The sequence below is a fragment of the Brevibacillus sp. HB2.2 genome (genome assembly GCF_013284275.1).
GTDB lineage: Bacteria > Bacillota > Bacilli > Brevibacillales > Brevibacillaceae > Brevibacillus > Brevibacillus brevis_D.
This window is the reverse complement of record NZ_JABSUV010000007.1, coordinates 1-115,343: the sequence shown is the minus strand read 5'-3', so window position 1 is coordinate 115,343 and position 115,343 is coordinate 1. Positions and strand designations below refer to the sequence as shown.

Below are 115,343 nucleotides of genomic sequence, written 5' to 3'. Positions count from 1 at the left end.
TTTTCTAGTGATTAGTCTTTGCTTTTGACAACGAGCAGCTTGCCCGTTTGAATCGTGATTGTTCCAGTCTGTTCCGTTAACAGATTGCTGATGCCAAGCGTGTCGCCGATCCGCAGGGTTGCGTCCTTCAATGGATAGAGGAATCCGGTTAAGGTAATCCCTGTGACTTCTGGTGTAAAGGGCAGTAGAGAGATATGATCGAAATGATCCTGCTCTATCGTACTCTGGCGGTCAATCAGCCGGATTTCATTGGTCTCATCGAGGATGCGGCAGTTGGAGCCCTTCTGCAAAGCTTTGTTCAGCAAGTGTACGTTTGCCAGCATATGATCAAAACGAGAGCCGAGCACACCGAGCAGCACAATTTCCTCCGGCTGTTGCTCGATTGCCCAAGTAAGGGCCATCTCTGTATCGGTCAGATCTTTCATAACGGGATCGCAGGAGGAGACGTGCATACTGTGGCGTTCAATTTCTGCCATTTCCTCGGAGCTGACAGAATCAAAGTCACCGATCGACAATTTTGGTACGAGACCGTTGCGAACGAGGAACAAGGCGCCTCTGTCAACACCGACGAGCCAATCATTTTCGCGTATCTCTTGGATCGCCCAGGTGCCCAGAGTGCCACCAGCGAATAGTAGGATGCGTGTAGGATTCATGCTACGGCCACCTTTTTTCTATTAAAAATATCCCCTATGTAGGAATCGAAGAGCGAAATGTGCTTTGACAAGCGAGGCGGTAGCCTGTAGCGAGCTTTTCTCCCAGCTTTGCTTTTTCCTGTCCGGTTGGGGTGTCGAGTAAGGATGCACCAGCTACGATCTGTACACTGCACTTGCCGCAATGCCCTTGTTGGCATTTGTAAGCGATGGGTCGAGCTTGCGTGAGCGCAGCTTGTAATAATGTCTGAGAGGGAGTGTACCGGACTGGCATCGTTTGAGAGCGTTGCTTCACCTGTACGAGCTTCTGCTTTGATTGGGGGCGAGCCGGGCTCCTATCTGGTTTTTTCACCGACGTTTGTGGTTGCACGGGAACGGGAGCTGGACTCGACATCTGTACGTCAGATCGTCCAGGGATGAGCGAGCCGACCGTAAGCTGTTTGCGCATAGGAACCTCCCGAGTAAGTGATTTTTTTCATATTACCATGTCAGGCGTATGGGTGACAAAGCTGGAGAAAGTGTCCTACAGATGATTGAATTTTTAGATTTTATCAATTAAAATAATTTTATCAAAAACCAGGAAGGTGATACCATGATTACCATCAAACGGATGAGCGACTGTACCTTTGCAGAAGTGACCAAAGCGTGGAACAGAGGATTCGAAGGCTATTTTATCGAGTTTACGATGACAGAAGAAATGCTTGTCCAGCGACTGGGGGGCGAGGGATACGTGCTGTCCCTGTCTGTAGTTGCTTTTGACGGCACAGAGCCGATTGGCTTAGTGGCCAGTGGGATGAGGACTGTTGCAGGGAAAAAAGTCGCCTGGAATGGTGGTACGGGTGTCGCCACGGAATATCGTCGACAGGGAGTAGGGAAGCAACTAATTGAAGCGACATTGGATTTATACAGAGAAGCTGGGGTGGAAGTAGCTACCTTGGAGGCATTGAGCCAAAATACCAAAGCGATTGCTTTGTATGAGCAAAAAGGCTATGACGTCGTGGATCGTCTGTTGTTTTTGCAGCAGAGTGGACCGCTGGCAGAGAAGGCCTTTCAGACAAATGAACAGGCGGATTATCGGGTTCGGCGCATTTTGGCCCAGGAAGCCGCGATGCTGTCGTTTTACGTAACCGATGTCCCTTGGCAAAATTATTGGATGAACTTGCGAGATTCGCAGGCCGTGCTCGTAGAAGACAGAGAGGGTCAGGCGGTCGGCTATGCGATGTACAAGTGTGTGGTAAACGAAGAAGGCAAAGTCAGCGGGATCGTGCTTCGTCAATGTGTAGCGCAGCCAGAGCATCCTGATGCACCAGACATTTTGAAAACCGCACTCGGACATGTGTATGGGCCGCTTGCACACGAATGCCGCCGGTCTACGTTTAATTTGCGTGCGGCTGATACCTTGCTTGTTGAAATACTCGAAGCGGCAGGATTCAGTCCTTCCGAAACAGAGCAGGTGTTTATGATCAAGCAGATGGAAGCTGCACAGACCCCTGTCGTCTAGGGAGTGAAGCAGCTGTCAATGCTGGCAGTTCGTGCAGGCAAATACCTTGCGGGAGGAGAGCTCACTCTTTTCGATAGGTTGTCCACAGCGCGGGCAAGGCTCACCACCGCGATCGTACACCTGACAGCGCTCATCGAAGCCACCTGTCAGGGAATCGCCTTGAAAAAGCGGCTGCATGTAACCGCCGAATCGAATCGCTTCTGTAAGCACGGTTTGCATAGAATGATATAGTCGTTTTTGTTCCTCGAGAGAAAGGGTCGGGATCGTCCGGGTAGGCAGGATGGCGGCATGATAGCAGATTTCGTCCGCATAGCAGTTGCCAATGCCCGCGAGCCAATGCTGATTGACTAGCGCTGTTTTGAGGACACTGCGTTTGTCAGTGAGGAGCTCCGTAAATCGGGTAAAGGTAAACAGTGGGTCCAATGGCTCGGGCCCAAGAGGAGCCAGTCTTTCGTCGATTTGAACGTTGGTGAGTAAATGCAGGTAGCCTAAACGGAGGCCGTGAAAATATAAAAGGAGTTCTCCAAAGGAAAGAGTCACTTGAGCGGTTCTCTTTAGCTTATCTTCCGCAGAGCCCAGGTATAGAAAGCCGCCGAGCATCAAGTGAAGCAGAAGGACATGACCACTTTCCAGATGGAAGAGAAGATGCTTGCCACGGCGGTCGACGAGCGTCAGGCGATTGTCTTGCAAAAGACGAGCAAATTCCGCAGGAGGCAAATTAATCGTTTTTTCCCGCTGAACGTGTGTGGCCGTAATCGTTCCGCCACCGATTTTCTCCTGTAGCAGTCGGCGATAGTTCTCCATCTCAGGTAATTCTGGCATGCTGACTCCCTCCCGTTCGCAAGGTTTTTTTGTAGGATTTCCCATAGGGATGATTCGCATGCCGTACCCGTCACTGTTTTTCGGTGATGGGTCTTTTGAATTTAGACAAGTTTACCAACGCTATTCGGAAATGGGGTAATATAATATGTAAGGTAGTAGGATGAGGGCATGGCCCGAAGGATTATTGGACGGACAGGAGATTACATATGCAAAAAGTAGAATTGATCGCTACGGCGACTTTTGGTTTGGAATCAGTAGTAGCAGAAGAGGTGAAGGCGCTCGGATACGGACCCGTACAGGTGGAGAACGGCAAGGTAACGTTCACGGCAGATATTTCTGCGATTCCCCGCACAAATTTGTGGTTACGAACTGCCGACCGCGTGCGTCTAAAGATAGGGGAGTTCAAAGCAACTACGTTTGACGAGCTGTTTGAAAAGACAAAAGCACTACCGTGGGCCGATTGGATCACAGAGGATGGGACATTTCCTGTGGAAGGGAAATCGGTCAAATCTACCTTGTTCAGTGTACCGGATTGCCAAGCCATCGTGAAAAAAGCAGTCGTAGAAAGTCTGAAAAAGACCTACAAGCGCGAGTGGTTCGATGAGCAAGGGCCGCTGTACAAGATCGAGGTGGCACTTCTCAAGGATGTGGCGACGCTCACGATTGATACATCAGGACCGGGTCTGCACAAGCGCGGCTACCGGGAAATGATCGGACAAGCGCCACTAAAAGAAACCATGGCTGCGGCGATGATTATGCTGTCTCGCTGGAAGCCTGATCGGGTATTCATGGACCCATTCTGTGGATCGGGTACAATTCCGATTGAGGCGGCGTTGATCGGACAAAACATCGCTCCGGGGATGAACCGGGAATTCGTTTCCGAGACGTGGCCGATCATTCCGAAAACAGCTTGGCGTGAAGCTCGCGCAGAAACGCATGATTTGGCGCGCTATGATCAAAAGCTGGAGATTATCGGGACAGATATGGATGACGAGATCCTGAAAATTGCCCGCCGCAACGCGACGGAGGCTGGTGTAGATGACCTGATTCATTTTCAGCGAATGGATGTACGGGATATTCGAACCAAGCGCAAGTACGGCTACTTGATTTGCAATCCACCTTATGGAGAGCGCTTGGGAGAATGGAAGCAGGTTGCCAAGATGTATGGCGAAATGGGGAAAACCTTTGCTGCCATGGATACCTGGTCATTCTACGTTATTACGTCAGACGAGCAGTTTGAGGAGCATTTTGGTCGTACAGCAAGCAAGAAGCGCAAGCTCTACAACGGGAATATCAAGGTAGATTACTATCAGTTTTTCGGACCTAGACCACCGCGCGGACCAATGGTTACCCCGACCGAATAAACATAAAGAAGGGGCATAATTGGAGGAGAAAATGTAATGAGCAAGAAACGATTCGGGAGCAGAATGTTGTTTGCTTTATTGGCAGCGACTACATTACTGGTCCAAAGTACGCCGTTGACTCATGCTGCCACAGAGCCAGAGAAACCGGCAGTAGACACCAAGAAGCTGGAAGATCAGTTCAAAAAACAAGAAGAAGCACACACGGAATTTACGGATTTGGGCAACAGTTACGCTAGAAAAGCTGTAAATAGACTCGCAGCCCTTCATATGATCAGTGGTCAGGGAGAAAACCGTTTCAACCCGCAAAACACGATTTCTCGACAAGATATTGCGGTACTTTTGACAAAAGTAATCGGTCTTCAACCAACAGAAATTGAAAAAACCGCTTTTGAAGATGTTCCTTTGGAAAATCCTTATGCACCGTACGTTTATGGACTCTCCGAGTTGGGAGTGATGAACGGCAGAAGTGAGCATACCATGGGTGCTCTAGACCCGCTTACAAGACAAGAGCTGGCTGTCATGCTGTCGCGCTTGATGAAAGAGGGATCTGTGACCAAAGTGGCAGGTCAGACTCCTGTTACATACAGCGATGAAGAAGAAATCGCCGACTACGCCAAAACGGCTGTGGAAGAAGTGACGAATCAGCGCTGGATGCAAGGTGCTGGCGGCAAGTTTAATCCGTCAGGAACTGTCACGCGTGCAGAGGCGGCTGTGATTGCTGAGCGCGTCCTGGATGCACGCTACCAGCAAGCAGAACAGGTGAAATACAAAGTAGATGTAGAGCGGCTGAGTTTGGCTGCTGGCACGAGTCAACGCTTGAAGGTAAACAGCATCGGCGGAGATGAGCTGCCTTTTACACCTATTTTCGCTTTTGATCGTCCTGAGCTGGGAACCATCTCGGCAGACGGAACCTTTGTTGCTGGTCCTACGGCGGGAAAAGGAAATCTCACGGTGACAGTCGGCTACAACACGACGACAATTCCGGTTGAAATCAAGAACGCTGGTGAGCCAGCTGTCGAAAAGGCAGAGGACACCTTAAAGACTGCTCCGGTGACTTCCTCCAATGACTCGGCAACGAAAGTCGATGAAAGCAAGACGGTAGTAGAAGAAGAGGCGAAGGAACCAGCGGAGAAGGACGAACTGGTCAATATCGCGCCTGGCAGTTATACATCGGTGACTACTTTTGGAGCCCCAGACTCGTATTTCCAAGAGCTGGAGAAGCAGTATCCGGGTCCAGTAGGTGGACTTGTTACGCCTACAGAGGACTGGACGGGATACCACCGTCAGTTTGGGCGCAAGGTGACCGTTGAGCTCGACGAGGCGAAGCCGTTGGAGAGAGTTGCGCTAACGTTTAAGCAGCAGAAGACTTCGGGTATTACGATGCCAGAATACATGGAAGTCGAGGTATCTCGCGACGGGAAAGTTTGGTCGTATGCGGGAAGAGCTGTTCACGATGTTTCCGCCAAAGAGGACAAGCTGGTTACACGCACATTGAGCGTGACCTTGCCTGACGTCAACACCCGGTATGTTCGGGTATCCTTCCCAGTGAAAGTATTTACGTTCGCTCGCCAGCTGGAGGTATGGGCAAAGCCGGATAGCGAGTGGAACAATGGAGCTGTCTTGCTGCCGCCACCAAACCCGGCGAAGCTGGAAGAAGCCAAACAAGCTGGTCGTCGTGTGGAAAATATGCTACTCGCTTATACCGGGGAGCATAACGAACTCGGGACATGGACCAAAGAAGATTTCCTCCCGATGGTTGGCTACCGCACCGTAGATGGCTATATGCGTGACCAGATGTTTGACACGATTCTGTTCCTGCCGTATCAGACCATTCCTGCGACGAAAGAAAGCTGGACAAAGTACATGAATGATTTGTTCGGCTCAAACAAGCAGCTTGATGCTCTCAACCAGGCTATGCGGGAGTACAACCGCCTGCGCGGAACGCTGTATTCGACACCGACACAGGAAAATGTCGTGCTGGCACTGCCGTATCCGAATGCCAATCAGACCAATTTTGGTCAGTTGGATGAAAAGAAACCATCCCTCTCCTTCAACCCTGCGGGAATTGGAGAAGAGCAAGCGTATTTGAATCGCAAAGCTGCGCTGGAGTGGTACTTCCAGCAGCTCATGAAGCGCTGGAACAAGGAAGGATACGCCTATCTGAAGCTGGAAGGAATTTATTGGTTCCATGAGCTGGTGGAGGATAGCGCACCGAAAGAGCGCCAATTGATTCGTGATATGGGAAGCATGGTGCATGACGAGGCGTTGCGCTACTATTGGATTCCGTATTTCGGTTCACCGGGAGTGTCCGAGTGGAAATCTCTTTATTTCGATAAGGCGTTCCTGCAGCCGAGCTATTACAGCGACAAGCCGGTAGGAATTGACCGTATTCAAGGGGTACTGGAGGTCGTCAACAAGTACAACATGGACATCGAGATCGAAGGCGACTGGAAGATGTACAATGATCCGAAGTTCTATCAGACCTACTACAATCAGCTAGTTGCCACCCACAAGCTGGGGATGGATAAAAACAACGTGCACGCTTACTACTTCGGCTCCAAGACATTGCTAGAGTCTGTCAAGAGCACGGACCCTGTCAAGCGCGCCATCTATGATGATACGTACAAATGGATGCGCGGCCGTTTTGACAGAACAGAATTTTTCGAAGGTAGCGAGATGCCGTAGTGAATGGAAAAGAGTCTGTTTCCCGTTTGGAGGGAAGACAGACTCTTTTTTTTGTCTAAAGCGGATGGGCAGACTTTCGCCCAATCGTTTTCCGATAGATCTCCACCAGCTCCTCCACGATCTTTTCCTTCGTAGCATGTAGAGGGGGACTCGGATGGTAGTAATCCATTCCTTTCGGGCAGGGCTTCCCAAAAGTCGGTATCCCTGCTGCTGCGATCCGTTGTTTCCACTGTTTCTTGAGGGAAGAAAGATGCTGCCACGAATGGTGATGGGAAAGCCCCCAACCGAGCAGGAGCCACGGATGCTTTTGCAGTTCTTGCGTAGATACGAGCTGAGCCTCGAGCGTTGTCTTTTTCTCATCAATGAGTTTTTCAAAATGAGAGATAGCACTCACGGCAGCAGCATTTTGCACGGAGAACAGGTTGTAAATATGGAATCTGCCTACCAATGCCCGTTTTCCGTATATCGCCTCCACCAGTCGGATCAATTGTCGCATGGTGGGATCGAGTGTGGTTTGACCCATGATGCTATGGTTGGATGCAGGTCTTTCACGAAAAAGCTTGGCACTACCAGGATTCAGTAAGAGACAGCTCCCAAGAGAATGATGACCCTCTGAATTCGGTCCCCATTGAAGATAGGTAGAAGTTCGGTAGACGACTCCTCGGTGTTCTTTAAAGGTAGCAAAGGCATTCGGCTGGTTCATACGATCCCCTCCTGATCAAGCTATCTATGCTTCATTTATATGAGAGGAGGGAATTTGGTAGAACGGACATGCTCTACTCTAGCTACTTTTGCTAACTTCTTCGGCACCGATCATGCGGAACAAAATAATATACAGATAAGCACTGACTAGGGTTAAGCCCAGGACGACACTGAATACGCCAACAGGAGCGAGCCATTGAGATAGACCGATCGTAAGGGGAGCGATGAAGCGACCAATCGAGAACTGGAGCGAAGAAGCTCCCATGTACTGACCACGTGCATCCTCAGGCGAGTATTTACTGATAAAGCTCTGGGCGACTGGTGTGCGCATCAGCTCGCCGAATGTCAAAATCGCCATACAGCCAAACAGGAGCCAGATATTCGTCGTAAAGGCCATCAAGAACAGACCGACACCGAATAAGATGGAGGAGATGACGAGGCTGTTGCGATCACTCCAATTTTCGAACCAGCGTGTAACTGGCAGTGTAAACAGAACCACCAAAAAACCGTTTAAGGCCATGAGCCAGCCGAATGCGCTGGTTCCCCCGACAGAATAAGTCCAATTGCCCCAAGAAAATAATGCTTGTTGCATGACATGCTCTTTCACATACAACGCCATGTAAATATCCAATTGCATGAATCCAATGGCGATCAAAATCCCTGCGCCAATGTACAGGGCAAAAGCTTTGTCTCGGAAAATAATGGCGTAACTCTGGAATTGCTGAATCAGGGAAAAACGCTCCTTTGCCTTCTCCTGACGGACGTGTTCAGGTAGCGTTTCTTTGATCAGGAAGAAGACCGTAATCGCAAAAAGCAGTTCAACGAAGGTACAGAACATCAACAACTGCGGGCGATAATGGACAAAAAAGACAGAACCCAATACGGGACCAGCGACCACTCCGATGTTCATCGCTGTGTAAAAGGTGGCAAATACAATTCTGCGATCGTCTTCTGTGGTCAAATCAGCCACCATGGCGGAGCTGGCAGGCCAGTAGAGAGCCCCAGCGATCCCGATCCCGATGAAGGCAATGTAGTCGATCCAGGGAGACGGAGAGAACGCAAACAGCGCGAACATCACCGTCGATGTACAGAGCGAGAGCAGCATGGTGAATCTGCGCCCTACCCGGTCAGCCAAATATCCGCCAAACAGGTTGGACAGCATCCCGAGCAGCGGTGGTACCATCAAGAGAAGACCCGCTACATCCTTTCCAAACGTATCACTAAAATAAATCGCCATAAACGGAAAGTACATCCAAAAGAAGGTGTGCGTAATCAATTCACCAAAGAGACGTACCTTCAAGTTAAGATCCCACGAACGCCAAATCATGACACGAATTCCTCCATTCATTTCGGCAGGTGCCTTGACCTCGATTCTCTTCTTGGAAAAATTCCACGTAAAAAAGCGCAAACGGGGTAGAGACAATGCTCTTCCGCTTGCGCTTTATCAAACGATACAAGGGTGGCGGGAAATAACCAGTTCAAAGGGGGACAAAAGAGAGACGGTTATATACCTTTAATTTTAGGTACAGTAAACCGACTGTTCACCCAAGAACATGGCCCGCAATTCATATCGGGAAAAAGACGGAAGCGGTTCAGGCATCCTGCAGCTTCTAGCTTTTGATAGGGTTGTAAGAGGCAGTGCCCCTTAAGAGAGGCCCCACCTAAGCGAAGATAACTACAGAACACACCATGAACTCAGCACTCCCGTCTTTCAAATTTTTTACATAGGTAAACTCTTGTTGATTAGAATACTCGAAAGAGTCGAATTTATGCAAGATAATTTTTTGGTTTTTTTCGAATAGTACCAAGAACATCGATAATTGAAAAAGGGGCTTCCATTCGGTAAAATATTTTTTAACACTAATCAAATCATGCTAGGAATGTGGGGGATATCGCATGCAGGATACACGCATCGTCAAGTTGGCTACAAATTTGCTGAGCCATTCTGTACGCCTGAAGGAAAAAGAAAGCTTGTTGATTGAAGTTCGTGGCGAGGGTCACGCCTTGGCGAAAGAATTGGTTAAGCAGGCATACGACTTGGGTGCCTATCCGTTCGTACGGATTATTGACCCGTCTATCCAACGTGAGCTGATGCTCGGTGCAAGTGCAGAGCGTGCGACTCATTTGGCGAAATGGGAAGAGCCAATGTACAAAGATTTGGATACATATATCGTCATTAATGGTCCGTCCAACGATAGTGAGATGGCCGATGTTCCCGTAGATCGTCGTCGTGCGCATCAGAGTGTGATGCAAGAATTGCATGACTACCTGACCAACAATGTACGCTGGACACTGCTCAACTACCCGACTACGGGCTTGGCGCAAAATGCCAACATGTCTACCGTTGCTTTTGAAGACTTCTATTTTGACGTATGCTCTGTTGACTATAAAAAGATGCACGAAGCCTTTTTGCCTTTGCAGCAATTGATGGATTGTACAGACAAAGTGCGTCTCGTGGGACCAGGGACGGATCTTCAATTCTCGATCAAGGACATCCCGAGTGTCATCTGCTCCGGGCTGCGCAATATTCCAGACGGTGAGATTTTTACAGCTCCTGTGCGTGATTCCGTGAATGGAACCATTACGTACAACACAGCAACAAGCTACATGGGCACGAAATTTGAAAACGTGTGTCTGAAGTTTGTAGACGGAAAAATTGTCGAGGCAACTTCTAACAATACCAAGAGACTCAACGAAATTTTTGATACAGACGAAGGAGCGCGCTTCATTGGGGAATTCGCGATTGGCGTACACCCGTACATCCTGCATCCAATGAATGATATCTTGTTCGATGAGAAAATTGCCGGCAGTTTCCATTTCACACCAGGCCGTGCATATGACAACGCAGATAACGGCAACCGCAGCCAAATCCACTGGGATATGGTAAATATCCAGCGTCCTGAGTACGGCGGCGGTGAAATCTGGTTTGATGATGTGCTGATTCGCAAAGACGGTTTGTTCGTATTGCCAGAGCTGCAAGGACTCAATCCGGAAAACTTAAAAGGGTAATTGGTACAACAGAGCCATCATGCTGAGCATGGTGGCTTTTTTGTTTTTTTAAACGTAGCTATCGGTGAGGGAAGAAGCGCATTTCCAGTCTACGCTTCGGCCTACGCCCCGCAAGGGGGATTGACTGTTCGCTCCGGAATAATTGGCGGGAGCGCTTCAAACGTAGAAGTTTCGAGGAAGGGTTTCATAAATGAAGCTGAAAACCCCCGCCATTTATTCCTACGCTGAGTTGGGCTCCAGAGGCGCTTGGACTGGAAATGCGCTTCTTCCTACGGGGCTTTTGCCTACTTCTCGAAAGTTCTGTTTTATATCATTTAAACCTCGTCGAATAACAACCAAACCGCTCTAAAAGCACGAAGTAATCATAAGCTGTCCGCAAGCACTGTCACATGTCTGGAAGGAGACCGCCCGAACGAAGAGAGGATATAGGCGACTGGAAGACATGTGGCAGGGCTTCCCCAACGACAAACGTTGGACGACTACAAACGAGCATCTCAAGCATCCTTTTGCTACAATAAGAAAAAAGCATGGAACAGAGGGATTAGACGTGAGCCGCAAAGATTGGATCGAATACACCGTCAGTGAACAAGACACGGGAATGAACGTGGAACAAATCGTCCGGCAAAAGCTCAACGTGTCGGGTCGTATGATGCAGCGGCTGACGAGAAGCAAGGGAATTTTGCTAAATCGCAAGCAGCCCTTCCTGCAAAGACAAGTAAAAGCAGGAGATACAATCGCTGTTCGTGTCATCGAGAGACAAGAGCAAGCGCCTAGGCAGCCCCAGCATGATACGAAGCCCGATGGACCGATCACACCAATGCCGTCCATCGACATTTTGTACGAAGACGATCATCTCTTGATTGCAAACAAACCGGCAGGCATGATGGTGCACCCGATTAAACAGGAGACCGACACATTGGTACATGCACTCGCTGCCGTACTGGCGGCACGTGGTGAGCAGACGAGCGTACATCCTGTGCATCGCCTAGATAAAGATACATCCGGAGCTATTCTCGTAGCTAAAAGCAGCTATGGTCATCAATTGGCTGACAGGCTGCTGCGCGAAGGAGGCATTCATCGCGAGTATCTTGCGGTTGCCAGTGGTGTGTTGTCAGAGGGAACGGGAACGATCGATGCGCCAATCGGCCGAGATGCGCGTCATCCGACGAAACGCCGTGTCGTGGAGAGTGGCGATCCTGCCATCACGCATTACGAGGTACAACAGACCTCTGAGGGAATGACGCTCGCTCGCGTCTGGCTGGAAACGGGTCGTACCCATCAAATTCGCGTTCACTTTGCCCACATTGGACACCCGCTTGCTGGCGATACGATGTACGGGGGAGCGAGAGGCTTGTTACGCCGACAGGCTCTGCATGCTTCGAAGCTGTCCTTTTTGCATCCGCTTCTCGAAAAAGAGATTGTAGTCGAGGCACCGATACCATCGGATATGAAACGCTTGATGCAAGCAGAGTTTAGATAAGAACGGCCAAGAAGCTGAAACCACCTTTAATAGAAAGGTGGTTTCATTGGTGTATTTGGTAAAGGTGGATTGTGCCCCCGATATTTAGAGCATCCCTAGTTGATCAAGCCGTTTTCAGGCGAAACGACGAAATCATGGAAGACTCCTTTGTGGTTGAGCGATGCCGTAACAGTCGGTTTCCCCTTTTTCGTAAACGTATATACGTTATATTTGGACGAAACATTGTATCCGGTCAGATCGAGGTTAAAAACCTTTTTCATCATCGGGTTGGCAGCAGCAATCGCCTTTTCTTTTGTAAAGAATGGTTTGGCAAACACCTTGGGAATATCTTCGTCTGCGGTATAGTTCTCATTTATGAACTCGCTGATCAGGGTAGCTGCCACCACTTTCCCTGTTTTCGCCCCTATGACGATACTGTATTTCCCTTTGGTATCCATGAAAGCCCATACTTGATCCAAGCGTTCTTTCGATTCTTTCACCAGTGTTACCTCAGGGAGCAGCGCCGATGCTTTATCGTTGGAAAGAGACTTCAGCGCCTTTTGGGCTGTATCGATCACTTTGGGGTTTATTTGCTCGTTTGTATAATGCAATTTCGCAGCATTGACCTTCCCGGTGGCAGCGTCAATGCTGACCGATGCATGTTGCCCTTTGAACAGCCAAATGTTTTGCTTTTCCCAGTTGATCCGTTCTACCCTATCAATCGTAAAGGCATGCTGATTATCCATTCCTTTTAACGTGCTCGTAACAGTATTCTGCAAATCAGCTGCCACTTCGCTAAGTTTTAATTTTACGTTTACAGATACAACCTTTCCCTCCTGCTTGGTAACGAGCACCTCACCTCTGTTGTTTTTTGCCGTAATCACCCAGGAATTTGCCGTTTCTCCCCTGATCTCGTCCAGTTCGATCGGCACATTACCTGCCTGATTTTGCATCGCTTGTCTAGCCGTCTCTACGACATTTTTGTCAAGCTGGGCGAGGGTCATCATTTCTGGCTTTACTGCTGGCGTCTGACCAGCTGCGTATGCTGGTGTCTGTGTGTTTGTAAACGGAGATGCTGCGGATAACAGCAAGGCAATCATACTTGTCACAGCTAGTGCTTGTTTTTTCATATGTCCTTCTTCCTTTCTGCATTCAAATCATTTATTTGATCCAGCTGATGGGATTTTGTGACAATCAATCGAGTGTCAAACAATCTGTAGTTGAATAACGTAACAGTGTTATGTTACATTGTTTTCGGAGGTGCTTCACTTGGACACAAATGTAATCTCGAAGAAGGACCTGCTGGAGCTTACCGGCATTTCGTACGGACAATTGTACCGTTGGAAACGAAAGAACTTGATTCCAGAGGAGTGGTTCATTCGTCGAGCCACTTTTACAGGGCAAGAAACCTTTTTCCCACGGGAACAGATTTTGGCTCGAATCGACAAGATCCTGAACATGAAAGACGACCTGTCGCTGGATGAATTGGCGGACATGTTTTCACCAAGTATGAGTGGAACCTCGTTGACAGCAGAGGAATTATTGGCACGAAACATTGTTTCGACTACTTCTTTAGAAGTGTTTAACGTTTTTCTCGGGAGCTTACGGACCTTTACCTTCCAGCAGGCATTATACGCCTATGTGTTAGAAAAGCTTTTGGCCGCAGGAGACTTGAGTGTCGATGAAGGCGGCGGATTGTTGCAGGTACTGGCTAGCCACTATCCCAAATTCGAAGGGAAGCCTTGTGAGCTGATCTTTATGCGCAAGATGGGGATTTCCACGTTCGTGTTGGTGTCTAGCTCTACCGAAATGTTTTTTGATAGCGGTGTAAAGGTAGTGAAGCGGCTCGATCTAGCCAATTGCATCGAAGAATTAAAAGGAAAATATTTATAGGGGGAGACCGTACCATGCAGAACGAGAATAAGAACAAGCTAGATTTGATCTTTCATGGGGCAGTGAATGCTACGGGTGGCGTATACAACAAAGTAGATGTGCAAGGTTACGGCAAGATTAATGGCGACGTAGAGTGCGAGTCGCTTCATTGTGCGGGACATGTCAGTATCACGGGAGATCTCATTGGCTCTTCGGCAAGAGTAGAAGGCAACGCGTCGATTAAAGGCAAAGTGAAGATGGATACATTGTCTGTATACGGTCAGCTTGATGTTGCGGACGATTTGAACTTTACGAGTCTAAAAGTCGGTGGCAATGTCAAGGTACAGGGCAATATGGCAGGAGAGGATGTAAAGGTTCACGGATCATTGAAAACAGCAGGGGATTGCGAAGCAGAAGTGTTCCGGGCAAACGGTGCGTTTAGTATCGGAGGACTGCTGAATGCGGGGCGAATCGAGGTCATACTGCATGGTAGCTGCGAGGCAAAAGAAATAGGCGGAGAGCACATCGAGGTGCGCCGAACAGGCAATAGCACGTTGGGCAAGCTGTTGAAGCATTTTCTCAATAATACCTTGACTGTAGAGACGATTGAAGGAGACGAAATCTACCTGGAAAACACAAAGGCCAAGGTCGTTCGCGGCAACAAGGTCGAGATTGGGCCAGACTGCGAAATTGACCTTGTTGAATACAGCACAGAATGCAAGCAAGACCAAAGCTCCCAGGTTAAGACGCTGACACAACGATAAGGGTGGCAAGGAAAAATTAACAATTCAAACTGCATGCAAGTATTTACATGCATGCAGTCTCTTTATATAATGGGTTTGGAAAAAAATGAAAATGCAAGTAATTGCTTGCTTGGTACGGAGGTGCGTCATGGATCACCCAGATATAGAACAGAAACTGGGGGGGAGAGGCGAAGAGGAACAGGAAACCCGTGAGCGAATTTTATCGGCCGCACGTCAGCTAATGGCACAAAAGGGATACAAGGGAGCGACTACACGCAAGATTTCTGAGCTTGCTGGGGTGAATGAGGTGACGGTATTTCGTCATTTCAAGAACAAGGTAGGCATCCTGACTGAACTCCTGAAAGAAATCATGGATGTCCGAGAGCAGCTGGAGCAAGGGTTACAAGGCGAGTTTGCTGATCTCAAGGAAATGCTGGTTAGCTACGCACGTACGTATTACGGCTTATTAGTCGAGCGCAAAGAAATTTTCATGATCTGCATGATTGAAGCGGATAATCACCCAGAAGTCGTGCAGATGTTCAGCAGCCTGCCGATGACCGCAGTCGAGGTATTGTCCAACAAGCTTCTAGTGTTTCAGGAGCAAGGTCATTTGCCAAAGGCTGTTCCGTTCACGGCAGCTCTTATGTTCGTCTCCACTTTCTTCTATGCCTTCATGGCGAAGTATCGGGTTAATCTCGATCTCGAAATGGTAGAAGAAGAGCTTTTTGAAAATGCTTCTGAAATCTTGCTACAAGGCATCAGAGGACTCAAATAAACAGCATAGCTACATAGGGGCGGAGGAAGTCATGAAGAGAAGATGGCTTGTATCTGTAATGATGATCGGACTATTGGCAACGACGGCTTGCAGCGAGCAACAGCCTGCTTCGGCACCTCAGAAGGAATTGAAGCATGTCGTCATTGCACCAGTAAAGAAGGAGCAGGCTGTTACCGTCACGGAGTTGTCTGGTACGCTGGCTCCTTTGGAGGAAGCACTCGTTTCTTTTGAAGTAGGCGGTCGTATTGTGGAGATGAACCGAAAAGAAGGAGACACGGTCAAAGCGGGCGATGTGCTTGCCCGAGTGAATGCCACAGATTACTCGCTCCAGGTCGCTTCGTCCAGCGCTGCCGTGCAGCAGAGTGCAGCAAATCTTAGCAAGGTAAACAATGGCGCGAGAGAGCAAGAAGTGACACAGGCGCGTTTGCTTGTGGAGAAGGCAACAGTAGGACTGCAAAAAATGCAGGATGATTTCAATCGGATTGAAAAGCTCTACCAGCAAAACGCCATTTCCAAAAGCGAGTATGAAAGTGCACAAAATGGACTGACGATTGCGCAAAAGGATTTGCAAAACGCACAGCAGTCTTATTCCCTGATTACTCAAGGAGCTCGTTCGGAAGACAAACAGTTGACACAGGCTGTCTACAATCAGACGGTTATCGCCAAAGAAGTGGCAGCCAATACACTTGCCAAAACGCAGCTTCGTTCGCCGATTAACGGGACGATCATTGCCAAGCTCTCGTCTGCGGGCAACTTGGTTGGTTCAGGTACCCCTGTCTATCAAGTCGGCAACATCGATACATTAAAAGTCGTATTGCCCGTTCCTGACCGTGAGATTTCTGCATGGAAAGTAGGCGAGGCGATTTCCTTAGACCTGTATGGTCAAAAACGGGATGGCAAAGTGACCAAAATATTTCCCGCCACGAACCAAAATACCGGAACGATTGGCGTAGAGGTTCAAATCGCCAACCAAGCTCGTGACTGGTTTGCTGGTCAGGTGGTGAAAGCGACCAAAACGGTAACGGGGCAGGAAGGTGTCTACGTACCGGTAGAAGCAGTCATCAGTAGAGGCAAAGATGACGCGCATGTCTTCGTCAATGCAGGCGGGAAGGCTGTCAAAACAAGCGTAGCCATCGGGCAGATTGTAAGTGACAAGCTCGAGATCAAGAACGGACTAAAAGAAGGAGACCAACTGATCGTCAAAGGGGTGGACCGTTTGTTTGACGGTGACTCAATCGAGGCGGCAGGAGGTACACAGCCGTGATCAAGTACATCGTACAAAAGCGCAAAATCACGCTCCTGTTTTTCAGCATGATTGTACTTGTAGGCTCCCTCAGCTTTTTTCAACTGCCTAAGCAAGAGATGCCGGATATTATCGTGAACATGGCGACGATCACGACGGTTTATCCGGGAGCTTCGCCGGAAAAGGTCGAGCAGGCTGTTACGAAAAAGCTGGAAGAAAAAATCAACGAATTGCAAGGACTTAACTATATATCATCCTCATCTTCCCTCGGAGTCTCTTTTATCATGGTGGAAGCGAAGAGTGACGTAGACCCGAAGCAAAAATGGGATGAATTGCGGAAGAAGGTAAAGGACGCAGAGGCTGATTTGCCAGCAGATGCGAAACAACCGATCATCAATGATGATTTGAACCGTACGTTTGTCCAATCGTTTGCGGTCACCGCTGACTCACGCGAGGAATTGTACAGCATGCGTACCATGCTGAAATCGTGGAAGGAACAGCTGCGCACCATTCCAAACGTAGCGGATGTACTGGTGGAAGGTCTACCGGAGCAGGAAGTCCACATCGAGGTTGATACGCAAAAGCTGAGCCAATACGGGATCACGTGGAGTCAGGTGATGATGGCTGTCAAAAAGGAAAATGAAAAAATCCCGCTTGGCGACCTGACCACAGAAAAACGGACCTATCAGCTCAAGCTGGCGGAAAATACAGATGTCGAAGAACTGAACAAAGTCATTATCTCCCGTTCAAAAGAGGGCTTCCCGATCTATCTAAAGGACATCGGATCGGTCAAAATGTCGACGGAGACGGTGAAAACAACTTCGTATTTCAATGGGAAGCCTTCAATCACGATCAGCGTTAATGCAGAGACGGGAAGCGATGTACCGTCCTTGCAAAAGCGCGTAGACGAGATGATGGTGACTCTGGATAAAACACTTCCGGCAGGGGCCGAGAGACACTCGATTTATAGTCAGAATGAACGTGTGGATGAGCTTTTTAGCGACCTGACTCGGGAAATGATGATTGCCATTGTCGCAGTTTTGGTGGTGTGTGCGCTCGGATTAAACCTGATCACATCGTTGGTAGTAGCGATGGCGATTCCGATTTCCTTGGCTGTGGGGCTTATGTTCCTGCCATCTATGGGTATTTCACTCAACATGATCTCGATTGTTTCCTTGATCATTGTGCTCGGGATCTTGGTCGATGACGCCGTAGTGGTCAATGACAATATCGAGCGGCGACTGTCTGTCCTGGGTGAAAAACCGATGGCTGCGGCGGTTAATGGCGCCAAGGAAGTATCGATTTCGATTACGACCGCTACGCTGGCTACGATTGCGTCATTTGCTCCTTTGATGTTTCTTAGTGGAAACGTCGGGCAGTTCATTCGTCCGGTTCCCGTCATTATTTCGATGACGATGCTGGCGTCAATGGTCATGTCACTGACGATCATCCCGATCTTTCGCCAATGGTATGAGCAACGTAGAAAGACTGGCGTAGAAGGGTATCGCAAGCCCGCTGGACTTTTGGGAAAACAATTGTTGCAGCTGACCAAGTGGTATGCGAGCAAGGTCATGCCGAAAATTTTGAAGCGACCACTTTTGGCAGGAATGATTGGCGTTTTGATCGGAACGGCAGCATATGGATTGATACCGCTCACTCCGGTGGAATTGTTCCCGAACGATGATCGCCCGCAGTTCCTCATCGATATCCGTCTCCCCGTGGGCAACAGTCTGGAAGAAACAGATCGGGTGGTGCGCGGGACGGCAGATTGGGTGTTGAAGCAGCCTGGCATTGAGGCGGTATCTGCATACGCGGGAGGCAGTGCACCGAAAATGTTCGGTGGAGATACAGCTGCTGGAAGCGGCATTACCGTCGGACAGCTAGTGGTTCGTTATAATGAAAAAGAGACCCATCTCGAGAACATGCTGGAGCCGTGGACGGAGGAATTCAAAAAACTGTATCCGGAAGCGAGTATCTTGACGAAGCAGCTGGAGGCAGGTCCTCCGGTTGGAAAACCAGTCGTGATTCGTTTTTACGGAGAGGATATTGAGACGCTGCGCTCTCTTTCTGCACAAGCAAAAGAAAAGGTTGCCGGATTAGAGGGCACGTACAATGTGCAAGACGATTTCGGGGTAGAACGCTACACCTTGGAATTTGTCGTGAACAAAGAGCTGATGGAGCAAAAGCTCGTCAACTATACGGACTTGTCCACGACATTACGTCTGGTGAGCGAAGGCATCACCGTCAGCGAGTTTGATACAGGCTCAGACCTGATCGATATGAAGCTGTTCTTGCAAAAAGGCGAGGAAGACCCTGCATTGCTGTTCCAGCGGCTCAGCATCGCCAATGCACGTGGAGAGCTGATCCCGTTATCACAGCTGGCGGAGGTAAAACCGACTTTCAGTACACAGACGATCCCGCATCGCGATTTGTCGCGGAGCGTGACAGTTACCAGTGATCTGAAAGGGAGAACGGCGACAGAAGTAATGACTGAGATCAAGCCGATGCTCGATAGTATGTCCTTGCCTGAAGGATACCGCTATGAGATTGGCGGCGAGACTTCCGAGCAAACTGATATTTTTATCGACATGGGCAAACTCTCGATTCTTGTTGTTTTCCTGATCTTGATTTTGATCGCGATGCAATTCTATTCCTTGACGATCCCTGTACTGGTTACAAGTACGATTTATCTCGCTGTTTCGGGGAGCTTGATCGGCTTGTTCGTGACCCAGACACCACTTGGCTTTATGACAATGATGGGGATTATTGCGTTGGCGGGCATCGTGGTGCGTAACGGGATCGTTTTGATCGAGTTCATCGAGGAAGCACGTCATACAGGCATGGAGCTGAAGCAGGCAGTTATTTCCGCATGTGAGGCACGACTGCGGCCTATTCTATTGACCTCGCTTACAGCGATTGCTGGTATGATGCCGTTAGCTATTTCTGGTGACGTTTTGTTCAAACCACTTGCGGTCACCATTATTTTTGGCTTGGCATTCTCGACACTTTTGACCTTGATCGTTGTGCCGTCCTTCTATACCGTTCTAACGCAGCACAAGATCAAAAAGCTGGCGAAAAAAGCCGCGAAGCGCCCGGATTTATATGGGCCTGAGGCAGAGACTCTATAATGCAGGCAACAGCGGCAAACTCTCCGATTCATTTCTTTCGGGAGTTTGTCGCTGTTTTTTAGTAAGATTTTCTTGCTTTTCGCCAGCCGATTATCAACAGAGCAAGAACCAGTATGAGAAAACCAAGTACACATAAAGCCCAGATTGACTGTAGCAGCATGCTTTGGTTGACCAGCCAGGGAATCTCCTCCAGAGGCATGTTTTTCATTTTGGGGAGAGAAGGGATGATCATCGCGTCCGCATAAATGTGCAGGATGATCGGAGCTAGCAATCCCCAGCGAAGTGCTGCCCATGCCCACAAAACACCAATGAGAAACGATTCAAAAAGAATTCCTAGACCATGCCCAGGTACGTGATAGTAGGCGAAAATCATGGAAGGAATGAGTAGATACATCCACCTCGCACCAGTGGGCATGTCTGTGCTCCTTCGATAGATGAGTGTTAGCAAAAGAAACGGGATGCCGCGAAAGACAAGCTCCTCCCACAAAGGATTATGCCAAGTGGCAAACACAAGCAGATTTGCTTTGCCAGCGAGTGACTGTGCACCGATTGGCTGCGTGGTAGACCATCCGCTAATCGCCTGAAAGGCAGCTCCAGCCGCTTTTGCCAATAAGAGCCCGACAAGGATGAACAGAAATGCTTGCCCCAACTTTTTCCCCCGTACAAGCCATAAGATGCCGCCAGCGTAAATCAGCGAGATCACACCAAAAATAAGCCAGCCAGGAAGTGGGACAGCGACCTTCCAGTCGGTTTTCGGCCAGAAGAGTAGAGAAACGGAAACAGTTTGTCCGAAAAAACCTGAGGAGAGAAATTGCCCCCAGGAGGCGAGCAGGGGCAGGAAGAGCATAATTATCAAGAGAAGGAGTAAAAGTGGGTTTTTGGTTACATATCGAAATGTAATTGTCCACATTTGAATAAACCTCTCATTCCAACCATTTTTTCCTATATTATCCTACATGCCTTTTACTCGGTCTAGATGGAAATAGCATTCTTCAGATTTTTGTAAGAGTTTGTTTAAGCAAGAAAAGGTATCAGACGTATGATATGATAGAATCAAAATTCACTGTCAGTAATAGATAGAAAAAGCAGTACAGGAAGGGAGTGTCCAGGATGCAACAGCCCCAGCTTCTTCATGAAGAAAAGGTATTCAAAGACCCTGTCCACCGCTACGTCCACGTGCGGGACAAATTCATTTGGGATTTGATCAACTCGGCAGAATTCCAACGTTTGCGCAGAGTCAGGCAACTGGGCACCAGCTTTTTTACGTTTCACGGTGGAGAGCATAGCCGCTTTAACCACTCGCTTGGCGTGTATGAACTGATGCGCAGAATTTTGGAGACGTTCGAAGGCCGTATTCAGTTGACCTACGAGGAAAAGCTGCTGTGTCTATGTGCGGCTTTGCTCCACGATGTGGGCCACGGTCCGTTTTCCCATTCGTTTGAAAAGGTGTTCAAGTATCACCACGAGGATTGGACGCGCGCCATTTTGCTTGGAGATACGCAAATCAACCGAATTCTTCGTCGGTTTGATGATAGCTTCCCGAAGAAATTGGCAGAAGTGATTAATAAGACATACGACAATAAACTGATCGTAAGTCTCATCTCCAGCCAGCTCGATGCCGATCGGATGGATTACTTGCTGCGTGATGCCTACTATACGGGCGTCAATTACGGCAATTTCGAGATTGAGCGAATCTTGCGTGTCATGCGGCCGCAGGAGGATGGCATTGTCTTTAAATTCAGCGGGATGCATGCTGTCGAAGACTACATCATGTCTCGCTATCAAATGTACTGGCAGGTCTATTTCCATCCCGTGACGCGAAGTGCCGAAGTCATCTTGTGCAAAATTTTTCAACGGGCGAAGCTCTTGTTCTCCCAAGGCTATCCGTTCATGCAGGAGCCTGTTATGCTGCTGCCTTTCTTGCAGGAAAAAGTAGAGCTGGCTGACTATTTGGCGCTTGATGAGTCGATCATTCTTTTCTATATGCAGCTCTGGCGCAGAGAGCAGGACCCAGTGTTGAAAGATTTGTGCGCTCGTTTTTTGGACAGGAATCTCTTTAAATACGTCGAATATAATCCGAGGGATTTCCGCTTGCTGTCTGAGTTGAAAGAACTATTTCAATCTGCCGGAATTGATCCGATGTATTATTTGGAGGTAGACACGACCTCTGATCTTCCGTATGATTTTTACCGTGCCGGAGAAGAAGAGGAGCGCATTCCGATTATGCTCCAAATGCCTTCAGGCGAACTTGTCGAGCTGTCACAGAAGTCAGAAATTGTACAGGCCATTAGCGGAAAGCGGCGTTTTGATTACAAGCTGTACTTTCCATTGGATAAAGTCATGGCTTTGCCGGGGGATCTCTCCCGTAAGATTCGAGAACGTCTGGGAGTGATGGAGGATGCTTAATCGTCACGCCAAGATCATACGCCTGATTGAGATAGTCGGCGAAGTGAGCGGGCGAAAAAAATTACAAAAGATGGTGTACATAGGAAAACATCTGGAGATGGATTTCGATGAGCGCTACGAGTTTCACATGTACGGTCCATATTCGGAAGAGCTGACGCTCAGAGTAGATGAGCTGTGCAACATGGGGCTTCTGGATGAGCAAATGGAGAGTAAAGGTGCCATTCATATGTATCGTTACTCTTTGAACGAAACCGGTCATGATTTTCTCAAGTTTCATGAGGTTGACTTCGGTAGTGGAGAACGTGCGATTTTGCGTATGAACGAGGAGAATTCCCGTTTCCTCGAGCTGGTTTCTACGATTCTGTATTTCAACCACTTGCCCTATGAGGAAATGAAGGGCAAAATCTTTACGTTTAAGAGCAAGCAGCGCTACACCGAAGAAGAGATTCAAAAAGGGCAGGCGTTTATTGAAGAACTGCGTGCGCTGATGAAGGAAGACGGCGGCAGTTCACTTATGCAATAGGAAACATCATACGAGGAAAAGCACGGCGTACGAACTTGCAAGAGTTGTGGTACGTCTTTTTTTTTATACATGTTAGCCAGTCCAATGGGGCTGGCTTTTTTTGTCTCAGCTCGGAGCTGCATAATACGGGCATCGTTCTTTGACAAGTGCATAGGTTATGAAACATTTTGATTCGCGAAAGGGAGATGGACGTGAGTAGAAGCAAACAATGGTGGCTGTGGATCGTGCTCGGTGTTGTTATGCTTGCCGTCGGTATAAGTGCGTGGTGGGGTACAGCCAGTGCACAAGAAGAAGTAAGGGTGGTGTACGTCTATAGTGATAGCTGCGGATATTGTACGGAGTTCGGCCCGACATTTGAGAAAGTCGTGAAGGAGTATCCACCTGAAATGATCCAACGACTGGATATCCATGAGCAGAAAGAGCTAGATGAAGCGTCGCGCCTCGGGGCAGAGGCAACCCCCACTGTTTTTGTCGTCGAACAAGGTAAGGTGATCGACAAGCTGGAAGGGGCGGTGCCCGAGAATACGTTGCGAAGCTTTTTGCAAAGGAACCTAAATCAGACTCTTTCTAAAAATGGATAATATAGGTAAAATATCCGGTAAAGAGGGGGTCATTCCATGAACAAACGTGCAATCATGTCATACCTACTAGCAGCTGTTTTCGCAGTGGCAGGGCTTACTGGAGTAGCTAATAGTCAAACCGTACAGGCTGCTGCGTCAGCGAAGGATTACGCTTCACATACAGCAAGGGCAGCCATTGATTTCGGTGTACAGAAGAAATATTTATGGCTGGATAGCAAGGGGAACTTTTATCCGAATAACCAAATCACGCAAGGGCAGTTTATCGCGAGTTTAGTAGCGATTCGCGGATTGAAGGAGGTAGACCCCGTTCCGGAGCTCCCAGCAGGGCATTGGGCGAAGGTGAGCTATGAGCAGGCGCAGAAGGCGGGGATTTTGGCGGGGGTGAAGGTAGAGCCGAACAGGCTGTTGACGAAGGAAGAAACGGCAGCGCTGGTGTATGCAGCGTGGAAGCCGATTCGGGGTGAAAAGAATCCGAATTTAACCAATACTGGGGCGCTTATCACATGGGGATGGATGAAGCCAGCACCTAGTGGTCAGCCCAAATTTCGTGAGGATTTGCCTGTGACGCGAGGGGAAGCGGCGGAAATTTTGCGTTATTTGTGGAAGGATAAATGGCAGCTTGAGCAAGGGGCTAAATATGCGGATGAGTTTCATAAGAGCTTGAAGGTTGTGAATGGGAAGATTAGTGGGAAGGTGCCTAAGGGTGATGGTGATTTTATGATAAGGGCGATGTTTATCACAAATCAAAATGGGAGAGAAGGGTTCTTAAATAATGAAACGTTTAACATATCATTAAATAATATCAGTTCTTTAGCATTTACTATCATCAACAAAGATGACTCTACTGATGCAGGAATTTATCTGTATACGAAGTTACCAAAATTAGAAAGATCCACGAACAACCAAAGATTTCATACGCCGAGAGGTACAAATTAAATGGGAAAGATTTGGACTAAACACAGGAGATTATTATTTTCTGTGCTTTCTTTTATCCTTTTGTATGGGGTGTCTACTATTCATCCCAAATATGTAGAGGCTGCTCCAAACTTGCACGGCATTGTTGTAGCTACTGTTGATTCAAATAAAGAACTTGCACCAAAGAATAAATATGATATTCTATCGATCACAGATATTGTGGGTAGGCTCGGTGCTACTATTTCTCAAATTGAAGTAGATGGAATGACTGAAACAACTAGAGTATTAGGCTTTGCAGATACTGATAAAAAAGCTGATAGAGGATGGTACTTCGTTGATGACAGTGAGGCTCCAAACTGGATTAAACGACTTGGAGGTAATCCATCTTTTATCCTTGGTGGAACTGCCAATGTGTATAGTAAGACTGTCTCTAGTAACGAGGTGCCAAATTTCGTACCCTACCAAGCCTACAACCTCGCAGAACTAGCCTCCGCCTCAGGCGGCGCAGGCTACACCAAAGGAGACAACCTCGTCCCAGACGGCAAAGGCGGATACGTCTCAGTAGGCCACTTCCGAACCACCCCACAACCCAGCGGCAGCATAACCACCAACAAAACAAAATACAACCTCAACGAAACAGTTGAGATCCATGCAAATGCCACGGACTTTTCTTACTATGACCGCGGCATTTTTGTATGGTCTTTAAGCGTGATCAACAAGACAACAGGACGTGGATACAAGAGCATCTTGTCTAATCAAAAATTCAACGATCCAAGCACGGTCGTTCCCAAGGTAAACGAGACAAGCAGTCCCCCGGGCTACAAGTGGACCTTTAAAAATACCGACTATAAGCCTACTGGGCCAGGCCTGTATGAAGTATCGCTAACCATCACTGACCTGCATCAAAGAAGCCGCCAAGGATCAAGCAGCATAAGCGTTTCGACACCTTACACAGCACAATTCACAGTGGGTGATGTAACCCCACCGGAAAAGCCTGATCCCGAAAAGCCTGACCCAGGTCCAGCATGTTCAATCGGATCAACAAAAACCAAACTGAACATTCAAGTCGTTGGCGACAAGGATATTAAAGACCACAATGCTGTTGCCAGCGGCGGCTCAGATATTACTGTCGAAAAAAATGCAGATATCACTCTCTCTGCCAATAAACCAGGAAAATACACGATGAATGGTTATGACATGAAGCCTGGAGCGAATGGGAATCGGAAGGTCGCGACAGGTAGAGTGGGTAGCTCTGGACGGGTAAAAATCGTCTACACCAGTGATGATGGAACAGAGTGCTGGGAGAAATATTTGAGAGTGGAGTCGCCAGATGGTGAAGACGCATGCCCCATCGTTACGCTGTCGGCATCTGCAGTAAGAAACGGTCAAACCATTGAGATTATGCCGTTCGATACGCTTACGTTCCGGGCCAAATACACAACCAAATACGGAGATAGCTCGGAGGCATCGCTCAAGTGGGATGTATCCCTTCCAAACGGAAAAACCTATACCTTGCCAGTCAAGGAAAATGACAATGGCAGATGGGGACCCTATGATTCCTCCAGTCTAAAGCTTCCGTTCGGAAATGTTTATAACCCGTACTATTTTCCATTCGAGCGAGGAAAAACGTACAAACTAAAGCTAAACCTCGATGGGACAAAGTGGGGGGAGCGACCTAAATGTAATTGGGAAATAACGATTGTGGTAAAAGATGCTTCCTGCTCGATCGCTGATCAAAAAAAGGTTTCATTTTTAGTACATAGCGAGCCACCTCTGCCATTTTCTCCTGAAGGTGAAGGCATGAATGGATCGGTCAGCTCAGGATTTACATTGAAAGACCCCGTATACATCAAGTATTTTACGAAGGCTGGAGATCAATACGATACTAATCTATCGTTTTCCTCAAAGGTATCTGGTACTTGGTATTGGAAGACCCCCGAAGGAAAAACAGCGTTAACCGACAAGCTTGCAGCGGACGAGCTATTCAGGCTCATGTTGCCGGCAAGCGTAGATGTTGGCGATGAAATCGTACTGCTTTTCGAGTCCGAGACGGGCTGTACGGGTGAGGTGCGATTCACCATTGAATCTGACCAAAAATGCTGGGATATTCTCGCGTCAGTAGAAATCGATCGAAACAACCAAAAGTGGAGCAAGGTTATTCAACGTGGTGAAACCATTGAAATGGCAGCAGATGAGATTCCAGACAAGTATCGGTTTCGGATGTTTTTGTCGGATGATAGTCACTTTTCGATGAGATGGTTTGATCCTGCGTCTGGCTCCTGGGAAAGAAAGAGAAACGGAAAGGCACTCGATAGCTCAAATACCTCCACAAATAGCCACTGGGTGTATTTCCCGAGAGACGAAAATGGTCTTCTTTTAGAAGGACTGTACAAGGTGCAATTTTATTCGACCCAGAGTGACGGCTGTGACGGTCATTTTCTTGTGCAAATCGGCAAAGGTGTTCCAAAACCGGATGGAGAGAATTTACTGATTGTGAAATCGAGCTTTCAAATTGATCCGAAGAGCCCTCAAGCGGCAGGAACGGATGCGACGATTACATTCAACGTGAAGAATGCCGGGAAATTAACGCATGATACGAAATTGGCTGTTCGTTGGGCGAGCTCAGAAAAGGAAACTCGCTTGGACGTGAATGAATTCAAGCCGGGTGAGGTCCGTAAGATCACGGTTCCGACGAAGTATCCGCAAAAATCCGAGGATTTTATTGCCCATATCAACCCTGGGAAATCTATGCCGGAAAACGAGACAATCTGGACAGACAATCGTGCGACTTGGCCAGTAAAGATTGTCGGTGGAGAAGTTCCGGAGTCGCCTGGTGGTGGAGGCGATTTTGATGGCGGTGAAATTGGTTTAGAGATTTATGACAGTGATCGTCGACAGCTACAAAAACTGCCGCTACATGCAGATGGCGTGTGGGAACGTGAGCCTGCTACGATTCGCGTGGTCATTGATCAGTCGAAAATAAACGAAGGCTTCCAAAAAACAGAACAGGAGATCAATCAGAAAATCACGCAATTTAAAGCGCAATTGGAGAGTTCAGTTAGCGGGGAAACGATCAAAAACGTAACTGTCACTGCGAATCCGGGGTGGATTTCAGATGCCAAGAGCATGGCGGTTTATACGCCACCACAGCTTGATCTGAAGCTGACAGGCCCGGGATCGCCGATGCAATGGCAGGTAAGCAGTGCATCTACAGGCTCAGAGGTCGTGTACACAGGAACCACGGTCCCAACACAGACGACTTGGCGCCAAGTACTCCAATCGCAAAAGTATAAGGCTGAAATCAACGGCTTTGTCATCGTGATGGATTATCAGGTCGATTTTGAACTATCCTACGAGAGTTGCGCTATGAACGACGAAGATGAAGAGGTGTGTGAGCCTCGGAACCTCTCCAAAACGATGGCAGGACGCTATACTATTACGGTAAAAGGGGGAGAGCGCTCCTTTGAAGTCTTTGAGCCGAATGCAACAGGCTCGATTCGCCATACGGCCGAATGGGAAGCGTATCATACCAGAGACCGGTATCCAAACAGCCAGCCAAATGATTACTACGCGGGAGAGCGCATCTTGACACAAGTGGAGCTACAGGCTCGACACCGCCATCCCGTGAGTAATCAGTTTCCTGTCGTGACAGCTGCGCGAGCATGGATTTCAGAAACAGGCTTACGCCAAACGCCGTTACAGTCGTTGCTAGCCCTGCAACAAGCGACTCCTCAGCTTTGGAGAGGCCCTTCCTATTCCGCTTCCAAGCTAGGAGCTCGTGAAGTGGGTGTAGATACGCCTTTGATGGGGGATAAACAGCATGGCTTCCAAAAGGATGCGAGTTACGCAGTCTATTACTCTGTTTCCTTTCGTTTTGACGTGAACAAGGGCTTCCCTTATCAAAATAAAGCTTCTGGGCAAGGGCACGAAATAAAAGATTATGCGCTACCCTTCCGCATCATTGCAAATGCATGGGAACGACAAGGAATCCGCAACCATACGACGCAGTAAAAATATTTGCACCCCCTCTCTGTCTTTTTTTACTGTAAAGCTAGAAAAAGGATGAGGGGGATTTTTGTGGGAATAATCACGCGGCGCTTGCTTTGTGTGCTTCTCCTATTCGCTTTATGCTTGGGAAATACAGTGGAACAGGGCTGGGCAAAAGAACGGGAGATATTCGTAGAGGAGGCGTGGGCATGGATCGACGAGGGAGAGGTGCGTTTTCAGGCACAATTATCAGGTACTCCGGATAAAGTCGAGCTGTCTGTCAGTCAGGGCAGCGTCAGTAAAATCCGTTCTTTTCACGAGGAGTCTCAGATTTCCCTCGCTATCATGCCTATGGATGATAGCCCTATCCAGATAACGATGTCCATAGATGATGCGGAAGGGCCGTTACGTAGTTGGGAGTTATCGTTACCTGAACACATAGAGCAGACGGTAGAAAAAATAAAAATCAAAAAGGCGCCTTGGGATGAAATGGCTGCCGATCAGGAAGAGCCGTTAACGTTGGTCGAACGAGAGAGCGAAGACAAAAACGAGGCCCCGCCAGAAGAGGCAGAACACAAACAGGAGCAGGAGCAGGATGCCTCCGATAAAGAGCTTTCGCGGCTAGCAGAGGAATTTTATGCGCATTTTTCAAGCGAGAATAAGCCAGGAGAAGCAGAACTGCGAAATAGAGAAGTTCGCTTTGAGGTAGAACCGAATGATACCTTGGGCAGCAAATCGGACTGGCTATTTGATGGAAAGGACAGCCATGGAAAGATTAGCAGCAAAGATGATGTGGATTTTTGGAAAATCAGAGGAACAACAAATGGACAGATGAATATTTCCCTCACAGATATTCCGGCAAACGAAGACTACGATTTGTATGTGTATGATGAGGGAGAAAGGGAGCTTGCCCGTTCGGAGCAGCATGGAAATGAGTCTGAGCGAATCGAGGGACTGGCACTGGAAAGAGACAAATGGTACTACATCAAGGTCGTTGGAAAGCAGGGCTCGTTTTCGAAAGATTACTACTACCGCTTGCGAGCTGATTTTTCCGCGGATCATGGAGGGGGCAAGGCAGATGGATACGAGCCGAATGACACAATGGAAGCGGCATACAAGCTGGATGCATATAACCGAAATATCGTAGGAAATCTTCATTCAAAGACGGATGTAGATCTTTACAGCTTATCCTTTCCGCTCTCCTCTACTGTAGAGGTCTCTCTCAAGGATATCCCTACTGGAATGGATATGGACGTATTTCTGCTCGACGAGGCTGGGAAAGTCGTCGCTAGTTCCGAGAAAGCGAAGAATTCGGATGAACATATTATCTTCAATGCCTATCCTGGCACCTACATAGTCAAGGTCATAGCCAGCAAACGCTCGGGTTTTACCGCTAACTCGTACAGTCTTTATATAGGAGACAGGACGATTCCGGTTATCTTAATCCCGGGAGTGGGTGGATCGCGACTCGAAGTAGAGCAGAATGGAAAGAGATCGGAAATATGGTTGGGACTTGGCGATAGTCTCATTGGTATTAATGATCCTAAACACCGCCGGCTACTCTCCTTGGAGCCGATCAAGCCAAATAGTATAGATGTACAGCCAGTCGCCCGTGATGCGACGATTCACCCGGAAAAAGATGATTTTTACGCCATCGAATATCTTTCCTATGCACCGTTTTTAAAAGAACTTACTGAACAGTATTACAGCATGGTAAAGGAACTGGAGAAAGCGGGATACAAAAAGCACCGCACCTTATTTGCACTACCGTACGATTGGCGGTACAGCAGCACCAAAAATGCCAAGCTTCTAAAAGAGAAAATCGATGCTGCACTGAAGGCAAGTGGGGCAAATCAGGTGCATTTGGTGGCACATAGCATGGGAGGGCTCTTGGTAAAAGAAACACTTCTATCTAATGTGTCCTACCAGCGCAAAGTGAATCGTGTCGTGTACATGGGCACACCCTTCCTTGGCTCTCCACGGGCATATCAGGCTCTTAAGCACGGATACAATTTTTCGATCCCTTGGCTGGATGAGGAAACGGGGAAAGTGATTTCCTCTTATGCACCTGCCGTTTACGAGCTGCTACCCTCTAAAAAGTACTTTGAAACGGTTGGCTTCCTCAAAAGGAGTAACATTCAGTACTACACCTATGATGATTTTTTAAAGGACAAAAATATTCGCCTCGACTATGCGCCGCTCGTCAGACATGGCGGCCAGATGCATGAAAAGTGGGATAACAAAACGATCAATGTTCCACAGTATTCCATCGTGGGTACCGGCCAAGTAACACTGCTCGGTTACTTTTATGATTCTTTTTATAACGAATGGTCCCCGATTCTCGATCCTGGCGTTGGGGACGGTACCGTTCCGTATATGAGTGCCAATTACGCCCAGAAGGATATGAAAAGACGATACTACGTGAAAGGCGAACACGCCAAGCTGCCGACCATACCAGAGGTCATCGACCAAGTAACGCGATTGCTACAGGGAGATGACGAATTACAACCAGGGTTACGCAATGCTCCGGATCAAAATGCGGACTACCTGTATTACATCATTGCACAAGATGACAAAAGCTTTCCTGAAGTGACGATACACAAGTCCGGACAGACCTTTATGCTCGACGCCAATAAAAAAGAAGTACGAGAAGACCTGTCTATTGAATATCACGATCGTATCGTTGTTATCCATGTTCGAGATGGTGAAGACTTGGAGTTCCAGCCGCCTGTAGCAGTAGAGGGAGCGGAGCCAGCGCGCTTTCTGATCAAACGCTTCTCATCAGATGATTCGGAGCGTTACAAAGAAACAGGCAGACGTTACGTGCTTGATGAGCGTGGACTGGCTGAGGTAGAGGAAACTACGGATTCCAATGATGTGTAATCATCAAAAGCAAAGGGTGTAAGACAATGGATGATAATTGGATTGTCTGGTTCATACTCGGGCCTTTCGTATTCTCATTGATGTTTGCGGGGCCTTTGATTGGTTTGCTCATCGGTGCTTTCATTCGCTTCACGCTAGGCTTTCGAGGCTGGTTTATCTTTCTAAGTGTTCTTTGTATCAGCTTTGTGTACTACCTGTTTATTGTTCCCTCTGACACGATGCTAGGCGAACTGTTAGTCATGAAGGTTGCCATGGCCGTCCATACAGCGATCGTAACGATCCTGATCATGTGGGGCATTGAAAAAATCATCCAGCTCATAATCAAAAAACGAAACACCCAAAAGCCCATGGATAAATAACTGGGCACATAGGCAAATTGCGTCATCGTACGTTTTTCGAGTAGAATAAAAGGAAGGAGAATGATTGTCTGGAGGTTATTCAAATGGATATTTTTGATAATAAAAAAGGCGGCTTTACCATCATGAGTGGAAAAACCGATGTACACGGCGGTTTTGGTCAAGGTGTGCTCGACCTGAATGCTGTGTCCTCGGTCATTATCGATGGGGACGAAGCGTACATTGACATGGGTGCCTTACATGCCAAAAGTTCTGTAGAAAAGGGCATCAAATGGACGACAAATAAAGAAGAAGTACCAAATGGAAAGCCTTATTGGCTCGTTTGGGTAACAGTCGATCGCAATGAAGCCGGTCCTTACTATGCAGGGGCGACTGCGTGCTACATGGAAATCGATCGGGAAGCGCGTAGGGGCTACAAAATTTTGGCGGATCACGTGAATCGCATGGATTACTCCATGAAGAGACGTATTATGCTGACCGATCTATCCGAGAAGGAAAAAGCTGCTCTGAAAAAGCTTTTGATTGAAAATAACGAGGCTATGTATGAGAATTCTACCGAGGAATTAAAGCAAAATTTGTCCTAAAGTTGGAAATCGTGAACGGTCTGTGAACAAATCGTGAAATCAATTGTTCACACAATTGAAGTCAGGTAAACTTATTTCCATATTGTGTTACATGTACACTTGGTCAACAAACAGGGAGAGAGCCGTCACTCTTTCCCTGTTTGTCTTATATAATTGTCAGCGTTCATCATAGTTTTTGGGAAATCGCGGAACACTAATGGGGATTGAACCAAACTGTTTGACGGAAGGGGCGGTACCCATTGGAAGAAGATCTCCGTGGTAATGAACAATCGCATGATCATTTTGTGAGGCACGGTGGCGTCCATTTCCGCACACATGTGACTCCGACCGAGATAAACAATTTTGTACGCAAGCTCCCTGCTGGAAAAAGGGACAGCTTGTTTGAAGTACTGGAACAGCTTGATCATGCCGGTCTGATTACGATCGTCAACGACCATGTTTTTGCCGATGGAGATGGAGTCGTAGGCGGCGGAGACAATCAGAGCACGCTAGGTTAATAGGCATACAAAAAGGACGTACTCGATTAAGAGAAACGTCCTTTTTTCTTTAGTGATCTGGTTTCCACCAACTGCCCATGCGCTGCCAAAAGGTCGAAGAATCCGGCGGCTTTAAAGGTGTTGGTGTCTCGTTTTTTGGGATGTGATTCATGCAATAATCTTGAGGCTCTGTTCCGCTGGCGAAATAAAAGAGCTGTGGATTCGGACAATGCTCGGTCGCCAGTTTTCCAGAAGCGGGATCGATATAGACAGAAACAACACCAGCTGGCATGTCAAAGAGGGCAGGGGGCTGACCTTTGAGCGCACTTTCCATGAACTGGGCCCAGATTTTTTTGGACAGATAGCCTTCCTTTACATCATCGACTTTTTGATTTTTGTCGTAACCTACCCATACGGTCGAAACCAGCTGCGGAGTGAATCCGCTCAGCCAAGCGTCATAATCCGTTGATCCTGTTTTCCCTGCTACCGGTCGGTTCATCTCACCAGCTACGCGATATCCCGTACCGCCTTGTTCAAATACACTTTGCATCATATTGACTAAAAGAGCAGATGCGACAGGATCGGCTACCTGCGTTTTCTCTGGTTTTTCTTCAACCAAAAGGTTGCCCTCGCTGTCCTCGATGGAAGTGATCGCAATGGGCTTCACTGCTTGTCCCTTGTTGACGATTGCTGCATAAGCTGCGTTTAACTCTAAGGGAGAGACAGGTGAAGTTCCCAGTGCGAGAGAGGGAACTGCTTGCATCGAGCTGGTAATACCTAATTGCTTTGCCTGATCAACCACTTTTTGCGGCCCGAGAAAATCAATGGTCTTGACGGCATAAATATTGTCGGAGGTTTTGATTGCTTCACGCATGTTGATCAGTGCGTTTGGATATTTTCCACCAAAATTCCCGGGAATGTACTGCTTATTGTTATCGTAGGTAAAAACGGTCGGTTCGCTTTTCATCAACGTGAGCGGTGTATAGCCGTTTTGCAAGGCTGACAAATACATGATCGGCTTGAAGGAGGAACCGGGCTGGCGCTTGCTAAGCACGCGATTGAACTGACTCACCTTGTAGTCACGTCCACCTACCATCGCTTTGATATAGCCGGTAGCAGGGTCCATGGCGACGAGGGCTACCTGCAAATTCGGATTATTCTTCGGTAAGACGGAGGCAACAATATCCTCGGCCTTTTTTTGTACAACTGGATCAAGGGTCGTGTGGATTTTGAGACCGCCATGAATAAATTTTTCTTCGTCAATGCCATATTTGTTTTTTACCAAAGTAGCGATGTAATCGCGGAAATAAGGAGCTGGCTCGGTTACCTTATCGTTTGCTCGCTGCTTCAGCTTGATTGGTTCCGCGTAGGCTTGCTCTGCTTCCTTCGATGTCAGTAGATTGTCGCGCTCCATCGCATCCAAAATGAGCTTTTGTCTGGCTTTGGCGCGTTCCAAATCGACAAAAGGTGAATAATAAGTAGGACCCTTAGGGATACCTGCGAGCATGGCGCTCTCTGCAACCGTCAAATCTTTGGCGTCCTTGCCGAAATAGGTTTGGGCAGCAGCTTGTACGCCATAGGCTGAATGACCGTAATAAATCTGATTCACGTACATTTCTAATATTTCATCCTTGCTGTAATTCAGTTCAAGCTGAATCGCAAGCAGGGCTTCCTTGATTTTTCGCTCCCATGTCTTGTCCAAACTGAGGTACAGATTTCTCGCCAATTGTTGGGTGATGGTACTGGCACCTTGACGCATGTCCATGTTAACGACATCGACATAAGCAGCCATGGCTAATCGTTTCCAATCAAAACCGAAATGCTCGCGGAACGAACGATCCTCGATAGCAATGGTCGCATCAAGCAATGCTGGTGAAATCTCTGCAAGCGGCACAGAAATCCGGTTCTCGCCACGGTGCATCGTATCCAAAACCTCTCCATTGGAAGCGTAAATCGTCGTGGTTTGCTTTACAAATGTTTCCGGGAGTGGTTGTGAGCGTAAGTACAAAATGAGCAGCAAGATGGCAAAAGAGAAACATAATAGGCTGAGAATGGTAAATTTTACGAATTTCTTAGCCCAACGCAAATAGCGCAGCAATGGGGCTTCGCGAATGACTTCCATGTGTGCCTCTCCTCCTTTCTGCGGTTGAATAAATAAAATAGGACATACTACGTTACTAGTAGTATGTGTCGCTCGCAAGCTGGTTAAACTTTCCTTGCTAGAAAAATATCTTGCAATTTGGAAGACAGCTACTATAATTTTCTTGTTATATTGTATTTTCATGCGGTTAATTGAAGGAGGTTACATAGCCATGAACATGGAATTGTGGTACACCGAAAAACAGACGGAAAATCACGGGATAACAACGAAAATTACAGAGACCCTATACAGTGAGAAATCCGAGTTTCAACAAATCGACGTAATTCATACGAAGCAGTTTGGTCGCATGTTAGTGCTCGACGGCATGGTTATGACTACCGATGTCGATGAGTTTGTCTACCATGAAATGATTTCTCATATCGCGCTGAATACGCATCCAAACCCGAAAAAGGTTCTGGTTGTAGGCGGCGGCGATGGCGGTGCTATTCGTGAAATCGTAAAGCACGCGTCTGTAGAAAAAGCAGTTCTGGCTGAAATCGACGGTGGCGTCATTGAGTCTTGCAAAAAATATTTCCCTGAGATTGCGAGTGCATTGACAGGTAATCCGCGTGTAGATGTACAAGTCATCGATGGTATTAAACATATTCATGACCACAAAGGTGAGTACGATGTGATCATGGTCGACTCTACAGAGCCAGTAGGACCTGCTGTAGGTCTGTTCGAAAAAGGTTTCTACCAAGGCATCCACGATGCTTTGAAACCAGACGGTATCATGGTTGCTCAAACGGAATCTCCTTGGTTCAACCGTGAACTGATCAAGCGTGTGTTCAAAGACCTGAAATCGATCTTCCCGGTTACTCGTCTCTACACTTGCAGCATCCCTACTTATCCATCCGGACTGTGGAGCTTCACCATCGCTTCCAAGCAACATGATCCGTTGGAAGTAGACCCAGCGAAAATCAAAGATCTGGGCACCAAATACTACAATGCGGAAGTTCACCACGCTGCTTTCAAACTGCCTAACTTTGTGGCTGAGCTGACCCGCGACTAATCGGGGGAGAACTACACCTATGCGTTTTGACGAAGCATACTCTGGAAATGTCTTTATCCGTAGTCACGGGAATTACGAAGAAAGCCAAGCGGTTATTTACGGGATGCCGATGGACTGGACAGTGAGCTTCCGTCCGGGCTCTCGTTTTGGCCCTGCCCGTATTCGTGAGGTTTCTATCGGACTGGAAGAGTACAGCCCGTACTTGGACAGGCTGTTGGAAGACATCAAATACTTTGATGCAGGCGATATTCCACTTCCTTTTGGAAACGTGGAAGGTAGTCTGGACGCGATCCGTACATTCGTGGCAAAAGTATTGGCAGATGGCAAATTCCCATTGGGTCTTGGCGGAGAGCACTTGGTTTCCTGGCCAGTATTCCAAGCGGTTTATGAAAAGTACAAGGACATGGTCGTATTCCACTTTGACGCGCATACAGACCTGCGTGACAACTACGAGGGATACGAATACTCCCACTCCACCCCGATCAAAAAGGTATGCAACCTGATCGGTGGTAAAAATGTATACTCTTTCGGAATCCGTAGCGGGATGAAGGACGAGTTTGAGTGGGCAAAAGAAAACATGCACCTGTACAAATACGATGTACTGGAGCCAGTGAAGCAAGTGCTGCCTACCATCGGCAACCGTCCGATCTACCTGTCGATCGACATCGATGTATTGGACCCTGCGCACGCTCCAGGAACAGGTACTACAGAAGCAGGTGGCATCACGTCTCGTGAGCTGCTCGATACCATTCACTTCATGGCAAACAACGGTGCGAATGTCATCGGTTGTGACCTGGTGGAGGTTGCTCCTGTGTATGACCACAGTGAAATGACGCAAATCGCGGCGTCCAAAATCGTTCGCGAGCTGCTCTTGAGCTTTGTAAAATAAGATATCTGTGTAAATAAGCCTCCGGTTTTGAAAAAGAACCGGGGGCTTTTCCTATTGGTGAGAGAGATTGAACTAAATTAATAAACATTTTAGTTTACAAAGTATAAAATAGTCAGTACAATCATAATAGTGAGATGATTGAAAAGTCGACGGAGGTTTTCTTACAAAGGAGTTGTCTGCATGAGAGAGGTATTTGCCTACGCACCATTTCGAAAGCTGTTCTTTTCCAATTTGTTCTCCGGTTTTGGGCAAGGCATGACGATGATCGGGATTGCCTGGTTCCTCGTGGAAACGACAGGCTCTGCTCAACTTTTGGGCTCCACGATGTTTACTTCTGCGGTACTGATGTTTTTTATTGGGCCGTACATCGGGACGCTCATCGATCGTTACTCCCGCAAGAAAATGCTTCTAATCGAAAACTTGATCGGATTTGGCGTACTTGGCCTGCTCGCGATCTGGGGCTTTTTCGGAGAGTACACCGAGTGGATGCTGATTGTTATCTATTTGACGACGACCTTTATGTACCAGATTCATTACCCGACGCAGTCCGCGTTGGTTCAGGAGACGTTTGAGCCCAAGCACTACAATAGCATCAACAGTCTGCTCGAGATCGAAGGACAGACAGCATCCGTTCTTGCTGGCGCGTTTGCGGGGATTTTGCTGAGTTCCTACGGGCTGCATGTGGTGATTATTTTCAATGCGATTACGTACTTGTTCGCCTTTACGCTGCTGTCTACCATGACGTATACCTTCACACTGGAAAAAGAAGCGAAGCAAAACCAGGGTGTCGCGTGGACGGTGCAGCTGATGGAAAGCTGGCGGTACATTCGGCAAAAGAAAGGATTCCTTCTGTTTGGTATATCCGCACTTATGCCCTTCATTGCTGTTATGGCGACGAACTTATTGAAGCCGGTTTACATAAGCCAAACGTTGCAGGCGGGTGTCTCGGTTTATTCGCTAGGAGAGGTCACGTATGCACTAGGTGCTGTGGCGGCAGGTTTACTCGTTGCGATCGTCGTACGCAAGATGGGGGAGCTGGCAGCCATGATCGGCAATACGTTGCTATTCGCGATTGCCATTGTTGTCATGATTGCTTTGCCGTATGGCTGGGCGCTGATTGCGGCGTACACGTTTTACGGGTGGAGTAACGCTTCTGTGCGATTGATTCGGCAATCGCTCTATATGACAGTTGTGCCGAAGCATCAGATGGGGCGGGTGATGAGCTTTTTCAACTCCATCGGCATGATGATGCGTCTGGTCCTGATTGGTTTGTTTACGGCGATGATCGATTACACGGGGGCAGGAGTCGGATACTTGGTGTTGGCGGGTCTGCTGTTGCTTGCGGCGATCGGGATTGCTGCTACCATGAGATTCCTGCTGGCGGATGCCAAAGCGGAGGCGGCGGTTGCCACAGAAGAGTGATGAAGGGTAGAATGTATGGATAAAAGGGAAGCGAAAGAAAGTGGAGTGTGGAAGCAGCATGCAAGACATACAAGTGAAATTGACGGCACGGCATCATGTCGAAGGCAACTGGGAAGAAACGACCCACAGCTATGAAGGCAAGCGCGTACAAAAAGCATCCGCGTGGTACTTGACCTACAAAGAGCAGATGGAGGGCGTAGGCGAAGTAAGCACGACACTGAAGCTGACAGATACGTCTATTACGCTGGTCCGTCAGGGTGGTGTTTCAACCAGGCAGCAATTCGAAAAAGGAGCCAGCACCCATTCTACCTATCAAAGTCCCTATGGCCCGTTTTCAATGGAGACGCATACGAACAAGCTGCGAATTCGCTACGAGGCAGAGGTTCCTGTACAGGTAGAAATCGCATACCAGCTATGGATGAATGAGCAGTACGCTGGTGAGCATGAGCTGAAAATAGAGCTAGGAAAATAAGCCGCCCTTTGCAAGGGCGGTTTTTTGCACGTACAATAGGAGTACTTGCGGCTGAAGTGAGAGGGGGATACAGCATGTTTGTACTCACAAATGGACTAATAGCCGGTCTGGGTCTTGCTGCTTTTTTGGCACTCGGGGATGGTTTGTTTGATACCAATACCTTTCCCGTTTTAATTGATGTCAGCTATGTACCGGGCATGGAAAACCTGCCCTCTATTGTAGAACTATTGATTCATCTGCTGATTAGTGTGATCGTCGCCTTTTTTCTCATGCACTTTTACCCGTGGGAACGAAAAGCCCGATCGGTACGATACTTGCTGTACTGGATGCTCGGTTTTTCTGTCGCGTTTTTCCCATTTAGTGTGTTAAGTAAATCCCCGATCAGTATGACAGCGTTCCTCATTTGGATATTGGGACATTTACTGTATACCGCTATGCTTGCCATTCAGGTTGGGCGTAATCGATAATAACGTAAAAGTGCCGAATATTCGGCGAAGTGATGATTTTTTGGCAGCATGAATGGAAGGAAGGAGTGAAAGCCAGGATGCCGTTGTCAGATACGGTAGAAATGTTGCAGGCGATCTTGGGTGCTATCGATGAAGGAATTCACGTTGTGGACGCAAATGGCATTACGATTTTCTACAATCATGTCGCAGCCAAGCTCGATGGGTTGACCTCAGAAGAGGTGTTGGGAAAGCCATTGTTGGAGGTTTTTCCTTCACTTGATAAACAGTCGAGTACTCTGCTTCGTGTTATCGATAGTGGCGAATCAATCTACAACCAGACACAGACATATAAGAATTGGAAGGGAATGCGTGTAGAGACAATCAACACGACACTTCCGGTGAGAGTAGGCAAACGGTTAGTTGGTGCAGTCGAGGTGGCGAAGGATATCGGCAAGCTAAAAGAACTGTCGGAGCGCTTGGTTGATCTTCAGGCCAAAATTAGCAAGCCGAAACGGACAAAACGCGCGGTAGATGAAACAACTTTCCATTTCGAAGATATTTTGACGATGAGTGAAAAAATGAAACGCCTCAAAGAACGTGCTCGAAAAGCTGCCCGGACAAGTTCTCCTGTGTTGATATACGGCGAAACCGGGACGGGAAAAGAACTGTTTGTCCAATCTATTCATCACGCATCTGTCCGCAGTAGTAAGCCATTCATCGCGCAAAACTGTGCCGCGCTTCCGGCCGCACTGCTCGAAAGCTTGCTGTTTGGCACGACAAAAGGAAGCTTCACGGGAGCCGATGATCGACCAGGGTTATTCGAGCTGGCGGACGGTGGTACTCTATTTCTGGATGAACTAAACAGTATGCCGCTCGATTTGCAAGCAAAGCTGCTACGAGTCCTCCAGGACGGTCAGATCAGACGGATTGGTGGGAGCCATTCGACCAAAGTGGACGTACGGGTAATCGCCGCAGTCAACGAAGCACCGCAGTCACTCGTGGAACGAGGGGTCATGCGAACTGACCTATACTATCGGATCAACGTCGTCTCTTTTGAACTGCCTCCATTGCGAGAGCGCAGAGAAGATGTGGATATGCTGATCGATCATTTCTTGGAAAAGTTCAACCAGATCTTCGGTATGAATGTGCGTGGAATCAGCAGTGAAGTGGCTAGTTTGTTTGCTGCGTATGAGTGGCCGGGGAATGTCCGTGAACTGGAGCATGTCATAGAAGCAGCCATGAATATGGTAGAGTCGGACATGATTTTGTTGGATCATCTTCCGGCTCATTTGCTGGAACGCTCGCAGTCTGAGAAAAAGGAAGCACCAATCTCGGCTCAACTCCTACCCAAGGAAGGCTGTACGCTGCCCGAAATTTTGCGTGAGGTAGAGGAAAAGGTGATCAAAGAGGCGATGCAGCAAACGGACGGCAATGTACTTCGCGCCGCCAAGCTCCTGGGCATCCCAAGACAGACACTGCAATACAAGCTCTCGCAGCGGATGATCCCTCCCTGTTGAGTGCCGAAAATTCGGCAGACTCGCGAAGGATCAAATGGATAAGAAGTGCTCACAAAACGCTCTATTCCTTATTTTCTAAATCTTTTGATTTGTTGGCATGGCACTTGCATCTCTTGTTGATTGAGTGAAGCGAAGAGGTTCACCATAAGACGAGAGGAGACGGGATGCACATGACAGTAGCGACAAAACGCGATTGGCGTTCGATAGAACTTTGGAAGGATGTCACGGACGAGCAATGGAATGACTGGATGTGGCAGCTTACGCACACCATCAAGACGGTCGATGATTTGAAGCAGGTAATCAACCTGACACCGGAAGAGGAAGAGGGCGTACGTATTTCTACGCAAACGATTCCACTCAACATCACACCGTACTATGCTCATCTGATGGATCCAGACGATCCGAGCGATCCAGTTCGCATGCAGTCTGTACCTTTATCCTCTGAGATGGTTCGTACTAAATACGACATGGAAGACCCACTCCACGAGGATACCGATTCTCCTGTACCTGGTCTGACGCATCGTTATCCAGATCGCGTGCTTTTCCTGGTGACGAACCAATGCTCCATGTATTGCCGTTACTGTACGCGTCGTCGCTTTTCCGGCCAGATCGGCATGGGCGTGCCAAAGAAACAGCTGGATGCCTGTATCGATTATATTCGCTCAAGACCAGAAGTCCGCGATGTACTGCTCTCCGGTGGAGACGGTCTGTTGATCAATGACCGCGTACTGGAGTACATCATCAGCAGCCTTCGCGATATCCCGCATGTTGAAATTATTCGGATCGGAACGCGTGCACCTGTTGTATTCCCGCAACGCATTACCGAAAACCTGTGCAATATCCTGAAAAAATACCATCCAGTTTGGCTTAATACACACTTCAACCATCCAAAAGAAATTACACCGGAAGCAAAGCTGGCTTGCGAGATGCTCGCTAATGCTGGTGTTCCGCTCGGCAACCAGGCAGTTATTTTGGCCGGTATCAACGATTGCGCGAATACGATGAAAAAGCTGGTGCAGGACCTGGTGAAAATCCGCGTTCGCCCGTATTACATCTATCAATGCGACCTGTCAGAGGGAATCGGACACTTCCGCGCACCTGTCAGCAAAGGTATCGAAATCATTGAGCACCTGCGCGGCCATACTTCCGGCTATGCAGTTCCGACCTTTGTAGTAGACGCTCCACACGGCGGAGGGAAAATTCCTGTCAGCCCAAATTACATCATTTCGCAAGCGTCCGATAAAGTCGTCCTGCGTAATTTTGAAGGTGTTATCACGTCCTATCCAGAGCCGAAGCAATACCACGAGCATGATGAAGAAAACTGCGAATACTGTATCGCTGCAAAAGGCAAAGCAGTTGGTATCGCAGCACTCATGCAAGACGAGGTAGACAATCTGGAGCCGACTGATCTGCCGCGCAACAAGCGTATCAAAGCAACCAAGGTCAAATCACTCGCGGACGTACGCTCGGAGCAAAAGTCCAAGAAAGAGCACACCACTGCCGAGACCAAGGAAGCTTCAGGAAAATAAGCAGGATCAACAGCTACCCGTATAAAGGTAGCTGTTTTTTTCATAAGAATATTTCCAACTCTTCGAAGAGGATGGATGATTCGCAACTTGTGTGTTAAGATCGAGTTGTACCCATTATGAGCGGTCGCTCAGTATCGTTTCATTTTTCGAAAAAAATAAATAGACTGACTGAATACTCATTCATTTATTTCCATGATTCTGATAAGATAGAAAAAACGATTTCCACGTCCAAAGACAAACTTGCAATAGAGGGGAGTAGAAAACATGCTGGCACTCATTAATTTGATCGCCTTTTTCCTGGTTCTCGCTTACGGGCTTTATTTAGCCGGACATGTCGTGTACAGCAGATACTTGTTTATCAAGCTGGGGAAAAAGCCGGATGTGAAAAATGACTTTGGGGCACGCATCAATCTGATGCTGGACAACGTCATTTTCCACAAGAAGCTGCTGAAGGACAAGAAGAGCGGCGTGATGCACGTCGTGATGTTTTACGGTTTTATCACCCTGCAATTCGGAGCCATCGAGCTGATTATCAAAGGGCTTTCGAAAGGCTACGAGCTTCCTTTTGGCAGCGCTCACAAATACTTCTCGGTCATGCAGGAGATCACCACGTTTCTCATTTTGGCTGCGGTCGGCTACGCTTTTTACCGCCGCTATATCGAAAAGCTTAAGCGTCTGAAGCGCGGCTTCAAGTCAGGGATTGTTCTCTTGCTGATCTCCTCTCTGATGGCGACTGTCTTGCTCTCGCTCGCTTTTGAACAAATTTGGCTCGGACATGAGCCATCGGCGTTCGCTCCGATCTCTTCTGTTTTTGCGATCGTATTATCTGCGATTGGAGTAGGGACAACGGGTGCAGTGGTAGGCTTTTACGTTTTCTGGTGGCTGCATCTGATCATCTTGCTCGGCTTTGCGGTTTACGTGCCGCAGTCCAAGCACGCGCATTTGCTGTTTGCGCCTGTCAATGTGTGGTTCAAAAAGCTGGACCCGCCAGGCAAGCTGACCAGCATTAACTTCGAGGACGAGACACAGGAAGAATTCGGTGTCGGCAAGATCGAGGATTTTACACAAACGCAGCTCATCGACCTGTATGCTTGTGTGGAGTGCGGTCGCTGCACAAATATGTGCCCGGCCTCTGGAACGGGAAAAATGCTCTCCCCGATGGATCTGATTACGAAAATGCGCGACCATTTGACCGAAAAAGGTGCTTCGGTGACATCGCGTACACCATGGATGCCGAGCTTCGCTTTTTCACAGACGACTGCCAATCAAATTGCGTTCCAAGCATCTGAAGTAGCGGCGACGGCGGAAGGAGCAACTGCGGTCTATGAAAAAAGCTTGATCGGAGATGTTATCACCGAGCAGGAGCTGTGGGCTTGTACGACCTGTCGCAACTGTGAAGACCAATGCCCGGTAATGAATGAGCACGTCGATAAAATCATCGATATGCGCCGCTATTTGGTTATGACGGAAGGCAGCATGCCAGCAGAAGCGCAGCGCGCCTTGAACAATATCGAGCGCCAAGGCAACCCGTGGGGAATTAACCGCAAAGACCGGACGAAATGGATTGAAGGTCTGAACGGTGAGTACGAGGTGCCAACTGTGAAGCAGGTCGAGGAATTCGAGTACTTGTTCTGGGTAGGCTCGATGGGATCATTTGACTTGCGCAGCCAAAAAATTTCGCAGGCATTTGTGAAGCTCATGCATGAAGCAGGTGTGAAGTTCGCCATTTTGGGTAACGAGGAAAAGAACTCTGGCGATACGGCTCGCCGTATTGGTAACGAATTCTTGTTCCAGCAACTCGCTCAAGAAAATATCGCCCTGTTTGAAGCGTATGAAGTCAAAAAAATCGTCACCTGCGATCCGCATGCGTTCAATACGTTTAAGAACGAATATCCGGAGTTTGGGTTGAAGGCAGAGGTGTACCACCACTCTGAGCTGTTGGCGGAGTGGGTGAAGGAAGGCAAATTGAAGCCAACCAAGGAAGTCAAGGAGCGCATCACCTACCACGATTCCTGCTACTTGGGCCGCTACAACGAAATTTACGACAAGCCACGCGTGATCCTCGAAGCCATCCCTGGCGTAGAGGTGGTCGAAATGAAGCGCAGCGGCTGCGACAGTATGTGCTGCGGAGCGGGCGGCGGCTTGATGTGGATGGAGGAACATGAGGGCTCTCGTGTCAACGTCACACGTACGGAGCAAGCTCTAGAGGTCAAACCGACGGAAATCGCCAGTGCATGCCCGTACTGCCTGACGATGATGAACGACGGAATCAAGACCAAAGAGCAGGAAGATCACGTCAAAACACGCGACGTCGCGGAAATTCTCGCAGACGCCATCTAGGTTCATATCATGCGCAAGTCTCGGTGCTAATCAAGCGACGAGGCTTGCGCATTATTTTTTTGCAAAAAAACTGTAAGATAATGGAGCCAGCTGAATCAAAAAGAGTGGGAAGGGAGTGAGGAAGCTGGGGCTTACAGAGAGAAGCTTAACCAAAACAAAAGAGGCATTATTTGATGAATTGATCCGGCACTATTTGAAAAAGGTGCTGCGACTCGTGTATTTGATGGTCAAGGACCGCAGTCTGGCAGAGGATATCACACAGGAAGTGTTCCTGTTAGCTTACAAAAACTTGGGCAAATTCCGACAAGAGAGCTCGATGCAGACATGGGTGTACCGAATCGCTGTCAACGAAGCGAAAAAACATCTGCGCTCGTGGTCGTTCCGTCACTTGTTTTTCAAATCGGAAGTGGACATAGAGGTAGTCGAGGGGGCAGAGTCGGCTGTTTTGCAAAATGATCTTCGCGCCCGTTTTGCCCGTCTGGTCATGAAGCTGCCGCATAGCTATCGTCAGTTGATTGTTCTTCACTACTACGAGGAGTTGCCCGTAGAGGAGATCGCGGTCATTTTGGATACGTCTGCAGGAGCGATTTATACGAAAATGCACCGCGCACGCCAGAAGCTCAAAGTGCTGCTGGAAAAGGAGGGGATGGAATGAACCTGGACAAATGGCTCGTGGAATTCAAGGAAACGGCTGACCGGACACTGTTGCGCGGAATGGACGATACGACTCGCTTGGAGGAGCGGATTCGCATGAATATCGAGAAGAAGGGCAAGAAAAGGTTTCGTTTCATCTACCCTGTAAGTGCAGCACTTGTTGCGGTTGCGCTTGTCATCGGGTTTACCCCTTATATACTGCAAAAGGAAAGCACGACGAGTATACATTCGCCGAAGGGAACGTCTGCCGAGCCAGGGACCCATCCAAAGCCCGATCCAAAGGCTCACTCGGCTTCTGATGATCAGGTGATTATGGAAACGGTAGATGAAATCGTCGGTGCTTTGCGTGTTGGGTTGACACAAGAACAAATTAAAGAAAAGATTTCGGCCCCTTACACAGTTGTAGAGGATTATGGCGGAAGCGGGGACGATGGCACAGAAGAGTACTGGGGCTATTCGATTTTTGCAAAAGAAGGATATCAGCGAAAAGACTGGACAATGATCGAGACAGAGGCTCTGCTAAAAAGAGACGTGGGCTTGGAGATGTTAGTTGGATGGAAGGATAAAAAGCTTCATTGGTATACCGTAAGCTATGTCCAAGGCAAAGACGTCTATCTTCTCAAACTGAACAGCAACGGGACCATCCAAGAAGATCTTGTGGATTTGAGCCAAGGCGGTACCGGGAGTCCTGCCGCTTCGTCCATATTCGATTTAAAGCCGGAGGAAGAAGATCGTTATTACAATTACATGTATGAAAAAAAGGATGAGCTATTGCGAGGGCTGTCCCCGACTGACATCGTGAAGCTTTATGTAAGAGCAGTGCAAGATGGACAGCTCGAAATGCAGTACGCCTTGCGTATCGTGGATGAAGGCGTGGAGAAGCCGACATTCGAGCGATATTTGAAAGAAGTGAAGAAAAATCCAGTTGGAGAACGAAATTTCTGGAGAAGTAATAAAAAAATGATTGAACTGGGGAGCAAAATTTGGGTTGAACATAAAGAAGATGAAACCATTGTCTGGACTGAGTACAAGAATAAAAGCCATGAGACAACGGGATATATCATGCGGCAAGACGACCAGGGTATCTGGAAAGTAAGATGGAGACCGCAGCAGTAGCAAGAACAGCCTGGCTCTCACAAAAGTCAGGCTGTTCTTTTTTTCATTATTGATTGACTATTCGTACGGAAGACGGCAAAATAAAAGTATGCAAAATGAACGAACGCTCGATCAATTTAGTTTTTATTGATGTGAAACATCATCCGAATGGAGGGCATTCGATGAAAACGGTCATTGTAGGGGCAGCGCGTACCCCTTTTGGTAAGTTTGGTGGCTCTTTGAAAGCGCTATCGGCAGTAGAGCTCGGCTCCATCGTAATCAAGGAAGCGGTAGAGCGCGCTGGTATTTCCGGCGATCAGGTGGACGAAGTGATCATGGGTATGGTCTTGCAGGCAGGTGCGGGTCAGGTGCCCTCACGCCAGGCAGCTCGTAAAGCTGGTTTGCCGTGGAATGTAGCGAGTGAGACGATCAACAAAGTATGCGCGTCCGGGATGCGTGCAGTGACGATGGGGGACCAGATCATTCGGGCCGGGGACGGAGAAATCATCGTCGCTGGTGGCATGGAAAGCATGAGCAACGCACCGTATGCACTGCCAGATGCACGTAACGGAATGCGGATGGGAGATTCGACCGTACGTGATCTCATGATGTACGACGGCCTCACTTGCCCGTTTCATCAAGTGGCGATGGCTGTTCACGGCAGTAATGTGGCGGAAGAGAACGGGATTACGCGAGAAGAGCAGGATGCGTGGGCGCTGCGCAGCCAGCAGAGAGCCGCACAAGCGATGGAAAAAGGACTTTTTGCCGACGAGCTTGTCTCGGTTTCCATTCCGCAAAGAAAAGGGGAGCCGTTGCAAGTAACCGTCGATGAAGGACCACGTCCGGATACCACCGTGGAAGGATTGGCGAAGCTGCCACCCGTGTACAAAAAGGACGGAACAATCACGGCAGGCAATGCACCGGGAATCAACGACGGAGCGGCAGCAATGGTGCTGATGTCAGAAGCGAAAGCACAACAGCTGGGCATCAAGCCGCTTGCGACGATACTGGGACACGCTGCGGTCGGCGCAGAGGCTCCTTATATCGCGACAACTCCGGGGCTTGCGATCAACAAGCTTTTGGAAAAGACAGGTGTCTCGCTTTCGGAGATCGATCTATTTGAGGTAAACGAAGCATTTGCCGCGGTAATTTTGACCAGTGGCAAAATCGTTGGCTGGGACGCAGAGAAAGTGAATGTAAACGGGGGAGCGATTGCGTTCGGACACCCGATTGGCGCGAGTGGCGCTCGGATCATTATGCACCTCGCCTATGAATTGAAAAGAAGAGGCGGCGGCTTAGGGATCGCGGCAATTTGCAGCGGTGCCGCACAGGGTGACGCCATCTTGATTAAAGTAGACTAAGGGAGGCCTTTTTGCATGAACGTACAAACGATTATGGTCATCGGGGCAGGACAAATGGGCAGCGGGATTGCCCAAGTAGCGGCGCAGGCTGGCTTTCGCGTTTTTCTGAACGACGTCCAGCAAGCATTTGTAGAGCGCGGTCTGGCCACGATTACGAAAAACTTGTCACGCAACGTGGAAAAAGGCAAGCTCAGCGAAGCAGATAAGGAAGCGATTCTCGGCCGTTTGACACTGTCTACTGATCTGGCAGATGCGTCTGAAGCAGATTTTGTGGTAGAAGCGGTGACAGAAAACATGGCGGTCAAAACGCAAATCTTTTCCAAGCTGGATGAAGTATGTCCGCCGCATACGGTGCTCGCGAGCAATACATCCTCGCTGCCAATTACTGAGATTGCGGCAGTTACAAAGCGGCCGGAAAAAGTAATCGGGATGCATTTTATGAACCCTGTTCCGGTGATGAAGCTGGTTGAGATCATCCGCGGGCTGCAAACGTCCGATGAGGTCTATCAGCTGACAGAAGATTTGTCCAAACAAATGAGCAAGGTACCCGTGAGCGTCAACGATTTCCCTGGCTTTGTGTCCAATCGGGTACTGATGCCCATGTTGAATGAAGCGATTTATTGCGTGTACGAAGGAGTTGCAACACCGGAAGCGATCGATGAAGTGATGAAGCTGGGCATGAACCATCCGATGGGGCCGCTTCAACTGGCTGATTTCATCGGGCTGGATACTTGCCTCTACATTATGGAAGTACTGCACGAAGGGTTCGGTGATTCGAAATACCGCCCATGCCCATTGCTGCGCAAGTACGTAAAAGCAGGATGGCTAGGCAAAAAATCCGGTCGTGGTTTCTACGTGTACAGCTAACCGAAGATTTCGCAGAAAGGTAGGACGGACATGGATTTTCGATTGAACGAAGAGCAAGAGATGATGCGCCGCATGGTGCGAGACTTTGCCCAGAAAGAGATCGCACCATTCGTCCCGGTGATGGAGGAGACGGACCAGTTCCCACGTCAGATCCTCAAAAAGATGGGCGAAATGGGGCTCATGGGCATTCCGATTGCCGAAGAGTGGGGAGGAGCGGGAGCGGACTTTATTTCCTACATTTTGGCCATTCACGAGATTTCCAAGGTGAGTGCGACAGTAGGTGTTATTTTGTCCGTGCATACCTCCGTCGGGACGAACCCGATTCTCTACTTCGGTACCGAGGAGCAAAAACGCAAATACGTGACCAAGCTTGCGAGTGGGGAATACCTCGGAGCTTTTGCCTTGACTGAGCCGCATGCAGGTTCTGATGCGAGCAGTATCCGAACCACAGCCGTGAAAAAAGGCGATGAATACATCCTGAACGGAAACAAGGTGTTCATCACGAACGGCGGGGAGGCTGATACCTATATCACCTTTGCCGTTACTGACTCGACAAAAGGACCCAAGGGAATATCGGCCTTTATCGTAGACAAGGATACGCCGGGCTTCACGGTTGGGAAAAAGGAAAAGAAGATGGGACTTCACGGTTCCTATACAACAGAGCTCGTATTCGACAATGCCCGTGTACCGGCTGCCAACCTGCTTGGACAGGAAGGGGAAGGCTTCTGTATCGCAATGGCGAATCTGGATTCCGGTCGCATCGGGATTGCTGCACAAGCGCTTGGTATTTGCGAAGCCGCAGTCCAATACGCGACAGAGTACGCGCAGGAACGCAAGCAGTTCGGACAATCGATTGCCAAGCAGCAAGCCATCGCTTTCAAGCTGGCTGACATGGCGACGAAAGCAGAAGTAGCCCGATTGCTGGTATACCGAGCTGCGTGGTTGCGCAGTCAAGGAATTGCTTGTGGAATGGAAGCCTCGATGGCAAAGCGCTTTGCCACTGACTCCGCGATGGAGCTCGCCACAGAAGCCGTACAAATCTTCGGTGGCTATGGCTACACCAGAGAATATCCGGTTGAGCGTCTATTCCGGGATGCGAAAGTAACGCAAATCTATGAGGGCACCAACGAAATTCAGCGAATCGTTATCGCCAAGCATTTGCTTGCTGATTAATAGAAAAATGAAAAGCACATGGGGGAGTGAGCCATATGAATTTCCAACTGACGGAAGAACATGACATGATGCGCAAAATGATTCGCGACTTTGCAGAGAATCAAGTAGCTCCGACAGCAGCCGAGCGCGATGAAGAAGAGTGCTTTGATCGTTCCATTTTTGAGCAAATGGCTGAGCTTGGACTGACAGGGATTCCTTGGCCGGAGCAATACGGCGGAGCAGGTGCAGATTACCTGAGCTACGTCATTGCAGTGGAAGAACTCTCCCGTGTGGATGCCTCCATCGGTGTAACACTGTCTGCACATGTTTCCTTGGCGAGCTGGCCGATTTACAAATTCGGGACAGAGGAGCAAAAGCAAACGTTTTTGCGTCCATTAGCAGAAGGCAAGAAGATGGGCGCGTACTGTTTGACCGAAGCGGGGTCTGGCTCTGATTCTGCTGGAATGCGCACGACAGCCGTACGCGATGGCGATCACTACATTTTAAATGGCACCAAAATCTTCATTACTAATGCAGGTGAAGCAGAAATCTACATCGTATTTGCGGTCACTCAACCAGAATTGAATCATAAGGGCATCACGGCTTTTATCGTTGAAAAAGGCATGGATGGCTTCACGATGGGGAAAAAGGAGAAGAAACTGGGTATCCGTTCCTCGCCAACACTTGCGGTCAACTTTGAAGATGTGCGCGTACCGGTAGAAAATAGACTGGGCGAAGAAGGCCAAGGCTTCAAGATCGCGATGATGACATTGGACGGTGGAAGAAACGGTATCGCCGCTCAAGCATTGGGAATTGCACAAGGGGCGTACGAGCATGCACGGAATTATGCCAAAGAACGCAGTCAGTTCGGCAAACCAATCGCTTCCTTGCAGGCAATCCAGTTTAAACTGGCAGACATGGCAACCAAGATCGAGGCATCCCGTTTGCTCACTTACCAAGCAGCGTGGCTGGAGGATCAAGGTCTACCATATGGCAAAGCATCTGCGATGTCCAAAGTATTTGCAGGAGATACAGCAATGGAAGTGACAACCGAGGCTGTTCAAGTTTTCGGAGGTTACGGCTACACCCGGGAATATCCTGTGGAGCGCTTTATGCGTGATGCCAAAATTACACAAATCTATGAAGGAACAAATGAAATCCAACGTGTCGTGATCAGCAATTTCCTGCTAAAAGAGTAGGAAGCTATCCCGTCTTCCAACACGATTACACACATAGAAAAGAAAAGTTTGGCTTTGTGCTCTTACTCGCGTATAATGATCTGCGATGATACAAAAGTAGAGTGTTTGCGCCTTCTTTTCTATGAGGCGTCTGACCAAACGCTCAGTCGGTTGGAAAGGTGGATTTGGAGTGTCTGAAAAGAGAAAAACGATACCGTCCCTGGTAAAGGACCCAAAACTGATCGAAAGAAGACGAGAGCAGATTATTGAGGCTGCCGTTCATCTCTTCGTTAATAAAGGTTTTCATAAAACGACGACAAGGGAGATTGCCCGGGCGTCTGGATTTAGTATTGGTACGTTGTACGAGTATATCGAGTCAAAAGAAGACGTTCTCTATCTTGTTTGCGATGCCATTCATGCGGAGATGGAGACGCGCTTGCGTGAAGCGATCAACTTCAACGGAACAGGCTTGAAAACATTAAAGGTAGCACTAAAAAGTCTGATCCGTGTGATGGATCAGATGAGCGACCGCGTTTTGCTTATTTATCAGGAAGCCAAATCATTGCCAAAAGAAACACTCCGCTACGTATTAGGGCGTGAAGAAGCCATTTCGCATATTTTCGTCGAAATCCTGGAAAAAGGGATTGCCGATGGTTCGTTGCGAATTGACGAAAAGAACGTCAAGCTGATGGCAGACAATATCATGGTTTTGGGCGAAATGTGGGTCTTCCGCCGCTGGGCATTGAAAAAGCACTATACCATTGAGGAGTACACAGAGAAGCAAATTGCCCTGTTGCTTCGCGAAATCAGTGTCTCCGATTAAGAAGAGAGTTTGAAAAGTCTGGAAAACATAGGGTGCCAAGCATACTTCGCGTCTACTGCGCCTTGATCTGCTTGGCCCTGTTTTTCCTCCTTTTTAAACGTATAAAAAGGAGAGTGGAACGATGGAAACGGAAGTGTATCGTCCGCAAAACAAGGTTCGCTTTGTGACCGCAGCCAGTCTGTATGATGGTCACGATGCCTCGATTAATATCATGCGCCGTATTTTACAATCGTCGGGAGTAGAGGTTATCCATCTCGGACACAACCGCTCTGTTGACGATATTGTAACAGCCGCTGTCCAGGAGGATGTGCAAGGGATTGCCATCAGTTCCTACCAAGGCGGTCATGTGGAGTATTTCAAATACGTAATTGATCTATTACGCGAGCAGGGAGCAGAGCATATCCGTGTTTTTGGTGGCGGTGGCGGCGTTATCGTTCCACGCGAGATAAGGGAATTGGAAGAGTACGGAGTCTGTAAAATTTACTCGCCAGATGACGGCAGACGATTGGGCTTGCAGGGCATGATCAACGACATGATCAGACGTAGCGACTTCCCAACCGTTAAGCAGCTGGAGGAAGAAGTAGCAGGCTTGCGCGAACAAAACCATCAGGCGATTGCCCGGCTTATTTCCGTTGCGGAGTATGCAGTGGACCAGCCTGTATGGACAGAACCTCTCCGAGAAAGCTTAGTGGAAGCTGATTCAACCATACCGGTATTAGGGATTACAGGTACGGGTGGAGCAGGAAAAAGCTCATTAACTGATGAGCTTGTTCGTCGATTTATTCGCGTTTATCCCGAGAAGACGGTTGCGATCTTGTCTGTCGATCCATCCAAGCAAAAATCAGGTGGAGCGTTACTTGGCGACCGCATCCGCATGAATGCCAATTCGACACCGCGTGTTTACATGCGCAGTCTCGCTACTCGCAAATCAGGCATGGAGCTGTCTGCTGCATTAAAAGACGCCATTCAAGTAACCCGTTCTGCCCATTTTGATCTGATTATTGTGGAAACGAGCGGGATTGGTCAGGGGGATGCGCAGGTCACAGAAGTGTGCGACGTCTCCATGTACGTCATGACCAGTGAATTCGGGGCACCATCTCAGCTGGAAAAGATTGATATGCTCGACTTCGCTGATGTGATCGCGATCAACAAATTTGAGCGCAAAGGCTCAGAGGACGCTCTTCGCGAGGTTCGCAAGCAATATCGACGCAATCATCAGCTTTTTGAGCTGCCGGATGAGAAGGTTCCTGTGTACGGTACGATTGCGAGCCAATTCAACGATCCGGGAACGAATGTGTTGTTTGCTGCCCTGATGCATCGAATTGTAGAAAAGACTGGCGTTGACTGGTCTGTAGAGCATTTGGATACGACTCCTGTAAAGATTCATAAAACTTCGTTGATTCCGACAGAGAGAATCAATTATTTGCAGGACATTGCCAACACCGTCCGCCAATACCGTGCCTATGCTGAAGAGCAGTCGTTGATTGCCCGCAAGCTGTTCCAATTGCAGGGTGCAAAGGAGACCGTACTTGCCTCTGGAGATTCTGCCGCTGCCGAGCTGGTGGCGGTACTCGATAAACAAATCGTTCTCTTTGAAGAAAAGCTGCATCCAGAGTGCCGACGTATTCTCGAGAATTGGCCGAAGCTGAAGGAAGCGTATCGGAAGGATCAATTCGTCACGAAAATTCGCGACAAGGAATTGGTTACCCAGTTGTTCAGCGTATCTTTGTCCGGTACACGCATTTCAAAAGTAGCCGTCCCTGATTACGAGGATTGGGGCGAAATTTTAAAGTGGTCGTTAAAAGAAAATGTTCCAGGGGAGTTCCCGTATACCGCAGGAGTATTTCCGTTTAAACGCGAGGGAGAAGATCCCAAGCGACAATTTGCAGGCGAAGGTACTCCAGAGCGGACGAACAGACGCTTTCACTTCCTATCTCAAAATGATGAAGCGAAACGACTCAGTACGGCTTTTGACTCGGTAACGCTGTATGGTGAGGACCCTGACTACCGCCCGGATATTTACGGAAAAATCGGTACGAGTGGGGTCAGCATTTGCACCTTGGATGACATGAAAAAGCTGTACGCCGGCTTTGACCTTTGTGCACCTAGCACCTCTGTGTCCATGACGATCAACGGTCCTGCGCCCATGATTTTGGCCATGTTCATGAATACGGCGATTGAGCAGCAGCTGGATGCTTTTGTCCAAAAAGAAGGGCGTCAGCCTACCGAGGACGAAGCGAAGCAGATCAGAGCGTACACGCTGTCGACTGTTCGCGGAACCGTTCAGGCAGATATTTTGAAAGAAGATCAGGGGCAAAACACGTGCATCTTCTCGACAGAATTTGCCTTGCGGATGATGGGGGATATCCAGCAGTATTTTATCGATCAGAAAGTGCGGAACTACTACTCCGTGTCCATTTCTGGCTACCATATTGCGGAAGCGGGGGCGAATCCGATTACGCAGCTTGCGTTTACGCTGTCTAACGGATTTACCTATGTCGAGTACTATTTGAGCCGCGGCATGAACATCGATGACTTTGCGCCGAACCTGTCCTTCTTCTTCTCCAATGGTCTCGATCCGGAATACACCGTGATTGGACGTGTGGCTCGCCGTATTTGGGCAACGGTGATGAAAAATCGTTATGGTGCAAATGACCGCAGCCAAAAGCTGAAGTACCACATCCAGACATCTGGCCGTTCTTTGCACGCGCAGGAGATGGATTTCAACGACATCAGAACGACCTTGCAGGCCTTGATTGCCATTTACGACAACTGTAATTCTCTCCATACGAATGCATACGACGAAGCGATTACGACCCCAACAGAGAACTCTGTGCGGCGTGCGATGGCAATTCAGATGATCATCAACAAGGAAATGGGCCTCGCAAAAAATGAGAACCCGCTTCAAGGGGCATTCATCATCGACGAGTTGACTGATCTGGTAGAAGAGGCAGTTATGCAAGAGTTTGAGCGGATTAGTTCTCGCGGTGGTGTGCTCGGGGCGATGGAGACCCAATACCAGCGCGGCAAAATTCAAGACGAGTCCATGTATTACGAGATGAAAAAGCATACGGGTGAGCTGCCAATTATTGGGGTGAACACCTTTATCAATCCGAATGCGTCTGAGGACGATTACGAGATTGAACTGGCTCGTGCGACCGAAGAGGAAAAAGAACAGCAAATCATAAATCTCCGTGCATTCCAGGAGCGCCACAAGGATGTGTCTGCGGCTGCACTGCGGCGCCTTCAGGAAGTGGCTATGGCGGGAGAGAACATCTTTGCCGAGCTGATGGAGACGGTAAAAGTAGCATCGCTTGGACAAATCAGTGCTGCCTTGTATGAAGTGGGCGGACAATACCGCAGAAATATGTAAGACAAATCCCTCGGTAGCGATTGCCGAGGGATGTCTTTGGTTTTGATGTCGACAAGAATTAGGCGGCCCCCGTTTGAAAGCCTTGCATTTTCGTCTAAAATAAGGAATACTGTATGATAGCCTTCTTATGTTGTACGATGTACAATCAAAGAAATCGATATCATTTATGAATGACTTATACGAGCCTGCGTCCCCCGAACAGGGCACCGGGTCAGTATTCAAATCAATCGTTTTCATATGGAAAGGACGTGCCCTGAGTGAGTCAATTGTTTGCTCATATTGATTCCGAGAAACTGAGTGAGATGGCGTTAGTTGACATTGCGTATGAAATTTTGCGTCAAACTAACCGCACTTACAACTTCCGCGAGCTGATGAATGAACTGGTTGCAGTACGCAAGCTGACAGATGAACAACTCATGGCAATCATCGCGCAAGTATACACAGAAATTAACATTGATGGCCGTTTCGTATGCCTTGGTGACAATGTATGGGGATTGAAACGTTGGTACCCAACTGACACCGTGGAGGAAACTCAAGAGGGTGGCGGAACGAAGAAGAAGAAAATCGTCACGGAAGACGACTTCGACGATTACGATACCGAAGACGAAGGTGTCGAAGAATACGAAGAAGACGATGTTGTCATCTTTGAGGACGAAGAGGAATTCGTCGACGAAGATTCTGAAATCGAAGAAGAAGAAATCGATGGAGAAATCGACGAGGAAGAACTCGAAGACGAAGAGGATGAGATGTTCGAAGAGGACGAAGAGCTTGAGGAAGAGGAATCCGACGAAGAGCCCGACGACGAAGACGAGAAATAGGTCCTTGACTTCCGCTTGAGGGACAGATAAAATACTCCTTGGGCTTCACATGAAGAAGGATCAAATATGGGAAACTATAAAACAAAAGTGCCCCTACCCCATTTCTTTACGGGATAGGACTCGCTTTTGTTTTTCTTTTTTTTTGGAGCCGTCTTCATTCGATTTTTATAACAACTTAAGGGTGAGGGAAAGAGGGGACGTTAACGATGACGAAGTATATTTTTGTGACAGGCGGGGTTGTATCCTCGTTGGGAAAAGGAATTACAGCGGCTTCTCTGGGCCGACTCTTAAAAAATAGGGGTCTGAAGGTAACCATCCAGAAGTGTGACCCATACATCAACGTTGACCCGGGAACGATGAGTCCGTATCAACACGGGGAAGTTTTCGTAACGGACGATGGTGCGGAAACAGACCTGGACTTGGGCCACTATGAGCGCTTTATCGATATCAACCTGAGCGCTAACTCCAATATGACAACTGGTAGAATTTACTCGACTGTCATCGCCAAAGAACGCCGTGGCGACTATTTGGGAGGAACCGTTCAAGTTATTCCACACATCACGAACGAAATCAAAGATCGCATTTTCCGTGCAGGTCGCGAAACCGGGGCAGATGTAGTGATTACCGAGATCGGTGGAACTGTTGGGGATATCGAGAGCTTGCCATTCCTTGAATCCATCCGCCAGATCAAAAGTGACATCGGTCGTGAAAACGTCATGTACATTCACGTAACCCTGGTACCATACATCAAGGCAGCAGGTGAAATGAAAACCAAGCCTACGCAACACAGCGTGAAAGAACTGCGCAGCTTGGGTATTCAACCAAATGTGATCGTGACACGTACCGAGCAACCGATGACGCAAGAAATGAAAGACAAACTGGCTCTGTTCTGTGATATCGATAAAAACGCGGTAGTGGAATGTGTAGATGCTGATAGCCTTTACGATGTACCACTGCAATTGCAAGCACAGGGATTGGACGATTACGTATGCCGCCACTTGGGTCTGACTTGCCAGGATGCGGATATGACAGAGTGGAAATCGCTCGTAACGAAAATCAAAAACCTGTCCAAAACGACTACCATTGCAATCGTTGGTAAATATGTAGAACTGCATGATGCTTACTTGTCCGTAGCAGAAGCGCTGTACCATGGTGGCTATGCGAACGACTCCAAAGTAGAAATCAAATGGGTGCACGCGGAAGAAGTTACGCCAGAGAATGTTGGCGAACTGCTCGGTGATGTAAATGGTATCCTCGTACCAGGCGGCTTTGGCGATCGTGGTATCGAAGGTAAAATCATCGCTACGCGCTATGCCCGTGAAAATAAAGTACCATTCCTCGGAATTTGCCTGGGTATGCAAATCGCTGTGATCGAGTTCGCTCGCCACGTAGCGGGTATGGATGGCGCAAACAGCTCCGAGATCAACCCGAATACAGCGTATCCGGTGATTGACCTCTTGCCAGAGCAAAAAGATATCGAGGACAAGGGCGGTACCATGCGTCTGGGTCTCGGTCCAACCAAAGTGGAAGAAGGAACGCTGACTGAGGCTGCATACGGAAGCACCTTGGTTTATGAACGTCATCGTCATCGCTATGAAGTGAACAACGAATATCGTGATCAATTGGCGCAAATGGGCTTGCGTTTTGCGGGTACAACTCCAGATGGTCGTCTGGTTGAAATCGTGGAAGTTCCAGAACATCCATGGTATGTAGCGACACAGTTCCATCCAGAGTTCACATCCCGTCCGAACCGTCCGCAGCCACTGTTCCGTGACTTCGTGAAGGCTTCCCTGAACAAATAACATAGGTCGATAAATAGAAAGACGCACCCGCGATGTATGGTCGCAGGTGCGTCTTGTGTTTTTTAAAAGCAGATCAATGGAACAAGGGAGATAGCCAAGCAACCCAGTAGGCGGCGGGAATGAGCAGGAATTGAGCCAAAATCGTTCCGATAAAACGTGAGATCATCAGCCACAGGTACATGTCGCGAATCGATTCCTGCGTGGTTTTCCCTTGCATCGCTTTTTCGGTCAAAAGGGCGATTTGCGGGTCTACCAAAATCGTCATGAAAATCGTGGCAAAGCCGTTGATTAATCCGGAAGACATCAGAACGGTTGCTTTGTAATCTGGGGCTAGCAATGTCGCGTACAACACAGATAGTACACTGCTTGTGTAGATCGCTGTCCCCAATGCATTTAATAACAGCAATCGTTTGGGAACGCCTTTGATTCGAAAGCGTGAGATGGCTTGCCAGCTAGGAATCCGGACATGATGGTGGACGCGTCGGATAGTTTCTACAGTAACTGCCGTCCGAATCATTTGCGGAATCGAGCCCGCTGTCTCCAAGTGCGAGATCATTCGTTTCGATATTTGGACGAAAGTGGGAAACAGTACGATAGCTGCTAAGGTTCCGAGCGAGGACGCTGCAATAATCACGTGCAAATACATGCTAGGATCAAAGTGTTGGATTGCAGCTTGATCCATAAATCCCCCAGTGAATGGTCCTTGAATCAGGTTGGAAGTACGGGAGAGGAGCAATACAATCCCGACCAGAGACAACGCTACAGCGATCCTGCCCGTTTGTACCCCTGCAAAACGGATTCCGAAGGTAAGTGTCTCTGTCGTATGGATAATAAAAGTTAACAAGCAAATCAGCCACAGAGCATCCATAGTGAGTATCTGGCTCCTTGTGTGTAGGGGAAATTGGTTTTTCCCATTATACTCGAAATGAAGCCCATAGGAAATTTTAAGTTGACGTTCAGCAAAAAACGTGAAGGAGTTTCCTGATTTTAGGCGAACCCATAATAATTAAGAAAACGCATTCGTCAGGGGGGAATCAGAATGTTCGACAAACAAGATAAAAAGGTACTGGTTGTGGATGACCAGTATGGGATTCGCATTTTACTGTATGAGGTGCTGGGAAAAGAAGGGTACAAGACCTTTCAGGCAGCAAACGGGAAAATGGCATTGGAAATCGTGGAAAAAGAATCACCAGATTTGGTTATCCTCGACATGAAGATCCCTGGGATGGATGGTATTGAGATCTTGAAACACATCAAGAAGATCAATCAAGAAATCAAAGTCATCATGATGACAGCTTACGGAGAGCTGGACATGATCAAAGAAGCAACACAACTGGGAGCATTGACTCATTTTACAAAGCCGTTTGATATTGATGAACTACGAATGGCAGTACATCAGCAATTAGCTTGTTAGGAACAGACTGCAAAGGTCAGGGTACAAGCGTCCCTGTTAACAAATGCTTGTCTGTGGTATAATAAGCCACATGATTGAAGTCTGCTAGAGGAGGATTTACAAAATGCCACTGGTACCTATGACCGCTTTTACCGAAGACGTCAAAAAGCATAAATACGCCGTCGGACAATTTAACCTGAACAATCTGGAGTTTACTCAAGCGATTACGGAAGCTGCGATGGAAGAAAAATCGCCTGTGATCTTTGGTGTTTCTGAGGGTGCATTGAAATACATGGGGATCGATTATACAGTAGCGATTGCAAAAGTGGCTGCTGAACGCGCAGGAGTTCCTGTTGCTTTGCATCTTGACCATGGTAGCAATTTTGACATGGTTATGAAGTGCATTCGTGCTGGGTTCTCTTCTGTTATGTTCGATGGTTCCCATCATTCGTTTGAAGATAACCTTCGCCTGACCAAACAGGTTGTAGAGGCTGCTCACGCTGTTGGCGTATCGGTAGAAGGTGAACTCGGTACCATCGGCGGGGTGGAAGACGACTTGTCTGTTGACGAGGAAGATGCCACTCTGGCAAATCCTGAGGAAGCAATCCGCTTCTGGGAAGAAACAAAAGTAGACTACGTAGCGATTGCTGTAGGTACAGCACACGGTATGTACAAAGGGGTTCCAAAAATCCGCTACGACATTATCGAAAAAGTAGCGAGCAACATTGGAGCGCCGATCGTTCTTCATGGTGGTTCCGGCGTACCAGACGAAGCGATTATCGAATCCATTCGTTTGGGCGTAGGAAAAATCAATGTAAATACAGAAAGCCAAGTCGCATGCACGGAAACAGTTCGCAAAGTGCTGGCTGCCAAGCCGAATGAGATCGACCCACGCAAATACCTAGGCCCTGCTCGCGATGCGATCAAGGAAGTAGTCAAAGGAAAAATGCGCTTGTTCGGAAGCAGCAACCGCGCGTAACTGGGAGGATAATCATGCGTTTTTTGATTGATACAGCAAACGTTGAAGAAATCCGCGAAATTCACGAATGGGGAGTTCTGGCGGGCGTAACGACAAATCCGTCTCTGGTTGCCAAAGAAGGACGCGATTTTGTAGAAACCCTGAAAGAAATCCTCGATATTGTTGACGGTCCGATTAGTGCCGAAGTCATCAGTACAGATGCAAAAGGCATGATCGAAGAGGGAGAGAAGCTCGCTGCTCTCTCGAAAAACATCGTCATCAAGCTGCCAATGACCGCAGAAGGTTTGAAGGCAACCAAGTATTTTGCCAAACGCAAAATTAGAACAAACGTAACATTGGTGTTCTCCGCGAACCAGGCACTTTTGGCTGCGCGCGCAGGTGCGAGCTTCGTGTCTCCGTTCTTGGGACGCTTGGATGATATTGGTCAAGACGGTATGCAATTGATCGAAGATATTGCAGAAATCTTTTCTGTTCACGGTATCGATACCGAAATCATTTCGGCATCTGTGCGCCACCCTGTTCACGTAACGGAGGCAGCCCGCCGTGGTTCTCATTTCGCTACCATTCCAGCGAAAGTTTTCAAACAACTCATTGCCCATCCACTGACAGACAGTGGCTTGGAGAAATTCCTAGCTGACTGGGCAAGCATGCAAAAATAAGGACACGTGTTGAAAGTCCAAGCACCTTTTCCATTGGGGAAGGTGCTTCTTTCCCGATTACGCCTGAGGAGAGCAAAGCATGGATAAGCTGATCATCAACGGTGGAAAACCGCTCGCGGGGACGGTGACCATCAGCGGAGCAAAAAACAGCGCAGTCGCACTCATACCAGCAGCGTTGCTGGCAGATGGACCCGTTGTTATTGATAATCTCCCCCGTATTCAGGATGTAGGTATTTATCACGAGCTCTTGCAGGAAATGGGAGCTGACGTACTGTTCGAAGAAGACTGGATGGAAGTAGACGGACGCAGTATGAGGCTGATGCTCATGCCAAATGGTCGCATCAAAAAGCTTCGTGCTTCGTACTATTTGTGGGGAGCCTTGCTCGCCAAGTTCGGTGAAGCCCAGGTTGGCTTGCCAGGTGGCTGTGATTTGGGTCCGCGTCCAGTAGATTTGCATATCAAAGGCTTTGAAGCGATGGGCGCCGAAGTGGAGAACAAAAACGGCGTCATGACTATCCGTGCCCAAAATGGACGTTTGCAGGGTGCAAGAATTTATCTCGATCTGGTCAGTGTGGGTGCGACTATTAACATCATGCTGGCTGCTGCCAAAGCAGACGGTGTGACCATTATTGAAAACGCTGCCCGTGAGCCTGAGATCGTCGATGTCGCAACCTTACTCAACAATATGGGAGCAAACATCAAAGGTGCCGGAACGGACATGATCCGCATTCAAGGCGTAGAACGTTTGCGCGGATGCCGTCATACGATTATCCCTGATCGGATCGAAGCTGGGACGTACATGATTGCGGCAGCGGCTACGAACGGCAACGTGATGGTGGAGAATGTTATTCCGAAACATTTGGAGTCTGTAACGGCCAAGCTACGCGAAATCGGTGCGCAAGTGGTAGAGCAGGATGACAGTATTCAAGTCATCGGACATGATTCTTATCGATCAATCGATGTGAAAACGAGTCCGTATCCGGGTTTTCCAACGGATCTCCAGCAGCCGATCACGACCTTGCTGACTCTTGCCAAAGGCTCAAGCATCGTGACGGACAATATTTACAGCTCGCGTTTTCGACATGTAGATGAACTGCGCCGCATGGGAGCTTCCTTGAAGATTGAAGGAAGATCCGCTGTCATCGAAGGCGGCAGCAAACTGAATGGTGCCAAGGTGATAGCTTCAGATTTGCGTGCGGGAGCAGCTTTATTCATTGCAGGCTTGGCAACGAACGGCACGACAGAATTAGAAGGACTCGAACATATAGATCGTGGCTACGAAAACTTGGTGGGCAAGTTGCAAGCCTTGGGAGCCGATATTACTCGGGTAGGCCTGCAGAGTATGGAAAACCACCAGCGTTAACCAATCACCAGGAGAGGAGTCTTCCAGAATGGAACGCAGTTTAACACTTGAACTGGTACGTGTGACTGAAGCTGCTGCTTTGGCTTCTGCCAGTTGGATGGGTCTCGGAAAAAAAGATGAGGCTGACGATGCGGCAACGACCGCAATGCGCAATGAATTTATGAAAGTGCCAATGGATGGCGTCGTAGTAATTGGTGAGGGCGAAATGGACGAAGCGCCAATGCTGTACATCGGTGAACGTCTGGGCCAGGGAGTGGCTCCGGCAGTCGATGTGGCTGTAGACCCTTTGGAGGGAACCAATATCCTCGCAAAAGGTACGTGGGGAGCGATTTCGGTCATTGCAATCGCAGACCGGGGAAATTTGTTGCATGCTCCAGACATGTATATGGAGAAAATGGCAGTAGGGCCTAAAGCAGTCGGCAAGGTCGATATCAACGCACCGATTCGCGATAACCTGAAGGCGGTAGCGCAGGCACAAGGGAAAGATATCAGCGATTTGGTTGCTATTGTACTTGACCGTGATCGTCATTCTAAGGTGATCCACGAAATTCGTGAGGCAGGTGCGCGTATTCGACTCATCTCTGACGGAGACGTAGCCGCTGCGATCAATACCGCTTTCCCAGATACAGGTGTAGATATTTTGTTCGGTTCTGGAGGAGCTCCTGAAGGTGTTCTTGCTGCTGTTGCCTTGAAATGCCTCGGGGGAGAAATTCAGGGCAAGCTCCTGCCACAAAATGAAGATGAGATTAAACGCTGTGTCAAAATGGGATTGACGAATCCTCATCAAGTACTGTTCATGGATGATTTGGTAAAAGGTGATGACGCCATTTTTGCAGCGACAGGTGTAACGGATGGTGAATTGCTCAAAGGGGTTCGCTTCCAGGGAACTCGTGCGACAACCAATTCCGTTGTTATGCGTGCGAAAACCGGAACGGTACGTTTCATTGAAGGGAACCACCGCTTAGAACGCAACGGTTTGTAAGAAAATCATTTTTGCATGTATTAGTTGAGCTAGGTTTTTTCAAGAGTAAATAAAGAGTGGTGGATGTATGTTACTTTCTGAACTAGAAGAAAAGAAGCTGACCGACCTCTATAAGCTGGCTAAGGAATACCATATTCCGTACTACTCCCAGCTGAAGAAGAAGGAATTGATTTTCGCGATTCTTCGGGCAAGAGCGGAGCGGGATGGTCTTATGTTTATGGAGGGGGTTCTCGAAATATTGCCGGAGGGATACGGCTTCCTCCGCCCCATTAACTATCTACCCAGCTCAGAAGATATCTACATCTCCCAGTCGCAGATTCGCCGTTTTGATCTGCGGATGGGGGATGTGGTATCAGGAAAAGCAAGACCACCGAAGGAGAATGAACGTTATTTTGGACTCCTTCAAGTAGAGGCAGTGAACGGAGAAGACCCTGAGACAGCCGCAGAGCGTCTTCATTTCCCCGCATTGACACCGTTGTATCCTCAAACCAAGCTCGTACTGGAGACAGCCCCTGAACGTGTTTCCACTCGCCTGATGGATCTTCTCTCTCCTGTTGGACTGGGTCAGCGTGGATTGATTGTGGCTCCGCCAAAAGCGGGGAAAACCATGCTGATCAAAGAAATTGCCAACAGCATTACCGAAAGCCGCCCGGATATCCACTTGTTTGTCTTGCTCATTGATGAACGCCCGGAAGAGGTAACGGATATGCAGCGATCTGTCAAAGGAGAGGTAGTTGCCTCGACTTTTGACGAGTTGCCTGAGAATCACATCAAAGTTGCTGAGCTTGTCTTGGAGCGTGCAAAGCGATTGGTTGAGCACAAAAAAGACGTGGTGATCCTGCTGGATTCCATTACACGTCTCGCTCGTGCTTACAACTTGGTTATTCCTCCAAGTGGTCGAACGTTGTCCGGTGGTATTGATCCGGCAGCCTTCCATCGTCCGAAGCGCTTTTTTGGTTCAGCGCGCAATATTGAGGAAGGCGGTAGCTTGACCATTTTGGCGACTGCTTTGGTTGAGACCGGCTCCCGTATGGACGATGTGATCTATGAAGAATTCAAAGGAACCGGAAACATGGAGCTTCATTTGGATCGCAAGCTGGCGGAGCGCAGAATTTTCCCAGCGATCGATATCCGCCGTTCGGGTACGCGCCGCGAAGAGCTACTGCTCACCAAAGAAGAGCTGGATAAGCTGTGGATGATCCGGAAAAACATGAATGAAACAAATGAGTTTGTAGACTCCTTTATTAAAAAGTTGGCAGATACAAAAACAAACGAAGAATTTTTGCAAACCCTAGAGTCTAAGCAACAAGGCAGAGGGAAAGCAGCTAGCACGACGGTGAGTTCATGATGACTCACCGTCATTTTTTTTGTGGCGTTGGCATACCGTTAGGAAGGGAGCTGGAAAAGAAGGAGGAGATGCTTCATGGAGTACGTGCAAGTTAGCGCTCCGGTGGAGTCACAGATGGAAGCGAAACAAGCGGTCGTGGAGCAAGCGCTATTTCAAGCGTTTAATCCCTATGCCAGTCTGGCTTCACCTGCACCAGCAACGAAAGGAAATTCAGTGGTGTACGCTGTTCGGCAAGGAGATACGCTATCCAGTATCGCCCAGCGCTACGGTCTTTCTTTGAAAAATCTGGTAGAAGCTAATAGCATTACGAATCCCCATCTGTTAAGCGTAGGCATGAAGCTAATCATCAAGCGTGATGAAGTCGGACATATGGTGAAACAGGGAGAAACGCTGGATTACATAGCAAGGCGGTACGGTGTGAGTCGGGAATCGTTAATCGAACGAAATCCGCTGCTAAAATGGCTGTCGGACAACCTGTATGTAGGACAGGTCGTGTATGTTCCTATCGCTAAAGGCAATCCGATGTTGGGTAATGATCCGGAGCAGAAGCGAAGTGCCGTTCAAGCAGCAAGTCGGCAAGTCATCACGAGGATTCGCGGCGGTCTAAGTTGGCCTGTCAGAGAAGCTACGATTACAAGTGGATTTGGAGCGCGTTGGGGAAAAACACATAAGGGTGTGGATTTGTGGAATGAACAGGAATCAAAGACCCCAATTTTGGCAGCGAGGGCAGGAGTTATTGTGGAGGCTGGCGCCAATCGGTCAGGCTACGGGCGGATGGTTGTGATAGATCACGGAGATGGCTTGCAAACCTTTTATGCGCATATGCGTCTGCTGCTGGTGTCACCAGGTCAAACCGTAGAAGCGGGTGAGGTATTGGGATACATGGGGCAAACGGGGAACTCTACGGGCTACCATTTGCACTTTGAAGTAAGACAGGATGATGTGCCAATCAATCCACTTCCCTATCTTGGCAGGTAACCCTATACAATTTACATTGCTTTTTCAATGCGATACAATGGGCAAAGCAAAGAAGCGAGGCGATTTTCCCATGTATTTAGTTTACGCAGATGAAAAAGGCAATGTATACGACCACCCAGGTCTTTTTGCAGTGGCTCGTAACGGAGATATATTGACAGAAATTCTGGAAGAAGAACTGATCCCGCTCCCGGAAGGATCGACGTTGGTTAGTTTGCCGGACACCGAGCCGATCGGAATGGACCCTGCCACAGGTGAAATGGTCAAGTTGGATGGTTGTACAGCAGTAGGTGCACTTGTGCCACAAGGAATTACAAGGCTCTTGCTGCCAGGCTACGTGAAAACGAACAAGGAAAGCAAGCTGCCTTTGTTTGGTTACTCCGCAGTCGTCTGGAAGGATAACCGTTTCTGGGTAACGGGACGTGCGAGTGACGATATTTACAAATGGGACCCATTGAACTTCCCGATGGATGAGCTGCGCCAGCGAGTGGCAAAGACGTTGGAGACGTTTCCGCAAAACCGCATTTTGAACCACTTGTCCCACTGTGCGTTGGAGTACGAATGCTTGACGGCCTCCAATAACTTTTTCAACCGCTGGGAAGGTAGCTTGCCTGTTTCCTATACCTGTAACGCCGGTTGCTACGGCTGTATTTCCGAGCAACCAGATGACAGTGGATTCCCTTCTCCACAGACGCGGATGAACTTCAAGCCGACAGAGGACGAGCTGGTGGAAGTCATGCTGCACCACCTGAAGACACCGGAGAGCATCATCAGCTTCGGACAGGGCTGTGAGGGTGAGCCTTCTACGATGGCTTCCATCATTGTTCCTGCTATGCGTCGAGTAAGGGAAACGACAGATATGGGCTTTATCAACATCAATACGAATGCGGGCTTGACGGATCATATCAAGGGCATTGTCGATGCCGGACTTGATCTGATGCGCGTGAGTATTATCAGTGCGATTGACGAACACTATAATGCTTACTACCGCCCACGCAACTACACGTTGGAAAATGTAGCGCGTTCTGCTGAGTACGCTGCATCCAAGGGCGTGTATACGTCGATTAACTACTTGTGCTTCCCTGGCGTGTTTGACCGCGAAGAGGAAATGGAAGCGATGATCGAGTTCATCCGCAGAACAGGCATTAAGCTGATTCAGCTGCGAAATCTGAATATCGATCCAGAGAGCTACTTGGCGATGATTCCAAAAGCACAAGGCGAAGTATTCGGCATGAAGCAAGCTATCGAAATTTATCAGCAGGAACTGCCAGATGTCGTGATCGGTTCGTTTACACATATTCCTCCAGATCAACTCCAGCGTAGGAAAAACATGGCGTAATCGGCCAACCAGTTGCATTTCGACAGTGTTTCATGCTACTATCTGATATGTATTTATATAACTCTGTTTCGGCAAACGATTCAGGGCGGAAAGAGGTGTAGAAGAGATGAAACAAGACATTCATCCTAAGTACAACGTAGTAACAGTTAGCTGCGCATGCGGTAACGAATTTGAATCCGGTTCCGTGAAACAAGCGTTGAAAGTGGAGATCTGCTCCAACTGCCATCCTTTCTTCACAGGAAAACAAAAATTCGTTGATGCAGGCGGCCGTGTAGACCGTTTCAAACGCAAATACAATCTGTAATAATCAGAATGTATGGGAACAACCAGGTAGAGCAATCTGCCTGGTTTTGTCTTTTTCTGGCACTGATTTTTTCGGGAGGACAAACGATGACTGCCATAGTCTGGTTCCGTCGGGATCTGCGCTTGCACGACCATGCTGCTCTGCACGCAGCCATGCTCACAGGTAATCCGATTATTCCTGTTTATATAGTGGAGGATTCGCTTTGTCTTTCTGCGGCTGTAGGAGATAAGCGACTCCATGCGCATTTTTCCGCAATAGCTGCACTCGACGACGCTTTGGTTCAACTGGGAGGTCGTCTATTGATTCGCCGCGGTGAACCACAGCAAGTGCTCTGTCAATTAGCGCAAGAGACGGGTGCAGAAAAGCTGTTTCTCAATCGGGATTATACGCCAGACGCTCGCAAGCGAGACAAGTTCGTATCAGAAGTGTTGAGCAGGCACGGCGTGTTTGTCCATGCATGCAAGGATTTGGTTTTGCATGAGCCTGGGGAAATTATGACGAAGCAGCGAACGCCGTATGCGGTTTTTACCCCTTATCGCCGCGTTTGGCAGACGCTCCCCAAAGACCGGCCATTCCCTCAGCCGACAAGATGGATTCTATTTGATCGGTTGAAGGAGTTGCCGAGTGAGCCAGTTCCTACTGTGGAAGCGTTTGGAAGAAACCGACCGATGGGCACCGAGTGGGAAATGGAGCAGTTCGGGGAGCGAGCCGCACGTATACGATTGCAGCAATTTTTAGATAGAGACATTTATACGTACAAAGAAAAACGCGACATGCCAGGGGTGAATGCGACATCCCGATTATCTTTTGCCTTAAACATAGGTACGCTGTCTATACGAACGGTGTATCATCGCGTACAGGAAGTGCTTGCTTCCGCGCGGGGTGAGCAGGTTACCTCGATCGAAGCTTTTCTTACGGAGCTCATTTGGAGAGAATTTTATCAACAGGTGCTTTATTTCCATCCCCACACGACTAACCATGCCTACCTGCCACAATTTGAAGAGGTCGCTTGGGAAAACAAGAAGGATTTGTTTGTCCGTTGGTGTCAAGGGGAGACGGGCTATCCGATTGTGGATGCTGCAATGAAGCAGTTGAATGAGACAGGATGGATGCACAATCGGCTGCGGATGATTACTGCTTCTTTTTTGACAAAGGATTTGCTTGTGGATTGGCGTTGGGGAATGGCCTATTTTGCACAGCAGTTGATTGATTTCGATGAAGCGGCAAACATCGGGGGCTGGCAGTGGAGTGCTTCGACTGGTACCGATGCGCAACCGTATTTTCGGATTTTTAATCCTGTCACACAAGGGGAAAAGTTTGATCGAGACGGTGTTTTCGTCAAAAAATATCTTCCCGTACTGCGTGAAGTACCTCTACAATATATTCATAAACCATGGGACATGCCGGAGCATATCCAAGAGCAAGTTGGCTGCAAGATTGGCTTCGGCTACCCGCTTCCTTGTGTGGACCATGCACAAAGAAGAAAGCTGGCCATGGCCTTGTTCCAGGAGGCAAAAGATCGCCATGCAAAGACTGAGTAACAACTTTTAGGCAAAGGGAGATAGAGACGTGGCACAACTATATTTTCGGTATGGAGCGATGAATGCTTCCAAATCCATTCAATTATTGACCGTTGCCCACAATTACGAGCAATCGGGGAAAAAAGTAGTAGTGTTTACTCCAGCAGTTGATGATCGCTATGGCGTGGGAAAAGTTGCTTCACGTGTGGGGATTAGCCGAGAAGCGATTCCGATTAGCGAAGAGACCGATTTGTACCAAATCGTAGAGGCAGAATCAGTCAAGCCGCATTGCGTGTTGGTTGACGAGGCTCAGTTCATCAGCCGCCATCATGTGGATCAGCTCGTCAGGATCGTGGACAAGCTGGGAATCCCCGTCATCGTCTATGGCTTGTTGAAAAACTTCAAGAATGAGCTCTTCCCTGGCAGCGCCGCCCTTTTGTGCGAGGCTGATAAAGTAGAAGAAATTAAAACAGTTTGTGTGTATTGCAATAAAAAGGCGACGCATATTCTCAAGTTCAAAAATGGACAGCCCGTCTACTCTGGGGAGACGATTGAAATTGCTGGGAATGATACATACAGCAGCGTCTGTCGCAAGCATTACTACACCCCTCCAGTTGTCGAATAAATAAAGAAAGCAAGCATAAGCCACCCCCTGTTTGTCCCGTGCATGAGCCCTAGAAGCGATGCACAGACTAAGCAAAACAGGAGGTGGCTTTTTCATGCGGACACAGCCTAATTGGCTTTTGAGCAGCTCACGTGTCGTTCTGGGCTTAGTTGTACTTACAACTGTCCTAACTGTCGGATGCGGGGGAAATACGGCTAAGCAACAGAGCTATAGTACGGATGTGAGGAATACGCAGCACAATATGAAGATCAGAGGGGATCAAAGCGGCCATACACTTCAAGGCCGTGCGCCTGTTGCAGCCGATCGTGACTCGTTAATGGGACGCAACCAAAATCCGAACATGATTATCGGCCATTGGAACTCACGTAATACCCCAGTCGACGTGACTAATATGGAGAGAATGGCCATGTCTGTAAAAGGTGTGGAAAACGCTCGCATCACACTCAGCGATGCCAATGCATATGTTACTCTTGACCTTGTGCATAACATCACTGCGAATCAGGCGCGAACCATCGAGCAGCAGGTGATTTCGCTTCTTCAGGAAAGACTCCCACGTTACGATTTTCACTTAACCTCGCATGACGGTTACCATCGCTGACAGGTGAGCAGGACGTATGTAGCAAGGCTCGGCATTGCCGGGCCTGTTTGGCATCGGTAAAACATTTCCAGTTATAATGCACTTTGACTTCTTGCGCCTTTCCTCCTATAATTTATCTGTTATAACCGTTTTTATGGTAGATAGCATATTTATCGCAATTCATATCTAACATACATGCTACCAAGGCTTCGCCTGCGCCAAAAGGCAATTATTCTTTGCGATGGGGTGAAATAAAAATGTTTACACGCTTATCTGCAGTCGAAGAGCGTTTTGAAGAAGTAACCAACCTCCTATGTGACCCCGACGTCATTAGTGATACAAAACGCTTGCGAGAACTGTCTAAGGAACAATCTTCGTTGGAAGAGACGGTAACGACATACCGTGAATATAAATCAGTGGTGAGTCAAATCGATGACGCCAAAGCGATGCTGGAAGAGAAGCTGGATGACGAGATGCGTGAAATGGTCAAGCTCGAGCTCAATGAATTGTCAGCACGCAAGGAACAACTAGAAGATCGCTTGAAGATCCTGTTGCTTCCAAAAGACCCGAACGATGAGAAAAACGTGATTGTGGAAATCCGCGGTGCTGCGGGTGGCGATGAAGCTGCACTGTTTGCAGCCGTGCTTTTCCGTATGTACACACGTTTCGCGGAGCGTAACGCTTTTAAAATTGAAGTGCTGGAGGCAAGCCCAACCGATATCGGCGGATACAAGGAAATTGTCTTCTCGCTGTCTGGTCGCGGTGCTTACAGCAAAATGAAATTCGAAAGCGGCGCGCATCGTGTGCAACGTATCCCGGCTACTGAGTCCGGTGGACGCATCCACACTTCTACTGCGACTGTACTGGTTCTGCCAGAAGCAGAAGAAGTGGAAGTGGAAGTACACGAAAAAGATATCCGCATCGATACGTTCTGCTCCAGTGGTGCGGGCGGTCAGAGCGTTAACACGACCAAGTCTGCGGTTCGCGTAACGCATATTCCTACAGGGATCATGGTTTCTTGTCAGGACGAGAAATCCCAGCATTCCAACAAAGACAAAGCGTTGCGTGTATTGCGTGCTCGTCTGTATGATTTCTACATGCAACAACAAAATGCGGAAGCAGATGCTACGCGCAAAAGCTTGGTGGGTACTGGTGACCGAAGTGAGCGCATCCGCACGTACAACTATCCACAAAGCCGCGTGACCGACCACCGCATCGGTCTGACCCTGCACCGACTGGAATCGGTATTGGAAGGCGAAATGGATGAAGTGATCGACAACCTGATCATGCATGAACAAACGGAGCTTTTGAAAAGCCATGCACACTCAGCTTGATTGGTCTGATGTCACGACGATTCGAGAAGCCCTATTACGGGCTTCTTCCTTTTTGCGGGAAAAAGGGACAAAGGATCCTTTGTTCGAAGCGGAGCTAATGATTCGTCATTGTCTCGACTGGGATCGGACGCGCTTTTTAATGGCGATGACGGATTCAATCGATGCAGAAACATTGGTGAAGCTGGACGGACTGTGCGTGCGCAGGGCGAATAACGAGCCATTGCAATACATGTTTGGCGAACAGGAGTTTTACGGGCGTCCTTTTACGGTGCGACCAGGCGTGCTGATCCCCAGACCGGAAACGGAAATACTGGTAGAGCAAGTGATGGCTGCCGCTACAAAGCTCTGGCCTGAGAGCGAAGAGCTAGCGGTGGTGGATATCGGCACAGGGAGCGGAGCCATCTGCATTACGCTCGCGCTAGAAAAAACGCAATGGCGCGTGACTACGGTGGACCTGTCTCCTGAGGCAACGGCAATTGCAAGGGAAAATGCAAGTCGTCTTGGGGCAGATGTCCGCTTTCTACAAGGGGATTTGGTGCAGCCGCTTTTGGAAGCAGGGGAAAGGGTAGACGTCCTCGTATCCAATCCACCGTATATCCCGAGTCGTGATGTCGAGGAGCTGGACGATGAGGTGCGCGTACATGAACCTCGCTTGGCTCTGGATGGCGGCGAAGATGGTCTGGATTGCTATCGTCGCCTGTGTGAGGCGCTGCCGAATCTATTGAAAGAAAGAGCCGTCGTAGCGTTTGAAGTAGGCATTTATCAGGCTGGGGATGTAGCGGCATTGATGAGGGCATCCGGTGTCATGGATGAGGTTGAGATTGTTCCAGATTTGGCGGGGATCGAGCGGGTTGTTATCGGAGTGAGACGATAGCAAGAGCTCGTCTCGCCTTTTTTACATAGGGAATGAATGTTTGAAATCGTGTGAATCCGTCCATACTGATTGCTAAAGAGAGAAGATCAGTATAGAGGGAGACGGATAACGATGAAACGGATGTTGTTAATGGCATTTAGCCTGTTTATGCTTATGATGAGCTGGGAGGGGCAGCTTACTTCGGCCAATGTGTTGGATAATGGGCCGATCCCTCAGGAATCCGTTCGCTTGCGCATTATTGCGAACAGCGATTCTGTCCAAGATCAATGGTTAAAGCGCGAAGTCAGAGATGCGATTGTCGCTCAAATGAGTACGTGGGCGGACGATATCGAGACTTTGGAGGAAGCAGAGCAAATGATTCAAACACAATTGCCTGTCCTTCAACAAGTCGTGGACAAGACGGTCAAGGAACGCGGTTTTTCATACAAAGCGGTAGTCGATTTCGGCGAAGTCCCTTTTCCAACGAAGCTGTACGGCTCCTATGTGTATCCTGCGGGTAATTACCGAGCGGTCCGTGTACAAATTGGAGAGGCAAAAGGGCAAAACTGGTGGTGTGTCCTGTTCCCGCCGCTCTGCTTTATTGACATGTCCAATGGCGACGCTGTAAAAGCCGAGCCAACTCCAAAGCCGGAAGAATCTGAGCCAACGGCAGAAGCTGCATCCGAGGAAGTAGCAGTCTTACCCCTGGAAGAGAACGAAGTAGGGAATCATTCCGAAACAAATAGAGTGGACGCTGAGCAAACAAAAGCAGAGGAAGAAGAGTCCGCAGAGGTAGAAAAAGCAGAAGAAGCAGAAAAAGTAACTGCCTCTGCTCCTGAAGTAGAAGTGCGATTTTACTTATGGGAAAAAATCGAGGGCTGGCTCTCCTAAGCCGGACATAAAAAACGACACCCGCCGCATGTGCAGGTGTCGTTTTGAATTGCCACAATTACTTTTTGAGCAAAGCCTCACGAATCTCAGGCTTCAACAGACTTTGGTAACGATGAGCTGGGATCGCAAACTCAGGCATTCCAGCTGCATAAGCGGCAATTTCGTATTGACCAAAATGGATCATCAGGTTGCCGTCTTTAAAGGAGAAGCCTTGATCTACTCTGATGCCCTCGAATGCATCGTAAGGGTTAAAGCCATCAGCCTCAGTCTCTGCTTTGATTTGCTGTGCAATGATTTGATTGAGAATGGTACGGTAGTCATAGCCAGGATGGAACAGGTCAGCCAGCTTCAGTTGTTTTGCCTTGGCCTGATTATCGATGGTGTAATACGTAACATCCGTCATGCCATGTGCTCCGCCTGTATAAATGTATGTCTGTACGGAGAAAGAAACGAGCTTGCCGGCATTGTGTACCTCATAGGAGATGTCGAGTGCATGAGGGCGTAGCTCCCAGCCGTTCTTTTTCGCGTCTGCCGCATCTTCTTTGCCGGCTTTTTGTCCTTCTGCCAGGCCTGTTTGTGCTTCTTTCAGCAGAGTAGCGTTTAGTTTTGCTTCAAAAGCTTTATCCTTCATCCCGCTAATCACTGGGATGGATACTTTACCTTGAAATTCTTTCGTATCGACCGTAATGGTTTTTGGTGTGAACACGACACCGTTAGCTTGTGGCTTTGGCGCTTGTACAGCAGGCTTTGTGGAGGTTGCAGGTGAAGCAGGTGCTGCAAATACTGGAGCAGCGACGGCTGTTAACAATACAGCTGTGCCAAGCAGGCTGGAAGCTAAGGATTTAAAAGATGACATTTCATTCACGGTCCTTTCGATAAAGGGAAAGTTATTGTTTTGTTTTCGTGTTCATTCTACTACAAGGGGAAGACGCAGGAAGTTAAAAAAAGGTAACAATGTTCTCTTTTCCACGCTGTTCTGAAAAGTTATTCACAAGTTACCCACAGCCTGTTGAAAACTTTTTGGTGCACATCTATACTTAAGGCACTCCTTACAAAGAAACGAGCTAGAGAAAGGATTTTTTATCGATGGAAATGAATGGTGTGACAAAAGTCTGGTCTGTGGATAACGATGTGGAAAATCAGCTTAGTTGTGCACAGATTGTGGATGCAGCCCGTTTTCTTCGAGAAGGGGCAGTTGTCGCGTTTCCCACGGAGACAGTTTACGGCTTGGGAGCGAATGCATTATCGAATGAAGCAGTGGAAAAGATATTTACAGCAAAAGGCAGACCCAGCGATAATCCGCTGATTGTACATATTGGAGCGTGGGACCAGTTATCCACAGTAGCAAGTGAGGTTCCGGAGAAAGGGAAAAAGCTGATGGAGGCGTTTTGGCCTGGACCCTTGACGGTGATTTTGCCAAAAACAGATCAGGTAGCGTCGCTAGTAACGGCAGGGTTGGATTCAGTCGGCGTTCGCATGCCTGATCATCCGATTGCCTTGGCTTTGATCAAAGAAGCGGGGGTACCGATTGCGGCTCCGAGCGCCAATCGCTCGGGACGTCCGAGTCCAACGACTGCGGCGCATGTATTGGCTGACTTGGATGGACGCGTAGCGGGTGTGGTCGATGGAGGGGCAACAGGTGTTGGGGTAGAGTCTACTGTTATTGATGTGACACAGGAGCCGCCCATGATTCTGCGCCCAGGCGGCATCACACGGGAGCAAATGGAACCAGTAATTGGCTATGTGGAGCTGGACCCTTCCTTTCAAGTGGGAGCAGCCGAGGCACCGCGCTCTCCAGGGATGAAATATACGCATTACGCTCCTGAAGGGGAAATGTGGCTAGTATCAGGAGAGTGTGAAAAAGTCCGGGCAAAAATGGAAGACATGCTGCAACAGGCGAAGCAGCACGGTCAAAAAACGGGCGTGCTGGCAACGGAAGAAACAGCTCCCTTTTGGCAAAGCCACGCATCGGTAGATGTTGTTCTCGTGGTTGGATCACAAGCGGATCTGGAAGGGGTTGCCCAACAGTTGTATGCAGTGCTGCGAGAATTCGACGATCAAGAAGTGCAGTATATTGTCGGTGAGACTTTCCCGCGAAACGGGTTGGGTATGGCCGTGATGAATCGCTTGGAAAAGGCTGCTGGAGGCCGTGTCTTGTCCGTGTAAACCTGTCCTAAACTCCCCCTCGTCCGCATAAGGTGAAGAGACGGGAGGGGAGCTGCTTGGATCAGGTGTTATTCCAATGGGGGCAATTTTTGACCTTGCTCATTATTGCTTTCGCCTTAAGTATGGATGCCTTTTCGTTAGGAATTGGCGTAGGTATGGTTGGGATTCGGTTGCGAGAGATTATCAAGGTGAGTATTACCATCGGACTGTTTCATATTATGATGCCGATCATCGGGATTGTCGTTGGAGCGTACTTGTCCGATTTGGTTGGAGATATTGCCGTGTTTATTGGTGGCGGGGTCCTGATGATCATCGGCTTGCATATGCTATGGAATGGCTTCGTTCAAGGGGAACAAAAAAGTGTATGGAAGACAAAAGGGTTCGGACTCCTTCTCTTCGCATTTAGTGTCAGCCTGGATGCATTCACCGTCGGTTTCTCGTTCGGCTTGATCGAGGTCAATAGAATTTTGGCCATCTCTCTTTTTGGAATAATGGGTGGCACGATGTCCTACTTCGGTTTATTGTTAGGCAGGAGTGTGGGAGGGTGGCTTGGGGATTATAGCGAATTAATAGGTGGACTTATTTTGTTTGGTTTTGGGTTAAAATTTATGATATAACCTGACTAATTAATAGGTGAGGAGGAACCATACGTGAAACGGATACTTTTCGTCTGTACGGGAAATACGTGTAGAAGCCCCTTGGCAGAAGCGATTTTCCGTGCGAAGACAGACGGACAGGGGCTTGAAATACGCTCAGCTGGCGTGGCGGCATCTGCTGGTCAGGATGCTTCCTTGCACGCTAAACAAGTATTAGAAGAGCGAGGAATTGCTCACGATCATAAGGCCAGCAAGGTAGACGAAGGGTTGATCGAATGGTCTGATGTCATTTTGACGATGACGCATGGTCACAAGCGCGCGATCTTGACGTATTTCCCCTCAGCCACTGAAAAGGTGCATACCCTCCAAGAGTTCGTTGGGATAGAAGGCTTTAGTGATATTGCTGATCCGTATGGGGGATCACTGATGGATTATCGCAGGTGTGCCGAAGAAATCGAAGAGTCACTGGAAAGGCTCTCATTGATGCTTAAGGACCCAGGTCTTCGTAAATCAGTGGATGAATAGGGTGCTGGTGTATAGCCAGGACCTTGTTTTTTGTGAGAGTACGAACAATTTTTTAGTTGTCCAATAAAAATGTTCACTTTTTACTTATTGTGTTTTGATGTATACTAGACAAAGATTATGAGACAAGCGAGGGATGACAGATGAAAGTAGCACTTGCTGCTGATCACGGTGGATACAAGCTAAAAGAGGAGATCAAGACTCTGCTGGCCTCCATGAACATCCAGACGGAAGATTTCGGCTGCACCTGCGAAGAGTCGGTTGATTATCCCGATTATGCTTTGCCAGTGGCGGAAAAGGTAGCAGCGGGGGAGTTTGATCGAGGCATTCTCGTTTGCGGAACAGGCATCGGCATGTCGATCGCGGCCAACAAGGTTCCGGGCATCCGTTGTGCACTTGTGCATGATACGTTTTCCGCACGCGCTACCCGTGAGCATAACAACACCAACGTGTTGGCGATGGGTGAGCGGGTCATTGGACCGGGTCTTGCGCTTGATATCGTGAAAATTTGGTTGGAAACAGAGTTTCAAGGTGGTCGCCACGAGCGTCGCGTGGAAAAGATTTCCCAAATCGAAGCGAAGCATGCGGGAGTGAAGTAAGTGGATTTATCCGCTATCGAAAAACAAATCAGTGACATTGTCGAAGAAGTAGCTGATATGGCAGAGCTTGCAGCCGGACAACTTATGGTGATTGGGTGCAGTACCAGCGAGGTGCTCGGTGAGCATATTGGAAAGGCTGGCAGCCAAGATGTAGCGAAAGCTCTATATCGTGGGATTCAATCCGTTGTAGGGAAGCGCGGCTTTGCTGTTGCCTTTCAATGTTGTGAACATTTGAACAGGGCTTTGGTCGTCGAGCGCGAGGTTGCATTGCGATACGGACTGGAAGAGGTCTCGGTTGTTCCCGTTCCGACTGCTGGAGGCTCTATGGCTGCGCATGCGTTTACACAGTTCACGGATGCAGCTGTTGTAGAGCAAATTCGGGCGCATGCAGGCATAGATATCGGCCATACGCTTATCGGCATGCATCTGAAGCATGTGGCAGTACCAGTGCGTCCGACACAGCGTCTCGTTGGACAAGCACATGTTACGGCAGCGCGCACACGTCCCAAGCTGATTGGCGGACCGCGTGCCGTGTATGAGAAGACACCACCAAATGAAAGTTGCACGTAAAAGAGGAGGAGAAACTACTATGCTAGATTTTTTGCGTAAACAAGACCCGCAAGTAATGGAAGCCGTTCAACTGGAGCTCGGAAGACAGCGCGACAAGATTGAGCTGATTGCTTCTGAAAACTTCGTAAGCCGCGCAGTTATGGAAGCAATGGGCACCGTTTTGACGAACAAATACGCAGAAGGATACCCAGGTCGCCGCTATTACGGTGGTTGCGAGTATGTGGATATCGTGGAAAACATCGCTCGTGACCGTGTAAAAGAAATTTTTGGCGCTGAGCATGCAAACGTACAACCACACTCTGGTGCTCAGGCGAACATGGCTGTATACTTCACGATTCTTCAGCCTGGCGACACCGTACTGGGAATGAACCTGTCCCACGGTGGTCACTTGACGCATGGTAGTGCAGTAAACTTCTCCGGTACTCTGTACAATTTCGTTGACTACGGTGTAGACGAAGATACTCACCTGATCAACTATGAAGATGTTCGTGCAAAAGCATTGGAGCACAAGCCAAAGCTGATCGTTGCTGGTGCGAGTGCCTATCCGCGTACGATTGATTTTGCCAAGTTCCGTGAGATCGCGGACGAAGTGGGCGCGTACTTCATGGTTGACATGGCGCACATCGCTGGTCTGGTTGCGGCAGGTCTGCATCCAAACCCAGTACCGCACGCGCATTTCGTTACTTCTACGACGCACAAGACTCTGCGTGGACCACGTGGCGGTTTGATTTTGTGCAAGGAAGAGTTCGCGAAAGGCATCGACAAATCCGTGTTCCCAGGCGTTCAAGGTGGTCCGTTGATGCACGTGATCGCAGCAAAAGCGGTTGCTTTCGGCGAAAACCTGCAACCAGAATTCAAGGATTACGCAACTCGCATCATCAAGAATGCACGTGCATTTGCGGAAAGCTTGACTGCTGAAGGTTTGACGCTTGTTTCCGGCGGAACGGATAACCACCTCGTATTGATTGATGTAAGCAAAATCGGCCTGACAGGTAAAGTAGCTGAACATCTGTTGGACGAAGTAAGCATTACTACGAACAAAAATACAATTCCTTACGATACACAAAGCCCGTTTGTTACAAGCGGTGTGCGCATGGGTACGCCAGCAGTGACAAGCCGCGGTTTTGATGAGGAAGCAATGAAAGAAGTAGCAGCGATTATCGCTCTGACATTGAAAAATCCAGAGGATGCTGCGAAACACGAGGAAGCACGCCAACGTGTGGCAGCTTTGTGCCAACGTTTCCCGATGTATGAAGGCTTGAATATCTAAGGTAAGGCTACGTGAAGCAGACCCAGTGGAAAATTTTCTATACGGGTCTGCTTTTTTCTTTACTTCGCGGCTGTAGGTAGGGATCGAGGATGAGAAAAAGTACGAAGATTAGGCAAATTGACTGAGCCACTCTCACCAGCTATTATAGAAAGGATGTATTGATAGGGAAACGGAGGAAATGACATGAGCCGTGTATATGTGTTTGACCATCCGCTGATTCAGCATAAAGTTACGTATATTCGTGACAAGAATACAGGGACCAAGGAATTTCGCGAACTGGTAGATGAAGTGACTACTCTGATGGGCTATGAAATTACCCGTGATATGCCTTTGGAGGAAATCACTATCGAAACGCCAGTGGCTACCTGTCAGTCGAATGTAATCGCTGGTAAAAAAGTAGGGTTGGTACCGATTCTGCGTGCTGGTCTTGGTATGGTGGATGGCCTGATGAGGCTGATCCCTGCTGCCAAAGTAGGACACGTAGGTCTTTACCGTGATCCGGAAACCCTACAGCCTATTGAGTATTATGTGAAGCTGCCATCCGATGTTGCTGAGCGTGAGTTGATCGTAACTGACCCGATGCTGGCGACTGGTGGCTCTGCTGTTGCCGCTCTTACTGCTTTGAAAAAACGTGGAGCGAAAAACTTGAAACTGATGTGCCTCATCGCTGCTCCAGAAGGTATCAAGCTAGTTCAGGACGAGCATCCTGATGTAGATATTTACGTAGCGGCTGTTGATGAATATTTAAACGACCATGGATACATCGTGCCAGGCTTGGGCGATGCGGGTGACCGCTTGTACGGCACGAAGTAGTCGGAGAGGGAAAAACGGATGAAAACTGTAAAAGTAATGACGGTATTCGGCACACGTCCAGAAGCGATCAAAATGGCACCGCTTGTCCATGAATTGAACAAGTACAGCGAGCAGATCGAATCTGTCGTTTGCGTGACGGCCCAGCATCGTCAAATGCTCGATCAGGTTTTGGACATTTTTGATATTCAACCAGACATTGATTTGAACATTATGAAGGATCGCCAAACGCTGGTGGGCGTGACCACTCGCGCATTGGAGAGCCTGGATGAAACAATGAAGGAAGTAAAACCGGACATCGTCCTCGTACACGGGGATACGACAACCACTTTTGTGGCGAGTCTGGCTGCTTTTTATAATCAAGTCGCGATTGGCCACGTGGAAGCGGGCTTGCGCACATGGGACAAGTACTCGCCGTTCCCGGAAGAGATGAACCGTCAGTTGACAGGTGTAATGGCTGACCTTCATTTCTCTCCGACCAATGGATCTGCTGACAATCTTCGTCGCGAAGCAAAGCCGGATAAGAGCATCTACGTGACAGGAAACACAGCGATTGACGCGTTGAAAACAACGGTTCGCGAGGATTACACGCATCCGGTGCTTGATCGCGTAGCTGGGCAGAAGCTGGTGCTGATGACGGCACACCGCCGCGAAAATTTGGGTGAGCCAATGCGCCGTATTTTCCGTGCAGTTCGAAGACTGGTGGATGAGCATCCTGAGATTTCTGTTGTGTATCCGGTTCACTTGAATCCTGCTGTACAAGAAGTGGCGCAGGAGATTCTCGGAAACCATGATCGCATTTCATTGATCGAACCATTGGATGCCCTTGATTTCCACAACTTCGCTCGTCGTTCCCATCTCATCCTGACCGATTCCGGCGGGGTACAGGAGGAAGCGCCGTCTCTTGGCGTACCAGTCCTGGTTCTGCGCGATACGACAGAACGTCCTGAGGGGATTGAAGCAGGCACGTTGAAGCTCGTGGGAACCGACGAAGAGCAAGTGTATGCAATGGCAAAAGAATTGCTGACCAACCAAGCGGCTTACGATGCAATGGCGCATGCTGTCAACCCATATGGGGATGGCGAGGCTTCACGCCGTATTGTAGAAGCAATCCTCTATCATTTTGGTTTGCGGGCTGAACAACCAGAGCCGTTCCAACCAGGTCAGTAACATACAGCTAGGAAAACCCGCCAGGTTCCGTTCGTCAAAACCGGGCGGGTTTCTTGTTGTAGAGGGATATTCTTGTTTTCTATGACTGACGATTTGGTATGTTTTTCTAAGAGAGAATCGAGAGAATTGGCGAAACTATCCATGACCTATTGCGTCTAATATTTAGTTGCTTAGCTTAGATGGTAGAAAGACAGAGTTTGGAATACGGAGAGGAGTTATCAACATGAGAGCGCAAAGGATAGTGACGCTGCTCACGGCTACGACCATGGCCTGGGGAGCTTTTGTTCCGTTTGTGCCGTTTGCGACCAATGTCGCACACGCCAGAGCGGAGACAAGTGCATTAAATATGATGTGGCAAACCCCAATTGGTGAGGGGACCACTTTGCAGAAATATACGAAATCATTTGCCAATCAAGTAGTCACGATCATGGTAACCAAGGTTGATTTGAACAATCCTTATGTTGAGGTAAAACCGGTATACGGAACGAAGGGCAAGCTGACAGACAGGCAGACGGTTACACAAATGGCGCGTGAAACCGGAGCTGTAGCAGCGATTAATGCCGACTTTTTTAACATGTCCAAGCGGGGAGCGCCGTTTGGTATTGTCATGAAAGACGATGAACTGATTTCTTCCATGGGTTTGGTCTCCTACTGGTACGCGCTGGGCTTGACCGGAGACAAGATGGCCATTGTCGACAAGTTTGGCTTTGGCGGAAAGGTTACTGCCCCTAATGGTGCTACCTATTCGATTCAGGGTGTCAACAAGGAAGAGTACAACCCGAGTGATTCACGAAAAAGTCACCAGAACCAACTGAACGTCTATACCCCTTCCTTTGGCAAAACCAGCTTGGGGACGATACCGGGCTACAAAGATGTCGTCGAGATTTTGTTTGTAGACAATGTAGCCAAAGAAGTTCGTGTGAATCAACCAGGCGTATACATACCTTACAACGGCTATGTCCTTTGGGGACATGGAGCAGCAGGAGCATTCCTCAAACAAAACTTCCCTGTCGGCGCTACTGCAGCGGTTGAGTACCAAACGACACCACAGACACTCAACCTAAAGCAAGCGGTAGGCGGCAATGTGATTTTGGTTGATCAAGGGAAAGCGCTCACTTCCTTTCAAGCGGACAAGTCTATCATCAACAAGACGGCACGCACATCGGTCGGAGTTTCCCAGGACGGGAAGACCTTGTACATGGTCACGATCGATGCGAGCCAAGGCGTTTATTTGGACGAGCTAGCAAAAATCATGGCGGAGCTCGGCTCTTATCGGGCTGTAAACTTTGACGGTGGTGGCTCTACGACCATGGCAGCCCGCATGCTGGGTGAGACACACGCGAATCTGGCGAATAAGCCGAGCGGCGGTGCTGAGCGTCGAGTACCTACTGGACTGGCCGTATACAATACGGCACCTGCTGGAGAATTGAGAGGCTTCCAAATCGATGTACCGGCAGATGTGCTTATCGGACAATCTATCCCGCTCAGTGCATCCAAAGGTTATGATGTGCATTTCCAACCGTATGCGATCAATGCAGGCGATGTGAGCTGGGATGCTAGTCAGTCCGAAGCGGGCTCCGTAAATGGCAAACACTTCACACCAGCTCGTTCCGGCAAAATCACATTGACTGCGAGATTGGGCAATGTGACGCAAAATAAAGACATTCAAGTCATTTCCGGCATCGATGTGCAGCAAATCATCGTTTCCCCGAATCCGATTACCATTGCACCGGGACAATCCATTACTCTCGATGTCAAAATCAAAACGAAAAAGGGCTCTACCGTACAAGCGACGCCACTTAGCGTAAAAGCGAGTGTCGATTCTTCTGTAGCGACGATTAACGACAATTTGCAATTGGTGGCAGGCAATGAGCCGGGCAACGGAAACCTGACGATTACGTATGATGGCGTGGCGACAACTGTACCATTTGCCGTTGGACAATTTGAGCAGCCATGGCTCACCTTCGATAATCAGGCAGGCATGTACCATGCGGCAAATCCGTCTAGCATTAGTTCGGCTGGTTCGTTCGCGCTCGTCTCCGATCAGACGTTCCGCACGAAAAAAGCAGCGAAGTTAGTGTACAACTTCTCAGGAGCACCAGCGAACAACATGCGGATTTCGTACGGTATGCTGGGGGCAAACCCTGTGACGATTCCTGGCAAGCCGCTCGGATTGGGCTTATGGGTCAATGGGGACAACAGCGGACATTGGCTCCGTGCAGAAGCAATTGATGCAAACGGCAAGTCGGTCTACGTCGATCTGGCAAAAGAGATCAATTGGACAGGCTGGAAGCAAGTGAAAGGCTACTTCCCGAGCAATGTTGCCTATCCATTGCATCTGAAGAGTGTGTATGTCGTTGACCAAGCCAATGATGGCATTACACACGATAAAGGAACACTGTACTTCGATGAAGTCTCGCTCCTCTTGGGCAACAAGACAGGTCAACCGAGCGATGTGGCCGTTGTCCCTGAACTCCCAGGCAGCATGTCACTCGGAGCGGAGCTTGATCTCCATTACTCCTTTGAAAATACTGCATCTTATCTGGACAGTGCACTGATTGATGTGGAGTCGATCGTGACCCAACCAATGCCAGGATATGTACCTGCTGATTACTCGTTTACGATTAAGCCGGGCGAACTAAAAGCAGGGCAAGAGGACGCGATTTCAACCTCGTCGATTCGATTGACCTTGGCACCGAAGCAATGGCTCGCTGGAAAAGGCGTTGGACTCTTGTACGTAAACCAAGTAAACAATACGTTGGATCCGCTTCTGGGAACCATGAATGCTCAAGGTCAGTGGGTATATGAAGTCAATAGCTACGGCAAGTACATTCCGTACTACCTGGACAATGCAGGCACGAGCAGCGCTGGATTTACAGATATCACGAAGCATCCAGCCAAGGCAGAAATCACCTACATGGCGGAAAAGGGTTACGTGAAGGGTTTGACGGAGACGACTTTTGGCCCAGAGGTTTCTCTGACAAGAGCACAGTTCGTCACCCTGCTCGCGCGCTCTTTTGAATGGGAGCTCCCTTCCTCACCAAAACTGAAATTCAAGGATAAGGTGCCTTCCTATGCGCAAGGTGCCGTACAGGTTGCTGTTTCCAAAGGTTTGGTGAAGGGGTATAACGATAATACCTTCCGGCCGGATCAGCCGGTGACTCGCGCAGAGGCCGCAGTCATTCTCGATCGTCTCGTGAATAAAAAGGGAGCGACGAAAAAGGTCTCCGATAAAGGAACCTGGCCTTCCTGGGCATCGACATCCATCAACAACATGGTCGGACTTGGTCTGATTGATCCAGTTGGAGGAAATTATCAGCCGAATAAACCGACGACGAGAGCAGTGTGTGTCGTGGCACTGTATCGCATCCTGCATCAAGATAAATAGAATCGGAATATAAAAGGTCAAGCTCCTCTAACGAAGAGGAGCTTGACCTTTTTGAGTTTTAGGAGGTATCGATGAACGGACAAAGCTGGTGAGAAGAAAAAGCGCAGGGCTCGTAGACCTTGACAACGCTTACCCAGTCGGAACTTCCGAAAGGGGACCACGCTTGTCGAACACTTCTTCCTCGAGAACCTTCCGCCCGTAGGGTGGCTTTGGCTCGACGGTCCCCTTTTGGAAGTGGAGACGGACAGTATATCCCCCAGCTGGCGTGTCAGAGTCGAAGAGAACTGCGCTTTTTCTTCTCCTCCACTATGTTGACTCAAACTAGAAGGACCTTCTTAGATGTTCCTGATTTTTCAAAGTCGAGAAAAAAGCTTTGCCAAAATAGGTTAACCATTTTAAAATAACGGTTAACAAATATATGTTAACCAAGGTTGTGATTTGGTTGTTAAATAACTATGAAGAACTCTCTGCCAAAAACAAGCAATACGTTTGGCATCCCTTCACCCAAATGAAAGACTACGTCGCACAGGAGCCACTCATTATTGCGAGAGGAGAAGGGATCAAGCTATTCGATGTGAACGGCAAAGCTTACTACGACGGTTTTTCCTCTGTGTGGTTGAACGTCCATGGCCACAACGTTCCCGAGCTGAATCAGGCGATCACGGAGCAGCTCGACCAGATTGCCCATTCTACTTTGCTCGGCATGGCAAACGTCCCATCCATTTTATTAGCGGAAAAGCTGATCAATCTCGCTCCAAAAGGATTGAGTAAAGTTTTTTACTCTGACAACGGGGCAACTGCGGTCGAAATCTCACTGAAAATGGCGTTCCAATACTGGCAAAATCGCGGACAGACCGGAAAGCATTCGTTTATCACGATGAACAATGCCTATCACGGGGATACGATTGGAGCCACCAGTGTGGGAGCCATTCCTCTCTACCATCAGGTCTACAAACCGCTGCTCTTTTCTCCACATGTCATTCCATACCCTTATCCGTACAGGCAAGGCGGCGAAGAAGCAGCCGTTCAGTCCACATTAAGCAGCCTGGAAAGTTTGCTTAGGGATAAAGCTCATGAGATTGCGGCGATGATCGTAGAGCCTGTCGTGCAGGGAGCAAGCGGCATGATTATCATGCCGGATGGTTGCTTGAAAAAAATCGCGGAGCTGTTGCGCGCTCATGATGTATTGCTGATCGCAGACGAAGTAGCGACAGGATTTGGACGAACGGGGAAAATGTTCGCTTGTGAGCATGATGGGGTCGTGCCAGACATCATGGCAGTTGCAAAAGGGCTTACGGGAGGGTATTTGCCTGTAGCGGCTACCTTAGTAACCGAGCAGATTTATGATGCCTTTTTCGCTGACTATGAGGAACAGAAAACCTTTTTCCACGGACATTCCTTCACAGGAAATCCACTCGGCTGTGCTGTTGCTCTCGCCAACCTGCGGCTGATGGAGGAGCGCGGGGTTGTTCAACAAGTAGCACAAAAGGCAATCGTGTTGGAGCAATTGCTAGGGCCGCTGTACAGCCTGCCTCATGTAGGAGATATCCGTCAAAAAGGCTTGATGGCGGGAATCGAGCTGGTTCGTGATAAAGAGACCAAGGAGCCTTATCACTGGAATGAGCGGATCGGTGTGCGTGTCTGTCAGGTAGCGAGAGAAAAAGGGCTTTTGACACGACCGTTGGGCAACGTCATCGTTTTTATCCCGCCGCTTGTATCTACAACCGAAGAATTGGCTGACATGGTTCGGATTTTGGCGGAATCGATTCAGGATGTAACGACAGGTGAAGTAGAGGAGTGATTGATATGGCTGATCGCCTCTTTTCCGGATTGTTCATCACAGGAACAGATACTGGGGTAGGCAAAACGATTGTGACCGCCGGAATCGCATCCGTGTTGCGTGAGGCAGGAGTGGACATCGGAGTTTGGAAGCCAGTCCAGTCAGGAGCACGAGCACATGATGAGGGCAGTGACGCTATGCACTTGAGATCGTGGAGCGGAGTGCCTGACGCGTGTGAGGAGATAGCCCCACTTTGTTTTGAAGCACCGCTTACCCCTTATCTGGCTGCGGATGCAGAGGGGAAAAGCTTGACTATGGAGGAAGTAATCGCTTGCGGGCGACCCTTGATGGAACGTTATCCAGCACTTCTTGTCGAAGGAGCGGGTGGTCTGATTGTTCCATTGACTCCAACCGAAACGATGGCGGATCTTGCTGCTCGGCTGAACCTGCCCATGCTCATCGTAGCTCGGGCTGGGCTCGGCACAATTAACCATACGCTCTTGTCCGTTTGGTATGCACGGGAACTTGGGATCGAGGTTGTAGGTGTCATCCTGAATCAAAACAACTCAGCTGGTGTCATTGATGAGAGTGTCAAGACAAACGCGAGCATGATTGAGAGCTATGGGGGAGTTCCCGTATGGGGCGTGCTCCCATGGATAAACAAACCGTTAGAGCGCCAGCACTTGACGCAGCTGATCCAAGAATGTGTAGACATCGGACAGCTGTGTCAGTGGAGCCATAAATAATAAGAGGGGGAGACGAGAAAATGGAGCAAAGCATCTGTTTGGATTGGAAGGGATACTCTCGTAAAGCAATTAGCAAGGAAGTGCTTACGCACGAAGAGGCAATGAAGGTGTTGCAAGCGCCGGATGATGAGCTGCTGCTGGTCATGAACGAAGCATTCCGAGTCAGAAAGCACTTTTTCGGAAAAAAGGTCAAACTGAACATGATCATCAATGCCAAGAGCGGCCTATGTCCGGAGGATTGCGGTTACTGCTCACAGTCGATTGTTTCGAATGCTCCCGTATCCAAGTACACGATGCTGGACAAGGAGACATTGCTCGCAGGTGCGCGAGAAGCCATGAATCGAAAAGCAGGTACATACTGTATTGTCGCCTCAGGACGCGGTCCCACGGAAAAAGAGCTGGGCCAAGTCATCGAGGCCGTCAAAGAAATCCGTGAGACGATGCCGCTGAAAATTTGCGCGTGTTTAGGGATTCTAAGCGACGAACAAGCAACGCGTCTAAAAGATTCAGGTGTTCACCGTTACAACCATAATCTCAACACGAGTCGCAACCATTACGAAGCGATTACGACAACGCACACGTACGACCAGCGTATACAGACAGTCGATACCGTGAAAAGAGCAGGGATGTCGCCCTGCGCAGGCGTGATCATTGGCATGGGGGAGAGCGATGAGGAGATCGTCGAAATGGCATTTGCCCTGCGCAATCTCGACGCAGATTCCATCCCGATCAATTTTTTAAATGCGATTCCAGGAACCCCGTTGGAGGATAAAGGACGCACCCCGGCAATGAAGGCTCTGCGTGTTCTCGCTTTGTTCCGATTTATTTGCCCAGATAAAGAAATTCGTGTTGCGGGTGGTCGCGAAGTGAATTTGCGCACCTTGCAGCCCCTTTCCTTGTATGCGGCTAACTCGTTGTTTGTAGGCGATTATTTGACGACACCCGGGCAAGAAATCACGACAGACCATCAGATGATTGAAGACCTCGGGTTTGAAATCGAGCTGTGTGCGCTGTAGATCAGTTATGAATAAACGCTACACATGGCTGGAAGAAGAATACGATTCATTGCGGAAACAATCGTTGGCAAGAGAGTGGAACACCGTAGAGTCAGCCAGTGATCGTGCAGGCACGTGGATTCAAGTCGAAGGGAAACCATTATTAAATCTGTCATCGAACAACTATTTGGGCTTGGCCCACGATCAACGAATCGTGGAAGCTGGCAAATTGGCGGCAGAGGAGTGGGGGGCAGGAGGAACTGCCTCTCGTCTCGTCCATGGCAACTACGCGTTATACGACGAGCTGGAACAACAATTGGCGGCGTGGAAAGAGAGAGAAGCGGCGCTTGTTTTTGCAAACGGCTATCAGGCAAATACAGGGGTAATTGCAGCGCTTGCTGGAAGAGGCGACGCTGTTTTTAGTGATCGATTGAATCACGCCAGCATTGTAGATGGGATCGTGCTCAGTCGGGCGGAGCATTTTCGGTACAGACATAACGACATGGAGCATTTGGAGTTTTTACTGAAAAAGCACCAGGATGCAAGACGGAAGTGGATCGTCACGGACAGCATATTCTCCATGGATGGTGACAAAGCTCCTCTGCATGAATTGGTACAACTACGAGATCGTTACGATACCATGCTGATGGTTGATGAAGCCCATGCAGGGGGAGTGCGTAGTGACGAAGGGCAGGGCTTGTGCCACGAGCTGGGCATCGCCGGAAAAGTCGATGTGTTGATGGGAACCTTCAGCAAGGCATTTGGTGTTTATGGGGCATACGTATGCGCAGATGAGATCATCATTCGTTATTTGATGACAAAAGCGCGCTCGCTGGTCTATTCCACAGCTCTGCCTCCTGCTGTGATTGGCTCGAACCTGGCGGCGTTGTCTTTGGTACAAACAGACTCTTGGCGCAGAAAAGCAGTGAGGCAGAATGCGCTCATGTTTCGCCAGTTGCTTCGCTCACGCGGGTTTACTGTAGACGAAGAAGATACGCCAATCATCCCGCTCACGCTAGGCGAGAATGAGTGGACTTTGCAGTTCAGCAAAAGGCTTAGGCAGCGAGGGATTGCAGCAGTGGCGATTCGACCTCCTACTGTGCCAGCAGGAACTGCACGTATCCGTTTTACCGTGATGGCTGCTCATACGCGTGAAGAGCTGGAGTGGGCTTGCGAACAAGTGAGCGTAATCAGGGACGAGCTTCAGAAAGGAGGGACGATATCGTGAGAAAAGTGATGTTGTGGCTAACCGGGTGGGGAATGCCAGATTTTAGCTGGGATGCGGTTCGCTCACAGTTCCCTTCCTATCAGCACATCATTCCTACTTATTCGGACGTCACGGATTCCTCGCAATTTTACGAGAGAGTAGTAGAGGAAGTCCGCCCTCTAGCAGCGCAGGAGCTGATTGTAGTGGGGTGGTCTATGGGAGGGATGCTCGGAATACGCCTCGCTGCCCAGTACCCGGTCTCAGGACTTGTTTTGATCGGCACAACAGCTCGCTTTATATGCGAACGGCATGACCTTCGCGCTGGGTGGCATCCTGTTGTTTTACAAAGGATGAAAAGGCAGCTTTCTGTAGCACGCGAGCGGGTGATGGACGCATTTGTCGAACAGATGCTCACACCGGGTGAGCGTGAACAAACAGGTCTGCATGTGAGACTGGACAGCCAGAAGTGGAGTACGGCGGCGTTGATTGCGGGCTTGACCTACTTAGAAGAAGAGGATTGCCGCCCGTTCTTGTCTTCGCTGACTACTCCTACTCTCGTCATTCGAGGCACGGAGGATGCTATCTGTTCGCTCACAGCCGGAGAAGAACTGGCGAGTAGCCTTTCGGGTGCCAATTTCGTTCAAATTCCTGACTGTGGTCATGCCCCGCATGTATTTGTTCCGGAGGTTGTAGGAGATTCGCTAAAGAGGATGGTGGAGCAGCTTGCAGAAGAGGGCAATCAGCAGCCGATTTAGTGAGAAGGCTGTCTCATATGAAAAATACGCACTTGTGCAAAAGAAGATGGCCGATCATTTGAGTCAAATGGTTACAGAGATAACGAACGAGAATGATGTACGAAACATCCTAGAGATTGGCTGTGGAACAGGGGAGTTAACCCGCGTCATTCGTAGCCATTTTTCTGCTGCCCATTACGAGGCGGTAGAGATTGCGCCAGGTATGCTGGAGCAGGCGAAGAACAACCTGGAGCAGCACGGCCTGATTTGTTCATTTTCTCAAGCTGATGCCGAAGAATGGGTTTGGGAACAACAGGCGAAGTCAAAGGATTTGATCGTTTCAGGAGCGTGTTTTCAGTGGTTTGCCAGGCCAGCGCATACGCTAAGAGGATTGGCAAGAATCCTGAAGCCGGGAGCACCTTTGGTTTTTTCGACATTTGGACCTGATACTTTTTGGGAGCTGCATGATTCGTTTGCGAATGCTCATGCGATTTTGGGAGAAAAGGGAGTACGCCATGGTCTGGAGTTTCTCTCTACACGTGATTGGCATGAGCAATTGGAGGAAGCAGGGTTTACGGATATAGAGATCAGTAGGAAATATGAACGGCTAACTTACCCGGGTGTACGGGATTTCCTGCATGCTGTGAAAGCCGTGGGCGCCAGTGCAAGTATGGAGCAAGGGAGCGGTCTTGGACGCAGAAAACTCCTTACAGAAATGATTCGTTACTATGAACAGACGTATAAAAGGGAAACGGGCATCCCTGTCACCTACGAAGTTATTTACGCTCGTGCTGTTTCATCAAGAGCCGTGACGTTTTTTAAATAAACTGGAAAAGAAAGCGATTTCCTAGCAGGAATCATCATGAAGAGATGGAATCTTAAGAAGGTTGCCTATCCTGTGTATTTGAGGGGTGTGTGGAAGATGAGTCAAAGAGAAATCGTCATTGCGAGTGCTGTGCGCACTGCTATAGGTAGCTTTCAAGGAACGCTTGCAGGTGTCAGCGCGACAAAGCTGGGCGGAATTGTACTGGAAGCAGCGCTAGAGCGTGCAGGTGTTTCCAAGGATGCGGTCGATGAAGTGATTATGGGGAACGTACTGTCAGCAGGCTTGGGTCAAAACCCGGCGCGTCAGGCTTCTATTCACGCGGGCCTTGCTCATGAAGTCCCCTCCCTGACAATTAACAAAGTTTGTGGTTCAGGTCTAAAAGCCGTTCATCTGGCCGTTCAGTCCATCCTTGCTGGTGAGGCAGAGGTTGTCTTGGCTGGTGGGATGGAAAATATGAGTCAAGCACCATACTTAATGGAAGGTGCGCGTTCAGGCTACCGCATGGGAGATCAGAAAGTGGTAGACTCCATGATTCGCGACGGGCTGTGGTGTGCTTTCAACGACTACCACATGGGCATTACAGCAGAGAACCTTTGCACCAAATACGAAATCGGACGCGAAGAGCAGGATGAATTTTCAGCGTGGAGCCAGGAAAAGGCTCAGCAAGCGCTCACTAGTGGTCGTTTTCAAGAAGAAATCGTGCCGGTTCCGATCCCGCAGCGCAAGGGTGACCCGGTGCTGTTTGTCGTAGACGAATTCCCGCGTGCTGGCGTGACAGCCGAAGCCCTAGGCAAACTAAAGCCTGCATTTAAAAAGGATGGAACTGTGACAGCCGGGAATGCATCTGGTATCAACGATGGAGCAGCAGCTCTTTTGATTATGACACGCGAGAAGGCAGAAGAGCTGGGTGTGAAGCCTCTTGCCCGTATCGTAGCCAATGCAAGTGCAGGTGTTGATCCGAGCATCATGGGGTACGGTCCAGTTCCTGCGACCAAACGCGTATTGGAAAAAGCGGGTCTGTCGATTGCTGACATTGACTTGATCGAAGCAAATGAAGCTTTTGCTGTTCAATCGCTGTCTGTTGGCAAAGCACTAGGCTTTGATCGCGAGAAGCTGAATGTCAACGGCGGAGCCATCGCCTTGGGACATCCAATTGGTGCGAGTGGAGCGAGAATATTGGTCACGCTAGTGCATGAATTGCAAAAACGCGAAGGGGCAAAATATGGGTTAGCAACACTTTGCATCGGCGGTGGACAAGGCGTCTCTACAATTGTCGAGAAAATTTAAATTTCAAATTGTGAACGCTTTGTGTACAGACTGAGCCTAACGTTGACAAAGGGAATAATTCTTCGTTAATATGAATGAGGGCAAAGGGGCACTTGACACCAGCCCTCTCCTTATGTATGAAAGGAGAATGTTACTCTGTGTCGAAATTGGATAATCCGTGGCGAGCGATCACATTGGTCACCCTGATCGGTGTAGATATGGCCGTTTGCGTGATTTCGGGAGTCCTTCTGGGAAAATACTTGGATAGTCTTTTCTCTACCAATCCGCTTTTTTTGATGGTTGGGCTGCTCGCGGGATTAGGAATAGGCGTGTATAGCGTCTACCGCATCGTTCGCGGTTACCTCTAGGGAGATGGAACATGCAAACGTTTTCTTCGGCAATGCGATCCACTTTTCGCTATGCCTTTTTCTGTATGGCAATTGCCTCGATACTCTGGGCGGTGTTGCCATCGTATCGTTTCTTTTTGCAAAGCCTCCTTCTTGGGATGGTTTGCAGCTTGGTAAATGGCACGGTTCTCTTCAGCAAAACCTGGCGCATTAGTCAGATGGCTGTTGATCCAAACGTCCGGCCAAAAGGGACTGGTATGCTGCAACGACTGGCTGTGGCAGGCTTTGCAGTCTTTTTGACAATGCGTTTTCCCCATTTGTTTGGAATCGCTGGCGTATTGATAGGGTTATTCCTCTTTCAGATTCTCAGTTTCCTTTTTGTGTATCGCTCCTTTAAATAGATAGTAGATATTTTTTCTTTACAACGTACGTAAGCAATAGATTCGCGCGGAAGAAAGGGGTGAAATACATGCATTATTCTCTGCGGTTTGAATGGTTGGGCATGGTATTTGACATCTCCACTATTCTTATGATTTTGGTTACCTCTCTGGTGGTGCTTTTGCTGTGTATCGGGATGACCCGCAACCTGACCTCCGCAACTCCAAGCGGCGCGCAAAACGTGATGGAATGGATTGTGGACTTCGTTACCGGCATTACAAAAAGCTACATCACACCGAAGAAGGCTGCGGGCTTTGTCTCGCTGGCACTCACTTTGTTCCTTTACATTTTCCTTGGAAACCAACTGGGTCTCGTATTTAACGTAAACACGGCTCACCACAACGGTCCTGACCATCAAGTAAGTGAAAAGGTTAAAGACATGTTGACGGCTTCCACGAATGAACAAATGAAGCAACAAAAGGTGGCCAAGCTTGAAGAAGAGCTGAACTCTACCGATCCGTCCTCGCATGGCGTTGTCATTGGCTGGTGGAAATCACCAACAGCGACTCCTAGCGTAACTTTCGCTCTGGCGTTCATCGTTCTTCTCTACGCTCACTATCTGGGTATCAAGAAGAGCTTCAGCGGATGGTTGAAACATACATTCCTGAACCCGATTCACATTCTGGAGGAGTTCATCATCAAGCCGTTGACGCTGCCTTTGCGTCTATTCGGTAACATCTTTGCGGGTGAGGTTTTGATTGCCTTCCTGCTGGGTGTAGGGATCTTCGGAAGCATTCCGCTGTTCCTGTGGTTGGGCTACTCAGTGTTCGTCGGTTCCGTACAGGCATTCATTTTCACAACGCTGGCGATGGTTTACCTGTCACAGCAAGTGAATGAAGATCACTAATTTTGCGCTTACCCGATTTTATCTTCGCTTTTTAAACACTAAGGAGGTTTTTAAACAATGGAAGGTTTGGCTCTTGCAATTGGTATCGTATTTGGTCTGGCTGCTCTTGGCGCAGCGATTGGTAACTCTTTGGTAATCTCTCGTACAATTGAAGGTGTAGCTCGTCAACCAGAAGCACGTGGTAGCCTGATGGGTCTCATGTTCCTGGGTCTTGGTCTGGTAGAGGCAGTTCCGATCATCGCTGTAGCGATCGGTTTCATTCTCTTCGGTCGCCTGTAATCAGCGAGCATTTAGTAACAATAGGCGGGCACTTGATACCCGCCTATATTTTTGACAAAGACAATTAATAACCTTGATATACATCTTTCTTTTCGCAGGAAGGAGTGAAACGAATGCTCGACTTTGGAGCGGTATCCCTGGAATGGGGAACGCTGTTAACCCAGGCAATTGTGTTCTTGTTGTTGTTGCTGCTTGTTCGTAAATTGGCTATGGGCCCGATCGTAGGGATCATGGAAAAACGTCGTCAGCATATCGAAAGTCAAATCTCCTCGGCTGAGAAGAACCGCACTGAAGCGGAAGCTCTTCTAGCTGAGCAACGTCGCGTGCTGGATGAAGCGCGTGCAGAATCAAAAGCAATCATTGACCGCGCTGCAAAGCAAGCGTCTGATGAAGCAACCAAAATCGTGACAGAAGCACAAGCTGCATCCGAGCGTATGAAAGCGGAAGCAAGCGCTGAACTGGCACGTGAAGTGGAAAAAGCAAAACTCGAACTGCGTGAGCAAATGACCAGCCTGTCCGTGCTCTTGGCTTCCAAGATCATCGAGAAAGAACTGGACGAAGCAGCTCAAAAGTCTACTGTTGATAAATTTCTCGCACAAGTGGGAGATCGCCTATGAGTAGCGCAGTAGGAAAACGTTATGCTCGTGCGCTCTTTGAAGTAGCGAGTGAACGTAGCAAGATTGATCAGGTAGAAGCAGACCTGGGTGCAATCGTGGAAGCGGTTGAAGGCAATGAAGATCTGAAAAAGATCATGCTGCACCCTCACATCGCAGCAGATGCGAAAGTTACGCTCGCTGACGAATTGTTCAAAAGCCATGTAGGAGAAGAAGCCTTTAATTTTCTAAACGTCCTGATTGAGAACGGACGCGAAGTTGATCTGGTTGATATCTACCGTTCTTTTGTACAATTGGCGAACGAAGCTCGTGGATTTGCAGATGCGATTGTGACAAGTGCAAAACCGCTTTCTACTGAAGAGCAAAATGAGCTGGCTGAGAAGTTCGGACAAACGCTGAATAAAAAGCTGCGTATGACAGCAGTCGTAGATCCAGCGATTCTCGGTGGCGTTATTATCAAAATTGGCGACCGTCTGTACGATGGCAGCTTGAAAACGAAGTTGGAAACCTTTGCGCAAAAAGCGTAAAGTTCGATGGCTTTTAAGAAGTTGGATGAATGGGGTGAATTAAGTGAGTGCAATCAGACCAGAAGAGATTAGCTCCCTCATTAAAGAGCGGATCGCTAATTTTAAATCTGAAATCGAAGTTGTGGATGTAGGCACAGTCATCCAAGTAGGTGACGGTATTGCTCGTGTTCACGGTTTGGAAAAGGCCATGCAAGGGGAGCTGCTCGAGTTCCAAAATGGCGTAATGGGTATGGTACTCAACTTGGAAGAAGATAACGTGGGTGTCGTTATTATGGGACCTTTCCGCGACATTAAGGAAGGCGATACTGTAAAACGTACCGGCCGCGTTATGGAAGTTCCAGTAGGGGAAGCGCTGCTCGGCCGCGTTGTAAACCCACTGGGTCAACCAATCGATGGTCAAGGCCCTATTGCAAATAACGGTTTCCGTCCAATCGAGAGCCCAGCTCCTGGTGTTATGGCACGTAAATCCGTACACGAACCACTCCAAACAGGTATCAAAGCGATTGACGCGATGATCCCAGTTGGTCGTGGACAGCGTGAGTTGATCATTGGTGACCGCCAAACTGGTAAAACAGCAGTGGCGCTCGACACGATCATCAACCAAAAAGGTAAAGACATGATTTGTATCTACGTTGCAATTGGTCAAAAGCAATCTACCGTTGCAAACATCGTAGAAACTCTGCGTAAAGCAGGGGCTCTGGAATACACAATCATCGTTTCTGCTACTGCGTCTGACCCAGCTCCAATGTTGTACCTGGCTCCATATACAGGTGTAACAATGGCTGAGTACTTCATGTACAAAGGCGGACACGTTCTGTGCGTATACGATGACCTGTCCAAACAGGCTGCTGCATACCGCGAAATGTCCCTCTTGCTCCGTCGTCCTCCAGGTCGCGAAGCATATCCTGGTGACGTATTCTACTTGCACTCCCGCTTGCTGGAGCGCGCTGCGAAACTGTCTGATGATCTGGGCGCTGGTTCCATTACGGCTCTGCCATTCATCGAAACCCAAGCGGGTGACATTTCCGCATACATTCCAACGAACGTGATCTCCATCACGGACGGTCAGATCTTCCTGGAGACAGACTTGTTCAACGCAGGTCAACGTCCAGCGGTTAACACCGGTCTTTCCGTATCCCGTGTAGGTGGTTCCGCGCAAATCAAGGCGATGAAAAAGGTAGCAGGTCCACTCAAGCTCGAGTTGGCTCAATACCGTGAGTTGGCTGCGTTTGCTCAGTTCGGTTCCGATCTGGACAAAGCGACCCAAGCTCGTCTGACCCGTGGTGAGCGTTTGATGGAAATCATGAAACAAGGTCAATTCGATCCAATGCCTGTTGAGAAGCAAGTTGCTTCTATCTATAGCGCTACAAGAGGTTTCCTGGATGACATTCCAGTAGCAGAAGTGCGCCGTTTTGAGAAAGAGATGTTGTCTTTCTTGGATTCCAACAAACCGCAACTGTTGGAGCACATCCGCACAACGAAAGACCTTCCAGATGAAAAAGAATTCAACGCAGCGATCGAAGAGTTCAAAAAAGGCTTTTCGGTAACTCGCTAATCGTTAACCTGATAGACATCAGATGCATGCCGGGCGATTTGCCCGTGCATGCGTCCTCAAGGTGGTGAAAACGAGTGGCTAAAGGAATACGTGAGATTCGACGCAGTATCAAAAGTAAGAAAGATATGCGCCAAATCACGAAAGCGATGAAAATGGTGGCGGCTGCAAAGCTTCGCCGTAACCAGGATAAAGCTGAGGCGGCACGCCCGTATGCTGACAAGATCCAAGAAGTGATTGCAAGCATCGCGAGTGGGACTTCTGGTTCCAAACATCCAATGTTGCAAAATCGTCCTGTGAAAAAGACTGGTTATATTGTCATCACTTCCGACCGTGGACTTGCTGGGGGTTACAATGCCAACATTCTCCGTAAAGTGGTAAATACCATTAACGAGAAGCACAAGTCCAAGGATGAATACGGTATTTTTGTGATTGGCCGCAAAGGTCGTGACTTCTTCAGCAAACGGAACTACCCGCTTTTGGATGAAGTGACAGGTCTGCCAACCAGCCCAGCCTTTGCTGATATCAAGAAAATTGCTGGTGCAGCAGTCCAAATGTTCGAGAACGAGCAGATTGACGAACTGTACCTGTGCTACAACAAGTTCCAAAGTGCAATTTCGCAAATACCTACCGTAAAACAATTGCTGCCATTGGAAGCTCCCGAGAGCAACAATGCGCGCGCAATCAATTACGAGTATGAGCCGTCCTCGGAAGAAGTATTGGCGGACCTGTTGCCGAAATATGCGGAAACACTGGTTTACAGTGCACTTCTCGAAGCAAAAGCTTCAGAAGAAGGTTCCCGTATGACTGCAATGGGCAACGCGACAGACAATGCTACGGATATGATCAACCGTTTAACGTTGAGCTACAACCGTGCTCGTCAGGCAGCCATTACACAAGAGATCTCCGAGATCGTTGCAGGTGCAAACGCACAGGCTTAGTGGCAGCGAATAGCTCCCAATTTAGCTTTACAGGAGGGAAGAAGTAAGATGGCGAATGGACGTGTGGTTCAGGTAATGGGTCCGGTTGTTGACGTCGAGTTCGACCGCGGACACCTGCCTGCCATTTACAATGCGATCAAGATTCAACATAAAGCACAAAGTGCCGGTGAGCGCGACATCGACTTGACTGTTGAGGTTGCTACTCATTTGGGCGATAACTTGGTTCGTACCGTTGCAATGTCTTCCACTGACGGTTTGGTTCGTGGTATGGAAGCAGTTGATACCGGTGCAGCTATCTCCGTTCCAGTGGGTGCAATTACCCTCGGACGCGTATTTAACGTATTGGGTGAGCCGATCGACCTGCAAGAACTCGGTCAAGTAGATCGTCGTGACCCAATTCACCGTAAAGCTCCTGAGTTCGTAGACCAAGCAACGACTGTTGAGATCCTGGAAACAGGTATCAAAGTTATTGACCTCTTGGCTCCGTACATCAAGGGTGGTAAGATCGGTCTGTTTGGTGGTGCGGGTGTAGGTAAAACCGTTACTATTCAAGAGCTGATCAACAACATCGCGCAAGAGCACGGTGGTATTTCCGTATTCGCTGGTGTAGGTGAGCGTACCCGTGAAGGTAACGACCTGTACCACGAGATGAAAGACGCAGGCGTACTGCCGAAAACCGCGATGGTATTCGGTCAGATGAACGAACCGCCTGGTGCACGTCTTCGTGTAGCGTTGACTGGTCTGACTATGGCGGAATACTTCCGTGATGAAGAAGGCCGCGACGTTCTTCTCTTTGTTGATAACATCTTCCGCTTTACACAAGCGGGTTCCGAAGTTTCTGCTCTCTTGGGCCGTATGCCATCTGCGGTAGGTTACCAACCAACATTGGCTACCGAAATGGGTCAGCTGCAAGAGCGTATTACTTCCACGAAAAAAGGTTCCGTAACGTCCATTCAAGCGATCTACGTACCAGCGGATGACTACACTGACCCGGCTCCTGCTACTACGTTTGCTCACTTGGACGCTACAACGAACTTGGAGCGTTCCATCGCTGAGCTGGGTATCTTCCCTGCGGTAGACCCACTCGCATCCACTTCCCGTGCTCTGGCTCCTGATATTGTAGGACAAGAACACTATGATGTGGCTCGTAGCGTTCAAAAAATCCTGCAACGTTACAAAGAACTGCAAGATATCATCGCGATTCTCGGTATGGACGAGTTGAGCGACGACGACAAGCAAGTAGTTGGACGCGCACGCCGCATTCAACGTTTCTTGTCCCAGTCCTTCCACGTTGCCGAGCAGTTCACTGGTAACCCAGGCCAATACGTGCCATTGAAGGAAACTGTTCGCAGCTTCAAGGAAATCCTCGAAGGTAAGCATGACCACCTGCCAGAGGGCGCGTTCCTGTACGTAGGTACAATTGAAGAAGCGGTAGAAAAAGCGAAGAAAATGGCGTAAGACACCCTGGAAAGGGGAGACGAGTAAGTGAGTAAGATGACAGTTGAAGTCGTAACTCCTGAACGGGTTGTCTACAGCGGTCAGGCTGAAATGGTGATTGCTCGCGGCTTGCAAGGGGAAATTGGTATTATGCCGAACCACATGCCGTTGGTAACCCCGCTGAAAACAGCGCCAGTTCGGATTAAGACAGAAGGCGATAAAGAAGTAAAGATGGCTGTAAGCGGCGGCTTCATGGAAGTGCGCGGCGATAAAGTGACCATCCTTGCTGAAACGGCTGAATTGCCGGGAGACATCGATGTTGAACGCGCGAAGGCAGCGAAAGAGCGTGCTGAAAAGCGTTTGACTGAGAAATATGCCGAGCTCGACGTCAAGCGTGCAGAACGCGCGCTGCAACGTGCGATGGCACGTCTCGACGTATCGAAGTAAAGCGTAAGCTTGATATCCCCGCGCCCATGTGGCTGCGGGGATTTTTCGGTTATAGGGTAATGAATGACGAGCAATGGAAATCGGGCATGATATTTCCAGTTGGTAATTGCCTAATGTTTCTGTGTATAATAGACCTAATGCCCTGCCGACGAGCTACGTTATCATGATAAACAGCGGGAAAAAGCGGCATTGGCTATTGGGATTAAAGGAGAGTGTAATTGATGCAAACCGTTCGCGATATCCGCCACAATCAAGATGGCGTAGTGATTCCTAGCAGCTTTGCGGCTAATGGCTGGACAAGCGTGCTATCTCATGAAATGAATGTTCTTTTCCAAGCAATGTGCTATGTGGTAACGAAGCATGAGTCTAAAGAAGAGATGAGAAAAGCTCTGGACGAGTTCGATGCATTAAAAGGCACATTCACCGAGCCTGTTCAAGAAGGCTTTAAGTCTGAAGAGGATTTTAAAGGCTATGTAAACCTCTTGAACAGATTCAAAGCATTCATGAGTCGTTCCGAATATGCATATCCGACATCTCTTGACGAAGCGATTGAGCTTTTCGTGAAGTGGGGTCTGGTAATCGATAATGGAGATGCTTGGGATGTACCGGTTTATCCATTCCCAGATGCATCTGAGTTGTTCAAGCTGAGTGAAGCAGAATCTCTTGCATTGGCTCATATTAAATTGGAAGCATTGGTTCATCCGATGTTTAGCCGCCTTGTGATGAAGCTGCACGAGCAAGAAGAAAATACGTTCAGCATGTCCAAAGCAGAAATGAAGCAATTGCTGAACACCAATGATCAAATGCTGGCAGAGGTTCTGATCAAGCTGACTCCATATATGGAAGAAGCGATTGAAAATATGCTGGAAATCCCAGAAGACGAGAAGATGAACTTCACGATTGTATGGGAGCGCATTTACGAGGATTTCCTCGGACAGCAATTTTCTAACAATGTTCAATAATTAAGAGAATAGCAGGGCCAGACGGGCATATTCGTTTGGTCATCATACTATGCTGGAAAAACTCAGGGAGAAATCTCTGAGTTTTTTCCCTTTATATGGCACAAAAGGAAGGCTTTCGTTAGACACCCTATTGGCTATTTGCTATAATGATAAAGGTATTTTTTTCTAGCAACACTGGTTCAAAAGACGTCTTTTCAGCATCGAGAAAGTGGCGAGACCCTGAAGAAGGAGGAGCGGAGTGTAGGGGACCTACATGAGCACCGGACTTCGAGGGTGAGCGCCAGTTTCGATGTCGAATCAGCTTTCAGAATTACTTCGTGATCAAAAGACGACTATTGAACAACCCCTAGCAGTATCATTTAGCGACAGCGTTCATACCTACACCTTTGATGCTGCGAGCAGTACCCTTTTGAGGGAGTCTCGACTTCTTCTGGAGGACAGCGCAAGACGATTCATACCTTTCTCAAGAGCGGAGGGAACGTGGGTGAGTGACATCTATACCAACAATTATGTGATTGTCGCGATCTTTTTGATTCTTGGTGTGCTGTTGCCCGTGGCTACAGTCAGTTTTGTTGGTCCATTACTTCGTCCAAAGAAACCGACACGGGAGAAGCAAACTACTTATGAAAGCGGTAACATTCCTGTTGGTGACAGTTGGGTGCGTTTCAACGTGAAGTATTACATCTTTGCCCTCATGTTTGTCATCTTTGATGTAGAAACACTCTTTCTGTATCCGTGGGCCGTCGCTTACAAAGAACTGGGGCTCTTTGCCTTAGTCGAGATGGTCATCTTTATATCCTTGCTCGTCGTAGGATTGATTTACGCGTGGAGAAAGAAGGTGCTGGAATGGAACTAGATCTGACAAGCATTGCGCCTGAATTGCAAGAGGAATTGAATCGCAACGTCATGTTCACGACATTGGAAACAGTGAAGGGATGGGTTCGCAGTAACTCGTTGTGGCCATTAACTTTTGGCTTGGCCTGTTGCGCAATCGAGATGATGGGAACGGGTGGGGCGCGTTATGACCTCGACCGGTTTGGCGTTATTTTTCGAGCATCCCCAAGACAATCTGATGTCATGATCGTAGCCGGAACCGTCACGAAAAAGATGGCACCACTGCTGCGCAGGCTGTATGATCAAATGCCTGAACCAAAGTGGGTGATTGCCATGGGCTCCTGTGCGACAGCGGGAGGTCCGTACGTGCGCTCGTACAGCGTTGTAAAAGGTGTAGACCAGATTGTGCCTGTCGACGTATATATTCCGGGTTGTCCGCCTAACCCTGCCGCTTTGATCTACGGAATCAATAAGCTCCAAGAAAAAATCCGTTACGAAGCGAAGACTGGGAAGCAGGTGACCAATCTATGAGCGACGAGAAACGCAAGCCGACGCCGGAGGAAAAGGCAGCGGCAGCCGCTGAAGCCCGTGCCAAGGCGGAAGCTTTGCGAAAATTAAGAGAACAGGAAGCGCAGGCTTCCCAAGAGGCGAGCCAAGTAGAGGCATCGCAAGAGCCACAAGAGGAAGTCTCTGCTCCGGAACCGAAACCAAAGCCAGTGTCGGAAATGACACCTGAGGAAAAAGCTGCAGCCAAGAAAGCAGCAGCGGCTGAAGCGATTGCCAAGGCAAAAGCGGCGAAGGAACAGGCGGAAGCTACTCCACCGCCAGCAAAGCCAGTGTCGGAAATGACGCCGGAAGAAAAAGCCGCAGCCAAGAAAGCGGCTGCTGCAGAAGCACTAGCCAAGGCAAAAGCAGCGAAGGAAGCAAAAGAAGCCGCGGAAAAGGGAGCAGATACAGCTGATTCCGCTCCAGATGCGGATGCCAAGGCGAAGGCCGCCGCTGCCGCAAAAGCCAAGGCTGCCGCCGCAGCTGCTGCTAAGGCAAAAGCCGCTCGTGAAGCAGGCGGCGATGAATCCGGTGATGACGATGCCAAGGCGAAGGCCGCCGCTGCCGCAAAAGCCAAAGCAGCCGCCGCCGCAGTAGCGAAGGCAAAAGCAACGCAAGCAACTGGGGATGAGACTCCGGCAGAGGAAGCGCCGAAAGCGCCTTCCAAAAACCAGCCCTATCTTGATAAATACGTTTCACGAATTTCCGAAGCATTTGGACAGGAAGTCATCGAGGCTTCGTATATTAACGAGCTAGGTAAGGAAGTTCCGACTCTCACCATTCAAAATGAACGTTGGCATCAAGTTGCCCAATTTTTAAGAGATGATGAGCAATTGAGTTTTGAGTACCTGTCCGATCTTCACGGTGTCGATTACGAGGATCGCCTGGAGGTATACTACCACTTTTATTCCTACAAAAATCGTCAAAGCTTGGCAGTAAAGGTCAAAACGAGCAGAGAAGAGTCAAAAGTTGCTTCTGTAATGGACCTCTGGCATGGCGCAAATTGGAATGAAAGAGAGACTTTTGACCTTTTGGGTATTCATTTCCCGGGACATAAGGATTTACGTCGAATCCTGTTGCCGGATGATTGGGTAGGGTATCCGCTGCGCAAAGATTATGTGCAATACGACGAGGAGGTTTAGCAGATGAACCATAACATCCTCACGACTCATGTTGATACCTCTTCTGAAACAGGACTTCGTACGGAAGAGATGTTATTAAACGTAGGTCCACAGCATCCAAGTACACACGGAGTATTTCGTTTGGTAGTAAAAATCGATGGGGAAACCATTAAAGAAGCGATTCCGGTCATGGGCTACCTGCATCGAGGTACAGAGAAACTGGCAGAAAACTTGACCTATACGCAAATTATTCCTTATACAGACCGTATGGACTACGTGTCCGCCATGACCAACAACTACGTTCTCTGTCACGCAGTAGAAACGATGATGGGGTTGGAGATTCCAGAACGAGCTCAGTTTCTACGATTGATCGCAATGGAGTTGAACCGGGTGGCGAGCCATTTGGTTTGGTGGGGAACGTTTCTTTTGGATATTGGTGCGATGGGGCCCTTCCTATATGCATTCCGTGATCGGGAGACGATCCTCGATTTGTTTAATGAACTGTGCGGGGCGCGGATGACCTTTAACTACATGCGCGTAGGCGGAGTGAAATGGGATGCACCTCCAGGCTGGACAGACAAAGCCAAAGAATTTGTCCAGTATATGAAGAAGGAATTGAATAACTACCATCAGCTGGTGACGGGTAACGAGATTTTTATTAACCGTCTCAATGGAATCGGCAAGTTCGATACAAAAACGGCGTTGGATTACTCGCTATCAGGTGTCATGCTCCGCTCGACAGGTGTCAAGTGGGATCTGCGCAAGGACGAACCGTATTGCATTTACGATCGTTTTGAATTTGATGTGCCAACAGCGACTGAGGGAGATTGCATGGCGCGCTATCATCTGCGCATGGCTGAAATTGAACAATCTCTGCGAATTCTTGAGCAGGCATTGGAGCAATTTCCAAGTGAAGGCGAAGTCATGGGCAAAGTACCACGTGTAATTCGCCCGCCTGCTGGGGAGACATATGTGCGCATTGAGTCACCGCGGGGAGAAATTGGTTGTTACATTGCCAGTCAAGGTAAGGATAAACCGTGGAGATTGAAGTTCAGACGGCCTTCGTTTACCAATCTGCAAATTCTGCCTAAGCTGTTGCAGGGGGAAAACCTCTCGAACATGGTTGCTATCCTGGGCAGTATCGACATCGTGCTCGGGGAGGTTGACTGTTGATGAATACTCTCTTGCAGCAAGCACCCTCATGGGGGACCACACTTTGGTTTATCATAGCGGCAGTATTACTGCTTGCCGTCGTGTTGGGATTCGTTACGTACGCTATTTACTTCGAGCGTAAAGTGATTGGGTGGATGCAGCTGCGCATCGGGCCGAATCGAGTAGGACCATTGGGACTTCTCCAGACGGTTGCGGATGTTGCCAAGCTGCTACTAAAGGAAGATATTCGTCCGCAACATGCTGATAAAGCGTTGTTCACTCTAGCACCAATATTGGCCTACGCCCCTGCTTTTGCCGTATTGGCGGTCATGCCTTTTACGGACAGCATTCGGTTCGCTGATCTGGGAATAGGGCTGTTGTACTACATCGCCTTGTCTGGGATCACCGTATTAGGTGTGATCACGGCTGGTTGGGCCTCGAATAACAAGTACTCGCTGATCGGGGGTCTCCGCTCTGCTGCGCAGATGATCAGCTATGAAGTACCGCTGGTCATGTCCGTGGTGGGTATCGTTCTATTGACGGGCAGCATGAATCTCAAAGATATTGTCGAGGCGCAGCGGGATGTATGGAATATTGTTCCGCAGTTTATCGGATTTGCTGTATTTATCATTGCTGCCCAGGCCGAGCTGAATCGTACGCCGTTTGACTTGCCGGAAGCAGAGTCGGAGCTCGTTGGCGGTTACCACGTCGAGTACTCCGGTTTCCGTTTTGCGATGTTCATGCTGGCGGAGTATGTGTACATGTTCGGGATGGGTGCCTTGATCACGATTCTCTTTTTTGGTGGATGGTTGCCGATTCATCCATCGCTGGACTTCATTCCGGGAATCGTTTGGTTTATCCTTAAATTTTCTGTTTACGTCTTCCTCCAGTTTTGGATTCGCGCCACAATGCCGCGCTTACGTGTCGATCAACTGATGTCGTTTGCTTGGAAAGTGCTGTTGCCCGTGGCATTGTTCAACATCCTGCTTACAGCTGTAGTGGTTTCTTACCAAAATGGCATGTTCTAGTAGCGACTTGATCGAAAACGACTAAGTCCCACTGTTTTCATAGCGCAGGCTTCGCCATAGGCTTACTTCGTCAAAAGCTAGCTTTCGTCAAAAACGTGGTGCAGCCAAGTTCTCAAATCCTGAGGGGTGACACACATGCTAGGACTGGCCAAAGGCCTGGGGTATACATTTAAAAAGCTCACGGAGAAAAAAGTAACCCATTTCTATCCGGATGTGCCCTTTCCAATGCCGCCTCGTTTTCGCGGTATTCAGCACTTTTCTCCTGAAAAATGCATCGTCTGCAACCAATGCGCACGCATTTGTCCGACGGAGTGTATTCAACTGACAGGGAAGCCCCATCCTGATCCGGAGAAAAAGGGAAAGATTATCGATACGTATGATATCAATTTTGAGTTGTGCATTTTATGCGATCTGTGTACAGAGGTTTGTCCCACTGAAGCGATTGTAATGACAAATAACTTCGAGCTGGCTGCCTATAGCCGGGATGAATTGTACAAAGACTTGAAATGGCTAGACGACAACAATACGAACGTCAGGGAGGAGAATTAGTATGACAGGCGAATTCGTTGCCTTTTTTATCCTGTCCCTTCTGACGATCGGTGGCGCGGTGTTTATGATCAGCTTTACGCGCGTCGTTCACATGGTAATCTCATTGGGTGTTACGTTTATCAGCATTGCAGGTCTGTTTGTTTTGCTGGGAGCGGAGTTCGTCGGGGTCGCACAAATTCTGGTTTATTCAGGGGCTATCTCCATTTTGATGCTCTTTGGAATCATGCTGACCAAGCACGATGCGAACGATGAGGGAACAGGCCGGATATGGAAAAACCGTTTTATCTTGCTCTTCGTAATCGTTCTGTTCGGATTATTGTTCTGGGGTGTGCAAAATACACCGTGGCCTGCGCCACCGTCACCTGCAAATGCTCCTGTAAACAATGCAAAAGAAATCGGTATCGAAGTATTCACCAAATTCGTCATACCATTTGAGCTGTTGTCGGTTCTGTTGTTGGTCGCGTTGGTCGGTGCGATCATCATGGCGAAAAAGGAGGGGGATAACGAATGACAGTAAGCATTTCCTCCTACTTAATGGTCGCTCTGATTCTCTTTTGCGTAGGCCTGTACGGCGCATTGACGAAGCGAAATGCAGTCGTCGTCTTGTTATCAATCGAGCTGATGCTGAATGCTGTAAATATTAACCTGGTTGCCTTTTCCAAGTTCGGACTGTATCCATCTGTGACGGGACAAATCTTTACCTTGTTTACGATGACGGTTGCAGCTGCCGAGGTTGCCGTAGGGCTAGCGATTCTGATTGCGCTGTACCGCAACAAGGAGACCGTGAATGTAGACGAAATGGACCAAATGAAACGATAAGAGGGAAACCTGAAAAGGAGGACAAAGATGGATACTCTAATGCACTATGCCTGGCTGATCCCTCTGTTTCCGCTTCTTGCTTTCATCGTGATCGTCTCATTTGGTCGCCAATTGAAAGAAGGAGCGGCCATAGTGGGCATTACCCTGACGGCTGTTTCTTTTGGAATCGCAGTGCTCATCTTCTGGGAGAGATTCCAGGGTGGGGGAACTGATTACAATTATGTGATTGATTGGCTGCATATCGGCGATATCGTGATCAACATGGGATTCGAAGTGAATCCGCTGAATGCCATGATGCTCGTCATTGTGACATTGGTCAGTCTGTTGGTCCAAATCTATTCCAAAGGCTACATGCATGGGGATGAACGCTTTCCAGTGTTTTATCAATACCTGGCGCTGTTCACGTTCTCTATGCTGGGATTAGTCATCTCGCCAAATTTGTTGCAAGTATATATTTTCTGGGAGCTGGTCGGGGTATGCTCCTTCCTGCTCGTTGGCTACTACTACTTCAAGAATGAGGCAAAAGCGGCTGCCAAAAAGGCTTTTATCGTTACACGCATCGGGGATCTGGGTCTGTTCATCGGGATATGTCTATTGTTCTGGTGGACCGGAAGCTTCGAGTACGGGGCAATTTTTGAGAGTATCGCACTCGGACGATTGGAACCATGGATGATTACACTAGCGGCGATCCTCATTTTCGTTGGGGCCATGGGGAAATCAGGTCAATTTCCGCTTCATACATGGTTGCCTGATGCCATGGAAGGTCCAACACCTGTGTCTGCATTAATTCACGCGGCAACGATGGTCGCGGCTGGTGTTTATTTGGTCGCTGCTACCTATCCGCTGTTTATCGCATCCGATACGGCTTTGACAGTTGTGGCGTATGTAGGAGGATTCACCGCCATATTTGCAGCTTCGATCGGCCTGACCCAACGGGATATCAAGCGTGTCTTGGCTTATTCCACAGTCAGTCAGCTCGGATACATGATGATGGCATTGGGTGTAGCTGGTGCTGCTGGTTATGTAGCAGGTTCCTTCCATTTGATGACGCACGCGTTTTTCAAAGCATTGCTCTTCCTTGGAGCAGGTAGTGTCATCCATGCCGTACATACGCAGAATGTATTCGAAATGGGTGGCTTGTGGAAAAAGATGCCGATTACCGCTTTGACTTTCTTGATCGGTTGCTTGGCGATTGCGGGGATCTTTCCGTTCGCTGGTTTCTGGTCGAAAGAAGCGATTCTGGGGGCTGTTTACGGAGCGCATCGCTACGATTTGCTGTTCATCGCGCTGCTCGCAGCATTCTTTACCGCATTCTATATGTTCCGTCTGTTCTTCCTGACATTTGCAGGGAAGGCACGTGGCAAGCACGAAGCGCACGAATCTCCAGGAGTCATGACAGGCCCGCTCTTGGTCTTGGCATTGCTTGCGGTTGTTGCAGGCTTTGTGAATACACCGTACGCGCCATTACTCTCTGATTGGTTGTTGTCAACGAACACGGGGACGGCGATCACGAGCATATTTGGGGGAGGCAGTGAGCACGCAGCAGCTTGGTTGCAGATTGTGGCACTGTTGATCTCTATTCTCGGAGTCGTGTTGGCTTACCTGATGTACGGCAAGAAATCCATCTCCTCGGACACCATTCCAGAAACAATGCCGTGGCTCTATCAGCTCTCATACAAGAAGTACTACATCGATGAGCTGTATCACAACGTCATTGTTCGTCCACTTGGCTGGATTGGATTCGTCCTGGATGTATTTGATAAGTACATTGTGGATGGTTTGGTTGGATTAACAGCAAAAATTACCCAAGGAATCGGATCTTTGCACGCAAGAGTTCAAAGTGGGCAGATCCAGTCCTATGGGGCAATGGTCATATTCGGTCTGTTACTATTGATCATCGCCATCAGTTTGACGGCCAAGGGAGGTGGACTCTTTGGGTAATATCCTTTTGTCATCACTGGTGTTCTCTCCGCTGCTGGCGATTATCGTCATGGCTTTTATCCCCAGTCGACATGCAGGTGTGATCAAGCAGGTCGGGATTTATGGAACGTTGCCGGCACTTATCTTGGCAGGTTGGATGTTCGGCATGTTTAATTACGAGACAGCCAATCTGCAGTTTGTAGAAAAGCACAGCTGGATTTCGATTCCGATTGGAATGGCTCAGGAAGGCACAGTCTTTGCTTTTGAGATCAACTATGAACTCGGTATAGATGGTATTTCGATGCCATTGATTTTGCTGACGGCGATTATCGGTACCCTCGCAGCAATTGCTTCGTGGCAGATCAAGAAGAGGCAGAAGGAGTATTTTATCCTGTTTCACCTGCTGTTGATCGGCATGTTGGGAGTCTTTGCTGCAGACAATCTGTTTCTGTTCTTCATTTTCTTTGAGCTCACACTCGTACCAATGTACTTCCTCATCGGGATTTGGGGATATGGAGAGCGCGAACAAGCAGCGAACAAATTCCTGTTGTATAACGGAATCGGTTCAGGGATCATGCTACTGGCTTTTATTGTGATCTTTGTCATCATGCGGACGCTCAATATCGATGAAATCACGGCGATCCTGACGACACCAGGGCATCCGATAACCGAAATCCTTACGCCGGAAATGCGTTTTGGCATCTTCCTAGTGCTATTTATCGCTTTTGCGATCAAGCTGCCAGTATTTCCGTTCCACACGTGGATGCTACGCGTTCACGTACAGGCTCCACCTTCTATCGTCATGATTCACTCCGGTATCTTGCTGAAGATGGGGGCGTACGGTCTTTTGCGGATGGGAATCGGTTTTTTCCCAGAGCAGGCCTATGACTTCTCTACGTGGATAGCTGTTTTGGGGATTATCAACATTTTGTATGGGGCTGTGTTGGCCTTCGTACAAAAGGATTTAAAAATGGTGCTGGCTTACTCCAGTATCAGCCATATGGGTATCGTCTTGCTTGGTTTCGCATCGATGAACACGATCGGATTTCAGGGCGCGATGTTCCAGGTGGTATCGCACGGCTTTATCTCAGCACTGCTCTTCTTCTTGATCGGTGTCATTTGGGATCGGACGCAGACATCGATGCTCGACGATTTGGGCGGTTTAGCCAAATCGATGCCGTTTGTCAGCGGCGTGCTATTGGCAGGCGGGATGGCTTCACTCGGACTTCCGGGCATGTCCGGATTCATTAGTGAGTTCTTTGCCTTCCTCGGTCTGTTTGGTCGTTTGCCAGTAATGGCAGCAGTGGGAGCGATCGGGATTGTCCTCACCGCGGTTTATTTACTCAGAGCGATCTTGAAAACGACTTTTGGCCCTACTCCGGGTAGATGTACAGGACTTGCTGATGCACAGCCGATGGAAGTCATTCCGATGGTAGTCCTATTGGGATGTATTATTCTCATCGGGGTTTATCCGGCAGTTCTGGGGAATCCGATGCAGCAGGCGCTGAAAACGATCGTACCTATCGTAACGGGAATAGGAGGGTAATCCATGGAGGTTAAAGATATTTTCTCATATGACTGGAGCTACCTTCTGCCCGAGTTTATCATTCTTGGCTTTGCTACCTTTTTATCACTGCTGGATCTTTTTGCGGGCAAGCGCCTTGGCAAGCAGGTCATTGGTTGGCTATCCTTCCTGGGAACGGTCATAGCGGCGATCTTTGTGATCATCAATATGAATGCTCTCGATAAGCCATACAGCTACATGATCGACATGATCCGAATCGATGATTACGGTAATGCGTTCAAGCTGATTTTCCTGGCAGGGACAGCTTTCGCCATTCTCATCTCGCTGTCCTATCTGAAAGCAGGAGAAGTCCAGCACAGAGGCGAGTACTACTATTTGCTGCTGACCGGGCTTCTCGGGGCTATGGTCATGGCTTCGTCGGCTGACTTGATTACCTTGTTCGTGGGACTGGAGCTATTGTCTCTCTCGTCCTATGTACTGGTCGGATTGCGAAAAAAATCGCGGCTTTCCAACGAGTCGGCGTTCAAATACGTCGTTTCGGGAAGTATTGCCACGGCTGTGCTCCTGTTCGGGATGTCGTACGTATACGGACTCGCGGGAACCACACATATTTATGAAATCTCATTCCGGTTGGCAGAAGCGGGAATGGCGGGCTATCAGTTCCTCGTCTATACGGCGTTTGCGTTTCTCGCAGTAGGTCTTGCATTCAAAATATCTGCAGCGCCTAACCACATGTGGGCGCCAGATGTTTATCAGGGTGCTCCTACCCCGGTCACTGCTTTCCTAGCTGTTGTGTCAAAAGCAGCAGGTTTCGCGCTGATCTTTCGCGTGATGATGATCTCGTTTTTCAACGTTTCCGATGGAACGGGATCAGGACGGTTCTTTTTCGAAGAGGGAAGCCTCTATCTGGGGCTGATGGCAGCTGCCTCGATGATTATCGGGAACACGATGGCGCTCAGGCAGACAAACGTCAAGCGTATGATGGCTTATTCAGGTATTGCGCAAGCGGGCTATTTGCTCGTGCCGTTTGTACCGCCGACCTCTCTCTTTTTCAGCGAGGTAATCTTCTATCTGTTCGGTTATTTGCTGGTCAGCTTTGGGGCTTTCGCTGTGATTATGGTTGTATCTCGTGAGCAAGAGACAGAGGATTTGAAAGGATTCGCCGGATTGTATCATCGCTCACCAGTGATGGCCATTGCGATGAGCATCTTCCTCTTGTCCTTGGCAGGTATCCCGATTACGGTTGGCTTCTTCGGGAAGTTCTATCTGTTTATGGGTACATTAGTGGTAGAAAACTACTGGCTGGCGGCAATTATGATCATCACCAGCGTCATTTCCTACTACTACTACTTTGGGATTATTCGCCAAATGTACATGCGTCCTGGGACAACCGAAGCACCGATGGTTGTGCCAAAAGGCATTTGGACGTTTATTCTCATCATGGCAATCGCTACCGTGTTCTTCGGTGCTTTCCCGGGTCTGGTCACCGACTATATCCAGATTCATCTCAATCCGTCCTTTGATTTCGGGAACATGCTCTCTCCCAGCTCTCAGTGATACTCGTAACTGAATAGCACTTCAGGTACAATAGAAGGGATGGCTCGTGATCGGGCCGTCCCTTTTTCTATGATTCTCGGTTGGGCAATGAGGAGGTAACGAGCATGTCACAAGAAGTATATGGCTTGTTGAGCATCATTTTATCGATTGCGTTTATTGGGCTCGCTTGGTGGGCGTTGCAATCTGTTCGCTTTGATAAGATTTTGAAAAAACCAAATGGTGCTCAGGCGAAGCTGTTGCAAATTATTCTTTCCATTGTGATTGGATATGAACTGTCCCGCTTTTTCCTTGATTACTTGGGCTGGTCCCTGACATTCGGGAATTTGTTCAACTAAATACCCAAAGACGACGATTCGCTGGTATATCCACCCAGCTACATGTACAAAATGAGAAGTACAAAGAGATACATGTAAGCATAGGGAGAGGATATCAATGGGGAAATGGTCTGGTTGGTGCGTGCTGGCTCTATTGCTCGTGATGGGGGCCGTGTATTGGATGCCTGCAGAAGCAAAGGAAGAAAAGCCGGTTGTGACAGAAATGATGAAAGCACTAGAAGAGTCGGGCGCAACGGGTGTATCGGTTCAGGTACGTATGCGTACGGCGATGGGAGAAGGCCTGCTTCCTGAACAAGTAAAAGAGTTGGCGACGAAATGGGCACAACAACTTGAGATTCCGTTTTCCCCAAGCGAACAATCGCGTAAACACAACATACTCGCATATAGGACTACATACACACAAAACGGCGTGGATCTGAGCTACGAGGTGACAGGAGTGCCTAAAAATGGAGCATTTTCTGTATATCTAGTACTTCAGTTATCTGGAAACCGTGATTCGCTACTATATATTGGACAAGTACAGGAAACCTTCATGAATGCCCTGCAAAGCGCCGACTTTATTCCGCAAATTAGCACTTGTATTCGCGGATTGTACAATGTTAAGATGGGTGTTGACCAACAGGAGGGTAAAATATTGTCGATTTTTGGTACTCTCCAGGCAACAGAATTAGAACGTTTGCAAGATGAGACGGTTGTCAGCATTTCAGGGTATACCCCTATGTGGGAATCATTCATCGCGTTAAACGGTCAAAAGATGAATCTACAGGTGGCTACTCATCGTGACAGCCATTCTGGAACATGGATTACGGTAGGTACACCAATCATCACTGTGGAATATTAGCACGCGGAGGGGTACACATTGGATAAAATTATTGTCCGTGGTGGTAAGGCATTGGCTGGAAATGTAAAAGTATCTGGCGCCAAAAATGCCGTACTCCCTATTATTGCAGCATCTATCTTGGCAGAAGAAGGGACTTGCGTCATCTCAGATGTACCAGGCCTCGACGATGTCCGGACGATATGCGACCTTTTGAAATCGATGGGAATCTCCCTTACATATGATCATGAAGTGCTGACGATCGATGCTTCCAAGCTTACGAGTGTAGAAGCGTCCTATGAACTGGTCCGCAAAATGCGCGCATCTTTCCTCGTGATGGGGCCGCTTTTAGCCAGAAAAGGACAAGCTCGTGTCGCTCTTCCGGGTGGATGTGCTATTGGTACACGCCCGATCGACCAGCACCTAAAAGGGTTTGAGGCTATGGGAGCCAAAATCGAAATTGGACAAGGGTTTATTGAAGCGACGGTAGAAGGACGATTGAAGGGTGCGAAAATCTACCTGGATATCGCTAGCGTCGGTGCAACAGAAAATATTATGATGGCCGCTGCTTTGGCAGAGGGAACCACATTGATCGAAAATGCGGCAGAAGAGCCGGAGATCGTTGATTTGGCGAACTTCCTGAACAGAATGGGAGCAAAAATCCGCGGTGCGGGTACAGGTTCAATCCGCATCGAAGGCGTGGAAAAGATGAAGGGCTGCACACATTGTGTCATTCCTGACCGCATTGAAGCAGGTACTTTCATGGTGGCTGCAGCGATTACTGGTGGGGATGTCTTTGTGGAAGGTGCGATTTGCGATCATCTCAAATCCGTGACCGCCAAGCTTCGTGAAATGGGCGTGGACATTGAGGAGCAAGAAAACGGCATTCGTGTACGCCGCACAGGCCCACTGAAAGCAGTTGACCTCAAGACGCTGCCATACCCTGGCTTCCCGACGGATATGCAGTCGCAAGTGATGGCGCTTTTGCTTGTTTCAGAAGGAACGAGCATTGTGACCGAAACAGTATTTGAGAACCGCTTCATGCACGTGGAAGAGTTCCGACGCATGAATGCAAACATCAAGATCGAAGGCCGCAGTGCCATCGTCGAAGGCGGTTCCAAGCTGACAGGTAGCAAGGTAGCAGCAACTGACTTGCGTGCGGGTGCAGCACTTGTACTGGCTGGGCTTGTATCTGAGGGAGAGACTGAGGTTTCTGCCCTGCACCATATTGACCGTGGCTACGTGAACTTTACGGAAAAGTTGCTGGCTTTGGGAGCAGATGTAGAACGCGTGGTTCCAGCTCGTGAAAAAGCAGTTTCCGAAACCATCAAAGTAAGCTTCTCTCCTAATTTTGCTTGATAAATGCGTCAACCATATGGCAAAAACGAAAGATTCTCTGCGTATGCAGGGGGTCTTTTTTTCGTTCTCTCGACTCTCTCATTCTCTCGTTCTACCGCTCTGTTGCAGGACATAGACTTTAGTAGGTTATTTAAGACTTTTCGTGTCTAGTACGTAACGGGGAGGATCTCTTGCATGAAACGCTATCTACTCATGTGGTTTATCGCTTTGCCGATCTTGCTCGTCATGATGCCTGCTGCTCTGGTCTTTTGGTTTTCACCAGAAATAAGCCCTGTCAGTCAGCCAACTGTGGCCGTCTCGGAGCCTGCCATACCGGCGATGAAGGAATCCGCATCCTCTCTTCCGGTTAAGGTGTACCGTACAGAAAAGAAGGCCGTGGAAACATTGCCGCTAGAAACGTATATTACGGGAGTCGTAGCGGCGGAAATGCCAGCCGAGTTCGAGCTGGAGGCTTTAAAAGCACAGGCGTTGGCGGCCAGGACCTATATCGTGCGCCGTTTAAAAGAGGGCAAGTTTGATGATGTGCCATCAGGCGGTCAGGTCTTGGATACGGTGCAGCATCAAGTCTATATGGATGAAAAGCAACGGCGTGAACGTTGGGGAGACCAGTACGAATGGAAAAACAAACGCATCCAGCAAGCAGTTATGGCGACAGCAGGGGTGATCTTGACCTATCAGAACGAGCCCATTGACGCGACGTTTTTTTCCACCAGTAATGGTTTTACAGAGAACTCGGATGAATATTGGGAAAAGCCCATCCCTTATTTGAAGAGCGTTGCGAGTCCTTGGGATATTCAGTCTCCTCGTTATGAGGAAACGGTTGTCCTGTCCACAGTGGAGCTAGAAAAGAATTTGGGCGTCAAGCTCACACAGGAGGCTTCTACCAGTGGTTCCTGGTATCGGATCGAATCGCGTACAACCGGAAATCGCGTAGGAACCATCAGCATTGGTGGCAAAGAATTTACTGGCCGAGAGTTTCGTGAAAAGCTGAATTTGAATTCTTCCTCTTTTACGTTGGACTTGCGTGGCAATCAGGTCTTCATTACGACCAAAGGGTACGGTCATGGTGTCGGGATGAGCCAGTGGGGAGCAAATGGAATGGCCAAAAGCGGCAAAAGTGCGGAGCAAATCGTCAAACACTTCTATCAAGGAATTAGTCTGCAAGAGTATAAAAGAGTAATCCCAGCCTAAAAGAAAAGCAAATTTTTACTTTTCCCTACTCTCTCAGGTTTATACGCCAAAATTCTGGCGATACTGAGGGATGAGGTGATGAATAAAATGGAAGATCAAAAAAATCAAAATCAACCGATTCCATTCAAGAAGGCAAGTTCTTGGAAAAAAGTTTTGGGCAAGAAATGGGCGTTTCCTGCAATCTACATCGGCACCGCAGCAATCATTCTCGCTTTTGTGATGTGGTATCAGGGCAATGTCATGGACACGGTATCCAAAATGACGAATGGCACAGATGGCGTGGCAGTGACAACTCCTACAGCTCCTGAGACGACTACACCGCAAAACGAAGAAGCGGTACCTGCTACAAGTGGCGTACAACCACTCGCTTGGCCAGTAGGAAAAGGCGTACAGTACAATGTGGGCATGAACTACTACGATGAAAAAGCCTCCAAGGAAAATCAGCAAAAAGCATTGGTCAGCTTCGACAACACCTTCTATCCGCACACAGGTATTGACCTCGTATCCACGGATGGAAAGGGCTTTGATGTCATCGCAGCTCTTGCGGGTAAAGTAGTAAAAGTGGTGAACGATCCACTTGTCGGCAACGAGATTGAGATTGAGCACGCTGGCAAAATGATTACGGTATATCAAAGTATGGAAAGCGTTACAGTCAAACCAGGCGATGAAGTGACACAAGGTCAAGTAATCGGGTCTGCTGGACGCAACACCCTTGAAAAAGACGCTGGCGCACATCTTCACTTTGAAGTTCGCATCGATAACAAGCCTGTCAATCCAGAGCAATACTTGATTCAGGCTGATACGGAAGTAAAAAATCAATAACCAATAAATGTAGAAAAACACCTGTAAACAACAACA

At 48.7% G+C, this 115,343-nt stretch carries 105 protein-coding genes; 95 read left to right on the top strand and 10 right to left on the bottom strand.

The features are described from left to right. Nucleotides 1–11: 11 nt before the first annotated feature. Both HP401_RS07035 and HP401_RS07030 read right to left on the bottom strand, forming a co-directional pair. Complete coding sequence (locus tag HP401_RS07035) at nt 12–653, bottom strand: thiamine diphosphokinase (RefSeq protein ID WP_173604550.1); 642 nt, start codon at nt 651–653, stop codon at nt 12–14. Between the two features lie 34 nt (nt 654–687). Beyond that, on the bottom strand, nt 688–1,098 hold the full coding sequence (locus HP401_RS07030; RefSeq protein ID WP_173604549.1) for a 2Fe-2S iron-sulfur cluster binding domain-containing protein: 411 nt from the start codon (nt 1,096–1,098) through the stop codon (nt 688–690). A gap of 144 nt (nt 1,099–1,242) precedes the next feature. Between HP401_RS07030 and HP401_RS07025 the strand changes: the two genes are divergently transcribed. Next, the gene (locus HP401_RS07025; RefSeq protein ID WP_173604548.1) at nt 1,243–2,151 is read left to right on the top strand and encodes a GNAT family N-acetyltransferase; all 909 of its coding nucleotides are present in this window, start codon (nt 1,243–1,245) and stop codon (nt 2,149–2,151) included. 15 nt (nt 2,152–2,166) lie between these two features. Here the strand turns inward: HP401_RS07025 and HP401_RS07020 are convergent, their stop codons facing one another. Then, nucleotides 2,167–2,973 carry an Fpg/Nei family DNA glycosylase gene (locus HP401_RS07020; protein ID WP_173604547.1) on the bottom strand — a complete coding sequence of 269 codons (807 nt, stop codon included), beginning with the start codon at nt 2,971–2,973 and terminating at the stop codon, nt 2,167–2,169. A 206-nt stretch (nt 2,974–3,179) separates the two neighbouring features. On the opposite strand from HP401_RS07020, the gene HP401_RS07015 reads away from it, so the two are divergent. Together HP401_RS07015 and HP401_RS07010 are read left to right on the top strand one after the other, a co-directional pair. Continuing rightward, nucleotides 3,180–4,337 (top strand): THUMP domain-containing class I SAM-dependent RNA methyltransferase, encoded by a 1,158-nt coding sequence (locus HP401_RS07015; protein ID WP_173604546.1) that lies wholly within the window; start codon nt 3,180–3,182, stop codon nt 4,335–4,337. A 36-nt stretch (nt 4,338–4,373) separates the two neighbouring features. Beyond that, the gene (locus HP401_RS07010; protein ID WP_173604545.1) at nt 4,374–7,022 is read left to right on the top strand and encodes a DUF4855 domain-containing protein; all 2,649 of its coding nucleotides are present in this window, start codon (nt 4,374–4,376) and stop codon (nt 7,020–7,022) included. Nucleotides 7,023–7,077: 55 nt separating this feature from the next. On the opposite strand, the gene HP401_RS07005 is transcribed toward HP401_RS07010, so the two are convergent. Together HP401_RS07005 and HP401_RS07000 are read right to left on the bottom strand one after the other, a co-directional pair. Further along, the gene (locus HP401_RS07005; RefSeq protein ID WP_173604544.1) at nt 7,078–7,725 is read right to left on the bottom strand and encodes a hypothetical protein; all 648 of its coding nucleotides are present in this window, start codon (nt 7,723–7,725) and stop codon (nt 7,078–7,080) included. A gap of 78 nt (nt 7,726–7,803) precedes the next feature. Further along, nucleotides 7,804–9,051: an MDR family MFS transporter gene (locus HP401_RS07000; RefSeq protein ID WP_142498029.1), complete on the bottom strand. Its 1,248-nt coding sequence runs from the start codon at nt 9,049–9,051 to the stop codon at nt 7,804–7,806. A 569-nt stretch (nt 9,052–9,620) separates the two neighbouring features. Between HP401_RS07000 and HP401_RS06995 the strand changes: the two genes are divergently transcribed. Beyond that, nucleotides 9,621–10,733: an aminopeptidase gene (locus HP401_RS06995; protein WP_173604543.1), complete on the top strand. Its 1,113-nt coding sequence runs from the start codon at nt 9,621–9,623 to the stop codon at nt 10,731–10,733. A 547-nt stretch (nt 10,734–11,280) separates the two neighbouring features. Continuing rightward, nucleotides 11,281–12,213, top strand: coding sequence for an RluA family pseudouridine synthase (locus HP401_RS06990; RefSeq protein ID WP_173604542.1), 933 nt, complete (start codon nt 11,281–11,283; stop codon nt 12,211–12,213). A 95-nt stretch (nt 12,214–12,308) separates the two neighbouring features. Here the strand turns inward: HP401_RS06990 and HP401_RS06985 are convergent, their stop codons facing one another. Next, nucleotides 12,309–13,322: a hypothetical protein gene (locus HP401_RS06985; RefSeq protein ID WP_173604541.1), complete on the bottom strand. Its 1,014-nt coding sequence runs from the start codon at nt 13,320–13,322 to the stop codon at nt 12,309–12,311. 139 nt (nt 13,323–13,461) lie between these two features. Between HP401_RS06985 and HP401_RS06980 the strand changes: the two genes are divergently transcribed. From HP401_RS06980 to HP401_RS06960, 5 genes are all read left to right on the top strand, one after another. After that, nucleotides 13,462–14,085: a YhbD family protein gene (locus HP401_RS06980; protein WP_173604540.1), complete on the top strand. Its 624-nt coding sequence runs from the start codon at nt 13,462–13,464 to the stop codon at nt 14,083–14,085. A gap of 14 nt (nt 14,086–14,099) precedes the next feature. After that, on the top strand, nt 14,100–14,828 hold the full coding sequence (locus tag HP401_RS06975; protein ID WP_173604539.1) for a bactofilin family protein: 729 nt from the start codon (nt 14,100–14,102) through the stop codon (nt 14,826–14,828). Nucleotides 14,829–14,955: 127 nt separating this feature from the next. Then, nucleotides 14,956–15,582 (top strand): TetR/AcrR family transcriptional regulator, encoded by a 627-nt coding sequence (locus HP401_RS06970; protein WP_015893691.1) that lies wholly within the window; start codon nt 14,956–14,958, stop codon nt 15,580–15,582. 31 nt (nt 15,583–15,613) lie between these two features. Further along, nucleotides 15,614–16,846 carry an efflux RND transporter periplasmic adaptor subunit gene (locus tag HP401_RS06965; RefSeq protein ID WP_173604538.1) on the top strand — a complete coding sequence of 411 codons (1,233 nt, stop codon included), beginning with the start codon at nt 15,614–15,616 and terminating at the stop codon, nt 16,844–16,846. After that, complete coding sequence (locus tag HP401_RS06960; RefSeq protein WP_173604537.1) at nt 16,843–19,953, top strand: efflux RND transporter permease subunit; 3,111 nt, start codon at nt 16,843–16,845, stop codon at nt 19,951–19,953. Before HP401_RS06965 ends, HP401_RS06960 begins: the two co-directional genes overlap by 4 nt. A gap of 58 nt (nt 19,954–20,011) precedes the next feature. Here the strand turns inward: HP401_RS06960 and HP401_RS06955 are convergent, their stop codons facing one another. After that, the gene (locus HP401_RS06955) at nt 20,012–20,863 is read right to left on the bottom strand and encodes a CPBP family intramembrane glutamic endopeptidase (RefSeq protein ID WP_173604536.1); all 852 of its coding nucleotides are present in this window, start codon (nt 20,861–20,863) and stop codon (nt 20,012–20,014) included. Between the two features lie 200 nt (nt 20,864–21,063). Here HP401_RS06955 and HP401_RS06950 point away from each other — a divergent pair, with 200 nt between their 5' ends. The 9 genes from HP401_RS06950 to HP401_RS06910 all read left to right on the top strand — a co-directional run bounded on the left by HP401_RS06950 (nt 21,064) and on the right by HP401_RS06910 (nt 32,685). Next, the gene (locus HP401_RS06950) at nt 21,064–22,359 is read left to right on the top strand and encodes an HD domain-containing protein (RefSeq protein ID WP_015893687.1); all 1,296 of its coding nucleotides are present in this window, start codon (nt 21,064–21,066) and stop codon (nt 22,357–22,359) included. Then, complete coding sequence (locus HP401_RS06945; RefSeq protein WP_007724796.1) at nt 22,352–22,882, top strand: YwgA family protein; 531 nt, start codon at nt 22,352–22,354, stop codon at nt 22,880–22,882. Before HP401_RS06950 ends, HP401_RS06945 begins: the two co-directional genes overlap by 8 nt. 185 nt (nt 22,883–23,067) lie before the next feature. After that, nucleotides 23,068–23,463, top strand: a complete 396-nt coding sequence (locus HP401_RS06940; protein WP_064200503.1) for a thioredoxin family protein — start codon at nt 23,068–23,070, stop codon at nt 23,461–23,463. Nucleotides 23,464–23,499: 36 nt separating this feature from the next. Continuing rightward, on the top strand, nt 23,500–24,399 hold the full coding sequence (locus HP401_RS06935) for an S-layer homology domain-containing protein (RefSeq protein ID WP_173604535.1): 900 nt from the start codon (nt 23,500–23,502) through the stop codon (nt 24,397–24,399). A gap of 42 nt (nt 24,400–24,441) precedes the next feature. Beyond that, complete coding sequence (locus HP401_RS06930; protein WP_309145113.1) at nt 24,442–28,389, top strand: ABC transporter permease; 3,948 nt, start codon at nt 24,442–24,444, stop codon at nt 28,387–28,389. Between the two features lie 66 nt (nt 28,390–28,455). Beyond that, the gene (locus HP401_RS06925; protein WP_173604533.1) at nt 28,456–31,248 is read left to right on the top strand and encodes a lipase/acyltransferase domain-containing protein; all 2,793 of its coding nucleotides are present in this window, start codon (nt 28,456–28,458) and stop codon (nt 31,246–31,248) included. A 26-nt stretch (nt 31,249–31,274) separates the two neighbouring features. Continuing rightward, nucleotides 31,275–31,607 (top strand): hypothetical protein, encoded by a 333-nt coding sequence (locus HP401_RS06920; protein WP_173604532.1) that lies wholly within the window; start codon nt 31,275–31,277, stop codon nt 31,605–31,607. An 83-nt stretch (nt 31,608–31,690) separates the two neighbouring features. Further along, entirely contained in the window at nt 31,691–32,188 is a 498-nt protein-coding gene (locus HP401_RS06915; RefSeq protein ID WP_015893679.1) for a YwhD family protein, read from the top strand. A gap of 239 nt (nt 32,189–32,427) precedes the next feature. Continuing rightward, entirely contained in the window at nt 32,428–32,685 is a 258-nt protein-coding gene (locus HP401_RS06910; protein WP_015893678.1) for a hypothetical protein, read from the top strand. A 49-nt stretch (nt 32,686–32,734) separates the two neighbouring features. Here HP401_RS06910 and HP401_RS06905 read toward each other — a convergent pair whose 3' ends face one another. After that, nucleotides 32,735–34,786 carry a transglycosylase domain-containing protein gene (locus HP401_RS06905; protein ID WP_173604531.1) on the bottom strand — a complete coding sequence of 684 codons (2,052 nt, stop codon included), beginning with the start codon at nt 34,784–34,786 and terminating at the stop codon, nt 32,735–32,737. 196 nt (nt 34,787–34,982) lie between these two features. Between HP401_RS06905 and speE the strand changes: the two genes are divergently transcribed. The 18 genes from speE to HP401_RS06815 all read left to right on the top strand — a co-directional run bounded on the left by speE (nt 34,983) and on the right by HP401_RS06815 (nt 57,554). Continuing rightward, nucleotides 34,983–35,816 (top strand): polyamine aminopropyltransferase, encoded by an 834-nt coding sequence (gene speE, locus HP401_RS06900; RefSeq protein ID WP_026134007.1) that lies wholly within the window; start codon nt 34,983–34,985, stop codon nt 35,814–35,816. Nucleotides 35,817–35,835: 19 nt separating this feature from the next. Then, nucleotides 35,836–36,705 (top strand): agmatinase, encoded by an 870-nt coding sequence (gene speB / locus HP401_RS06895; protein ID WP_017252411.1) that lies wholly within the window; start codon nt 35,836–35,838, stop codon nt 36,703–36,705. Between the two features lie 180 nt (nt 36,706–36,885). Continuing rightward, a complete protein-coding gene (locus HP401_RS06890) occupies nt 36,886–38,127 on the top strand; it encodes an MFS transporter (RefSeq protein WP_173604530.1) in 1,242 nt (413 codons plus the stop codon). A gap of 58 nt (nt 38,128–38,185) precedes the next feature. After that, a complete protein-coding gene (locus HP401_RS06885) occupies nt 38,186–38,599 on the top strand; it encodes a YwiB family protein (protein WP_173604529.1) in 414 nt (137 codons plus the stop codon). Nucleotides 38,600–38,673: 74 nt separating this feature from the next. Beyond that, nucleotides 38,674–39,066 (top strand): hypothetical protein, encoded by a 393-nt coding sequence (locus HP401_RS06880; RefSeq protein ID WP_015893672.1) that lies wholly within the window; start codon nt 38,674–38,676, stop codon nt 39,064–39,066. A gap of 77 nt (nt 39,067–39,143) precedes the next feature. Further along, nucleotides 39,144–40,562, top strand: coding sequence for a sigma-54 interaction domain-containing protein (locus HP401_RS06875; RefSeq protein WP_173604528.1), 1,419 nt, complete (start codon nt 39,144–39,146; stop codon nt 40,560–40,562). A gap of 164 nt (nt 40,563–40,726) precedes the next feature. Further along, complete coding sequence (gene kamA, locus HP401_RS06870) at nt 40,727–42,091, top strand: lysine 2,3-aminomutase (protein WP_173604527.1); 1,365 nt, start codon at nt 40,727–40,729, stop codon at nt 42,089–42,091. Nucleotides 42,092–42,355: 264 nt separating this feature from the next. Beyond that, a complete protein-coding gene (locus tag HP401_RS06865; protein ID WP_173604526.1) occupies nt 42,356–44,431 on the top strand; it encodes a heterodisulfide reductase-related iron-sulfur binding cluster in 2,076 nt (691 codons plus the stop codon). A 115-nt stretch (nt 44,432–44,546) separates the two neighbouring features. After that, nucleotides 44,547–45,086, top strand: a complete 540-nt coding sequence (locus HP401_RS06860; RefSeq protein WP_173604525.1) for a sigma-70 family RNA polymerase sigma factor — start codon at nt 44,547–44,549, stop codon at nt 45,084–45,086. After that, nucleotides 45,083–46,201 carry a hypothetical protein gene (locus HP401_RS06855; protein WP_173604524.1) on the top strand — a complete coding sequence of 373 codons (1,119 nt, stop codon included), beginning with the start codon at nt 45,083–45,085 and terminating at the stop codon, nt 46,199–46,201. The genes HP401_RS06860 and HP401_RS06855 overlap by 4 nt, the downstream gene beginning before the upstream one ends. A 161-nt stretch (nt 46,202–46,362) precedes the next feature. Beyond that, on the top strand, nt 46,363–47,541 hold the full coding sequence (locus HP401_RS06850; protein ID WP_087341800.1) for an acetyl-CoA C-acetyltransferase: 1,179 nt from the start codon (nt 46,363–46,365) through the stop codon (nt 47,539–47,541). 15 nt (nt 47,542–47,556) lie between these two features. Next, nucleotides 47,557–48,408 carry a 3-hydroxybutyryl-CoA dehydrogenase gene (locus HP401_RS06845; protein WP_047069849.1) on the top strand — a complete coding sequence of 284 codons (852 nt, stop codon included), beginning with the start codon at nt 47,557–47,559 and terminating at the stop codon, nt 48,406–48,408. A gap of 30 nt (nt 48,409–48,438) precedes the next feature. After that, entirely contained in the window at nt 48,439–49,581 is a 1,143-nt protein-coding gene (locus HP401_RS06840; protein ID WP_173604523.1) for an acyl-CoA dehydrogenase, read from the top strand. 35 nt (nt 49,582–49,616) lie between these two features. Further along, complete coding sequence (locus HP401_RS06835; RefSeq protein ID WP_015893664.1) at nt 49,617–50,759, top strand: acyl-CoA dehydrogenase; 1,143 nt, start codon at nt 49,617–49,619, stop codon at nt 50,757–50,759. 169 nt (nt 50,760–50,928) lie between these two features. After that, entirely contained in the window at nt 50,929–51,561 is a 633-nt protein-coding gene (locus HP401_RS06830) for a TetR/AcrR family transcriptional regulator (protein ID WP_173604522.1), read from the top strand. 121 nt (nt 51,562–51,682) lie between these two features. Further along, complete coding sequence (gene icmF, locus HP401_RS06825) at nt 51,683–54,934, top strand: fused isobutyryl-CoA mutase/GTPase IcmF (RefSeq protein ID WP_173604521.1); 3,252 nt, start codon at nt 51,683–51,685, stop codon at nt 54,932–54,934. Between the two features lie 257 nt (nt 54,935–55,191). Continuing rightward, on the top strand, nt 55,192–55,752 hold the full coding sequence (gene rpoE / locus HP401_RS06820; RefSeq protein ID WP_173604520.1) for a DNA-directed RNA polymerase subunit delta: 561 nt from the start codon (nt 55,192–55,194) through the stop codon (nt 55,750–55,752). Between the two features lie 206 nt (nt 55,753–55,958). Next, a complete protein-coding gene (locus HP401_RS06815) occupies nt 55,959–57,554 on the top strand; it encodes a CTP synthase (protein WP_015893660.1) in 1,596 nt (531 codons plus the stop codon). Between the two features lie 73 nt (nt 57,555–57,627). Here the strand turns inward: HP401_RS06815 and HP401_RS06810 are convergent, their stop codons facing one another. Then, the gene (locus tag HP401_RS06810) at nt 57,628–58,422 is read right to left on the bottom strand and encodes a lipid II flippase Amj family protein (protein ID WP_015893659.1); all 795 of its coding nucleotides are present in this window, start codon (nt 58,420–58,422) and stop codon (nt 57,628–57,630) included. Nucleotides 58,423–58,593: 171 nt separating this feature from the next. On the opposite strand from HP401_RS06810, the gene HP401_RS06805 reads away from it, so the two are divergent. From HP401_RS06805 to spoIIR, 15 genes are all read left to right on the top strand, one after another. Continuing rightward, entirely contained in the window at nt 58,594–58,968 is a 375-nt protein-coding gene (locus tag HP401_RS06805; protein WP_007725537.1) for a response regulator, read from the top strand. Between the two features lie 103 nt (nt 58,969–59,071). Next, the gene (fba, locus tag HP401_RS06800) at nt 59,072–59,926 is read left to right on the top strand and encodes a class II fructose-1,6-bisphosphate aldolase (RefSeq protein ID WP_016740164.1); all 855 of its coding nucleotides are present in this window, start codon (nt 59,072–59,074) and stop codon (nt 59,924–59,926) included. Nucleotides 59,927–59,940: 14 nt separating this feature from the next. Next, entirely contained in the window at nt 59,941–60,585 is a 645-nt protein-coding gene (gene fsa / locus HP401_RS06795; protein WP_173604519.1) for a fructose-6-phosphate aldolase, read from the top strand. Between the two features lie 79 nt (nt 60,586–60,664). Beyond that, nucleotides 60,665–61,948 carry a UDP-N-acetylglucosamine 1-carboxyvinyltransferase gene (locus tag HP401_RS06790; RefSeq protein ID WP_173604518.1) on the top strand — a complete coding sequence of 428 codons (1,284 nt, stop codon included), beginning with the start codon at nt 60,665–60,667 and terminating at the stop codon, nt 61,946–61,948. Nucleotides 61,949–61,976: 28 nt separating this feature from the next. After that, nucleotides 61,977–62,930 carry a class II fructose-bisphosphatase gene (gene glpX, locus HP401_RS06785; RefSeq protein WP_015893655.1) on the top strand — a complete coding sequence of 318 codons (954 nt, stop codon included), beginning with the start codon at nt 61,977–61,979 and terminating at the stop codon, nt 62,928–62,930. 67 nt (nt 62,931–62,997) lie between these two features. Continuing rightward, the gene (gene rho, locus HP401_RS06780) at nt 62,998–64,278 is read left to right on the top strand and encodes a transcription termination factor Rho (protein ID WP_015893654.1); all 1,281 of its coding nucleotides are present in this window, start codon (nt 62,998–63,000) and stop codon (nt 64,276–64,278) included. A gap of 75 nt (nt 64,279–64,353) precedes the next feature. Continuing rightward, nucleotides 64,354–65,256: a M23 family metallopeptidase gene (locus tag HP401_RS06775; RefSeq protein ID WP_173604517.1), complete on the top strand. Its 903-nt coding sequence runs from the start codon at nt 64,354–64,356 to the stop codon at nt 65,254–65,256. 70 nt (nt 65,257–65,326) lie between these two features. Then, a complete protein-coding gene (locus tag HP401_RS06770; protein WP_173604516.1) occupies nt 65,327–66,592 on the top strand; it encodes a radical SAM family protein in 1,266 nt (421 codons plus the stop codon). Between the two features lie 106 nt (nt 66,593–66,698). Further along, entirely contained in the window at nt 66,699–66,896 is a 198-nt protein-coding gene (gene rpmE / locus HP401_RS06765; RefSeq protein WP_015893651.1) for a 50S ribosomal protein L31, read from the top strand. Between the two features lie 86 nt (nt 66,897–66,982). Further along, nucleotides 66,983–68,437, top strand: a complete 1,455-nt coding sequence (locus tag HP401_RS06760) for a cryptochrome/photolyase family protein (RefSeq protein ID WP_173604515.1) — start codon at nt 66,983–66,985, stop codon at nt 68,435–68,437. A gap of 28 nt (nt 68,438–68,465) precedes the next feature. Further along, nucleotides 68,466–69,041 (top strand): thymidine kinase, encoded by a 576-nt coding sequence (locus tag HP401_RS06755; RefSeq protein ID WP_015893649.1) that lies wholly within the window; start codon nt 68,466–68,468, stop codon nt 69,039–69,041. Nucleotides 69,042–69,135: 94 nt separating this feature from the next. Then, nucleotides 69,136–69,639 carry a hypothetical protein gene (locus tag HP401_RS06750; protein WP_064200385.1) on the top strand — a complete coding sequence of 168 codons (504 nt, stop codon included), beginning with the start codon at nt 69,136–69,138 and terminating at the stop codon, nt 69,637–69,639. Nucleotides 69,640–69,875: 236 nt separating this feature from the next. After that, nucleotides 69,876–70,952 carry a peptide chain release factor 1 gene (gene prfA, locus HP401_RS06745; RefSeq protein ID WP_142498004.1) on the top strand — a complete coding sequence of 359 codons (1,077 nt, stop codon included), beginning with the start codon at nt 69,876–69,878 and terminating at the stop codon, nt 70,950–70,952. Continuing rightward, entirely contained in the window at nt 70,936–71,826 is an 891-nt protein-coding gene (gene prmC / locus HP401_RS06740) for a peptide chain release factor N(5)-glutamine methyltransferase (protein WP_173604514.1), read from the top strand. The genes prfA and prmC overlap by 17 nt, the downstream gene beginning before the upstream one ends. A gap of 111 nt (nt 71,827–71,937) precedes the next feature. Further along, nucleotides 71,938–72,696, top strand: coding sequence for a stage II sporulation protein R (spoIIR, locus tag HP401_RS06735; protein WP_173604513.1), 759 nt, complete (start codon nt 71,938–71,940; stop codon nt 72,694–72,696). A gap of 58 nt (nt 72,697–72,754) precedes the next feature. Here the strand turns inward: spoIIR and HP401_RS06730 are convergent, their stop codons facing one another. Next, nucleotides 72,755–73,552, bottom strand: a complete 798-nt coding sequence (locus HP401_RS06730; RefSeq protein WP_173604512.1) for a DUF3298 and DUF4163 domain-containing protein — start codon at nt 73,550–73,552, stop codon at nt 72,755–72,757. 230 nt (nt 73,553–73,782) lie between these two features. Between HP401_RS06730 and HP401_RS06725 the strand changes: the two genes are divergently transcribed. From HP401_RS06725 to HP401_RS06515, 43 genes are all read left to right on the top strand, one after another. Continuing rightward, the gene (locus HP401_RS06725; RefSeq protein ID WP_173604511.1) at nt 73,783–74,862 is read left to right on the top strand and encodes an L-threonylcarbamoyladenylate synthase; all 1,080 of its coding nucleotides are present in this window, start codon (nt 73,783–73,785) and stop codon (nt 74,860–74,862) included. 56 nt (nt 74,863–74,918) lie between these two features. Further along, nucleotides 74,919–75,479, top strand: coding sequence for a manganese efflux pump MntP (locus tag HP401_RS06720; RefSeq protein WP_173604510.1), 561 nt, complete (start codon nt 74,919–74,921; stop codon nt 75,477–75,479). Between the two features lie 33 nt (nt 75,480–75,512). Next, complete coding sequence (locus HP401_RS06715) at nt 75,513–75,983, top strand: low molecular weight protein arginine phosphatase (protein WP_173604509.1); 471 nt, start codon at nt 75,513–75,515, stop codon at nt 75,981–75,983. 140 nt (nt 75,984–76,123) lie between these two features. Further along, a complete protein-coding gene (gene rpiB / locus HP401_RS06710) occupies nt 76,124–76,579 on the top strand; it encodes a ribose 5-phosphate isomerase B (RefSeq protein ID WP_007725502.1) in 456 nt (151 codons plus the stop codon). Next, entirely contained in the window at nt 76,580–77,149 is a 570-nt protein-coding gene (locus tag HP401_RS06705) for a TIGR01440 family protein (RefSeq protein WP_173604508.1), read from the top strand. A gap of 19 nt (nt 77,150–77,168) precedes the next feature. Continuing rightward, nucleotides 77,169–78,419, top strand: coding sequence for a serine hydroxymethyltransferase (locus HP401_RS06700; RefSeq protein ID WP_173604507.1), 1,251 nt, complete (start codon nt 77,169–77,171; stop codon nt 78,417–78,419). A gap of 183 nt (nt 78,420–78,602) precedes the next feature. Further along, nucleotides 78,603–79,232: a uracil phosphoribosyltransferase gene (upp, locus tag HP401_RS06695; RefSeq protein ID WP_015893638.1), complete on the top strand. Its 630-nt coding sequence runs from the start codon at nt 78,603–78,605 to the stop codon at nt 79,230–79,232. Between the two features lie 18 nt (nt 79,233–79,250). Then, the gene (wecB, locus tag HP401_RS06690; RefSeq protein WP_173604506.1) at nt 79,251–80,399 is read left to right on the top strand and encodes a non-hydrolyzing UDP-N-acetylglucosamine 2-epimerase; all 1,149 of its coding nucleotides are present in this window, start codon (nt 79,251–79,253) and stop codon (nt 80,397–80,399) included. 223 nt (nt 80,400–80,622) lie between these two features. After that, entirely contained in the window at nt 80,623–83,787 is a 3,165-nt protein-coding gene (locus HP401_RS06685; protein ID WP_173604505.1) for a phosphodiester glycosidase family protein, read from the top strand. Nucleotides 83,788–84,205: 418 nt separating this feature from the next. Further along, nucleotides 84,206–85,588 (top strand): adenosylmethionine--8-amino-7-oxononanoate transaminase, encoded by a 1,383-nt coding sequence (gene bioA / locus HP401_RS06680; RefSeq protein WP_173604504.1) that lies wholly within the window; start codon nt 84,206–84,208, stop codon nt 85,586–85,588. A 5-nt stretch (nt 85,589–85,593) separates the two neighbouring features. Beyond that, nucleotides 85,594–86,313: a dethiobiotin synthase gene (gene bioD / locus HP401_RS06675; RefSeq protein ID WP_173604503.1), complete on the top strand. Its 720-nt coding sequence runs from the start codon at nt 85,594–85,596 to the stop codon at nt 86,311–86,313. A 20-nt stretch (nt 86,314–86,333) separates the two neighbouring features. Further along, nucleotides 86,334–87,329, top strand: a complete 996-nt coding sequence (gene bioB / locus HP401_RS06670) for a biotin synthase BioB (RefSeq protein ID WP_173604502.1) — start codon at nt 86,334–86,336, stop codon at nt 87,327–87,329. A 7-nt stretch (nt 87,330–87,336) separates the two neighbouring features. Further along, a complete protein-coding gene (bioF, locus tag HP401_RS06665; protein ID WP_173604501.1) occupies nt 87,337–88,536 on the top strand; it encodes an 8-amino-7-oxononanoate synthase in 1,200 nt (399 codons plus the stop codon). Beyond that, the gene (locus HP401_RS06660) at nt 88,533–89,270 is read left to right on the top strand and encodes an alpha/beta fold hydrolase (protein ID WP_173604500.1); all 738 of its coding nucleotides are present in this window, start codon (nt 88,533–88,535) and stop codon (nt 89,268–89,270) included. Before bioF ends, HP401_RS06660 begins: the two co-directional genes overlap by 4 nt. Continuing rightward, nucleotides 89,239–90,075: a malonyl-ACP O-methyltransferase BioC gene (gene bioC, locus HP401_RS06655; RefSeq protein WP_173604499.1), complete on the top strand. Its 837-nt coding sequence runs from the start codon at nt 89,239–89,241 to the stop codon at nt 90,073–90,075. Before HP401_RS06660 ends, bioC begins: the two co-directional genes overlap by 32 nt. Nucleotides 90,076–90,171: 96 nt before the next feature. Then, entirely contained in the window at nt 90,172–91,362 is a 1,191-nt protein-coding gene (locus HP401_RS06650; protein WP_173604498.1) for an acetyl-CoA C-acetyltransferase, read from the top strand. 137 nt (nt 91,363–91,499) lie between these two features. Further along, the gene (locus tag HP401_RS06645; protein ID WP_081437281.1) at nt 91,500–91,709 is read left to right on the top strand and encodes an AtpZ/AtpI family protein; all 210 of its coding nucleotides are present in this window, start codon (nt 91,500–91,502) and stop codon (nt 91,707–91,709) included. 11 nt (nt 91,710–91,720) lie between these two features. Next, a complete protein-coding gene (locus tag HP401_RS06640; RefSeq protein WP_041749692.1) occupies nt 91,721–92,089 on the top strand; it encodes an ATP synthase subunit I in 369 nt (122 codons plus the stop codon). 68 nt (nt 92,090–92,157) lie between these two features. Continuing rightward, nucleotides 92,158–92,973: a F0F1 ATP synthase subunit A gene (gene atpB, locus HP401_RS06635; protein WP_087341741.1), complete on the top strand. Its 816-nt coding sequence runs from the start codon at nt 92,158–92,160 to the stop codon at nt 92,971–92,973. Nucleotides 92,974–93,030: 57 nt separating this feature from the next. Further along, the gene (gene atpE, locus HP401_RS06630) at nt 93,031–93,252 is read left to right on the top strand and encodes a F0F1 ATP synthase subunit C (RefSeq protein WP_015893623.1); all 222 of its coding nucleotides are present in this window, start codon (nt 93,031–93,033) and stop codon (nt 93,250–93,252) included. A gap of 113 nt (nt 93,253–93,365) precedes the next feature. Continuing rightward, nucleotides 93,366–93,869 carry a F0F1 ATP synthase subunit B gene (atpF, locus tag HP401_RS06625; protein WP_015893622.1) on the top strand — a complete coding sequence of 168 codons (504 nt, stop codon included), beginning with the start codon at nt 93,366–93,368 and terminating at the stop codon, nt 93,867–93,869. Then, a complete protein-coding gene (locus tag HP401_RS06620; protein ID WP_173604497.1) occupies nt 93,866–94,393 on the top strand; it encodes a F0F1 ATP synthase subunit delta in 528 nt (175 codons plus the stop codon). Before atpF ends, HP401_RS06620 begins: the two co-directional genes overlap by 4 nt. Nucleotides 94,394–94,436: 43 nt before the next feature. After that, on the top strand, nt 94,437–95,948 hold the full coding sequence (gene atpA / locus HP401_RS06615) for a F0F1 ATP synthase subunit alpha (RefSeq protein ID WP_015893620.1): 1,512 nt from the start codon (nt 94,437–94,439) through the stop codon (nt 95,946–95,948). 74 nt (nt 95,949–96,022) lie between these two features. Then, nucleotides 96,023–96,886: an ATP synthase F1 subunit gamma gene (gene atpG / locus HP401_RS06610; protein WP_015893619.1), complete on the top strand. Its 864-nt coding sequence runs from the start codon at nt 96,023–96,025 to the stop codon at nt 96,884–96,886. A 48-nt stretch (nt 96,887–96,934) separates the two neighbouring features. Then, entirely contained in the window at nt 96,935–98,344 is a 1,410-nt protein-coding gene (gene atpD / locus HP401_RS06605; RefSeq protein WP_015893618.1) for a F0F1 ATP synthase subunit beta, read from the top strand. 27 nt (nt 98,345–98,371) lie between these two features. Beyond that, complete coding sequence (locus HP401_RS06600) at nt 98,372–98,770, top strand: F0F1 ATP synthase subunit epsilon (RefSeq protein ID WP_016740192.1); 399 nt, start codon at nt 98,372–98,374, stop codon at nt 98,768–98,770. Nucleotides 98,771–98,991: 221 nt separating this feature from the next. Continuing rightward, nucleotides 98,992–99,732: a DUF6042 family protein gene (locus tag HP401_RS06595; protein ID WP_016740193.1), complete on the top strand. Its 741-nt coding sequence runs from the start codon at nt 98,992–98,994 to the stop codon at nt 99,730–99,732. Nucleotides 99,733–100,216: 484 nt separating this feature from the next. Beyond that, nucleotides 100,217–100,588, top strand: a complete 372-nt coding sequence (locus HP401_RS06590) for an NADH-quinone oxidoreductase subunit A (protein WP_015893615.1) — start codon at nt 100,217–100,219, stop codon at nt 100,586–100,588. After that, nucleotides 100,579–101,097, top strand: coding sequence for a NuoB/complex I 20 kDa subunit family protein (locus HP401_RS06585; protein WP_007725455.1), 519 nt, complete (start codon nt 100,579–100,581; stop codon nt 101,095–101,097). Before HP401_RS06590 ends, HP401_RS06585 begins: the two co-directional genes overlap by 10 nt. Further along, the gene (locus HP401_RS06580) at nt 101,094–102,254 is read left to right on the top strand and encodes an NADH-quinone oxidoreductase subunit C (RefSeq protein ID WP_173604496.1); all 1,161 of its coding nucleotides are present in this window, start codon (nt 101,094–101,096) and stop codon (nt 102,252–102,254) included. Before HP401_RS06585 ends, HP401_RS06580 begins: the two co-directional genes overlap by 4 nt. A gap of 3 nt (nt 102,255–102,257) precedes the next feature. Further along, nucleotides 102,258–103,406 (top strand): NADH-quinone oxidoreductase subunit D, encoded by a 1,149-nt coding sequence (locus HP401_RS06575; RefSeq protein ID WP_016740195.1) that lies wholly within the window; start codon nt 102,258–102,260, stop codon nt 103,404–103,406. Continuing rightward, nucleotides 103,403–104,413, top strand: coding sequence for an NADH-quinone oxidoreductase subunit NuoH (gene nuoH / locus HP401_RS06570; protein ID WP_015893612.1), 1,011 nt, complete (start codon nt 103,403–103,405; stop codon nt 104,411–104,413). Before HP401_RS06575 ends, nuoH begins: the two co-directional genes overlap by 4 nt. Before the next feature lie 135 nt (nt 104,414–104,548). Further along, nucleotides 104,549–104,962, top strand: a complete 414-nt coding sequence (gene nuoI, locus HP401_RS06565; protein ID WP_064200411.1) for an NADH-quinone oxidoreductase subunit NuoI — start codon at nt 104,549–104,551, stop codon at nt 104,960–104,962. Nucleotide 104,963: 1 nt separating this feature from the next. After that, nucleotides 104,964–105,473, top strand: a complete 510-nt coding sequence (locus HP401_RS06560) for an NADH-quinone oxidoreductase subunit J (protein WP_173604495.1) — start codon at nt 104,964–104,966, stop codon at nt 105,471–105,473. Beyond that, nucleotides 105,470–105,781 carry an NADH-quinone oxidoreductase subunit NuoK gene (nuoK, locus tag HP401_RS06555; RefSeq protein ID WP_007722089.1) on the top strand — a complete coding sequence of 104 codons (312 nt, stop codon included), beginning with the start codon at nt 105,470–105,472 and terminating at the stop codon, nt 105,779–105,781. The genes HP401_RS06560 and nuoK overlap by 4 nt, the downstream gene beginning before the upstream one ends. A gap of 27 nt (nt 105,782–105,808) precedes the next feature. Then, the gene (gene nuoL, locus HP401_RS06550; protein WP_173604494.1) at nt 105,809–107,722 is read left to right on the top strand and encodes an NADH-quinone oxidoreductase subunit L; all 1,914 of its coding nucleotides are present in this window, start codon (nt 105,809–105,811) and stop codon (nt 107,720–107,722) included. Beyond that, the gene (locus HP401_RS06545) at nt 107,715–109,247 is read left to right on the top strand and encodes a complex I subunit 4 family protein (RefSeq protein ID WP_173604493.1); all 1,533 of its coding nucleotides are present in this window, start codon (nt 107,715–107,717) and stop codon (nt 109,245–109,247) included. The genes nuoL and HP401_RS06545 overlap by 8 nt, the downstream gene beginning before the upstream one ends. A gap of 3 nt (nt 109,248–109,250) precedes the next feature. Beyond that, on the top strand, nt 109,251–110,783 hold the full coding sequence (nuoN, locus tag HP401_RS06540) for an NADH-quinone oxidoreductase subunit NuoN (protein WP_173604492.1): 1,533 nt from the start codon (nt 109,251–109,253) through the stop codon (nt 110,781–110,783). A gap of 104 nt (nt 110,784–110,887) precedes the next feature. Beyond that, complete coding sequence (locus HP401_RS06535; protein ID WP_087341724.1) at nt 110,888–111,118, top strand: DUF1146 family protein; 231 nt, start codon at nt 110,888–110,890, stop codon at nt 111,116–111,118. A gap of 97 nt (nt 111,119–111,215) precedes the next feature. Further along, nucleotides 111,216–111,959, top strand: a complete 744-nt coding sequence (locus HP401_RS06530) for a YwmB family TATA-box binding protein (protein ID WP_173604491.1) — start codon at nt 111,216–111,218, stop codon at nt 111,957–111,959. Nucleotides 111,960–111,977: 18 nt separating this feature from the next. Then, nucleotides 111,978–113,294, top strand: coding sequence for a UDP-N-acetylglucosamine 1-carboxyvinyltransferase (murA, locus tag HP401_RS06525; RefSeq protein ID WP_173604490.1), 1,317 nt, complete (start codon nt 111,978–111,980; stop codon nt 113,292–113,294). Between the two features lie 174 nt (nt 113,295–113,468). Then, the gene (gene spoIID / locus HP401_RS06520; protein WP_173604489.1) at nt 113,469–114,485 is read left to right on the top strand and encodes a stage II sporulation protein D; all 1,017 of its coding nucleotides are present in this window, start codon (nt 113,469–113,471) and stop codon (nt 114,483–114,485) included. An 87-nt stretch (nt 114,486–114,572) separates the two neighbouring features. Next, entirely contained in the window at nt 114,573–115,307 is a 735-nt protein-coding gene (locus HP401_RS06515; RefSeq protein WP_015893602.1) for a M23 family metallopeptidase, read from the top strand. Nucleotides 115,308–115,343 lie beyond the last annotated feature (36 nt).

What these genes read in the sequence shown, in the direction of transcription:
- HP401_RS06530 (WP_173604491.1), top strand. Translation starts at nt 111,216, where the DNA reads ATGGGGAAATGGTCTGGTTGGTGCGTGCTGGCTCTATTGCTCGTGATG.
- rpmE (WP_015893651.1), top strand. Translation starts at nt 66,699, where the DNA reads ATGAAACAAGACATTCATCCTAAGTACAACGTAGTAACAGTTAGCTGC.
- HP401_RS06585 (WP_007725455.1), top strand. Translation starts at nt 100,579, where the DNA reads ATGGAACTAGATCTGACAAGCATTGCGCCTGAATTGCAAGAGGAATTG.
- HP401_RS06880 (WP_015893672.1), top strand. Translation starts at nt 38,674, where the DNA reads ATGTTTGTACTCACAAATGGACTAATAGCCGGTCTGGGTCTTGCTGCT.
- bioB (WP_173604502.1), top strand. Translation starts at nt 86,334, where the DNA reads ATGGAGCAAAGCATCTGTTTGGATTGGAAGGGATACTCTCGTAAAGCA.
- HP401_RS06935 (WP_173604535.1), top strand. Translation starts at nt 23,500, where the DNA reads ATGAACAAACGTGCAATCATGTCATACCTACTAGCAGCTGTTTTCGCA.
- atpD (WP_015893618.1), top strand. Translation starts at nt 96,935, where the DNA reads ATGGCGAATGGACGTGTGGTTCAGGTAATGGGTCCGGTTGTTGACGTC.
- HP401_RS07020 (WP_173604547.1), bottom strand. Translation starts at nt 2,973, where the DNA reads ATGCCAGAATTACCTGAGATGGAGAACTATCGCCGACTGCTACAGGAG.
- HP401_RS07025 (WP_173604548.1), top strand. Translation starts at nt 1,243, where the DNA reads ATGATTACCATCAAACGGATGAGCGACTGTACCTTTGCAGAAGTGACC.
- HP401_RS06650 (WP_173604498.1), top strand. Translation starts at nt 90,172, where the DNA reads ATGAGTCAAAGAGAAATCGTCATTGCGAGTGCTGTGCGCACTGCTATA.
- HP401_RS06775 (WP_173604517.1), top strand. Translation starts at nt 64,354, where the DNA reads ATGGAGTACGTGCAAGTTAGCGCTCCGGTGGAGTCACAGATGGAAGCG.
- HP401_RS06945 (WP_007724796.1), top strand. Translation starts at nt 22,352, where the DNA reads ATGCTTAATCGTCACGCCAAGATCATACGCCTGATTGAGATAGTCGGC.
- HP401_RS06840 (WP_173604523.1), top strand. Translation starts at nt 48,439, where the DNA reads ATGGATTTTCGATTGAACGAAGAGCAAGAGATGATGCGCCGCATGGTG.
- HP401_RS06955 (WP_173604536.1), bottom strand. Translation starts at nt 20,863, where the DNA reads ATGTGGACAATTACATTTCGATATGTAACCAAAAACCCACTTTTACTC.
- atpB (WP_087341741.1), top strand. Translation starts at nt 92,158, where the DNA reads ATGCATTATTCTCTGCGGTTTGAATGGTTGGGCATGGTATTTGACATC.
- HP401_RS06920 (WP_173604532.1), top strand. Translation starts at nt 31,275, where the DNA reads ATGGATGATAATTGGATTGTCTGGTTCATACTCGGGCCTTTCGTATTC.
- nuoK (WP_007722089.1), top strand. Translation starts at nt 105,470, where the DNA reads ATGACAGTAAGCATTTCCTCCTACTTAATGGTCGCTCTGATTCTCTTT.
- HP401_RS06950 (WP_015893687.1), top strand. Translation starts at nt 21,064, where the DNA reads ATGCAACAGCCCCAGCTTCTTCATGAAGAAAAGGTATTCAAAGACCCT.
- HP401_RS06850 (WP_087341800.1), top strand. Translation starts at nt 46,363, where the DNA reads ATGAAAACGGTCATTGTAGGGGCAGCGCGTACCCCTTTTGGTAAGTTT.
- HP401_RS06730 (WP_173604512.1), bottom strand. Translation starts at nt 73,552, where the DNA reads ATGTCATCTTTTAAATCCTTAGCTTCCAGCCTGCTTGGCACAGCTGTA.
- HP401_RS06975 (WP_173604539.1), top strand. Translation starts at nt 14,100, where the DNA reads ATGCAGAACGAGAATAAGAACAAGCTAGATTTGATCTTTCATGGGGCA.
- HP401_RS06915 (WP_015893679.1), top strand. Translation starts at nt 31,691, where the DNA reads ATGGATATTTTTGATAATAAAAAAGGCGGCTTTACCATCATGAGTGGA.
- HP401_RS06810 (WP_015893659.1), bottom strand. Translation starts at nt 58,422, where the DNA reads ATGGATGCTCTGTGGCTGATTTGCTTGTTAACTTTTATTATCCATACG.
- speB (WP_017252411.1), top strand. Translation starts at nt 35,836, where the DNA reads ATGCGTTTTGACGAAGCATACTCTGGAAATGTCTTTATCCGTAGTCAC.
- HP401_RS06760 (WP_173604515.1), top strand. Translation starts at nt 66,983, where the DNA reads ATGACTGCCATAGTCTGGTTCCGTCGGGATCTGCGCTTGCACGACCAT.
- HP401_RS06905 (WP_173604531.1), bottom strand. Translation starts at nt 34,786, where the DNA reads ATGGAAGTCATTCGCGAAGCCCCATTGCTGCGCTATTTGCGTTGGGCT.
- HP401_RS06985 (WP_173604541.1), bottom strand. Translation starts at nt 13,322, where the DNA reads ATGAAAAAACAAGCACTAGCTGTGACAAGTATGATTGCCTTGCTGTTA.
- HP401_RS06855 (WP_173604524.1), top strand. Translation starts at nt 45,083, where the DNA reads ATGAACCTGGACAAATGGCTCGTGGAATTCAAGGAAACGGCTGACCGG.
- HP401_RS07035 (WP_173604550.1), bottom strand. Translation starts at nt 653, where the DNA reads ATGAATCCTACACGCATCCTACTATTCGCTGGTGGCACTCTGGGCACC.
- HP401_RS06575 (WP_016740195.1), top strand. Translation starts at nt 102,258, where the DNA reads ATGAACCATAACATCCTCACGACTCATGTTGATACCTCTTCTGAAACA.
- HP401_RS06965 (WP_173604538.1), top strand. Translation starts at nt 15,614, where the DNA reads ATGAAGAGAAGATGGCTTGTATCTGTAATGATGATCGGACTATTGGCA.
- kamA (WP_173604527.1), top strand. Translation starts at nt 40,727, where the DNA reads ATGCACATGACAGTAGCGACAAAACGCGATTGGCGTTCGATAGAACTT.
- HP401_RS06940 (WP_064200503.1), top strand. Translation starts at nt 23,068, where the DNA reads ATGGACGTGAGTAGAAGCAAACAATGGTGGCTGTGGATCGTGCTCGGT.
- rpiB (WP_007725502.1), top strand. Translation starts at nt 76,124, where the DNA reads ATGAAAGTAGCACTTGCTGCTGATCACGGTGGATACAAGCTAAAAGAG.
- HP401_RS07030 (WP_173604549.1), bottom strand. Translation starts at nt 1,098, where the DNA reads ATGCGCAAACAGCTTACGGTCGGCTCGCTCATCCCTGGACGATCTGAC.
- icmF (WP_173604521.1), top strand. Translation starts at nt 51,683, where the DNA reads ATGGAAACGGAAGTGTATCGTCCGCAAAACAAGGTTCGCTTTGTGACC.
- HP401_RS06885 (WP_173604529.1), top strand. Translation starts at nt 38,186, where the DNA reads ATGCAAGACATACAAGTGAAATTGACGGCACGGCATCATGTCGAAGGC.
- bioD (WP_173604503.1), top strand. Translation starts at nt 85,594, where the DNA reads ATGGCTGATCGCCTCTTTTCCGGATTGTTCATCACAGGAACAGATACT.
- HP401_RS06995 (WP_173604543.1), top strand. Translation starts at nt 9,621, where the DNA reads ATGCAGGATACACGCATCGTCAAGTTGGCTACAAATTTGCTGAGCCAT.
- prfA (WP_142498004.1), top strand. Translation starts at nt 69,876, where the DNA reads ATGTTTACACGCTTATCTGCAGTCGAAGAGCGTTTTGAAGAAGTAACC.
- fsa (WP_173604519.1), top strand. Translation starts at nt 59,941, where the DNA reads ATGCGTTTTTTGATTGATACAGCAAACGTTGAAGAAATCCGCGAAATT.
- nuoL (WP_173604494.1), top strand. Translation starts at nt 105,809, where the DNA reads ATGGATACTCTAATGCACTATGCCTGGCTGATCCCTCTGTTTCCGCTT.
- rho (WP_015893654.1), top strand. Translation starts at nt 62,998, where the DNA reads ATGTTACTTTCTGAACTAGAAGAAAAGAAGCTGACCGACCTCTATAAG.
- HP401_RS06535 (WP_087341724.1), top strand. Translation starts at nt 110,888, where the DNA reads ATGTCACAAGAAGTATATGGCTTGTTGAGCATCATTTTATCGATTGCG.
- HP401_RS06750 (WP_064200385.1), top strand. Translation starts at nt 69,136, where the DNA reads ATGCGGACACAGCCTAATTGGCTTTTGAGCAGCTCACGTGTCGTTCTG.
- upp (WP_015893638.1), top strand. Translation starts at nt 78,603, where the DNA reads ATGAGCCGTGTATATGTGTTTGACCATCCGCTGATTCAGCATAAAGTT.
- HP401_RS06875 (WP_173604528.1), top strand. Translation starts at nt 39,144, where the DNA reads ATGCCGTTGTCAGATACGGTAGAAATGTTGCAGGCGATCTTGGGTGCT.
- bioA (WP_173604504.1), top strand. Translation starts at nt 84,206, where the DNA reads ATGTTAACCAAGGTTGTGATTTGGTTGTTAAATAACTATGAAGAACTC.
- HP401_RS06620 (WP_173604497.1), top strand. Translation starts at nt 93,866, where the DNA reads ATGAGTAGCGCAGTAGGAAAACGTTATGCTCGTGCGCTCTTTGAAGTA.
- HP401_RS06685 (WP_173604505.1), top strand. Translation starts at nt 80,623, where the DNA reads ATGAGAGCGCAAAGGATAGTGACGCTGCTCACGGCTACGACCATGGCC.
- spoIID (WP_173604489.1), top strand. Translation starts at nt 113,469, where the DNA reads ATGAAACGCTATCTACTCATGTGGTTTATCGCTTTGCCGATCTTGCTC.
- HP401_RS06640 (WP_041749692.1), top strand. Translation starts at nt 91,721, where the DNA reads ATGCAAACGTTTTCTTCGGCAATGCGATCCACTTTTCGCTATGCCTTT.
- HP401_RS06790 (WP_173604518.1), top strand. Translation starts at nt 60,665, where the DNA reads ATGGATAAGCTGATCATCAACGGTGGAAAACCGCTCGCGGGGACGGTG.
- HP401_RS07005 (WP_173604544.1), bottom strand. Translation starts at nt 7,725, where the DNA reads ATGAACCAGCCGAATGCCTTTGCTACCTTTAAAGAACACCGAGGAGTC.
- HP401_RS06890 (WP_173604530.1), top strand. Translation starts at nt 36,886, where the DNA reads ATGAGAGAGGTATTTGCCTACGCACCATTTCGAAAGCTGTTCTTTTCC.
- glpX (WP_015893655.1), top strand. Translation starts at nt 61,977, where the DNA reads ATGGAACGCAGTTTAACACTTGAACTGGTACGTGTGACTGAAGCTGCT.
- spoIIR (WP_173604513.1), top strand. Translation starts at nt 71,938, where the DNA reads ATGAAACGGATGTTGTTAATGGCATTTAGCCTGTTTATGCTTATGATG.
- HP401_RS06845 (WP_047069849.1), top strand. Translation starts at nt 47,557, where the DNA reads ATGAACGTACAAACGATTATGGTCATCGGGGCAGGACAAATGGGCAGC.
- HP401_RS06770 (WP_173604516.1), top strand. Translation starts at nt 65,327, where the DNA reads ATGTATTTAGTTTACGCAGATGAAAAAGGCAATGTATACGACCACCCA.
- speE (WP_026134007.1), top strand. Translation starts at nt 34,983, where the DNA reads ATGGAATTGTGGTACACCGAAAAACAGACGGAAAATCACGGGATAACA.
- nuoI (WP_064200411.1), top strand. Translation starts at nt 104,549, where the DNA reads ATGCTAGGACTGGCCAAAGGCCTGGGGTATACATTTAAAAAGCTCACG.
- HP401_RS06970 (WP_015893691.1), top strand. Translation starts at nt 14,956, where the DNA reads ATGGATCACCCAGATATAGAACAGAAACTGGGGGGGAGAGGCGAAGAG.
- wecB (WP_173604506.1), top strand. Translation starts at nt 79,251, where the DNA reads ATGAAAACTGTAAAAGTAATGACGGTATTCGGCACACGTCCAGAAGCG.
- prmC (WP_173604514.1), top strand. Translation starts at nt 70,936, where the DNA reads ATGCACACTCAGCTTGATTGGTCTGATGTCACGACGATTCGAGAAGCC.
- HP401_RS07015 (WP_173604546.1), top strand. Translation starts at nt 3,180, where the DNA reads ATGCAAAAAGTAGAATTGATCGCTACGGCGACTTTTGGTTTGGAATCA.
- atpF (WP_015893622.1), top strand. Translation starts at nt 93,366, where the DNA reads ATGCTCGACTTTGGAGCGGTATCCCTGGAATGGGGAACGCTGTTAACC.
- HP401_RS06580 (WP_173604496.1), top strand. Translation starts at nt 101,094, where the DNA reads ATGAGCGACGAGAAACGCAAGCCGACGCCGGAGGAAAAGGCAGCGGCA.
- nuoN (WP_173604492.1), top strand. Translation starts at nt 109,251, where the DNA reads ATGGAGGTTAAAGATATTTTCTCATATGACTGGAGCTACCTTCTGCCC.
- HP401_RS06835 (WP_015893664.1), top strand. Translation starts at nt 49,617, where the DNA reads ATGAATTTCCAACTGACGGAAGAACATGACATGATGCGCAAAATGATT.
- bioF (WP_173604501.1), top strand. Translation starts at nt 87,337, where the DNA reads ATGAATAAACGCTACACATGGCTGGAAGAAGAATACGATTCATTGCGG.
- HP401_RS06560 (WP_173604495.1), top strand. Translation starts at nt 104,964, where the DNA reads ATGACAGGCGAATTCGTTGCCTTTTTTATCCTGTCCCTTCTGACGATC.
- HP401_RS06515 (WP_015893602.1), top strand. Translation starts at nt 114,573, where the DNA reads ATGGAAGATCAAAAAAATCAAAATCAACCGATTCCATTCAAGAAGGCA.
- fba (WP_016740164.1), top strand. Translation starts at nt 59,072, where the DNA reads ATGCCACTGGTACCTATGACCGCTTTTACCGAAGACGTCAAAAAGCAT.
- atpE (WP_015893623.1), top strand. Translation starts at nt 93,031, where the DNA reads ATGGAAGGTTTGGCTCTTGCAATTGGTATCGTATTTGGTCTGGCTGCT.
- HP401_RS07010 (WP_173604545.1), top strand. Translation starts at nt 4,374, where the DNA reads ATGAGCAAGAAACGATTCGGGAGCAGAATGTTGTTTGCTTTATTGGCA.
- HP401_RS06865 (WP_173604526.1), top strand. Translation starts at nt 42,356, where the DNA reads ATGCTGGCACTCATTAATTTGATCGCCTTTTTCCTGGTTCTCGCTTAC.
- HP401_RS06595 (WP_016740193.1), top strand. Translation starts at nt 98,992, where the DNA reads ATGCAAACCGTTCGCGATATCCGCCACAATCAAGATGGCGTAGTGATT.
- HP401_RS06805 (WP_007725537.1), top strand. Translation starts at nt 58,594, where the DNA reads ATGTTCGACAAACAAGATAAAAAGGTACTGGTTGTGGATGACCAGTAT.
- HP401_RS07000 (WP_142498029.1), bottom strand. Translation starts at nt 9,051, where the DNA reads ATGATTTGGCGTTCGTGGGATCTTAACTTGAAGGTACGTCTCTTTGGT.
- HP401_RS06815 (WP_015893660.1), top strand. Translation starts at nt 55,959, where the DNA reads ATGACGAAGTATATTTTTGTGACAGGCGGGGTTGTATCCTCGTTGGGA.
- HP401_RS06725 (WP_173604511.1), top strand. Translation starts at nt 73,783, where the DNA reads ATGGAAATGAATGGTGTGACAAAAGTCTGGTCTGTGGATAACGATGTG.
- HP401_RS06700 (WP_173604507.1), top strand. Translation starts at nt 77,169, where the DNA reads ATGCTAGATTTTTTGCGTAAACAAGACCCGCAAGTAATGGAAGCCGTT.